Raw genomic sequence first — 97,583 nt, 5'->3', positions numbered from 1 at the left:
CAGCAGCTCTACAAACGGCGCAACGTGGTCGAACGCTGCTTCAACCGCTTGAAACAATGGCGCGGCATCGCCACCCGCTACGACAAGACCGCCGAATCCTACCAGGCAGCCGTCACCCTCGCATCGCTCCTGATGTGGGCCTGACATTTGAAGACAACTCCTAGGGCGCTTCCGACGGATCCCCGCGGCATCGCGACTCCCCCAGCTACCGCTGGGAGGCCCCCCAGGCACGCTCCCTGAGCACACGGAGCGGGCCCAGGAGGGCTTCGCCCGTCAGACCGGGACCAGGTACATCGGCGAGGGCGCGGACCTCACCTCCTGACGGAACCGGTGTTCTCCAGCACAGCCAGATGGCGTTCGGCGATGATGTCCCAGGAGTAGGTCTCCTGCAGTCGCCGGGCGGCCCGCCGGGCACGGCGCAGCGTGGCCTCGTCCAGGCTGTCGACGCAGCGCGTGAGATCCTCCGCGGTGGAGCCGTAGCAGATGCCGGCGTCACCGAGCGCCTCGCGCAGGAAGGGCCACCGCGACACCAGTGACGGCAGGCCCAGCCCCACCGCGTCACCGACCGTGCCGGTCGTCAGCATCTCGCCGTCCTCGAAGGGCAGGACGAGCACGTCGACCGTGGCCAGCCGCCGGTTGTACTCGGCGCGCGGCACTCTCTCGTACGGCAGTGCCACGATGCGCGGGTCCGCCACGCACGCCCGCTCACCGGGCGCGAGCGACAGGACGTACAGCTCGATGTCCGATCGGCGGGAGGCCGCGACGGCGCGCATCACGAGGTCGACCCGCTTTTCCCGCCGGGGCGCACCGATCACACCGAGCCGCAGCACTCCGTGGCGCAGGCCCAGACGCCGCTCCGCCTCGTGCCGGCCGAGAGCGCCGGCCTCCCGCATCAAGTGGCCGAAGTGGCCGTGGGGGATCACCCAGTGCCCGGTGCCCGGGCCGTACGCGTACCGTCCGACCGCCCGGGCCATCCCCCACTCGCTGTGATGGACGACCGCGTCGGCTGCCGCTGCCCACGCCCGGTAGACGGTTTCGCCCTCGCGGTCCCTGGCGTGGGGAATGAGGTTGTGCTGGGTCCATACGATCCGTACGCCGCCGGCCTTGAGGGCCGCGATCACCGCTCGATGTCTCGCCGGCACGCACGGCAGGAGCCGTTCGGGCCAGTGGAGGTGGAACTGGTCCCAGCCGCCCAACGGGGCCGGGTCCCCGTCGAACACCGGGCCCGGCAGGGGCGCGTGCACCACGCGTCCGGCGAGCGGAGCGTAGAGGGCGACATCGTACGGATGCCCCGGGGCGGAACTCAGTACGCGCAGCGGCTGCGTCACCGGTGAGCTACCCGTCGCCGACCGGGCCATGGTGCCGCTTCACAAGATTCTCCACGTCCCCGACGGCCGTCTCGACCGGAGGCAGAGCCAGACAGGCGAGACGGGCCTGCCTGGCGCGACGGCGCACGCCGGTGTCGTCGAGGAGCCGCCTGCACACGGACGCGACCCCGGCCGGCGTGGGATCGGTGATCTCGGCGCCGAGACCCAGCTCGGCGACACGGGCCGCGTTCACCGGCTGGTCCGCGAGCTGCGGGAGGACCGCCATGGGCGTCCCGGTGCGGATCGCCTCCCGCACGCTGTTGTAGCCGCCGTGGGTGACGAAGAGACAGGCTTCCTCCAGCAGCAACGGCTGCGGCACCGAGTCGACGACGAGCACATGCGGTGCCGGGCGGAGGTCGGGCACCGGAACACCGCTGGTGGACACGACCGCCCTGCAGTCGACCTGCGCCAGTCCGTCGACCATGGCGCGCAGTACGGCGACCGGGTCCGGGCGGCCGGGGGGAGGCGGGGAGCCGCCGGGCGAGGGCAGGAAGAGGGGCAGTGCCCAGCCGATGCCCGCGTACACGAGGGGCCGGTCCAGGGGCAGGTCGGCGATGCTCGTCTGCAGTGCCGCCTTCGGGTCGGCGAAGGCCGGCTGGCGGTACGTCAGCGCCGTGGGCAGGTGCGGGGCAAAGGTGAAGGAGGGCGGCAGGTAGTCGAGGTGCCCGTACGGCATCATCGAGAGCGGGTCGGTCCGCTGGGGCAGTCCGGCCGTGGCCCGCCACCGGTTGAGATGCGGCAGGACCGCCGCGGGGTCCGTGTAGGCCTTGGCGCCCGACGGCAACGCGAGGTGGGGAACGCCCAGCCGCTCGGCCACCAGCACGGCGCTGACGTCCATCCCGTCGCGCAGGATCACGTCCGGCTTGAACCTCTGGGCAACCGTCTCCAGGGCCCGGTACTGGCCCTTGAGGTGCGGCCCCGCGAGCACGAAGGCCACCGACTCCTCGGACGCCGTGCCGTTCTGCATCCGCTCGACAGCCTCCTCGCACTCCCGGCCGGCCGTCATCGCGTCGTCGAGCAGATCCGGCAGGCAGGCCGTCGCCGAGAACCCCCGGTCGAGGAAGATGTCGCCCAGGTGCGCCTCGGTGGCGATGTGCACCTCGTGACCGGCTTCGGCGAGCAGGCGCGCGAACCGGAGCGCCTCACGCGTGTGGGACGGGGACAGCACCGCAGTACACAGGACACGCATGAGCAACAATCCCCAATCGTCGCGTGGCATGGTCGACCGGCTGTGGAGTGTCCGGAGACATGGTGTGCGCGGGCGGGTCGGTCGGCGGACGGTACGGTGCCCTCATCAGGGAAGCAGCCTGGCCGGTCTTGGTCTCCATACCACCGAACGACGGCCGCCACACGGCGGGTGACGTCCCGCCGACGTGAATCATCCGTGCGGATGGAAGACCGGGGAACAGCCGTCCGGCACCACCAGGCGCGGCTACAGTCCGCCCGTGCTCCTCCTCTCGCACGACGATCTGTCCCGCTTCCGCCGACGCGGCAAGGACCCGGCATTCGAGGCGGCGTGGCAGCGCCTGCGGGCACGAGCCGACTCGGCACTGGCCCTCGGCCTCACCCCGCCTGTCCTGGGCGCCGGCTGGTACCACGCCTTCTTCTGCCCCTCCCACGGAACCGAGCTCGTCTTCGACCCGGCGTCGCCGCACAGCCACCGGTGCCCGGCCGACGGCGAGACGTACCGCGGTGAACCGTTCGACAGCGCCTGGCGGCATCATGCCCACACCGCACTGGCGGCCGGGGCCCGGGACGTCGCACTGGCCTGGCTGATGACCGAGGAGGAGACGTACGCGTCGCACGTCGCGACCACACTGGGCGCGTACGCCGACCTCTACGCCCGCTACCCGCCGCACGGCGAGATCGCGGGGCAGGGCCGGGCCATGGGGCAGTCGCTGGACGAGGCGACCTGGGCGGTCGCCGTGGCCCGCGCGTACGACTGTGTCCGCGGCGGCCTCACCGCCACGGCCCGTGCACACATCGAACAGGACCTGTTGCGGCCGGCGGGCGAGCACCTCCTCGGCGAGCTGGCCCCTCGGGTGCACAACGTCGAGTGCTGGCATCTCGCCGCGCTGGCCACGCTGGGAGTTGTCACCGGAGACGACCGGTTCGTCTCCCCCGTCATCGACGGTGCGTTCGGGCTGGACAGGCAACTGCGGGACGGCGTACTGGCGGACGGGTGGTGGTACGAGGGCTCGGCCGGCTACCACTTCTACACGCTGGAAGCGGTGTCCGCGCTGCTGTCGGCGCTGCGCCATCGCGAGCCGGCGGTCCTGGGCCGACCGCAGCTCCGTGAGATGTTCGCCGCACCACTGCGTCTGGCCCGTGCCGATCTCACCCTGCCGGCGCTCAACGACGGCTGGACGGACGTCACCCGTCCCCCGGGGGTGGGCCGGTACGCGGCTCTGTACGAACTGGCCTGGGGGCTGTGGCACGACCCGGCGCACGCCGGTGTCCTCGCGCAGGTCCACGCCGGTGGCGGGCTTCCCCGTGACAGCGTGGAGGCGCTGCTGTACGGGCCGGAGGCCGCCGGACTCTCCGCGGCCCCGACGGCCGTGTTCCCCTCCGTCAGGCAGACGGGCCTGTGCCCCGCCTCCGGCTACGCGGTGCTCCAGGAACGGACGCCGTGCCCACCGGCCCCGGGCACCGAGCGCTGGCTGCTCCTCAAGTACGGCCCGCACGGCGGTTTCCACGGCCATCCGGACAAACTGTCGCTCGACCTCCATGCCTTCGGGCACCGGCTCTCCCCCGACCTGGGCACTCCCGGGTACGGTGTGCCCGCCACCCGCACGTGGTATCAGCAGACCCTCGCCCACAACACGGTGGTCTTGGGTGAGCAGTCCCAGCCACCGGGTACGGGACACCTCCTCGCGTTCCGTCCCGTGGGCGAGGACGGCGCCGAAGGGACGGGTCAGGTCGGGGTCGCGGACGCCGTCGTCGGCTGGCCCGACGCCCCGGAGCAGGGGCCCTATGCCGGAGTCAGACTGCGCCGCTGCCTGCTGTGGCGGCCGGGCCCCGACCCGTACGTGCTCGACGTGGTCCTCGTCGACAGCCCAGGCCCGCAGCGCATCGACCTCGCCTGGCACCATCTGGGGACACTCGTCTCGCCACCGGCTGCCGAGCCGGGGCCTGTCGACATCCAGCCCGCGAACGCGACGTACGCGCTGTTGGAACAGGTGCACCGGCTTCCGGTCCAGGGCACGGACGACGCGGGCGGCCGGTCGCCGCGAACCGTCTGGACCGCCGAGTGGCGTCTCGACGACGTGCCCGACATCGGTACCCGCATCTGGGGCATCGACGAGCGGGCAGCCACCGTCTGGTCCGCCAGGGCCCCGGCCGATCCGCCCGCCGACCGGATGGCATTCCTGCTCCGCCGTGTCGAGGGGGCCCAGGCGTGCTTCGTCAGCGTCCTGGAGCCGTTCCGGGGCGCTGCCCGTGTGCGGCGGGTCCGACGGGAGCCGGGCTGCTCATCCGCCTCATTCCTGCGGGTGTCCGTGGACATGGCCGACGGTGCCTGCGAACAGTGGACACTCGACATCGCCGACGCGTATGTCAGTGACACTCCGCTCGTCTGGACGTTGGCCCGCAGGGGAGTGTCTGTTGGACGTCGTCATTGACGGTGTCCTGCCTGAATCGAGAGGACGATGTCGTGGCTGTCCGGCTACCGCCGGCTCAGCCCCCGCTACGAACGCCAGACACGCGACTACCCGGCCTTCCTCGGATTCGCCACCGCCCTCCGCTGCTGCCGGGCGGTCAGCGCTTGTACCGGATACATGAGGAGGCAGCGGTCGGCCGGCTACCGCCCGTCTTCCGCTCGGCCTGCCCCTCGGAATCGTCGCGTCGTCGACACGGTGCCGGCGATCGGATCAGCGGCCCACGTGGTGGCCGCCCTCCGCCGGAAGCACCGCCCCGGTGGTCCAGCGGCTCTCGTCGGAGAGCAGGAACAGGGCGGCACGGGCCATGTCGTCAGCCGGAGCCACATGGTTCATCGGCGACATGGAGGCGAGGTGGTCCTGCATGGCGGCGGGGAGCATGTCCCACATCTCCGTGCGCGTGGAGCCCGGGGCGAGGGCGTTGACGCGCACGTTGTGCGGGGCGAGTTCCAGCGCGGCGCTCTTGGTGAGGCCGTTGACCGCCCACTTCGAGGCGACGTACTCGGAGATGCCCGCCACGCCGACCATGCCGCCGATGGAGGAGACGTTGACGATCGATCCGCCGCCGGTGGCGAGCAGGGCGCGGATCTCGTACTTCATCGACAGGAAGACACCCTTGGCGTTGACCTCCATGATCCGGTCGTAGACGTCGGTGGGTTTGTCGTGCACGGGGGTGCCGTCACTGGTGACGCCGGCGGCGTTCAGGGCGCCGTCGAGGCGGCCGAACCGCTGGACCGCGGTGGCGACCGCCGCTGCCACGGAGGCTTCGTCGGTCACATCGAGGGGGACGGCGACCACCTCGGTGCTCCCTGTCGTCAGTTCGGCGGCCAGCTCCTCCAGGCGGTCGACGCGCCGTGCGCCGGCGATGACGGTCGCGCCCTCGGCGGCGAAGCGCCGCACCGCGGCCTCGCCCATGCCGGCGGACGCGCCGGTGATCAGGATGACCTTGTCTTCCAGTCTCCGGGCCCGGAGCGTGAGCGGCGCGGGATTGCGGTTGGGATGCGTGGTCATGCGGTGGCTCCAAAGGGGAGGGGACGGGTAAGGGGAGACGGTCGTGGACGTGCACAGCGTCCGCGGCGACCGCTCTCCTCAACGATGGAGTTCGCCGGGCCCGGGTACCAGAGACCGCGTTTGGCTAGGACTGGCAGGGCGACGCTGTTCTGTCAGAACTGGGTGACCATGGGTCCATGGAACGCATGGAACTCGCCCGTTGTCTGCGCGGCTGGCGCGACCGCCTCGCTCCGGCGAGCGTCGGACTGCCCACCGGAGGGCGTCGACGCGCGCCCGGCCTCAGACGCGCGGAGGTCGCGCTGCTCGCCGGGCTCTCCGTGGACTACCTCGCCCGTCTCGAACAAGGACGAGCGGGCAATCCGTCGCCGTCGGTGGTGGAATCCCTGGCCCGGGCGCTGCGCCTGTCCGACGACGAGAACGCATACTTCTTCCGGCTCGCGGGGCACGCCGATCCGCGCGTCAACGGCATCAGCAGGCACATCGCGCCCGGAGTGCAGCGCATGCTGGACCGGATGACCGACACGCCGGTGCTCGTGCTGGACGCCGCATGGCAGGTGGTCGCCACCAACCCGCTGCTCATCGCTCTGCTGGGGGAACTGTCCGCGGGTACGGCACGCGACCAGAACCTGTTGTGGCGGCACTTCACCGGCGTCCCGTCACGCGTGGCCACCACGCCCGAGCAGGACGCCGTTTTCGAGTCCGCGGCCGCCGCGGACCTGCGGGCCGCCGCGGGGCGCCACTCGGGCGATCCTCTGCTGCGCGGCCTCATCGCCGACCTCCGGCGAGCGAGTCCCCGCTTCGAGTCCCTGTGGCAGGAACGCGCCGTGGCCCGCCACGCCTCCGCCCGCAAGACGATCCTCCACCCCCAGGTGGGTCCCCTGACCCTCGACTGCGACGTCCTCACTGTCGAGGGCAGTGACCTGCGCGCCGTTCTCTACACAGCCGTCCCGGGGTCGTCGGACGATCACGCACTCGAACTGCTGCGGACCATAGGGACCCAGTTCTCGCAGAGCGCGTCGTAGCGGTTGCTTCCCGCCGGTCCGGCGCGGGGTCGGGCGCGTCCGGCCGCAGGGCGAGGCGCGGCAGGAAGAAGGCGACGAGCGGCCCGATCCCGAGGGCGTACACCGCCGTGCCGATGCCGACGGTGCCGCCGAGCAGCCATCCGCCCACCAGGACCGACGCCTCGATGAGGGTACGGGCGACGAGGAGCGGAACACCCAGTCGCGCCAGTCCTGTCATCAGCCCGTCCCGGGGGCCCGGTCCCCAGCCGGCCCCGACGTACAGCCCGGTGGCCACCGCGGTGCCGACGACTCCGCCGAGGAGGAAGAGCAGCCGCCACGGCCAGGGGTGTGGAGCCGGCAGGACCCGCAGCGCCTGGTCGAGGACGGGGCCGACGAGGACGGCGTTCGCGAGGGTGCCGATGCCGGGGCGTTGCCGCAGGGGGACCCAGAGGGCGAACACGGCGGCCGAGACCAGGACGACCACGAGCCCGAGAGTCAGCCCGGTGGTACGCGCGACGCCCTGGGTGAGCACGGTCCACGGGTCCGTTCCCAGGCCCGCCCGGACCAGCAGGGCCGTGCTGACGCCGTACAGGGCGAGACCTGACAGCAGGAGGACGGCGCGCCGCGCTATCCGGTCTCCGGCGCGCCTCATCGCGTACCGGACCCCAGCAGGACGGCGGCGGCGTCCGCGGCGTCGGCCACCGCCCGCGCGGCGGCCTGCGGCCCCTCGACGACCACCCGCCCGGCCACGCCGTCGACGAGCAACAGCAGTTGTGAGGCGATGCGTTCGGGTGCCGGCGTCCCGGCCTGTACGCACAGCGTGGTGAGCAGTTCGCGCAGCCACCGCTTCTCCCTCAGGACGGCCTGGCGTACGGGGTCCTCGGGATCGACCACCTCGGCAGCGGCGTTGAGGAAGGCGCAGCCCCGGCCACCCTTGCTCTCGTACCGGTGAGCCAGCCAGGAGAACACGGCCGCCGGCCGGGCGGCCGGATCCTCCACGCCGGCCAGCCACTCCTCCAGTTCCGCGGCCGCCTCGTCGTGACGGTGCCGCAGCGCCGTCGCGGCGAGGTCGCTCTTGCCGCTGAAGTGGGCGTACAGCGTCGGCTTCGACACACCGGCTTCCTGCGCGACGGTGTCCACCCCGGTGGCCGCGAAGCCCCGGTTGTAGAAGACCTCCTCCGCGCTTCTGACGAGCTGGTTCCTGGCACTCCTTCGAGGACTCATGAAACTTAACTTACCAGTAAGGCAAGATTCCGTCATCGCAAGTCGTCGCTTCCCGCCCTCCCGGCCCGCACGACGTGGACCGGGACCGCGCTCATCTCCAGCCCCGGCCATGAGCGTCACGCAGAACTGGGTGCGGAGCCCCTGGGAAACGCGGAGATGGCCCGGCTGCTCACTTCGGCGCGGAGGAGGCCCCCGATGAGCGATGTTCCACACGGCGACCGCCAAGGCTCGCGGAACGGCACAACGGCTCGCGTCGACCGTTAAGACGCTCCTGCCGGCCCTGGCGGCGTCGCGGGCGTACTGCCTCAGCAGCGCACTCCCCCACCAGTCATCGCGCAGGCAAGGCGGCACCACGCTGAAGCCGTCGACCGGCACCGGAGTGCGCCGACCGGGGCTCCGATTCCCCGTCAGGAGCCGGACACTTCGACGGCAGGTCCCGACCGGCCCACGGGCGTGACCCCGACCCCTTGGCGCTGCTCGTCGCTGCTCACGCCCTTCCCCCGATCTCCTTCGACTTCGGCCGGGTCGGGTGGCCCCGACCGTTCAACTGCCCGCCCGCCTCCGCGGCCAGCCCGCTCCCGGCCGGCTACAGGTGCGCACGTGCACCCAGGCGCGGAGCGACGAGTACGTCATCGAGGGCGGCGGCCGCCTTCAATCCGGCGGCGGTCGAGCCGATGGCGGCCTCCGTGAGGTTGGTGAATGGCAGGTGACGGTCCGGATGACCGCGCCGTCGGCGCCCGGCCGGGGCCGGGGCGCCGCGTCATCACTCACCCGTCCGCGCGGTCGCGCAGGAACAGTGACGCGGCGAGTACGGCCAGGACGGCCGCCGCGGCCAGCAACAGCGATACCTGGAAGCCACGCAGGGACGGCACGGCCGCACCCCCCATGGGCAGCGTCATCTGCGCGAGCACCGTGCCGATCACCGAACTGGACAGGCTGGTCCCCACGAAGCGCATCAGCGTGTTGAGGCCGTTGGCCGCGCCGGTCTCGGACGCGTCCACGGCCCCCATGATCAGAGCCGGCATGGCCGCGTAGGCCAGACCGATCCCGGCCCCCACCGCAGTGACCATCACCAGGATCCCCCCGACGGAACCCAGCAGCAGCGCGCCTGCCGCGCAGCTCACAGCGATGACGGTCAGCCCCGCGAGGAGCGCGGTCCGTGGGCCGCGACGGGCCGTGAGAAGGGCGGAGAGCGGGGAGACCGCCATCATGGCGAGCCCGGTCGGCGCCATGACCAGTCCCGCGCCGACCATCGGCAGACCCAGCCCGTGGCCGGTGTTCGTAGAAAGCTGGAGAAGCTGTGGGGCCGTCAAGGACACGGCGTAGTAGGCGATTCCGACGCCGAGCGCGGCGGTGTTGGCCAGGAGGACCGGACGGCGCGCGGTGGCCCGCAGGTCCACCAGGGGATCTCCGCGCCGCAGTTCCAGCACTCCGAAACCGGCCAGCAGCAGGGCGGCGGCGAGGAAGAGCGCCAGCGTCGTGCCGCTGAGCCACCCCCAGGCGGCCCCCTTGGTGATGGCCAGCAGCAGGCACACCATCGCCAGGGACAGGGTGAGCGCGCCGGCGAAGTCGAAGCGGCCGGACGCCCTGTCCGGCGAGACGGGGACCACGGCCACCACCAGAGCCGCCGCCAGCGCGCCGAGGCCGGCGGTGGTGAGGAAGAGGACGTGCCAGTCGGCGTGTTCGGCCACGAACGCGGCCGCGGGCAGACACAGGGCACCGCCCACGCCCACCGAGGAGCTCATCAACCCCGTGGCGGCACCGAGCCGCTCGGGCGGGAGGACGTCCCGCATGATGCCGATGCCCAGCGGGACGACACCGATGGCCATGCCTTGCAGCGCCCTGCCCACGATCATGAGGCCGTAGTCGGAGGTGGCCGCCGAGACGAGGGAGCCGGCCGTCATCAGAGCCAGCCCGACCAGCACCATGCGCCGTTTGCCGTAGAGGTCGCCCAGGCGGCCGGTGATCGGCGTGGACACCGCCGCGGCCAGCAACGTGGCGGTCATGATCCATGTCGCGTCGCCCGCGGAGGTGTGGAGCAGTCCGGGAAGGCGTGAGACGACCGGGAGCAGCAAGGACTGCATGACAGCCACCGAGACGCCCGCGAAGGCGAGCGTTCCGATCACCGCGCCGTCGCGTCGCCGACGGCTCCGGCCGGCCGGTGCGGTGGGCTCCCGGCGCACCGCGGTCGTCTGGGAAAGGGGCATGGCGAAGCACTCCGGATGATCGGCCGAGCGGGGATACCCGGTGTCCGCGAGAGGGGTCACCAGAGGTGACGGCAGGGAGCACCGAGGTCTTGTCCAGTGGACAATACGGCGGTCCTTGTACACTGGACAAGTCGTCCGGCCCCGCCACCGCCCCGAGCGGCGGACCGGCACAGAACAGGGAGGAAGCCGTCGTGCCCATCACCCGTGAAGAGGTCACCGACGCGGCTCTCGCGGTGCTGCGGCGCGAGGGCCTGGACGCGCTCAGCCTGCGCACCGTCGCCGAGCACCTGGGCGTGCGGCACAACACCGTCCGCTGGCACGTCAGCACCAAAGCGCAACTGCTGGAGCTGCTCTCCGACCGGGTCCTCGCCGGCTGGGACGCCCGACGCCTGCCCGAACCCCCCATGGAGCGGGCCCGCGCGCTCTACGAGATCGCCCGTCGCGCGCTGCTCGCCCACCGCGACGGCGCCCGGCTGGTGTCCGGGGTCTTCACCACCGGCCCCCACACCCTGTCCTTCACCGAAGCAGCGCTCAGCGCGCTCGTCGAGGCCGGCCGCAGCCCCCGTGAGGCCATGTGGACCCACTGGTCCGTCTTCTACTTCCTGCTCGGACTGACCACCGAACAGCAGGCCGGGACCGAGGACCGGGCGGCGGCTCTGGAGCAGGCGCTGCGGGACCAGCCCCTCCCCACGCTCGCGCAGGCGGCGCCCTTCCTGCTTGAGCCCGACTTCGACAAGCGGTTCACACACGGGCTGGAGGCCCTGCTGGGCGGAGCCTGACCTCGGGCCCTCCGGCTCCGGCGTCGCCTCTGGTGAGCGCGAGGGCGGGAGGCGGAGGGCACCCGGGCCCGTGCTCCACACACGGGTCACGGTTCTCTCACGACGCTCGGCCGACCGCGCCTCTCCTTCCGGCGAGCGCCGTCGATGCGACGATGACCCATGCGACGACCGTGAGAGCGGCCGCTGTCGTGAAGGCCGCCCGGAGGCCGGGCACGAACGCGCCGGGCACCGCGCCGAGGGAGTGGACCGAGACGATCACGGCGAGCCCGATCGCTCCGCCGAGCTGCTGGGTGGTCTGGAGCAGCCCCGAGGCGGCCCCCGCGTGGTCGGGTCCGACGTCGCCGAGGACCAGGGAGGCGGCGGGGGTGAAGGTGAGACCGGCGAAGACACCGTTGAGCAGCAGCGGGCCGAGCACAGCGGTGGCGTATCCGCTGGAGGCGGCGACGTTGCCGAGCCACAGATAGCCGGCGGTGAGGCCCAGGGTGCCGGCCAGCAGGAGTGGAGTCCGGCCGAACCGGGCGAGCAGGCGCGGGGTGACGCGGGACATGGCGAAGATGCCGAGGGTCATGGGCAGAAAGGCGAGTCCTGCCCGCAGCGGACCGAATCCCAGGACCCGCTGGACGTACTGCACGACCAGAAAGAAGATCGACATCTGTGATCCGAAGACCAGCGCGGTGACGGCGAGACCGCCGAGACGGTCCCGGCTGCGCAGCAGCGCCGGGACGACGAGCGGGTCGGGCACCCGGCGCTCGGTCACGGCGAGCACCGCGGCCAGGGCGGCGCCCACGGCGAGCCCGCCGAGCGTCCGGAGCGATGTCCAGCCGTGGTCCGGGGCGCCGATCAAGGCCCACACGACCGCCACGGCCGCGCCGGTGGCCGAAACGGCGCCGACACCGTCGAACCGCCCGGGGCGTTTCGGCGTCCCGGCGACGAAGCGGGGAGCCAGCACGAGGACGGCCAGGCCGAGGGGAACGTTGATGAGCAGGGTCCAGCGCCATGAGCCGTACTCGGTCACCAGACCGCCGAGGACGAGGCCGAGCGTGCTGCCACCGATGCTGACGGCGGAGAACAGGGCGAGGGCACGATGGCGGGCGCCCTGATCGACGGCACCGGCGGTGAGCAGGGCGAGGACGCCGGGGGCGGCGAGGGCGGCTCCGACGCCCTGGGCCGCCCTCGCGACGATCAGAAGGGCGGGCGTGTGGGCCAGGCCGCCGAGCAACGAGGCCGCCGTGAAGAGGCCGAGACCGGCCTCGAAGACGCGGAGCCTGCCGTAGGCGTCCCCCAGCCGTCCGCCCAGCAGAAGCAGTCCGCCGAAGGCGAGGGTGTAGGCGTTGAGGACCCAGGACAGGCCGGCGGGGGTGAAGTCCAGGCCCGCCCCGATACGGGGAAGGGCCACGTTCACGATGGTCGTGTCCAGGGCGAGCATCAACTGCGCGACCAGGACGACGGCGATGCCGACGGCATGGCCGCGCCGTGGGCCGCTCCGGCCGGCCGGGGGCTCGGCGGGACGGGGTGGAGCGGGCGCGGGCGTGGAGGCGGGGCAAGGAGAAGGCACGGAAGTACGGGTTCCGATCAGGGTGAGGGGCAGACGGGCGGGCGGCGCGGCAGGCGGGTCACACCTGGGCCATGCCGCCGTCGACGAAGAGTTCGACGCCGGTGACGAAGCTGGAGGCGTCGCTGGAGAGGAAGGCCGCGGCCCTGCCGATCTCCTCGGGAGCGGCGATGCGTCCGGTGGGGTTGCCCTCCCCCATGGAGGCGAGGAGTGCGGCCACGCCGTCGGCCCCGCGGGCCTGCTCGGCCGCCTGCCGGAGGGACAGGGTGTCGACCGCCCCCGGACTGAGGACGTTCATGCGGATCCCGGACCCCTTGATGTCCTGGATCCAGGCGCGGACGAAGCACCGGACCGCGGCCTTGGCGCCTCCGTAGACGCTCATGGCGGCGGGCGGCTGCACGGAGGCGGTCGAGCCGATGACGACGACGGTTCCGCCGTCGGACATCAGAGGCAGCGCGGGCTGCACGGTGAACAGCACGCCCTTGACGTTGACGCCGAACGTCCGGTCGAACTGCTCTTCGGTGATCCGGCCCAAGGGGGCGTGGTCGCCGATGCCCGCGTTGGCGACGACGGCGTCGAGCTTCCCGTGCCGCGCTTCGACCTGGCGGTACATCAGCTCCATGTCCGCGAGGCGGGTGACGTCGGCCACGACGCCCTCGCACCGCGGCCCGAGCTGGGCGACCGCATCGTCGAGCCGGTCCTTCCGGAGGTCGGTGACGACCACCTGCGCCCCCTGCGCGACGAATTCGCGGGCGATACCGAGACCGACCCCGGAGGCACCGCCCGTGATGACGGCCACCTTGTTCTGCAATGTCATGGTCATGACCTCTCTGTGATCACACGCGACCTCTCCTGACCGCGCGCGCCGGAGACGGGAGCGCTCGACGCGGCGGTCCGCGGAGCGCATGCCCTAGAGTTGAAACGGAGGCACCGCCACTTTAAGTGGAGGCGCCGCCGCTTAGTTCAGGTTAAGTGGAGACGCCCCCACTTAGCAAGCCGGGGTGACAGGAGAAGACGGTGCCCGACGAGACAGGACGCCCGCTGCGGGCCGATGCGCAGCGCAACCGCGAGAAGATCCTCTCGGCGGCGGTGCGCGTGTTCGCCGAGGAAGGCCTCCACGCACACCTGGAGCGCATCGCGAAGGAAGCCGGCGTGGGCTCGGGCACCCTGTACCGCAACTTCCCCACCAGGGAGGTACTGATCGAGGCGGCCTACCGCAACGAGCTGGCCAAGCTCTGCGACGCGGCGCCCCGGCTCCTCTCCGACCTGCCGCCCCGGGAAGCCCTGCGCGCGTGGATGGGTCGCTTCATCGACTACGCCACCGCCAAACTGGGCATGGCGGACGCCCTGCGCGCGCTCGTGGACGCGGGGGTCAATCCCTACGCGCAGAGCCACGACATGATGCTGGAGGCCATCGCCTCGCTCCTGGAGGCCAACACCGCGGCCGGCACCGTCCGTACGGACATCGGCCCGGCCGATCTGTTCGCCGCCCTCACCGGTATCGCCCTGGCATCCGGCAGAGCCGAGCAGCGGGAACAGGCGGAGCGCCTGCTCGACCTCACCTTCGACGGTCTGAGCGTCCGTTCCTGACCGGAGGCACGGCGTTCCCTCACGAACGGCGCCCCGGTCGATCACGTAAAGGCAGGGCGTGCGGGCCGGTCACGGCCGGCCCGCACGCCCTGCTTCTCCCGCGCTCCTACTCCTTCATGCCGATCGCGTCCACCGGACGCGTCCGCAGCATCAGGCGTGCGGGCAGCATCGCCCCGGCCACCGCCAGTACGGCCGTGGAGCCCAGGATGGCCAGCCAGCCCAGCGCCGGGGCGGTCGGCACCGCGGTGCCGGTCAGGGCGGTCGCGATCAGCATCAGCGGGGGCAGAGCCAGTACCGCACCCACCATGGCGCCGACGGCGACCACCGTCAGGCTCTCGCGCCGCATCATGGAAAGCACCTGGGAGCGATCCGTGCCGGTCAGCCTCAGCAGCGCGAACTCCCGCCTACGGGCGGCGGTGTTCATGGCCTGGGTGTTCACGACCGTGATGGCCGTATAGGCGATGATCAGGCCGACCACCAGGTAGTTCACCCAGGCGGTCGCCCGCTGCTCCTCGACCTGGGCGTCGGCCGCCAGGGCGCCGCTCAGGGCGGTGCCCGGGTAGTCACGCGCCAGCGCCGAGAGCTGCCGCGCCGCGGCGTCGGCGGAGCCGGGTGCCGACCGGACCAGGACGGACCGGTCGACGGCCTCCGTGGTGTGGGAGAGCAGCAGATCGTGGTCGAAGGTGAGGTCGGCGAAGCCGAAGCCCCGGCCGTACACGGCGATCACCTTGCCGTCGAAGGCCGTGCCGTCCCCCAGGTACAAGTGGGCCCGGTCGCCGACGTCCAGCCCCAGCCAGGAGGCCGCCGTCGCGCTGAGGGCCACCGTGTCCCGCCTGAGGGCGGACAGGTCACCGTCCCGTTCGTCCAGGTCGAGCGTGCCCGCCAGCGCTCTCGGCTCGACGCCCTGGGCACTCAGTGACACGGCCTCCTCCTCCCCGAGCAGCGAGCCCACCCCGACGGCCTTGGAGCGCACCACGCCGGTCGCGGCCGCCACCCCGGGCACCTCCGCCGCTCTGCGCGCCAGTTGCGGTGAGACGCCGGACGGAGCGGTCAGCACGTGGTCGGCGACCGTACCGGAGCGAATCTCGTCGGCCGACTGACTCAGTTGCGTGGTCTGGGTGAACACCACCGTCGCGGCGAAGGAGACGGCCAGGACGAGCGGGGTGACGGCGCCTGCCGTCCGGACCGCCGCGCTGCGGGTGTTGGCCGCGGCCAGCCACCCGGTGACGCCCGTCCGGCGCAGCAACGGAGCGAGCAGCCCGATCGCCGCACGGGTGAGCAGCGGCCCGAGCACGGCGGCGGCGACGGCGAGCAGCAGGACAAGGGAGTTGGCCAGCCCCACGAGGGTCAGGAAGTCGGCCCGGTATCCCAGACCGAGGCCGCACACCGCGGCGGCCAGGGCCAGCAGCACACCACCGGTGACCACGCGCCCCCGGCCGAGGCGGGCGGGCTCGGACGCCGCCTCCCCCAGGGCTTCGCCGGGCCGGACACGGGCCGCCCGCCGGGCCGCGACGAAGGCCGCCACCACGGCGGTCAGCACGGTCGCGACGACGGCGACCAGGAACGGGATCGGACCGATCACCGGCCGGAAGTCCGGCGGGACGATGCCCCGGCCCGCGAACTGCGCACTGAGCCAGTACACGACACCGGTCCCCAAGGGGCACCCGAGCACACCCGCCACCAGGCCCGCCACCGCCGACTCGGCGGCGATCATCGTGTGCAGCTGACGCGGTGTGGTGCCGATCGCCCGCAGCAGCGCCAGCTCGCGACGGCGATGGCGTACGGCGAGCGAGGTCGTGGCACACAGCACGAACACGGCCACCAGCAGAACGTTTCCCCCGATGCCGGTGGCGAGTTCGACCACGCGTGCGGCGCCGACGGCGACGTCGGTGAACTCGGCCCTGCCGCGGTCACCGCCCGTGTACACGGCGACGGACCGCTCCCCCCTCAGGGTCCGCTCGATGTCCGAGGCCACCGCGGACGGCGTGGCCCCGGGCGTGGTCAGCACACCGAAGGCGTACGCGCCGCGTGCGGCGTCGGGGAGCAGTCGGTCGAGAGCGGAGTCGGCGGCGAACAGCACGGACTGCCGGGGAGTTCGGCCGCCGTCGAGCGCGACCAGGCCGGCCACCTCGAACGTGACGGGAGCCGCATGCGTCATGAGCCGTACGGAGGAGCCGGCCCGCAGTCCGCTGCGGGCGGCGAGGTCGGCGTCCAGCACGACCTCGTGGGCGCCGCGCGGCTGGTGGCCCGTGATGAGACGGAAGCCGCCCAGTGTGCGGCTGCCCCAGTTGTGCAACTGCGGTGACGCGCCGTTGTGACCGGTCACCGTCCGGTCACCGGCCAGCAGCCGGACCGCGGTGCCCCGGTCCGGCACCACGGACGCGACGCCGTCGACCGCGGCGAGGTCAGCGGCGAGGTCCGCCGGCAGCACGAGGCGTTCGGGCAGCGGCTGTGAGCTGCGGTAGGTCGAGCCGTCGGCGGATTGCACGTCGAGTTCCGCGTGCTGTCGCCCGGCGACGATCAGCGGTGCCTTTTCGTAGCGTTCGGGAGGCGGAGCGGAGCGCAGCCCGGACTCCAGGAGTACTCCGCAGGCGCTGATCACCGCCGCGCCCAGGAGCAGGGCGACGAAGGTCGCGGTGAACGGCCCCGTACGGGCGCGGAGCGTCGCGAGGGCGAGGCGCAGCATCAGCGGCCCCTTCGCAGCTCGGACATCACGCGCTTGACCTGGTCCGCGGAGGGCCGGTCCGCACGGTGCGCCACGCGTCCGGCCTCCAGGAAGACGACCCGGTCGGTGTGCTGGGCCGCCACAGGGTCGTGGGTGACCATCACCACGGTCTGGTGCAGGTCGGTCACCGCCTGCCGGAGCAGGTGCAGGATGTCCTGGGCGGTGTCGGGATCGAGCGCACCGGTGGGTTCGTCGGCGAAGACGACCTCCGGCCGGGTGATCAGAGCGCGCGCGATGGCCACTCGCTGCTGCTGCCCCCCGGAGAGTTCGGCGGGGCGGCGGCGCAGCAGCCCGGTCAGTCCGACACCGGCCGCGACGCCGTCGAGCGAGGCGCTGTCGGCGGCGGCCCCGGCCAGTCTCAGGGGCAGGGTGATGTTCTGCTCCACGGTGAGGGACGGCAGCAGGTTGAAGGCCTGGAAGACGAAGCCGATACGGGTCCTGCGGTACTCGGTGAGCTCTCTCTCACTCAGTTCGGCGAGGTTCTGGCCGTTGAGCTGCACGATGCCGGAGGTGGGCCGGTCGAGGCCGGCGGCACACTGCAAGAAGGTGCTCTTGCCCGAGCCGGACGGCCCCATGACGGCGGTGAACGTGGCGGCGGGGATGCCGAGGCTCACCTGGTCGAGGGCGACGGCCGCCGACTCGCCGTCGCCGTGGCGCTTGGTCACCTGGGTCATGCGTACGGCGCTTCCGGTGGGGGCGGCGGGGGTGTCGGCCGGTGTCTGCCGACGGCGTGCTCTGAGCATGAAAGGCCTCGTCGAGTGAGGTGGCGGGTGGTGCCTCAAGTCCATCCGCCACGAGGCACCGACTCCTCCGCCCTCGCGTCGAATCCTCTCCTCCGCCCGCCGGAGGAAGCGGGGCGAGGCCTCCGCCGACAGGACGAGCGGGCCCGGCCGCGGCCCGGAGCGGCACTCGTCTCTTCTCCTCCTTGAGGAGGGGCCACCAGGGAGGAGGGGTGACGAACGGGTCCGCCCTCGGGACGGCGGTACGGGCAAATTTTCCCTTTAAAGTTGAACGATGAAAGCGACAGGCTCCCTGGCGGGGCGCGGCGTACCGGCCGCGTTGACGGACACCGTGCTGGCTCTTCTGGCCGCGGGGGGATGTCTCGCGCTGCCCTCGGTGATTCCCGCGGACAGCCAGGGCCTGCGGGCACCGGACACCTGGTGGTTCGTCCTCATCCTGCTGGTCGCGCTGCCCATGACGGTGCACCGCCGCCTGCCGCTGGGCACCTTGCTGGTGACGGCGGCGGCGACGAGCACGATGCAGGCGCTGACGTACGTTCCTCAGCTTTCGGGAGCCGAGGGCACCTCGATCGGGCCGCCGTATCTGGTCGTCGCCACGGCCGTGTTCCTCACGGCCGTACGCCGTGAACCCTGGATCACCACCGTCGTGGCGGGGGTGTTCATCCCGCTCGACTCCCTGGTGGAGGGGCTCATCGCGCCGCCGGGGCACCGGGTCACCACGTTCCTGACCCAGGCCGTCATCCTGCTGGCGGCCTGGGCGCTGGGCCGCCTCGCGAAGGCGCGTGCCGCGATCAGGGACGAGGCCGTGGAACGCGCGGCGGCGCTCGAACGCGAACAGGCTGCCACCGCCCGCGCGGCGGTGATGCACGAGCGGGCCCGCATCGCCCGGGAACTGCACGACATCGTCGCCCACAACGTGAGCCTCATGGTCGTGCAGACCATCGCCGCCGACCGGGTCCAGGACCGTGACCCGGAGAAGGCCCACGAACTGCACGCGACGGTCGAGCAGACCGGTCGGGACACCGTCACGGAGTTGCGCCGGCTCCTGGATGTGCTGCGGACGGACGAGGAGGCCCCGGCCGCCCCTTCCAAGGAACCGCCGCAGCCGACCGTGGACGGCCTCCCCTCACTGATCGACTCCGTGCGGGAGACGGGCCTGGACGTCGAGTACAGCGTGCTCGGCACACCGCTCCCCCTGCCGGCCGGATCCCACCTGACGGCCTATCGCGTCGTCCAGGAAGCGCTGACCAATACGATGAAGCACGCCGGTCCGACGCGGACCCGCGTCCAGCTCATCTGGGAGGACGGACCGGAACGCCTCACCATCCGGATCTGCGACGACGGACCGGACGCGGCCGCCGGGCGGGTCTCCGCGGCACCCGCGAACGGCAGCGGGTACGGCCTGGTCGGCATGCGGGAACGGATCGCCGCCGTGGGCGGCACCCTGCACACCGGTACGCGGCCCGGCGGCGGCTTCTGCGTCCACGCCGTCCTGAAGCCGTCCTGAAGCCTCCCGGCAGCAGCCATGCAGCCGTTCCGACCATCAGCACCATGACGAAGGAATCGAACCGTATGCGGCGTATCAGCGTTCTGCTGGCCGACGACCAGCCCATGATCCGGACGGGTTTCCGGCTCATCCTGGAAGCCGAGGGGGACATCGACGTCGTCGGGGAGGCGTCCGACGGCCGGGAGGCCGTGGCGGAGACCGAGCGGCTGACCCCCGACGTCGTCCTCATGGACATCCGGATGCCGAACATGGACGGCGTGGAGGCCACCCGGCTGATCACCCGCAGCGTGCCGTCCAGCCACGTCATCGTCCTCACCACCTTCGACCTGGACGCCCACGTCGTGGACGCGCTGCGGTCGGGGGCCGGCGGCTTCCTGGTGAAGGACGGCCCCGCCGACTCCCTGGTGGAGGCGATCCGGACGGTGGCCACGGGGGACGCCGTGCTCGCTCCCCGCGTCACGCGCCGGCTGCTGGACCGGTTCGCCGGCATGCCGTCGGAGACCGCGCCCACCGTGCCGCCCCGGCTCGACGCGCTCACGGCCCGCGAGCTGGACGTGCTGCGCGCTCTGGCGCGCGGCCTGTCGAACGCGGAGGTCGGCCGGGAACTGGGCATCGGCGAGACGACCGTGAAGTCCCATGTCGCGCGCATCCTGGAGAAGTTCCAGTTGCGCGACCGGGTGCAGGCGGTGGTCCTGGCGTACGACTGCGGACTGGTGACACCACGCTCGGCCCCCACCCCGGGCCCTCGTTGACGCTCCCGCCCTCGGCGCCCGGGCGCGGGCCCGCCGGGGCCGTATGGGCCACGGCCGGCCGTGGGCGGATCTGAGCAGAGGCGAGCAGTCGTCGCGCCCCCGAATGAGCAGTCATGACCCGCATGATGAGACGACGAGGTCCGGAACAGGCCGCCTGGCCTGCGACGACCGGACTCGTACGGGCACTGTCGCGCCCCTGACCAAGCGGGCGTTCCCCTCAGGCCCCTGTTCTCTCTGCTGAAGGTGTTCCATGCGCATCCTGTTCTCCGGCACGCCGGCCCACGGCCACCTGCTGCCGCTTCTCCCCCTGGAAAGGGCGGCCCGCCAGGCCGGTCACACCACCGCGTTCCTGACCCACGCCTCCCTCGAAGACCTGGTGGCGCCCGCCCCCGTCCACGCGGCGGGTGCGACGCTCGAAGAGACCCTGGGCGAGTTCCAGCGGCGCACCGGGAAGAACGCCGCCACCGACATGAGCCCGGCCACCGCGGGCGAGTTCTTCGGCGGCACCCGTGTCGACCTCGGCGCGGACGGCGCCCTGGCAGCGGCCCGTGACTTCGCCCCGGACCTGGTGATAGCGGAGACCGCGGACTTCCTCGGTCCGCTGGTTGCTTCCCGGCTGGGCGTGGAGTGGGTCTCCCACGGCGTGGGGATCGCCCTGGACGCGCCCTTGGCCGAGGCCATGTGGGCGACGGCCGCCGCCCGCGCGGCGGAGCGGGGCATCGTCCTGGCCCGGCCGTCGGCGACGGTCGATCCATGGCCCGACTGCCTCCAGCGCGACGACTGGGAGCCGGCACCGGACCGCGTCACCATCCGGCCCCAGGCACACGGGACCGAGACCGGAACCGATTGGCAGGCTCCGTCCTTCCCCGGCCGTGAGCACCTGCCCCGGGTCCTCGTGACGCTGGGCACGATCATCGACGACACCGACGTGCTCACCCGGATCGTCGCCTCGCTCACCGAGCACGACGTGAACGTCGTGGCCGTCCTGCCGCCCTCGGCCGCGGACCAGACCCTGCCCGTCGGCGGGAGCGGCGTCCACGTGACCGGATTCGTCCCCATGGCGCTGCTGCTCCAGGGGGTGGACGCGGTCGTCTCCTCCGGTGGTGCCGGAACGGTGCTCTCGGTACTCGGTGCCGGCGTCCCGATGGTGATCCTGCCCATGGGTCTCGACAAGCCCCTGAACGCCGAGCGAACGGCCGCCCTGGGTGCCGCGGAGGTCATCGGCTCGGCGGACGAAGCCGGTGAGGCGGTCGTACGGGTGCTGCGGGAGCCGTCGTTCCGGGTCGCCGCCGGGGCGGCCGCCCGGAACATCGCCGCGATGACCCCGGCCGCCGAAGTCCTGTCGCTCCTGACCGACCTCCGTGCCTGAGCCCCTCCCGGGCGCGGACAGGATGTCGGCAGCCGCGCGAGCCGACGACGGAAGGCAGAGGAAAGAGGAAGAATCATGTACGCGATCCGTCAACACGCCTTCGGCGCACCCGACAAGCTGGTGTACGAAGAGGTGGACACACCGTCGCCGGGCCCGGGCGAGGTCCGTCTCGCCGTGACCGCGGCGGGGGTCCACCTCATGGACACCGTGCTGCGCGCGGGGCGCGAGATGGGGATGGCGCTGCCGCGCCTGCCCATGACCCCGGGCCGGGAGGCCGCGGGCATCGTGGAGGCGGTCGGCACGGAGGTCGACGCAGCCTGGCTCGGGGCGCGGGTGGTCGCCTATCTCGGGCACGAGCGCAACGGCGGTTACGCCACGCACGCCGTGACCTCGGCCGACTCCCTGCACCGCGTTCCCGACGGGCTCGACGACGACGCCGCCGTCACCATGATCGGAACCGGGCGGACCGCGGTCGGTGTCCTGGAGCAGGCCGCTCTGTCGAGCGAGGACGTCGTCGTGGTCACGGCGGCCGCCGGGGGCCTGGGCACGCTGCTGGTGCAGGCGGCACGACGGGCGGGTGCCGTGGTCGTAGGACTGTCGGGCAGTCGGCGGAAGCTCGACGTGGTGCTGGAGCAGGGCGCGGACGGTGCGGTGGACTACACCCTGCCGGGCTGGGAGGAGCGACTCGACGAGGCGCTGGGCGGCGAACCGTCGACCGTCGTCCTCGACGGGGTGGGCGGCCGGCTCGGCCGGGCCGCCGCTGAGTCGCTCGGCGAGGGGGGACGGCATCTGTACTTCGGCTGGGCCTCCGACGAGGGCCGGTTCACCAGCTTCTCGCCCCAGGAGTTGGAGCAGTACGGCATCACCTCCCGGTTGGCGGTGGGTCCCGCGCTGTTCGGGCTGCCGGGCGGTGTCCGCGGGCTGGAGGAGACGGCGCTCCGGTGGGCGGCGGACGGACGGTTCAGCCCTGTCGTCCAGTCCTTCCCCCTCGCCCGTGCGGCGCAGGCCCACCACGCCCTGGAGACCCGCGCCACCATCGGCAAGGTGGTTCTGCGGCCGGGAACCGACGGGCGTCCGTGACCGAGGGGCGGTCCGCGCAGCGCCCGCCGGGGGGCGGCTGCGCGGACTGTCACGTCGTCATGGAGGAAGCAGCGGCAGGCCGTTCTCCTCGTGACGCCACATGATCTCCTCGACCCGCGAGACCGCGGAGGTCAGGTGCCGCCGGTAGGTGCTGTACGGCATGTCCAGTCGCCGGGCCGCCGCCTCCTGGGTGGGCGCCCCCTCGACAAAGGCGAGCGTGGCGACCCGGAGCGCCTTGTCTCCCCCGCGCTCGGTGACGAGGCCCGCGACGGCGTGGGCGAGCACCTCCCGCAGCGTCATACCGTGGTCGGTGACCAGGCGGCTGCGACGCAACGGGTTCGCTTCCAGGGCCCGTGGCTGGTTCAGGTCGCGCAGCGCGGAGCGGACCGCGGCGGTGAACTCCGGGCGGCTCAGGGCCGGTGGGGCGAGGGGGGCGCGGGGCCGGGGAAGAGACGTACCGGAACCGGCCGAGCCCATGTCGGTGGCGGACAGCAGGGCCTGCTGCTTGGCCGACAGCCACGCTCGGGGCGGCAGGTCACGCCAGTCGTGGGCGAAGACGCGGTAGGCCGATTCTCCGACGGTGACAGACTGCTCCAGCGGCGTCATGTCGCAGAACTCCATGTGCGCGTTCCAGAACCCGTCGTCGCGCAGCACGATGAACGACCACGCCGGTCCGCTGTCCCGCAGGAGTTCGCCGAGCATGCGCCAGAGCATCAGGTCCATCACCGGCGAGGGCCGCTGATAGTGGCGCGGGTGGACGTGGAAGCGACCGAGGGCGACGTGCTCCCCGGGGCCGAGCGGCCCGTGGGAAGCGACATGCTCCCAGACCGCGGCGGCGACCGGGTCGTGCTCGCGGCCCTGGGCGGGCTCCGGTCGCAGCCAGGCGGAGAACGCCACGGCAGGTGCTGTGCCGCGCAGCCGCTGGACCCGGAAGTCCTGTGGCCGGCCGCGGAGCCAGAAGCGGACCACCTCGGCCGCGTCGGGGCCCTCCGCCTGTTCGGCGAGGGCCAGCACGCGTTTCTCGTCCGACGGCAGGTACGGGTGGTCCTCGACCAGCCCGGGGAGGTGCCACAGATGGCTCTGGGCCATGTGGCCCTCGCCCCGGTAGAGGAACTGCAGCGAACCGACCTCGTGCAGCAGCCGTTCGGCGGGTACGGAGCCGATCCGCTCCAGCAGGTGCTCGTGCAGGCGCCGGTACAGCTCGTCGAATCCCTCCGGGTCCCGCCACCGCAGGTCGGCCGCGAGTGCCTTCCGGACGATGTCGTGGGGGAAGATCCCTTCGGCGCAGTGGTCCACGTACGGCTGCTCGCGCAGCCACGCGAACAGTTCCGGGGCGTCGTCACCGACCAGGGCACGCAGGAGTGTCCCGGTCGTCACATGGGCCTGGGAACAGACCTCGAGAGCGAGGCGGTGCCGGGGGCCCGGGAGATCACCCAGCATCCGCCGCAGCAGCGACGCGACGACATCGGGGGCGGGGCTCCAGCGTCCGGAGCCTGGCAGGTCGCTCCCCTCCGTCCCGGCCACCTGAGCGGCGAGCGCCAGGACGAGGGGATGGCCGGAGGCGAAGGCGAGCAGGGGTCCGCGCCGGGCTGGGGCGACTCCCCGCCGCTCCAGGAAGGTCTCCGCCTCGCTCGCGCTGAGCTGCTCCAGCGCCACCACCTTGAGCAGGTCGCTCCAGCCGGGGTCCGCGGACCAGCCGACGTCGGGCGCGTGCCGGCCCGCGACGACGACCAGCACGTCGTCGGGCAGGCTCGGCAGGAACTCCTCGCGCAGCCAGCCCTCCAGGCTCTGGCAGTACTCGAAGGTGTCGATGAGCAGGAGGGCTCCCGACGTGTGCACGACCGCGGCGGCCGCCTTCTCGAAGGCCCCCGGCACGGCGGGCAGGGCCCGGCCGTCGACGTGGACCACCGGCCGGCCGACGCCGCGCGCCTCCTCGGCGTAGCGCCGCATGAGTGTCGACTTGCCGATGCCGCCGGGGCCGTGCACGTACAGCACGGAGGCGGCACCGGGCCGCCCGGCGAGGGCGTCGCGCAGCAGGGCCAGTTCGGTCTCCCTGCCGACGAAGGCGCTGGCTCTCGCCGTGCTCACACGCTCGGCGAGAGTGCGACGTGGCGGTGCTTCCATGTGTGGTCCTGCCTTCTTTCACGGCAGGTGCGTGCCGCATCACTTCCCGGGACCGTCACGACGGCCCGTCCTCCCCCGGCAACCCTAGCCAAGGCCCGTCCCCCGGAAGTGAGCGGGCACGGGTGTCCGGACGGGTCGGCGCGTCCGAGGGCGGCGCTCTCGGTCAGGCCGTCCAGGCGGATCCGCTCAGCCGACCGGCGCCTGGTGCGAGGATCGGGAGGCGGCGAAGTGCCGCTGCAGCGCGGACAGACCGCTGCCGTACAGCTCCTCGACGAGCGCCTGCGCGGCGGCGGCGTCCGCGGCGTCCTCCTCCGACTCGGCCGACCACTCGACGAATGCCTCGCCGGTGTCCGTCACGGGCAGCACCCGGAGCGTGGAGACACTGCGCCGGACGGGGAAAGGGTGCTCGACCAGCTCATAGGTGAAGGTGCGTGCGGTGTCGTCGAGCGCGGTCAGGCGTTCCAGCACCGTGGTGTCCCCACCGGCGAGGCGCAGGCGCCGCAGAGCGCCGACCGCCGTGGTCCCGCCTTCCTCCAACTCGCCGGCGGCGATGGCCGGGTGCCACTGCGGGAGACCGTCGAAGGGGCGGACGACCTGCCATACGGTTTCGGCGGTGGCGGGAACGACTGCGCTGACGTATGTGCGTGCCATGGATGCTCCTGTGAGAGATGGAAAGCAAGATGCGGGCAGGGGGGGTGGGACGGGGAGGGAAGGCCGGTCGGGGGGAAGCACGCCGGTCGCGTACGGGCCGCCGGGGTCACGGAGGCCGCCCGGAGCGAGTGATCAGACGCCTGCGGCCGTCAGCAGACGCCGGGTGAGCGCGGCGAGGCGGTGGCGGTACGCGGGGCTGAGGGCGTCCGGCTCCGAAGGGTCGGCCCTCTCCTGGCTGTGGAAGTAGGCGCCGGTCACCCCGGCGACGTCGGAGGCGTCCACCAGTCGGCGCGTGGCGGCCACCCCCTTCTCCAGCGACTCCTGGACGGGCATGCCGGAGGCCTTCGTCATGGTGGTCGCCATGAAGGTCGCGGGATGGACGGCGTTCACGGTGATGCCCGAGTCGGCCAGTTGCTCCGCGAGGTCGACCGTGTGGCTGATCAGAGCGAGCTTGGAGCGGCAGTAGGCGTCGGCCTGAGTGAAGTGCTGTTCGTGCTGCGGGTCGTCGAAGTCGAAGAGCTGCTGGCCGACCGAGGCGACGTTGACGACACGTGCGTGCCCGGCCTCGTGCAGCAGGGGAAGGAGTTCACGGGTGAGCAGCACCGGCGCGAGGTAGTTCACGGCCAGCCGGAGTTCGTAGCCGTCGGCGGAGACCTCCCGCGAGGTGTCCTCCCCCCGGAAGCCCACCCCCGCGTTGTTCACGAGGACGTCGAGACGGCGGTGCCGGGCGCGGATGTCGGCCGCGAGCCGCTTCGTCGCGGCGAGGGACGACAGGTCGGCGGGGAAGACCTCTCCGCCCGTGGTGGCGGCGACCTCGGCCAGCCGCTCCGGGTCGCGGCCGTGCAGCAGCAGGCGGTGACCGTCCGCCGCGAGATCCTCGGCCAGCGCGCGGCCCAGGCCGTCGGACGCTCCGGTGATCAGGATGGTTGCCACGTGGGCCCCTTTCGATGGGATGCGGTGGTGCGTGCGCGCACACCTGCGCACCGTGCGAGCAGCCACCGCTCAACAGGTGTCACTGTAACTCAACACCTGTTGATCCTGGCGCTCCCGACCCTGCTCCCACCGCCCCCGCCATTCCCCCGCCCCGCCGCGACCACCGGACAGGAGGAGGAGCTGGTCTCTTCCGCTGGCTACCCTGAGCAGGGCTCCTCACCGTCTGACGCCGTTCTTCGTGAAGGCAGGAGCCCCAGAAGGAGAGGAACCCGCGTGACAGCCCGACGCACCGACACGAGCACACCCGAAGAGCCGGCTCAGGCTGCCCCGCGTAGCTGGTCGCGTCCCGCCAGCCGGGGAGACCGCCGCCTGGAAGCGCTGCTCTCCGCTGCGGAGACCTTGCTGACGGAGAAGCCGTTCGCGGAGATCTCCGTCGGGGAGGTCGCCGCCAAGGCGGGCATCTCGCGGCCTACGTTCTACTTCTACTTCGACACCAAGCACTCCCTGCTGGCGGCCCTCCTGGAACGGGTCATGCAGGACAAGCTGGAGATCGCGCTGCGCGGCTTCGGCACCACCGAGGCGGATCCGACGCCCCAGCGGACGTTCGAGGCCAACTACACCGAGATCCTGGCGCTGTGGCGGGAACACGCGCCGGTGGTGCTGGCCGCGTCCGATGCCATGGGGACCGACGCGGAACTGCGAAGCGTCTACACCGGGCTGCTCGATCTGTTCATCGAACCGGCCACGGCGTGGATCGAACACGAGCGGGCCACCGGGCGTGCCCCGGCGGGCACACCCGCCGGCACCCTCGCCGCCACACTGGTGTGGATGAGCGAGCGCAACCTGTACGCCGCCCTTCTGGGCATGGAGCCCCGCATCCCCGACGATCAGCGCGTGGCCGCCCTCGCGGAGGTCTGGATCCGCAGCGTCTTCGGCGGCCGGCCGCCTGGCCCAGCGGTGGCCTGACGCGTTCAGCGGGCGGTACGACCGTCGGCGGCGCCCGTGCCGCCGGGGGCGCCGCTCAGTGCCCTCCTCCTTGGGGAGGGGACTGCGAGGAGGAGGCCGGGCACCTTTTTCCACCTGGAGGCGCAGGGTCCTGCGGGTTGCCCGGTTCTAGCGTGTGACGAGTCGACACGATCGGATACATCCGCAGGATCCCCCCACGAAGACGCCCGGTAAAAGGAGAGAGAAAGCATGCCCGACATGGCCGACGAGGCGGCGAAAGAACTGCCCGCCTCGTTTTCCCACACCGCCTTGGTCGTGGACAGCATCGAGAAAGCGGCAGACAGGTTCCATGAAGTATTCGGTGTCTCTTTCGGGAGTGCCGAAGAATTTGTTTTCTCTCGCGCCGACGCCTCGGGCCGTACCGCGCCTTCCACTCTGCGCGTGACGGTGTCCCTCACACAGGAGCCCTACTTCGTCCTGGTCGAAGCGGTGGACGAGCCGGACTGCGTGTTCGGTCGGGAGCGGCTGGGCTCCCTCGCCTACTGGGGCTGGTGGGAGGAAGACCCCGAGGAGCGGTTGCGAGAGCTGCGCCGGGAAGGCGTCGGGGTTGCCGCGACCTATGCGGCGGCGCCGGGCTCAGCGCCTGAAATGATCATCACGGAGCCCGATCTGTACGGAACCCGGATCTGTTACGTGGCCTCGGCCCTGAAGAACCGGATGACCGAGAAGGTCGACCTCGCGGGCGGCGAGGGTTCGCTGCCCGCCTCCTACTACCACGTGGGAATGGTGGTGCCGGACATCGATACGGCGGTCCAGCGGTGCGCGACGGTGTTCGGCGTGCCCTTCACCGCTGCGGCTCTGACCGAATCCCCGCATCAGGAAGAAGGGGATGTCACCCACACACCGTTCCGGCAGCGCCAGGCGATATCCCGCACCCGCGAGCCGTACATCGAACTGATCGAAGCCACCGGTGACGGCGTCTTCGGCCCTTCCCGGGCCGGCACCCTGATGTACTACGCCTGTTGGGAAAGCGATATGCGTTCCCGGCTCGCCCGGCTCAGGACCCAGGGCTTCGGCATGGACGCCGTCATACGCATGGATGCCGCGTCGGATCCGATCGCCGCCATCACGTCGTACGACGGCCTGGGCATCAGGCTGGAGCTGGCCGACCCCGCCGCAAAGCCGGTGATGGAGCACTGGGCAAGGACAGGACACCTCCCCGAGTTCTGACATTGGAGTCCTGCGCCGGGCCCCGGCCCCGGGCGGCGTTCGGCGCCGTCCGGGATCAGGGCCGGCGCAAAGGGCTCAGCGCCCTGACGCGGCCGCCCCGCTCGCTCCCCGCTCCGCCAGAGCGCCCCGCCAGGCCACCGGGTGCGACTCGATCCTGTCCCCGGCCGTCCACACGCCGGTCAGCTTGTTCCCTGACCACGGATCTGGCCGTTCGGCCACTCTTCGGAGTGATTGCCGGGTAGGTGGCCGGTCCGCCTCGTAACCTGAACTCCACGCCAGGGTACGGGAGTTCGCAATGGAGGCCGTGGGGAGGGGATGAGTAGACTGGTGCGGGCTGGCAGACAGGAGACGCTGGCGGAACTGTCGCGCTGCCGGACGGCTTTTCACCCACGACGGCCCCTGCTGCCAGCGGGATCGCCTGTGCGGGGGGGCCTCCTCGGGGTCGGCGAGACGTCCGAGGGTGACGGCCTGTCCGGCGAGTTCGAAGGCGTCTCCGTAAGAGGCGGTGCCTTCGGTACGGGCGGGGCCTGTGGCTCCGCAACTCGCGACAGCCCGATGTACCAACAGCGTGCGGCCAGACCGTGTGCGTCCGGCGGTGCCGCCTGATGTGACGAGTCGGGGCGGCGCGCGCGGCGGGGATCGCCGTATGCGCCGCCCAGTCGGTTCGGCGGTGGCCGGCGACCGCATGCGGCCGCCCGAGGAGTACGGGCAGCCGACCGCCTACAGCTCCGGCGCCTCCGCCCTTCAGCCGTCCTTGCCCATGGCCTTGCGTACGGCGTCGCGGGTCCGGTCGACCACGGCGGCCAGCGGGCCGAGGGCGACGTTCTTCGCGCCGGATTCCACGCCCGGGTGCGGGTGGGTCGGTGCGGTCGCCTCGGCCGTCTGGACGGCCTTGGCCATCGAGGCGAGGCGGGCCGGATCGTTCAGCCGCCGTAGCTGGGAGAACTCATAGCGCTCCTCCGCGCGGGCGTGCTGCATCACGTCCATCCGCAGGGACAGCAGCCTCGGCAGGAACGCCTCGCCCTCGGGATCGACGTCCTCCAGGGCGGACAGGGCCTGCTTGGCCAGCTTCTCCTCCCCCAGCCGGTCGGCGACGATGTCGTCCCCACCGTCCGCCGCGCGCTTCACGTACGGGTGGACGACCTCCTCCTCGGCCGTCTCGTGCACCGCCAGCATCCGCACCAACCGCCGGAACGCGTCCCGACGGGCATCGCCGCTGCTCTGCTCGACCTCGTCGAAGAGGTTACGGATCTGCCCGTGCTGCGCCATCAGCAGCGCCACCACGTCCTGCTCCGGGCCCGGATCGACATCCTCCGCCGGATCGGTCGTCGCCGGGTCCGGGCTCCGGTCGGCTCCGTGAGCCGTGGCCATCACCGGCCTCCCCGCAGTTCGGCGACCGGGTGCTCGCCCTCGGTCTGGAGCCGGTAGTCGCCGCCGATCAGCTTGTCGTGCTCGGCCAGCACCTGGTCGCTGGGCGGCGTGGAGCCGCCGTTCAGTGCCTCCTGCATCGCCTCGAACCGCTCGTGCGCCTCGCGCACGTAGCCCGCGCCCAGCGTGGTCAGGTCCAGCTGGTTGGCGATCAGTTCGCGCAGGTAGCCCTTGTTCGGCTCGAAGGTGAGCACGTTGGGCAGCACGGGCGCCAGCACCTCGGCCGGTTCCCGCCCGTCGTGGCGCCGCATCAGGTCGCAGGCGATGTGCAGGTGCTCCAGCTCCATGTTCAGGTGCAGCTCCCAGATCGCCTTGACCTTGGGGTCGCTCTCCTGCTCCATGAAGGAGTGGTAGAGGTAGCACTCGTTGTACTCGTGGTTGACCAGTTGCTCCCACCACGTCTCACCCGGGTCGACCAGCGACTCGTAGTGGGTGACGTGCTCCTCCTCGACGAGCCCGATCTCCTGGTAGAGCTGGCGGGCGATCGGCTCCATGTAGGTGGGGCCGGTGTTCATGTAGAAGTTCATCGTCTGCTGTTCGGCCGACATGATCGTCAGCGCGTGCAGCTTCGACAGCGGGTCGGTCTTGGTCTTGTCGTACGGCTCGCGCACGTTGTCCACCGGGTTGCGGTGGTGCAGCGGCGTGGGCCGGCCCGGCATCACCTCGGTCAGCCCGTCCACGATCGACTCCGCCTTGCGGTGCTCGATCATCTCGTACAGGTTCGCGTACCGGTACAGGTGGTCGAAGTCCTCCAACACCCCGAACCGGTACGCCTGCTTCAGGTACGGATCCGGCTCCATCCGCGCCACCCAGGCGGTCAGGTCGACGGCCACCTGCTCGTACGCGATGGTCGTCTCCAGCACCGACGAGACCCCCGGCAGCAGCCAGTTGACCGCCTTCTGCTGCTGCGCCTCGATGTAGCGGGTCCGGGCGAGCTGCTGCTTGACCTCCATGTCCGGACAGTGCCGGGCCAGTTGATGGCTGAAGAGGATCGCCTCCACCTCGATCCCGTTCATCGTGATGATCCTGCACCGGGTGTACGGATCACCGTGGTCCGGATCGATCGGCGTCACATTCAGCTCACGCCAGTTGCGTACCTGCCGGTCCAGCGGGATCCCCCGCTGCTCCAAGGGGTTGAACGACATCAGGCCCTCCAGTACGAATGCACGGATGACGGCGCGCTTCCGGGTAACCGTCGTTCCGCGGGGAAAACAGCCTTTTCATGTCAGGACCCGATCCCGAGGCCGGAAAGTTTTCGGTACGGCACGGCTGACCGGCACAGTGGTGACAGCGTCGCAGCCGACGGGGTGCGGGCTGGTGTGCGGTCCCGTGACCGGTGCGCCTTTCACCCGGAGAGCAGAAGGGTGGCGGGTGGGTGGCGTTCGCGCGCGGGTATTACAGCGATGCCCGGCATCCGCTGCGTGACGCTTGATATGCGGCTTTCCGCAGGGGGCTCCAGGGTCCTGTCAGGAGAATGCGCGGCAAGTGGTTGGCGTACGCACGGGCCGTACGCGGAAACCGCGCCCGCGGACATGGCATCCGTCGAACGGGTCGTGAGCGTGGCGAACCGCTGCCGGGGTCCGCCGGAGTGCGCCGTACACAGGACGAACGAACCGGATGACGCCGCAGCGCACCGCCATGCGTCGAGGTCGCTGCGTCTGGCCGGCCCGCCGGGTGCCGGACGGTCGGCACCACGCAGCACAGTCACCGACCTGAGGGCGACGGCGGAAGCGCGGCGGTCACTGGGGACGGTGGGGCGGGACACCAACCCGGCGTTGATCACCTGGGTGATGAGGCCGCTGACGGTGCTGAAGGCCAGGCGCCGACGGGCGGCGAGGTCGCCGACCCTGGCGGGTGAGCTCTCGGCCAGGGCCTGGAGAAGTTCGACCGGGCCGTATTCGCCCCTGGCCCGGCCCACTGGCCACCTCGGTGCCGCCTTGAGCGGTCGGCCGGTCGTGCCGCAGCAAGCCGGAGCCGCGTCCCACCGGGCCCGGCTCCGCTTGACGACTGACGTTATCCGGTGACGAGGAATGCGGCAGGAGACGAAAAACAGGCGCGCGAAGCACGTGCCGCCCTGCCCGCGCACTCCGGCGCGCCCGGGCGGTGTACGCGAAATCCAGCCCGGCGCGGGAAGTAATCAGGATGTGTGATGCCCATCTTTTGCATGCACCGTACGGGCAGCACCTCGAACGGTATTTCCTCTTGCGAAGGCCGCGGCAAGGCTGGCAGCTTTCGTCAGAGACCCGGCTGCGGAATTCCCGGATGCCCCAGGGCCGTACTGTACGGCCACCGGCCTGCGTTCCTCACTTCAAGCCCGGATTCTCTGCGCCACGCCTATTCGTTCACCGACTCGTCTCCGCACGAGCCCCACGCATCGCCCCCATCTGTTCGAGGACCAGGAGCCGTATGTCCGGGGAAGGACCCAGCCGATCTCCGTCGCCTTCCCGCGCGCTTCGGCGGGTCAGGAAACTTCTGCCCGTCCGGAACGAGATCGCCCGGATGCGGCACGCGCCGACCGCGAACCTCATGGCCGGCGTCACGGTGGCCGTGGCCGCCCTGCCCATGGCGCTGGGCTACGGCGTCGCCGCCGGTCTGGGAGCCGAAGCCGGACTGGTCAGTGCTGTGATCGCCGGTGCCACCGCGGCCCTGCTGGGCGGCTCGACGTGGCAGATCACCGGGCCCACGGGCGTCATGGCCGTCGTACTGCTGCCAGTGGCCCGCACACACGGCGCGGACGGAGTGCTGACCTGCGGCCTGCTCGCCGGACTGGTGCTGCTCGTCCTGGCTCTGCTGGGCGCCGCCCGCTTCGCGCACCTGGTTCCGCTACCGGTCCTGACCGGGTTCATCACCGGCAGCGCCGTGGTGATCACCTGCCAGCAGCTTCCGCCTGCCCTGGGCGGCGCGACCTCCGGCGAGCACGGCGTCGTTCCCGGCGCCGCGCGGGCCTTGGCCCAGGCCGGTGCCGACGCCGTGGCACCGGCAGCGGTGACGGCGGCCGTACTGGCCGTGTGTCTGGGCGGCCACCGGTTGCGTCCGGGATGGCCGTGGCCGCTCCTGACCATTGCGGCCGCCACCGCGGTGGCCCCGCTCCTGCCCTGGCCGCTGGCCGACATCGGTCCCCTGCCGACCGGGGTACCGCCCCCGTCGCTGGACTTCGTGCACTGGGAGACCGTGCCCGGCCTGCTGCCGTCGGTGTTCACCGTGGCGGCCCTGGGGGCGCTGGAGGCGCAGATGACAGCCTTCGCCGCGGACACCTTGACGGGAGCCTCCCACCGGCACGACGGCGACCGGGTCCTGTTCGGACAGGCAGCGGCGAATCTCCTCACGCCGCTGTTCGGCGGGATGGCCGCCACCGGCACCGTCTGCCGCACCGGCATCAACGTACGCTCGGGAGCCACCACCCGCCTGGCCGCCCTGTGCAACTCCACCGTCATCGCCCTGGCCGTCCTGGCCGCGGCCCCACTGGTCTCGGCCATCCCGCTCGCCGCGCTCGCCGGCGTCCTCATGGCCACCGCCTGGCGCATGATCGACATCAGGACCCTGCGCTGCATGGCCCGATCCGGCTACGGATCGCTGGCCGTCACCGTCCTCACCGTCGGCATCACCGCAGCGGTCGACCTGGTCACGGCCGTCGCGGCCGGCGTGCTGCTGACCGCCCTGCTCGCCCTGCGCGCCGTCACCCGGACCGCCACCCTCGACCACCGCCCGGTCCCCTTCCCCAGGCAAGGACCGGCTCACAACGGCACCTCACCGAACCGGCCCACGGCAGCAGCCGTCTACCGCCTTCGAGGACCTCTGCTGTTCACCACCGCCCAGCGCCTGCTGGAACCCGTCAGGCGTTCACAGGCCGCCGTGGTCATCGCGGACTTCGCCGACGTCACCGCTTGGGACACCACCGGCATCCTGGCCCTGGACCACACCGTCGACACCCACCACGCGGGCAACGCGCAACTACTGCTCTACGGCCTTCCGCCTGCCCTGCAACGGCAACTCGGCGCCCTGGGCACTCTCGACAAGGTGCGTGCGGAGGAAGGCCCCTTCACCACGGACAGCACCGTCGACTCCGTCTGCGACGGACAACCGGGTACACCTCTCGACAAGTCCTCCGGAAGCTAGCCTTCTGCCCCACTCGACGCGCACGCTGCCGACGTTGAGAATTCCGCTGGTGCCGTGACCGCATGGGTTCGCCGGGTTGGGCTGGTGCTGGTACCAGTGCTGGTCCTGGTGCGTCCGCAGGCTTACAGGCATCATCATCTGATGGCATATCTTGGACTGGTGACCGTCGTCGTGCGTGACTACGACGAAGCCATCGCATTCTATCGGGACGTCGTCGGGTTCGAGCTCCTGGAAGACACCCGGACCGATGGCGGGACGCGGTGGGTTGTTGTCGCTCCGCCGGGAGCACGGGAAACAGCCGTGCTTTTGGCCAGGGCCACGACCGGCGAGCAAGAAGCTCGCATCGGAGATCAGACCGGTGGCCGGGTCGGCTGGTTCTTGAACACCGACGCGTTCGAGCGCGACTACGAGCGGATGCAGGCGGCGGGGGTCGTGTTCGAAGAAGCGCCCCGACGGGAGGCGTACGGGATCGTTGCCGTCTTCCGGGACCTGTACGGCAATCGCTGGGACCTGATCCAGATGAACCGCCCCGATGACTCGGGGCGGTAACGGGGCTCAAGCCCGCGGCTGTGCCGCTGGCAGAGCGCGCCCGCCCCAGCGGGTGCCCTTCTCTGTGCGGACGCGGAGCCCCTCACGGCGCTGGGCGGCCAGGATGTCGGGGTGCAGAGGTGCGGGGGTGCAGGGGCGTCGGGATGCCGGGCGTTCTGGTTGCGCCAGTGCAGGTAGCGGTGCGTCTCTCGTGTCCGGCCGGTGTCCCCGGAGGGTGTCGGCGCCGACGGGACGAGTACGGCCGGGTCCGCACCCGCACCCGCACTCCCCCTGCCGGAGTCATCGCCTTTTTGGAGCAGAAGCGTCCGGAGCGGCTTGAGAACCGTCATCTTCAGCGGAGTTGCCGACGGCCCCAAGCCCCGTTCGGATGGTTCCCCCCGAGCCCCATCAGCCGAGGCCCCGCTGTCGTTTCCTTCGTTCCTCCGCCACCGGGTTTTGCCGTGTGCAAGGATGCGCGATGTGAAGGTGCCCCTCCGGGCGGCTTCTGGTGTGCCGGGAAGCCTGGTCGGCGAGCAGTGCCGACATGCCACAGACGGCTGAGAGGGACACGTCATGCCAGACTGCGAATCGGTCGTCTTGTCAGGTAGCGGCTCAGGAGCCCGACCGGACTCCGCTGCAGTGGCGTGAGCGCCCCGAACACCCATGGGCAGAACGCGCAGTTCGAAAATCCCTCGTCGCCCCACTGCCGTGCGGTACGGCACCGCCCAAGGGCATCGTCGGTGCGGGACGGAGGCGGTCAGGTGACGGACAAGCGCCGTCGGTACGGGCAACTGGTGCAGCGGCGTCCCACGCCGACTCCCCGGAGTACCGCACGTGCCTGGCCCCCGGGCGACGAAGTCTCTGGCGTCCTGACCGGTTGCACCGTCTCGTCCCGGCACGCAAGCGAAAGAACGGCAACATGAGGCAGGTACCTGCTTTCCTGTTCGTCCTCCATGTCATGTGCGTGGTCTGTGGCGCACAAGTGGCGCACCTCGAACTGGTACCACCCGGCCGGCTGCCGGTGTCCTGGCCGCGCTGGAGTGCGTACGCACGCAAGCTCTACGAGCAGTGCCGCGACCCTGGACGGTGGTGGTTGACGGTCGAGAGCGAGCTCCACGACAACGGCGCGGGGGAGAACATCACCACCGAGCGTGCCGGCTTGCTGCGGGACGCCTTCGCCTACCCACGCACCTACGCGCGGGTGTCTCTCGCCGCGCTGCCCGGTGACGCAGGCTTTTGCGCGCGCTGCGATGTGCCGTACTGCCCCCGGCATTGGCACAGCGCGCACGGCCCGGCAAGCGTGTGTCCGCGTGGACACCCGCGCTGAGCCGACCGCCTTCCGCACGGAAAGATCAGCCGGAGACGTCGCTCCACCCCAACGGGCAGCGGCCGCCCCCGGCCCAGGAGGCCGCCGGTTCCTTGGCCGCCTCCGCGAAAGCGGTCAGCGCCTCGACCAACGCCGCCCCCTGTTCGGGGGTCATCCGCTCGACGATGGCCGTGATCTCTTGCCGCCGCCGGGCGGTGGCCTCGTCGACGAGGCGCCGGCCGCCGTCCGTCAATTGAATCCTCGTCTCACGGCGGTTGGCGGGGTTGAGCTTACGGTCGACGAAGCCGGCGGCGATCAGCCGGTCGATCATGCGCATCGCCGTCGACGGGTTGACGCCCAGCAGTTCCGCGACGGCCGTGAGGCTGGCGGCTCCGTGCACGGACAGCACGACCAGCAGCCGGAACTGCGGCAGGGTCACCGTGCCCTCGACCGCAGCCAGCGAGCGGGCGGAGACGGCGACCAGCGCCCGCGACGCCGTCAGGACCGCTCCGGTCACGGCGTCCACTTCGCTCGGGCTCCAGGGCCCCCGTGTGCATTCGGCCACGGTTCTTTCTACCGCGCGTGCACGCAGCCGCTGCCCTATTTGCACTATGCAAAAATCGGCGGGCTTCGACGGCTCCGGCGCGGTCCCGGACATGGGCATCGCACGAGCGCCGGCTGCCGGTGTCAGTTGTCGCCAGTCCGGGGCGCCGGGGGCGTCGGCGCCGTGGTCTGCGCACGTGCTCGCTCGCGGTGCGCGGGTTGCTGCCGAGGCTCAGCCGCACGGTGCCGGCAGCAGACTTGTCGCACTCGCTGCCACTCCGTGGAAAGCCGCTGGCGGGCTTTCGGGGGCCATTCTCTCCGTATCCAGCCCGCCTGCCGTCCTCAACAGCCGTCGCGGTAGCGCATCAGGAGCATCGCGGCGTCGTCGTGCAGTGGCCCCTGTGCGTGTGCCACCAAATCCTGCCGCAGCGCCTCCACCGCCGTCTGCGGGTCGGCTTCCTTCAGCAGACCCGCCCGCTGTTTCAGCGGATAGAAATGCCCGTACGCGTCGCGGGCCTCGCTGACGCCGTCGGTGTAAAGCAGCACCTGATCGCCGGGGGCGAAGGGCACGGTGTGCGGCCGGGGGGCGCTGGTGTTGTGCAGGGCGAGCCCCAGCGGCAGGGCACGCTCGGGAGGAACGAGGAAACCGATGTCTCCGTTGCCTTTGACGGTCAGGGGGGCAGGGTGGCCGTAGTTGAGCAGGGTCAGAACTCCGGTGCCCTGCGACTCGGTCAGGACGGCGGTGACGAACTTCTCGTCCGTCAGGTGGCGCGCCAAAGCCCGTTCCAGCCGGTCGCCGACGGCCGTCAGAGCGGCTTCGTCGTAGGCGGCCTCGCGAAAGGCGCCCACCACGACGGCCGCGGTCTCCACGGCGTCCAGGCCCTTGCCCTGCACGTCCCCGATGAGGGTTCGTACTCCGTGCGGCGTGGCCACCACCTCGTACAGATCGCCGCCGATGCGTGCTTCGGCGACTGCCGAGGTGTAGGAGACGGCCAGACGCAACCGGCCCGCGATCTGGGGCACGGGCCGCAACAGCACGCGCTGGGCCGCCTCGGCGACCGAGCGCACGTCGGCCAGCTCCCTCTCGCGTCGCTGCCGTATCACCGCGGCGACCAGGCCCGCTGCCGTGACGCCCACGACGGACAGCAGGGCCGTCCAGCCGCGGCGGTGCGGGAAAAGCCCGTCGTACAGACCCAGCCCGGCGCACAGCAGCAGCGCCAGCGCACCGATCAAGGCGGTGCGCCGCCATCCGCCGGTCAGGCTGGCGAAGGCGGGCCCCAGCGACACCAACGGCAGAAATCCCACGTCCGGTCCCGCCGACACGTCGACTGCCGCGACCATGGCCATCACGGCGTACGGCAGTACCGGTAGAACACGTGAGGACCGGTTCGACCGGACCACCGACACCAACACCTCTCACCGAACCGGGCCGTGCCCTATTCGATCGTCCGTCGCAGCGGGCGGCCCGTACGGCCGCTTCCTGATCGGTTTCGTACCACGCCACCGCCGCCGGCGTCCGTACCTCGGCGGACAGATCATCTCCACCGCCAGTCGGCATCCGGCCCACGACCGAGCGGGTGGTTCGTCCGGCCGCTGCTGGCCGAACGAAGGGTACGCGGCCTGTCGGCGGTTTTCCGCGTCCTTCCCGGTGTTACGCGTACAAGGCGACAACCGTCGCAGAAGACGCAGAACGGACCCTGGAGGGACCATGACCACCGCCGTCAAGGACATGCTGGCTGCCTACCCCGGCGATCTGGGAAGCGTGGACCGCGAGAAACTCAGCCGCTGCATCGAGGAATGCCTCGCCTGCGCCCAGGCGTGTACGGCGTGCGCCGACGCCTGTATGTCGGAACGCGAAGTGGGCGAGCTGACCAAGTGCATCCGCACCGACATGGACTGTGCCGACATCTGCGGCACCACCGCCGCGGTGCTCTCCCGCCACACCGGCTACGACGCCGACATCACCCGCGTACTCCTCCAGGCCTGCGCCACGGTCTGCAAGGCGTGCGGCGACGAGTGCGGACAGCACGCCGGCCGGCACGAGCACTGCCGCGTGTGCGCCGAGGTCTGCCGCCGATGTGAACAGGCATGCAACGACCTGATCGCCTCCCTCGGCTGACACCCCTGTCCCGCCTCCTTGTGCCGTTACCGGGCCCCGGGGAGTTCGCTCACCGGGCCCGAGCACCAAGCCCTCGTCCCGCTGGTGCGGCCTGCTGGGCAGTTGGCAACGGACGGCAGGCTGGCCGCGCCGGGCGGGCGCGCGGACAGGCCGGAGGAGACCGTCCTGGCGCCCCGGTCGCCGGTGGCAGCAGCCACTTGCTCGCAGGAGCAGGTGCGCCTCGCAACCTGCCATGGGCGGCCGGAAACCCTCGACGGGCGGCCTGCCCCGGTACGGTGCGGCATCGATGCCCGGCAGGACGGGTGGTTCAGGCGAGGGTGATGTTCTCCGCCTGGGGCCCTCGGCGCCCTGGGGGATGAAGCCGAAAGCCTTTCCCGAGTTGCCCCACCTGACGGTACCGCCGACCATACGTCCTCCGGCATGTCTCACAGGCCCCGCGCCCCGCGGCAGCCCGACCAAGCCGTCGGGCCACGACAGCCGAGCACCTACCACCTGCGCCCACAGCCGCTGAACCGCCACCGCGACAGCGAGCCCGGGGCGTACGTGTGCGCCTCGATGGCGTAACAGCGAGCCAACACCCCCTGGCCCCTGGCCCCTGGCCCCTGGCCCCTGGCCCCTGGCCCCTGGCCCCTGCACCAACGACAGCCGCACGCCTCACGAGTGCCGATGTCGGCAGGTATGGGCTTCGACGGGCGCACAGATCCGTGGCGCGCTGCCCTGGCCCCGGTCCGTCAGAGGCCGGCCTCCTCGTCGTCCGGTCCGGTCTCGGCGCGCAGTCCGTCTTCCGTACGGCGCGTCTGCTCGGCGCGGCGCCGGTACCAGTCCGCCTGCTGCGGTCGGGCGTCCTGGTCGTGGTCGCGGACCAGGGCTTCTTGGACGTCGGCCAGCGCGCCGAGCGCGGCGGCCGCCTGCTCGCGCAGCAGGCGCTCCCGCATCTCCAGGTCCCGCCGGGGCGAGCGTCCTTCGGCAGCCTGCCGGACGGCGGAGGCGGCCGTCTCGCGCGTGATGGCGTCCTGTTCCCGTGCGTCGCGTGCGTCCCTGCGGCGCAGGGACGCTTCGCTTCGTGCCAGGCTGGCGTGGGCGGAATCCAGTTGGTCGCGGGAGCGGCCGATCTGCTCGTACGCTCGCTCGCGCACGCCGGCAGCGATGCGTCCCGCCGCGCGGTCGCGTTCATCCACCTCACGTTCCCAGTCGGTCAGGCGGCTCTCGCGCGCCTGCGCGGACTCCTCCCGCGCGTCCGCGGACGCTTCCCGCGCGTCGGCCGTGCGCTCGCGTCGGTCAGCGGTCGTCTCCCGCTCATCCGCCAGCCGTTCCCTCTCGTCGACAGCGCGCTCCCGCTCGTCCTGGCGCCCCGCGGCGCCTGCGGAGGCCGGCCCGTCATTCTGCGAAGAAGTGCCCATCTCGGCAGTATCCCCTGCCCCTGGCCGGCGCGGCGCACATGTGACAGCCGTCTGCGGCCCCGGCGCCAGGAGCCGCAAAGCATCCGCATCGGGTTTGCGGGGATGGTGGAACGGGAGCTGCGATTCGGGTGACGGTCGGCGAGCCGGTCTGTCGGGGCCGAGCATCGCCGGAGCGGCTCGGCCGGGTCAGGGCCGCCAGTGTTCCTGCCACTGCCCGTGCAGTTCGTAGGGCAAAACGAGTGCCTTCAGGTGGAGCAGGACGACGATCTCGCGGTGTGGCGAGTTGAGGGCATCGTGGTCGGGTCGCGTTCACGGACGCGGTCGGCCGTATCGGCTCACGGGCAGGAGTAGCTGGGTGACGTTGTTGCGGTTGTCGCCGGTCGGCGTCAGCGGGGTGCCGGTGGCGACACGGATCACGTGGTGCTTGGAGACCGGCCGGCCCCGGTCGCCCGGGGCTCCGCCCGGTTCGGGGCCGCCCTTGAGCGCTCGGACGTGGGAACTGTCGATCACCACCCGCGACAGGCCAGGCGGCCGACGGCCCGCAGCTCGTCCAGCAGCACCTCGTGCGGCCGCTGCCACACTCCGGCCGAGTCCCAGTCCCGCAACCGCCACCCGCACGTCATGGCCGAGCCGAACCCCGGCTCCTGCGGCAGCCGCCCCCGCTCAATGCCCGTGTAGATACTGACGTTGCATTAGGTGTTCTTGCGTCCCGAATGCCCAAGGTATCGAGATCGCCGTGAGTATTCCTTCGCGCTTTGCCGCGATGCTGTGCTGCGCCCCGGAGTTTCGCGAGGGATTTCGAGGTGCGTGGGTGGCAGGCGAGGCAATGGTGATTTTCCGGTGATTGCGGTATGACTCGAATTGAATGGCGGTGCGGTGAGGATTGAGCCGATGAGCGGGGGTGGCGTGACACGGCTGTAGTGGGCTGGCAGGGTGACAGACACGAGCTCGAACAGCCGCCGGCCGGCAGGCGTCAACCAGACCCGACGACTGCAAGAGGGTGTGGAACGTGGCAGAGCAGACCGCTGCACCGGGTTCCTTCTACCGGCGCATCGACGCCGTGGTGAGGGCCAAGGGCAACGACCCCGTCACGTGGGTCCTCAAGGACAACTCCTACGTGCGCTACGACATGAAGGAGAACCACGGTTTCGACGGGTACCCCAAGCTCATCGAGGGCAACTGGCCCGGCCTGGTGGACAGCTTCGGGCGCCGCATCGACGCCGCGCTCAACCGCCGGGACCAGCCGAACGTCGTGTACCTCTTCAAGGACAGCCAGTACGTCCGCTACGACCTGGACTCCGACAAGGTCGAACCGGGCTACCCGCTCAGCATCGCGGAGGGGTGGAAGGGGCTGCCGCCGGACTTCCAGCTCGGCATCGACGCGGCCGTCAACCACCAGAGCAACCCGAACGTCAGCTGGTTCTTCAAGGACGACCTGTACGTCCGCTACGACGTCGTGAACGACAAGCTGCTCGGCGGCCCGACTCCCATCCTGCGCGGCTGGCGCGGGCTGCCGGAGAACTTCCAGCGGGGCATCGACGCGGCCGTCAACTCCGTACTCGACACGGACAAGGTGTACCTGTTCAAGGACGACCAGTACGTCCGCTTCGACCTGGTCAGCGACAAGACCGACAACGGCTATCCGCTGCCGATCGAGGGCAACTGGAACTTCTTCGCGTGAACCACGCGGCCTGAGGTCCACGGCGGCTCGGCGTCCCGCCCGGCTGGTTCGGTCCGGGCGGGGCGCTGCTGCGGGCACCGACGTTGCCGCCGGTGCCCGGCCGACGTCCGACCGGGCCCGCCCTACGAAGCCACGTGCCCGTAGCGGTGGCGCGCCGCGGTCCGGAGGCGGACGGGCCGCAGCCCGGTGGTGGCCGGGCCGCGGCGAGGACAGGACCGACGGGATCAGGTGCCGGTGAGAGAGATCGCCAGGTCCGTGATGTTCAGCGGGAACTGGCCGGTGGAGGTTGCCTGGCCGGTGAGGATGTTGACGCTGTAGAGCGACGAGGTCCCGGCGCCGTTCGGGACGAGGGTGGCGAAGGCGGCGTTGTCGACCGTTCTCCCGCCGGACAGGGTGCTGTAGATGTCCAGGCCGGCGTTGAGCCCGGCGTTGATGCCGAGACCGCCGGTCGGGACGAGCGTGCCGTTGTTGGCCGGGCTCTGCAGGACGACTTGGTCGCTGGTCGTATTGATGTCGGCCAGGGTGGTCTCGGTGGCCGCGTTGCGGTCGTTGTTCGTGTACGCGGCGGCGGTGACGCCCTTGGTCGTGCCCTCCTCCGTCGGAGTGTTGAGGTTCAGGTCCTGGACGGTCGTGTGATTGTTGAGGTTGTGCCGCAGGTTCTGGCCGTTGTCGCTGATCACGCGGAGCCGGTCGGCCGCCGGGTTGAAGTCGACGCCGAACGCCGTGCCGCGCAGCTCGTACGCAAGCTGGGACACCTTGGTGACCGCGACCTCCTCGGTGCCCGTCGGGATCTTGATCGTGTAGATGCCGCCCTTGTTGCCGACCCCGTACAGCAGGCCGTCCTGGACCCGGAAGTCGATGCCGATCAGGCTCGTGTCGCCGCTGAGGCCGTCGACGGCCCTGACCCAGTCGAGGACCTGCGGCCGGTCGGTCTTGAACCCGGCCATCAAGGTGCCGTCGCCGGTGATTCCGTACGCACGCAGACTGGGGGCGGCGGGTGCGGCCGTACCGGTGCCCGATGTGCCGAGCAGGAGCGTTGCCGACATGCCCATGGCAACCGCGGCCGCCATTATTGTCTTTCGGGTGACTGCTTTCATCGGAGCATCCCTCCAGATTGAACGGACGTCATGGTGCGGCGCCGACTGAGAATCCTCGTACACCCGCCCGTACTCCCGCACTGATGACCGGAATCGTTCTTACCTAGCGCTCAGAATGACTTTCGCGACGTTCCCCCACGGGCGTACACGCGGTTCTCATTAAGGCCGCTGCACGGCACCTCCACAAGCGGAAGAGGTGATGAGAAAACCCCGATCCGGGAATTTTGCGCGCTGTGACAAAACCCTCGTCGGGTACACCCCGCCGATGTGTGCGCAGTGCTGAAAGCCGTCCGGATTTCGCCTGCCGGCCGGTTCGTCCGGAAGGGCATGCTCGTGTCCGTGGGGAGCCTCTTCGTCGAACTCGCCCGGCAGGCGTCGGCCAACGCCCGCCGGGAGGTCGAGGCGTACGCGCGCGAGATCCCGGAGTTGGGGTGCCTGGAGAAGGACCCCCGGGCCCGGGCCGAGGCGTTGGACCATTCGCTGTGGCTTCGGCGTCGAACCGTCGAACTCTCACCGGACAACAGCGAGTTGACCGAAGACGACCTCGGCTGTATCGCGTCGATGGGAGAGTTGCGGGCCGGGGCAGGGATGTCGCTCGACGCACGGCAGCGGGTGCTGGGGTTGCACACCGCGCTCATGCTGCGCGAGATCAACGAGGTGACCGAGGCCCAGCGCGGCGGCGGCGTCGAGGAAATCATGCGCATGATGAACTGGTTCGCCCCGCAGGGTGAACGCGGCATCGGCGCCTACTGCCAGGGATTCGTACGGGTACTGCGCCGCCGGATGCGGTACGTCGAGCAGGTCGCCCTGTTGACCCGGTCACTGCTGAACGGAGATCCCATATCGGCGGAACTCGCCTCCGCCGTCGACATGGAGCTGCCGGATCACTGGGCGGTGACGGTGTTCCGGATTCCGGTCCGCCCGGCCGCTGATCGCTTCCTGGAAAACGAGATCGAGACTTTGGTGAAGAGCCATCAGGCGCCTGTCATGTGGGGTCCGGGAAACGGCGACGGAAGCGGTGAGCTGATCGCTCTGGTTCCCCTGATTTCCGGCACGGCGGGCGGCGAATCCGTACCGCCGCACGCCACTTCCGACCTCCTGCCCGATCTCGCCCCCGACCACCTGTCCGAGCTCGTACAGGACTTCGCCCTGGCCCTCGGCCGGCCCTGCGCCGTCGGCACCGCCACCGCACCGCTGCCCGAGCTGGCCGACGCCCTCGACCGGGCCCGCCGGATCAGCCGGGCGGCCCCGCTGCGCCGGGCCTCCGCCCGGCTCCGGCCGCACACCCTGGCCGATGTGTTCGTCGAACTCGCCGTGGTGGACGTGCCGTTCGTCGACGCATGGCTGCGCGACGTGGCCCGACAACTGGACTTCGGCCCGGACCTGCTCGTCACCCTCGACGCGTACTACCGCCACGACATGCACCGCGGCGCCACGGCGACCGCCCTCAACGTCCACGCCCGCACCCTGGACTACCGCCTCCGCCGGGTACGGGAGCTCACCGGCATCGATCCCGGCTCGACGCGGGGCGTGCGCACGCTCAGCGCGGTCGTCACCATGCGCCTGTCGGGAGCGTGGCGCTGAACCCCAGCGGGGCCCGCGCCGACGAACCGGTCGCCGGCCTCGCGCTGCTCCGAGCAGCGGGTCCGCGTTCCGCTCGCTCACCCGCAAGGGAGCCCACACTGTGGCGTGTTCACCTTCGGGCCCGGACATGCCGTACGCCTGCCACCGCCGCCACCACTGTAGCCACCGCGGATGAACCACTTCGCGGGGACAGCAGCGGCTGACGCGTGCCAAAAGAACAAGACTGCCATCGGGATGCCGGCTGCGGGACCCTGGCTGCACCACCCCACGGCAGGAGCACCCCACGGCAGGAGACCGCAGATGACGACGCCATCGGGTTCCCCCACCCCCACACCCACCCCCCTGCACCTCTCGGGCAACAACGCGCCGGTCGCGGCCGAGGTCACCCACCGGCCGAGCAAGGTGACCGGCATCGTCCCCAAGGAGCTGTGCGGCCAGTACTTCCGCAACGGACCCAACCCACGCAGCGGCTGGTCGCCCCACTTCTTCGCCGGCGACGGCATGCTCCACACCGTCGCGCTGGCCGACGGGCACGCCACCTGGTACCGCAACCGCTACGTACGCACCCCACTGCACGCACAACCGGGCGCTTCCCGCCTCGCCCTCGCCTTCGACCCGGCCACCTCACGGATCGACTACCGTGTCACCACGGCCAACACCCACCTGATAGCCCATGCCGGCCGGCTCTTCGCCCTCGAAGAAGGCGGTTTCCCCTACGAGGTCACCCCCGACCTGGCGACCCTCGGGGTCTTCACCTTCGACGGGGCGCTCACCACCCCCATGACCGCTCACCCCAAGACCTGCCCCCTCACCGGGGAGCTGCACTTCTTCGGCTACCGCCTCCGGCCGCCGTACCTGACCTACTACCGGGCCTCCGCAGCGGGCGAAGTGCTCCAGAAACAGACCGTGGACCTGCGACGGGCAGTCATGATGCACGACTTCGCCCTCACCGCCCACCACGTCGTCTTCATGGACCTGCCCGTCGTCTTCGACGCCGGCCGAGCCACCACCGGCGGCCCGCCCTGGCGGTGGGACGACGGACACCGCGCTCGCTTCGGCATCCTGCCCCGGACCGGGGAGGCCGCTTGCGTACGGTGGTTCGACATCGCTCCCTGCTACATATGGCACACGATGAACGCCTTCGAGACCAACGGGACGATCACCCTCACCGGCACCCGCGTCCCAGCCTTGTGGCGCCAGGGACCGCAGGATCTCAGCGGTGGCCTGCCCACCCTGCACCAATGGGTACTCCACCTGGCCACCGGCAAGGTCACGGAAACCCCGCTGGACGACACGCCCAGCGAATACCCCCGCATCGCCGAGACCGGTATCGGTCTGCCCCACCGCTACGGTTACACCGCCGGCTTCACCCTCGACGCCGAGCCCCGGCACACCGAGATCCACAAGTACGACCTGGCCCATGGCGCCCGGCGCAGCACCCACCGCTTCCCCGCCGGCCACATCTGCGGAGAGCCCGTCTTCGTCCCCCGCTCCCCCGCCACCCCCGGTCAGGAAGACGACGGATACCTCCTGACCTTCGCCCACGACCGCTCCCTCGGCACCAGCTACCTGGCCGTCCTGGACGCCGCCGACCTCGACGCGGCCCCGGTCGCCGAGGTCCACGTGCCGGTCCGCATACCGGCAGGCTTCCACGGCAACTGGGTCCCCGGCACCCGGATGTCGCGCGCCTGAGCATCCGACAGCAGCCAGCCCCCTGAACAGGCATTGATCCCCCTGCCCAGGCCCCTCACCCCCCGGGCTGCGGTACGGGTGCTTCATCAGTGTCTGCGAGAGGTGTTGCCAGCAGTGGCAGCCTTGCGTCGCGACCACGCCGCTCTGGTTGCCGAAAGACGGCAGCGAGGTCAACCTCGCCTCCCTACCCGTGATTTGCGGACCGCGTATTGTCCGCCGCTATTACGGGTACCGCGAGCACACGGTGGTGAAGGGTGGCACCTCGTCGCCCATTTACAAGGCGCTCTACGGAGACCCGTCCCTGTACCAACGCATCGTCCGGGCGAATCCGGATCAGGTGACGGACCTGCCGTGATCGTGCCGGGACAGGTGCTCCGCATTACGATCGGCGCCTGACAACGGCACGCTGCACGGCGGACCTTCACGGAGCAGGCATTCACCTTGTACGGGTCCGCCGCCCTGCCGCCCCCGGCCCACGCACAAGGGGCGGGGGCGGCTTCGGGCAGCCTGGTCCCCTACCGAGTCGGCAGGGGACCGGGCCGGAGGGAGCCGAGATCTGTCCTCGCTCCACGAGCAGCCCTCTCACCGGCGCCGTTCATCGTCTGCTGCCGTTGTGACGGCCCGGCCTCACTTCAAGTGCCGGCCGAAGAAACACATCCCGTCCTCCGCCTCGAACCACGGGGTGCCGGTGTGCCCGCCCAGATTGGCGTGCAGCGTCTTCTCCTTGCTGCCGAAGGCGTCGAACAGGTCCAGGGCCCGCTGCCGGGGGTTCCCTTCGTCGTCCCACTGGAGCAGGAGCAGCAGCGGAATGGTGACCTGCCGGGCCTCCTCACGCTGGGCCCGCGGCACGTAACCCCCGGCGAATAGACCGGCGGCCGCGATGCGCGGTTCGACCGCCGCCAGCCGAACGCCGACGGCGGCCCACCCCGAATACCCGACCGGACCGCCGATCCCGGGCAGCTCAAGGAGGGCGTCCAGGGTGGTCCGCCATTCCGGGGCCGCCTTTTCGACCAGCGGGCCGATGAAGGACTCGAAGATGTCGTCGACCGGCTCGCCGGCCCGCATCGCCCGGCGGAGGTCGGCGCGGCCCCGCTCGTCGGCGGCGGAACGGGGCCGGTCACCGCACCCGGGGGCGTCGATGGCGGCCACCGCGTAGCCGTACGCCGCGGTGTGCCGGGCCCGGGCCACCAGCCGGGCTGCCGACTTGGGCAGACCGTTGTTGTGAGCCATCAGGATCAGCGGAACCGGTGCGGCGGATTCAGGCGCCCACAGGGTGCCGGGGATCTCGCCGAGGGTGAATTCGCGTGCGAGGACGCCGTCGTCGAGGCGCTGTGCGGAAGTGAAATGCATGGTCGTGCCTTTCGGGAGAGCTCTTGGACGGCGCTCCCGGACGACCTATCGCCCGACCGTGTCCCCGGAGGGGAGCACCCATGTCGATACAGCGTTCACGGGTACCACCTCCTCGTTCTCTCGCACGGCCGACGGAAACGTAGCAGCGGTCGCGAGGGGCCGTCCAACGGTTTTGGGGAGGCTCCGTGGGCGGGTGCCACCGAGTCGGAATACTGCGCGGTGATACTGGAGTCGCTTGGGGCGTCATCGCGGCTTTCTGAGGTGAGCCCTTTGCATCGACCACACGCTCCTCCCCCGGGGGAACGTGGCCGCCCAGGTGCCGGCGGTGGCGGCGCGGGCCCGGCCGGAGTGGTGGGTTCCGTGCCCTCGGGCAGCGAGCCGTCGGCTCGCGGCATGCGTACGTCGACCAGGGCGACATCGATGCGATGCGTGATGGCCGGCTTGATGGCGCACGCGCCATTGGACGCCTGGCCAGCACCTCAATGGCTTCGCCCCGACGTGGCGGCGGTCAGGGTCTGTTGTGCAAGTGCTGGTCACAGCCACTCGTTGAGGGCTGCGACCAGCACGGTCGCCTCGTAGCGGCCCGCGAGCTTGTCATACCTCGTGGCTACAGCCCGGTGGCGCTTGAGGTGGTTGGTCCCGCTCTCGACCGCGTGCCGCTGCTTGTAGTCGTCCTTGTCGACTTGGGCGGCCGTACGCCTCGCCATCCGCGTTTGAGGCAGTTGCGGACGCGGTCCGTCGGGCCCCTGATCCGCTTGCTTGGAGTGCACTCCAAGGACATAGCGTCGTGACGGCTAAACCGCACACCCGACGCGTCGACGCATCATTCCGCACGACCAACTGGAAAGGCAGCAAGTGGTAGACAACCAATTCACCACGCAGGCAGAACTTTTCGAGCTGTGTGGAAAGCGCGCGCTCGTCACCGGTGGCACCCGCGGCATCGGAATGATGATCGCGCGTGGCCTTCTCCGGGCGGGCGCCCGCGTGGTCATCAGCTCACGCAACGCAGAAGCGTGCGCTCAGGCGCAGGAACGGCTGTCCCAATTCGGTGAGGTGCGGGCCATCCCCGCCGACCTGTCCCGCCACGACGAGTGCCGGCGACTGTCCGGCCTCGTCACCGCCGACTCGGAGCGACTCGACATCCTCGTCAACAACGCGGGCGCCATGTGGGACGAGCCGCTGGCGACGTTCCCGGACGCAGCCTGGGACGCGGTCGTCGACCTCAACCTGAAGTCGCCGTTCTGGCTGGTCCAGGCGCTGCTGCCCGCACTTCGCAGGGCGGGCACCGCCGACGATCCCGCACGGATCATCAACATCGGCAGCATCGCCGCCATCCACATTCCCCAGCGGCCCAACTACTCGTACTCCAGCAGCAAGGCCGCACTGCATCAACTCACCAGGGTGCTCGCCAAGGAACTAGGACCGCAGCACGTCACCGTGAATGCCGTGGCGCCGGGACCGTTCCCGTCGACGATGATGGCTGCAACCCTCGACGAGTTCGGCGAGGCGATCGCGGCGTCGGCCCCACTACGCCGGATCGGCCGCGACGACGACATGGCGGGTGTCGCCGTGTTCCTCGCCAGCCGGGCAGGCGCATACCTGACAGGCACCGTGATCCCCGTCGACGGCGGCATCGCCACAACCGCGTAGGCCGGCCAGGGTAGTCGGCGGAGTTGAGTTTCACCGCGGCCGCGAAGCTCGGCGGCGCGGACGGCACGGACGACGTCCAGCAGTGTCTCGGCCCGGTTTTCGAGCGATCCGCCCCACGCGTCGGTGCGCTGGTTGACCAGGAGGACAGGAACTGCGACAGCAGGTAGCCGTGCGCGGCGTGGATCTCCACGCCGTCGAACCCCGCCGCTTCGGCCCGCGCGGCCGTGACCGCGGACCGGGCCACGGTGGGCTCGATCTGCTCAGGAGCCGTGGCGACGGGACGCCGCCCGAATCGACTGCTGTGCTTTCCCAGGTCGACGCCGACGGCGGACGGGCCCCTCACCACACCGGGCATGTTTGCCTGGATCTGGCGGCCGGGGTGGTTGATCCGCATCCGTACGGCGCCGCCGCCGGACTTGGTCGCAGCGGCCCACTCGGTGAACGGCTCCACTGCGCGGCGTCGTCGAGTACGGCACCTGCCGGGCCGGTCAGCGCCTCGGCGTGGACCATGACATTTCCGGTGATCAGCAGCCCGGCGCCACCGGCCGCCCAGTTCCGGTACAGCGCCAGGAGCCGCGGGTCGGGCACTTGCCCGTCGCCGGCCATGTTCTCCTCCATCGCCGCCTTCGCGATCCGGTTGCCCAGCACCGTTCCGGAGCGCAGGGCAGTGGTGAGAACAGCTCGTTGGTCATCGGCGGGCCCACGGCGAGAGTGCGTACCACCACGGCGGTCTGCGCGCCGCCTGCTTGCGTGCTGCGCGGGAGCTGCTGGAGGAGGACGGCAATGCCGGGCTGTCCCTGCGGGCGGTGGTGCGGCGTGTCGGCGACGGTCCCCTACCGCCATACGCGGACCGCGGCGCGCTGGTCTCCGCGGTCGCGGCGGAGGGCTACCGGGGACTCGCCGGATGCCTGGCCACCGCTCACCCGTCCTCCGCGACGGCCGACGACCTCGCGACGGTCGCCGTCGCCTATGTACGCTTCGCACTCGACCACCCGGCGATGTTCCGGGTGATGTTCGCGGAGCCCTGCGACCCGGGCAATGAGGAACGGGCCGCCGCGACCGTCGCCGTCCGGGAATACGTGCGCGGCATCGTGCGCGGCGCCTTCCCGCCGCCGACCCGGCCGCCTTGTCGACCGTGGTGTGGGCCCTCGTTCACGGCCTGGCATTCCTGCACCTCGACGGCACACTCGACGCCTCCGCCCCCGAAGCGGTCGCCGGGCAGGCCCGCGGCGCCGTCCACGCACTGAGCGGGGTCGAGTGCGCCGGCCCTCTTGCGCGGCAGTACGTCCTGGGGCGCCCCTCAGGGACTCGCCACGAGCACGGGTACCAGCGTAGCGCCGGGCCGAGCGATCCAGTACGCCTCGCGACGCGCGGCGTGCACCGCGCGACGGAGCAAGCACCGCTCGCCCGCCGGGACTTGGCAGGTCGGGCACTGCACGGAGTAGACGCCGTGGCAGAACCGGCGATGTGTCTCGTGCGCCGCCTCGTAGGCGGCGTCCGAGGCCGGGGAGGGGATGGTGGAGGGCGGCGTGGACGGCACTCTGCGGTTTCCGCTCGCGGTCGCGGGGGTGCCGGTCGTGGGGAGGAACGGTGCAGCGGCCCGCGCGGTGGCTGCGGGTACGGTGAAAGTGGCGCTCATGGAGGGGCGTCTCCTGGGTCCGTGGGCGAAGGCCGAAGCCCTCACCGTCTCTTACGTCTGCTCGCCGAATCCGTTACACCTCACCGTTTGCCCAGGTCAGGCGGGAAGATGTGCGGTGAACTCCGCCCTGGCCGGGGACCGGCGGGAGGAAACATTCGGGCGGGCAGGAAGAAGAGGAGAAAGGGTAGGGCACGCCCTGTCCGAATCGGGTCGGATTCAGGCCGGTTTCCTGTCGGGGCGGTAGCCGACGACTCTGGCGTATATCCAGCGATCACCGTATAACGGTTCAAGAGCTCCTACGAAGCGTCACGCCTCTCATGAGGTGCGGTCGGTGGAGTGTGCGCACAGCGCGCGGATGACGGATTGCCGGGCATCGTGAGCGTTCAGGTCGCACCTCGCACCCTCGTCCGTCCACGGCTGCCGATGTTCCCTTTTCTGGTGTCGGAGTGTCGGAGTACCGGACCGACCGCGCCCCGCACGGCCCTTTCGCGCTCTGCGCAAGCACCCGTCACGGACCTGGAGTCGCTTATATGAGCGGAACCACCCTCTCGCAGTTCTTCCTGGCCCTGGCACTCGTTCTCGGCTGCGCGAAGCTCTTCGGCCGGCTGGCGCGTCTGGTCGGGCAGCCGCGTGTGGTCGGGGAGATCTGCGCTGGTCTTCTGGCCAGTCCCATGGTCCTCTCCCCCGACCTGGTCGCGGTCCTGCTGCCCGGCGAAGTGAAGCCACTGCTCAGTGCGGTGGCCGACATCGGTCTGGCGGCTTTCATGTTCGCCGCCGGTTACGAACTGGACCTGTCGGTGCTGTACCGCCGGGCTACCGGGTCACTGGGGCTGCTCGTCGGGTCGATTCTGTGTCCACTCGCCCTGGGCGCGGCGGTGGCACTCTTTCTCGCCGATCAGTACGCCCCGGCGAACCGTACGGCATTCGTCCTCTTCGTAGCCCTCGCCATGTCCGTGACGGCGCTCCCCGTACTCGTCAGAATCCTTGCGGACCGCGGGCTGAACGGCCGGCCCGTCGGGAATCTCGCCCTGGGCGCGGCCGCCGTCGGCGATCTGACCGCCTGGGTCTGCCTCGCGGGAGTGGTGGCTTATGCAGGGGGAACAGGTCAGGTAAAGGTATTACTGCTGCCGCTCTACCTCGTTCTGCTGGTCATAGCACGGCCGCTGCTGAGGTCTGCGGTACGTGCGAGCCTGCGGCGGAACCGGACGGGTGCCGGACTCGTCTCCGCCATGTTTCTGGGGCTCATGCTGTCGTGCGCGGTCACGGAGTGGCTCGGCATCCATTTCATCTTCGGCGCCCTGGCGTTCGGTGCCATCATGCCGCGCAAAGAACTGGCGGAGCTCCGGGGGTCGGTCCCGCGCAGCATGAATCAGATCGGCCAGCTCATGCTGCCGCCGTACTTCGTCCTGGCCGGCATGAACGTCGACCTTTCGGCGGTCGGTGTGTCGGCCGTGGCCGTCATCGCACTGATTGTCTGCACGGCGATGGTGTCCAAGATCGGCGGGGCGTATGTGGGCGCCCGGCTCTCCGGTATCGGCCATGCGGAGGCACTGCCCACGGCGCTGCTGATGAATACACGGGGACTGACCGAGATCGTGATCGTGGCTGTCGCTCTGGACGCCGGCATCATCGACCGGACCTTCTATTCCGTGATGGTCATCATGGCGATCGCGACAACGGCCATGACCGGACCGCTGCTGACCTTGTTCACCAAGGCTCCGGAGGACAGTGCACCGGCCCCGGTGCTCGGCGAGCGCGCGAAAAGCATTGAATGAGGCGGACTTCTCGGCCGAACCGGCTGTCCCGGTCAACGGCGGTGTCATGCACCGTCGTTGACCGGGACGAAAGTACTGGTGGCCGCTCGCCGACGGCGGCCGCACGTCGAGTGGTGGCCCGTGCGCGCAAATGTCAGAGCGGATAACCGAGGCTGCGCAGTCCCTGGCGTACCGACTCCGGCGGGGCATTGTTCCGGGCCGGGCCCAGAGAGCGGTTGTAGTCGTCCAGCACGGCGAGCAGTTTGGGGTCGGGAGCGCCTGTCCGGACGTGGGGAATCGTCCGGTCGTCGAAGTGTTCCGTCCGTACCCGCTCGTCCGGCGTCAGACGGCTCATCTGGTCGGTGTAGCGGTAGTGCAGTCGGACCAGCCTCGTACGGTCCAGGTAGGCGCTCTCGCCCAGAAGCACGTGCGGCAGCGCCCCGGGGTCCTCGCCGGCACGCTGGCGTTTCTGGTAATGCACGAACTGCCGCGCGTCGGAGGTGTACGCCTGGGCCAGTGCCGGCGCGTCCCCCGTGAGCGTGGTCGTTCCCCGTACCACGTCGGCGCGGGATTCTCCGTCGAAGAGCCCCCGCCAGGGAACGTCGATTCCGGCCAGTTCCATGACCGTGGGCGCGATGTCCGCGGAGCGAATGCGCCGGAGGTGCCGGCCCTGGGCGACGCCGTTTCCCGCGATGATCAGCGGTATCCGGAGAACGCCTTCCTCCAGCGAGTTGAAGTTTCCGTACGAGTCGTCCTCGAACTGCTGGCCGTGGTCTCCGAACAGGACCAGCAGCAGCGTCTTGCCCGCTTGGCGTACCCGGTCGACGAGCTGGGTGAGGAACGGCTCGAAACGGCTCTGGAGGAAGAACTCGATCCCGTCCAGGTACATCTGGAAGAGAGTGTCGTACTTACCCGCGGCGTAGAGGTAGTTGATGGCCCGCTTGTAGCGCAGGAACAGCGCCATGTCCGCCGGCGTGCGATAGGTCTCGTTCAGTTCGTCGACCTGGTGGGGAACCTCCTCGGGCAGCAGGCTCTCCATCCAGGCGATCTTCTCCTGGTAGGCCGAGCCGCCGAAGCGGAGGTTGTGGAAGCCGTACGGCATGTGCATTCCGGCGAAGTGGGCCAGTGACAGGGACGTGTCCGTGGCGAGCACGGCGTCGATGAACTTCTGGTCCTCCTCGACGAGATAGGTGTCGATGTCCGCGGTGAATCCCAGTTGGTCACCGAGGATGACGGGAAAGTCGACCTTCATGAGGGTCTGCCGGCCGGCCCGGCGGGCGTGGGTGAACACCGACGGGCTGCGCAGAAACCCTTCATAGAAGGCATGCAGGCCGTGGCGTGCCGGATACTGCCCGGTGAACACCGTGGCGTGGGCGGCGGAGGTGTACGGCGCGGAGGCGATGACGTTGGTGAAGAAAGCGCCGGAATTCGCCAGGTCGTCCAGCACGGGTGTGGCGGGGGCCCGCAGGTCGGGGTACCGGAGCGGCCAGAGTTTGTGCGGGTTGGCTCCAACGCCGTCGCTTCGCAGGCAGTCCAGGGATATGAACACGACATGGTCGTACGGCTGGGGAGCGCTCATGGGCGTGATTCCTCTCGCTCAGGCGTGGTCGGACCACTCGTCACGACGCTGTCGGTGATACGGGCGTCCCGCCCCCCTGGGCAGGAGGCGGGACGGGTTGCGGACGGCGCGCCGCGGCCACGGCCGCGGTGCTGCCGTCAGGCACCGGTCACGGGCCGCGTGCGATATCAGCGGCCTGCGGGCAACCATGCGCTGTCAACGGTCCGCAGGCCGTGTCCCGCAGACCGTGCCCTGTCATTCGGCCGCAGGCCGGATGCTGTCGGCCGCGACCGTCATACGGGGCCGGGGCGGGCCGAGATCGCCCGCAGTCCCAGTTCGGCCGCGGCGCTGAGGCTGGCGGCGACGGGTACGGCGACGGCCGCCGCCTTCTCCGGGTCGTACGAGCCGTCGGCCAGCAGGACGCAGGAGGCACCGACCGCGACGGCCGCTTCGTTGTCGTCCAGGGTGTCACCGATGAGCAGCACCCGGTCCATGCTGAGCTCGGCCGGATGCCGCTCCCGTACGGCGTCCAGATGCCGTGCCAGTACGGCCTGTTTGCTCTCGGTGCGCTGCTGCCGGGCCATCCCCTCGGCGACCAGGAAGTGGGACGTCAGGCCCTCTCGTTCGAGCAGGGCGACCACCTCGTCGTGCTCCCCCATCGACAGCAGGGAATGGGTGACGCCGGCGCCCGCCAGGCTGTCCAGGATTTCGGCGACGCCTTCCCGCAGGCGGGCCCGGTCCAGCAGATTCCGGTACGTCCGGTGATAGCACTCGGCGATGGCTTTCCACTGGAGGTCGGTGAAGGTCCGGTCCAGCAGGCTCGTGTAGAAACTGCGTACCGGGCGGGTGAATGCCCTGCGGTACGCCTCGTGCGTGATGTCCCCGCCGCCGACGGTCCGGCAGGCGGCGCTGGCCGCGGCGACGCTGATGTCGATGTCGTCGAAGAGCGTGCCGTTCCAGTCCCAGACGATGTGGGCCGTCACACCCGCACTTTGCCGGAGGTCAGCAGGTGAATGCGCTTCTCCGGCGGTACCGGCGGAACCGGGCGGTGGCTCAGCCACATCGTTTCCTGCCGGTCCAGGATGTCGAGATACTCGGTCCGGACCTCCTGGTACCGCTGAGCCGTCTCCGGGAACACCGACTCGTAGATCATGTCGCACAGGTGGAGATTCCTTTTCCAGTGATCTTCGTCTTGGGCCGTCACCGGCATCACGCCCCAGAAGCGGAACGGTATGTCCAGCAGCCGGTCGCGCGCGTCCGGTATGTACGGCGTGTAGATGTTCGACTGAATGTGGTAGTTGGGGACGAGCCCTCGGCTGATGATGCTGCGGATGTAGTCGATCTGGCCGAGGTCGGCCTCGTAGTCGATGTCGAGCAGCCCGGAGATGAAGCTGGGCTTGATGGAGATGCCGCGGGCGGCGGCGAACTGGAGGCGGTCCTCGAAGCTCTCCACCTCCACCGGCTTGTTGATCTCCTTGCTGGTGAAGTTCTCGATACCGACGAGGACCGAGTGGCATCCCGTCTCGGCCATACGGTCCAGGTTCTCGTCGGTGAGCGTCACCAGACACGTCTGCTGCGACCAGGCGACACCGGCCTCCGCCAGCACGTCCATCATTTCGTCGGCGTGCTGCTGCCGCATGAAGAAGAACGGGTCGGCCACGGACACCGCTTCGGCGCCGTATTCCGTCTGGAGGTACCGGACCTCGTCCCGCAGGATTTCGGGGTCCTTGTAATTGATCTTGTAGACCATGGGGTTCAGACAGAAGGTGCACTTGTACGTGCAGCCGATGCTGGTGACGACCGTGTAGCGGATCTTGTCCCGCACTTCGGGTGCGTACGTCTCGCCGATCCAGGAGTTGTCCGGCCGGAAGGTACGGAACTTCAAGTCGTCCGCCCGGCCGAACACCTGCTTCGTCCACGCGAAGATGTCGCGGTTGGTCACCACGAACTCGCAGTCGGCTTCGAGCTTGAGCAGGTCGGGCCGGAGGAAGTGGTTGGAGCTGACCGCCGGCCCGCCGACGAAGAGTTTCGCGGGCGAGCGCCGGGACACGTCGAGGGCGATCTGGCGCGTGCTGTCGTACGAGTTGACCGTCGAGGAAATCAGGACCGCGTCCGGACGGTGGTCCAGGACCCGCTGCATGTTCTCCTCGTACGTACCGAAGTTGAAGTCGACGACCCAGGCGTCCGGTGTGTAGTGCCGCGCGATGCTGTAGAGGTACGTCAGCGCCTGCGCGATATGGTAGGTCGAACCGTTCTTGACTTCCGTCGCCAAGTGCGGGCGCCATCCCGTGCAGTACCCAACGTGCGGAAAAATGATGACAACCCGCATGGTTACCCTCTCTGTCGTCACCGCACCGATCACGTCCGGCCGGGACGCCTGCCCGGCCGGAATCGGCAGCAGCGGTGCTGAAGAACAGAATTCGCCGGATCGACGGGCGAGCAGACGGGCAGGTCCTCCGACCGTCGTGCGACGAGAATTGCCGCGCACTTCCCGCACGTGCACCGAAGGTGGTCCCCTGCTCGATTTCCCAGCAGGCTAACGACGCGCCTCTCGGAGCGTCAAGCGTCATACACACCGGCTGTCAGCACCTATTCCGCCGAGGGGCCGCACGGGAAATCATGAGTCCCTCGGCGGTGACGGTCGTTCGTTCAGGACGGTGCGGGCAGCCCCAGAGCCCTGGCCGCCCAGGGCAAGGCCACTCCGAGCTGACGTCGCTGAATGTCACGCACCATGGGCGCTTGCGGAATCACCGGCAGGCCGGCCCGCGCGGCGAAGAAGCCGGCCACCAGCGCCGCCAGTTCCGGCGGGACGTCAGCCACCTCTTCCGGTTCCGGTCCGCCCTCCAGGCGGAGGCTCGGCAGCCAGAAGGCGACGTCGAACCGCGCGTTGCCGACCGCGGCGTGATTCCAGTCGAACAGGAACGCCCGCCCCTCCCGGAAGCACAGGTTGTCACTGCGGACGTCCAGGTGCAGCAGGCTGTCACCGTCCAACTGCTCCGGGCGCGCCGCTTCGAGCAGAACGGGGAGCGCGCGGTCGAGCCAGGCGGCGGAACACAGTCCCAGGGAGAGGAACGGCTTCGGATCGGCCGCCACCTCGGGCCAGTTGTCCTCGCCCATGTGCGTGGAACGAGCCGTCGGCAGCCCGGGGGGCGCTTCGTGTCCGGCGACCGCCCGCAAGGTCGCGAGCACCGCGTCGATCTTCTCCCTCGACCAGGGAGGACTCCAGTCGCCGTCGGAGAGGTCTTCCAGGACGAGTACCGGAAGCTCACCGTCGTCGTGCCACCCGAGCACGCGCGGCACCACGTCGAGACGGAGCGCGGCGTAGACTTCGTACTCCCTGCGCAGCCACTCGGCGGTGATGGCGTCGTCGGCGTGTTTGACGAACGCGGTCCGGTCGTGGGCCAGGCGGACGATCCAGCGGCGATTGTTCGTGTAGCCACGCCCTTGGATTCGCTCCGCCGACTTTACTGCCTGCCCCAGCGCCCGTTCGATGCGCAGGGTCTCATCTTCGTGCAAATACATCGGCACACATTAGCATTTTCGCTTCTGCCGCATTCCCTGCTTCGCCGGGTGCGGTGCATTCTCGCCACCTTTCTGTCCGACGATCGCCGACGCGTCACCGAAGCTCCTTTTATCGGACACTCCGGCGATACCACTCAGCACCTCCGATTCCGTCGGCGGACGGCAGCCGGCGGCATGACATCCCGTCAGAAGTAACCCTCGCGCTTGCGGTCCTCCATCGCGGCCTCGGACATCCGGTCGTCCGCCCGGGTGGCCCCTCGCTCGGTCAGCCGTGACGCCGCGATCTCGGCGATGACCTGCTCGACCGTCCGGGCGTCGGAGTCCACCGCCCCGGTGCACGACATGTCGCCGACCGTCCGGAACCGCACCGTCCGCCGTTCCACCGCCTCTGCGTCCTTCGGCCCGCCCCACTCCCCCGGCGACAGCCACATGCCGTCGCGGCGGAACACCGTGCGTTCGTGGGCGAAATAGATGTCCGGAAGCTCGATCTTCTCCCGGGCGATGTAGTGCCACACGTCCAGCTCGGTCCAGTTGGACAGCGGGAAGACGCGCACGTGTTCGCCGGGGGCGTGCCGCCCGTTGTACAGCTGCCAGAGTTCCGGCCGCTGCCGGCGGGGATCCCACGCGCCGAAGTCGTCCCGCAGCGAGAACACCCGTTCCTTGGCGCGCGCCTTCTCCTCGTCCCGCCGTGCGCCGCCGAGCACCGCGTCGTGCCGGCCGGCCGCGATGGCGTCCAGCAGCGGAACCGTCTGCAGCGGATTGCGGGTACCGTCCGGACGCTCGCGAAGCTGCCCTTCGTCGAGGTAACGCTGTACCGAGGCGACCTGCAGCCGGAGTCTGTGCACGGCCACGGTACGGTCCCGGTGGTCGATGACTTCCGGGAAATTGTGGCCGGTGTCCACGTGCAACAGCACGAAGGGCAGAGGAGCCGGCGCAAAAGCCTTCAGCGCCAGGTGCAGCACGACGATCGAGTCCTTGCCCCCGGAAAAGAGGATGACCGGCCGCTCGAATTCTCCGGCCACTTCGCGAAGAATGTGCACCGACTCGGATTCCAGCACGTCGAGGTATGCCAGAGAACGAACCGGAAAGCTGTCACTGCCGCCGTGACCGGCTGCCCCGGTGGCCGTGGAGGCCCGTTCTTCGCCCGCTGCCCGCATCGGCTCCGCCTCCTACGCTTTGATCACGGCGTCCACGGGCACCCCGTCGAGGTCGCATGCCAACCGGCGGCGCCCCGCCAGCGCCACCAGTTCCAGCATGAAGGCCACGCCGACGACGTCCGCCCCCGCCTCCGAGACCAGTGAAGCGGCCGCCAGGGCGGTGCCCCCCGTCGCCAGCACGTCGTCGACCACGACCACCCGGTCCTTCGGCCCCAAGGCGTCACACTGGAGCTCGAACTCGTCCGTCCCGTATTCCAGTTCGTAAACACGGCGGAACGTCCTGCCCGGCAGTTTGCCGCTCTTGCGTATGACCGCTAGTCCCAGCCCGGACCGTACGGCCACGGGCGCGCCCAAGAGGAAACCACGGGCCTCCAGGCCGACAACCATGGTGGCTGCGCGGCGGCGGCACACCTCGGCCAGCGCGTCCACGAGTGCGGTGAACGCTCTCGGGTCGGCCAGGAGTGAGGCGTAGTCCTTGAACAGCACACCGGGATACGGATGGTCCGGCACATCGCGGATATAGCCGGCCAGCCACGTGGCCAGAGGCGTCGCCCCCCTCTGGCCGTCTCCGTGACCGCCCTCCCGGGCGCTGCCGCCCGCAGAAGCAAAGGGCCCGTTCCCGGGGTGACCGGCGTGCAGCGGCGGCATCATCTCCATTCCGACCGGTCCCCGTAGCCGAGGCGCTCGGCCATTCCGGCGGTATTCCGGTCGATGGCCGGCTCGATCACCCCCGCACGCTCCTTCCAGCGCCATTCTCGCGGTCGTGCGGTCGCCACGACCGGCCGGATGCCGTGGTGCACCGCCCGCCGGAAGCCACCGGTCAGGGAGATACCGAGCCATTCGCTCAGCTTCTCGAAGGCGGCGATCCGACTGGCCGGGCCCGCGGTCAGGTCCTCGAACCGGACGGTCATACGGTCGATCGACGTGTCGGTGAGATGACCGAGTACCGCCTCGTGGGCGCTGCGCCATTGGAACGCGCAGACGTCGGCCAGTGGCGCGCCGGTGTACTCCTCCCAACCGGGCGGGAGGTCGAACTTCCACCACCACTGGTTGTCCTCGTTCTGCTCGACGTACCCGTGAATGCCCAGGGGTTTCTCCATCCGGTGTGCGTGAAATCCGTGATGGCGCCATCCGTCGTAGAGGCCGTTGACGGCCGCGGCCGGATTGCGTGTCAGGTGCAGCACCCGGAAGCGCGCCTGCGGGAAAAGCGACCGCAGGAAGTGCAGGCGGTACGCATTGCTCGGTGTCTTGACGACCAGAGGCTTGTCGCGCAGGTCGGCGAGGTCCGCCCGGCGCCAGGGACGCGCCACGACGAACGGCGGCTCCTCCACCAGAAAGTCCCCCGGCGCCCGCAGTCCGGTGTCCGTGGACGGATACCTGCGCTCGGCTTCTTTCGGCAGATCGTAGTAGCGCGGATCGACCGGCAGGCCCCGCCCGGACAATTCCTCCAGTACGGTCAGCAGGCACCCTGCCTCGTCGGACTCCCCCGGCGCGTCCGTGGGCCGTCGGTACGGACGTGCGCGCCACGCGCGGCGGACCGTTTCGACGAGTTCCAGCGGCTCCAGCGGCAATTCCGGCCATTGCACGATCAGCCGCCAGGCCATGTCGGCGCAGAGCTGGTTCTCGTCGCGCTCCTGGGCCGCGCTTCCCGCGTCCCGCGCCATTTCCTCGGCCAGTACCGAGCGGGCCCAGGGCTCCAACGCGGCCGCGTGCTCGGCACCCAACGCGTCGGAGCCGGTACGGCTTTCGGGGTGGCCGAGACCGGCCAGGCGGAGAAAGGGATTGGTCTCCGCCTGGAAATGCAGCAGTTCACGGGAGTACCGCAGCAGCTCGGCCACCATGCTGGAGCCGCCGCGGGAACTGCACGCGAGCACCACGACCTCGCCGACCCTGCCGAGGAAATCCGTCACGGCGGGGCCGCGCAGGGGCCGCAGCGCGTCCAAGCGCCGGTGCAGCGTGCCGAGCCCCTGCGGTGCACGGACAGAATGCGTGGTCATCCGGCCATCACCGCGGTTTCCGCAGCGAATAGACACACCAGCGCCACTGGTCGTTGATGGAGCCGTCGGCCAGCACCTCGAACGGATGGGCTTCGCGCACCTCACGCGGTGCTTCGTAGAACAGCCGCTGGATCTCCCGGCGATGCGCCGGGGTGGTCTCGTGCGTGTCGATCCACTGGTCGATGGACTCCCACAGCAGGTACTCGGTCATCCGGACGTCCTGGAATCCGGCGCCGAGGAGCAGGGAACGGAAGTCCTGCTCGCGGAACATCTGGTGCAGCAGCGGCTGTTTCTTCTTGAAGACGCGGTACATCCAGAAGGCGTCCTCGTCCGCGTACGGGACGATCTGCCCCACGATGAACTGCCCGCCGGGCCGCAGGACCCGGAAGATCTCCGACACCGGACGCTCGGGCTGCGGGAGCAGGTGCAGCACCTCCCGCGTGACGACCAGGTCGAAGGAGTCGTCCGGATAGGGCAGGTCGTAGACCGTGCCCTGATCCACGCGGTCGAGCCGGGTGGAGGCCAGGGCGACCATCTCGGGGGTGATGTCCAGCCCGACCGTCTCCCCGACCCGGTCCTTGAAGGAGGCGCCCACCACACCGCTGCCACAGCACACGTCCAGCATCCGGGCGTCGGCGGGCACCTCGCACAGCGCGGCGTGCCGGGCGAGCAGGTCGCCGTCGGTCAGCCAGGCGCAGGAGTCGTGCCAGTTGCGGGAGCGGATACCGAACTGCCGTTGGTACACGGTGTAGTCGATGGCGAGGTCGCGCCGCTGTACGCGGGCGGTGCGGCCGGCCAGCCGGGCGGCGAGCCGGGCGCGGGTGGCGTCCAGCACCCGGGCCACGATCCGCCGTCCCAGCTCCTCGTCCTTCTCCATCCGGCGGCTGAACTCGCTGTCGACGGCCTCCTGGACGACCTGGCCCACTTCGGGGTTCTGCAGCCGCTTCTTGGTCTGCCCGTCGAAGCGCGGGTCGTCCATGCGCAAGGAGACGACGGCGGTGAGCCCTTCGAGGACGTCGACGGAGGTGATGCGCTCGCCGAGGTGTGCGTCCAGCATGCCGCGCGCGGTGGCGTAGCGGTTGATGGCCTGGGCCAGCGCCGAGCGGACCGCGTCGACGTGGGCGCCGCCCTGGTCGGTGCGGACTCCGTTGACGAAGCTGCGGATCTCCTCCGTGTAGCCTTCCGTCCACTGGAAGGCCAGTTCCAGGGCGCTGTGGTCGCCGGTGGCGTCGACCACGATCGGCTCGGGGTGGACCACGGAGGCCGCCCGGTTGAGGTGGGCGAGGAAGCCGCGTACCCCCTCCGCGAACGAGAAACGGGCCCGGGTGCCGGTCAGCCGGTCCGTCAGTCCGACCGTGAGGCCGGGGTGCAGGAAGGCGATCTCCTGCAACCGCTCGGTCAGGGTCCGTACGGAGAACGCGCAGGTGTCGAAGATCTTCGCGTCCGGCCGGAACGTGACCCGGGTGCCGCTGCCGTCCGCCGCTCCCGCCTTCGTCAGCTCCGTCAGCGGTTCGCCGCAGGAGTACTCCTGGTAGTGGTGCACCCCGTCCCGCCGGATGTCCACCCGGAGCCATTCGGCCAGGGCGTTGACGCAGGAGACGCCGACGCCGTGCAGTCCGGCGGACCGGCTGTAGGCCGAGCCGCCGAATTTGCCGCCCGCGTGCAGGGTGGTGAGGACGACCTCGCAGGCCGGACGGCCGGTGTCCTGGTGGACGTCGACCGGGATGCCCCGCCCGTCGTCCTCCACCGTGCAGGAGCCGTCCGTGTGCAGGGTGACCGACAGCTCGCGGGCATGGCCCGCCTCGTGTTCGTCGACGGCGTTGTCGAGCAGTTCGAAGACCAGGTGGTGCAGGCCGTCGGGGCCGGTGGAGCCGATGTACATCGACGGGTTGCGGCGTACCGCCTCCAGCCCGGAGAAGACCATGATCGCCGATGCGTCGTAGGTGACGGCCACGGCCGTCCGCGAGTCATCCGTCATTGCGGACTCCCGTGAGTGCGGGGTCACCGGCGGGTTCGTCCGAGTGACGGGCCATCTCCTGCAGTGCGGCGTCGAGCCGGGCCGTGTGCTTCTTCTTCAGCGCCACGAGCGTGGTGAGCCAGCTCGCCATGTCCGCGCCGCCCTCGTCGAGCGCGGCGGCGGTCAGCCGCGGGTAGGTCTCGCCCGACTGTTCCAGGGCGGCCGTCACGGACGAGGCCAGGTTCAGCGGTGTGTCCCCCACGTCCCGGAAGCCCGTGGACGGGGTGGCGTCGCGCAGTACGTCGAGGTGGCCGTGCGCGGCACAGGTGATGCTGTCGGCCAGGTCGGTGAACAGCTCCGCGACCTGGGTGTGGCCTTCTGTCTCGGCTATCTGTGCGAAGTACGCGTAGCGCAGCGCGGTGGTGGCCTCCGCGGCGAACACCGCGCGCAGTTCGGCCGCCAGGCTCTCACTTGGCTGTGGCATGGGACTCCTCACCGGCTCCGCCGTCCGACGCGGCCGGCTTGGTCCCCGCCGCCACGACGAACAGCATGTGGTCGACGATCCGTCCGGCCGCTTCCCGGACCGCGTGCAGGGACCTGAACTCCTCGGTGGCGCCCCGGTAGGCGGCCCGGATCGCCTCGCGCCGCTCCTGGCCGATGGCGCCGTTGTCGGACCAGACGTCCACGTCCTCGGCGGAGATGTGGCGGCGGGTGCACACCGGATCGCAGCCCGCCGCGCCGAGCAGTTCGGCCGGCTCCTCCGGGAGGAAGAAGTGGCGGCGTACGGGGTTGCGCAGCCGGAGGATCTCGAAGTACGTGTCCCGGTCGTGCGGCCCGTACGCGCACAGGTTCACCAGGACGACCCGGCCGCCGGGGCGCACGACCCGCACCATCTCCTCGACGGCGTCGGGCAGGTCCATGAACTGCATGCCCTGCCGGCACACCACGAGGTCGAACTCGCCGTCGTCGAAGGGCAGCTTCTCGGCCGGCGCCACCACCAGTCTGTCCAGGAACGGCGCGGCCTGCTCCGCCATCTCCTCGGTGAGGTCCAGGCCGACCACCTCGGCCACCCGCCCGGAGAAGAGGCGGGAGACCAGGCCGGTACCGCAGGCGACGTCCAGGACCCGGGCGTCGGGTGCCGGGGCGCCGAGGTCGAGGACGATCTCGCCGAGTCCCTGGTCGGTGCACCAGGAACTGGACCGGTCGTAGGTGGCGGCACGCATTCTGAAGTGCTCGGTCACGTCATCTCGCGTGATCGGCAAGGAAGGACCTCCCTTTCGTCTTCTCCGGTTCCGTCACCACCCGCGGGCGCCGCCCGCACTTGGGGCCGGCCGGGTGGGTGTCAGGCGGCACTGCGCCGGGCGGCGACCGGTGCGGTCGTGGTGTGCCGGCGTCGGAGGTGGACCCGGGCATGCGCCCTGACCCGCAGCCACCTCACGTAGACGTCCCTGCCGAGCCGCAGGGAGTAGTTCCGGTCCTGCGTGAGCGACCGGAACTCCACCCGCAGCCGCAGCGCCGCGGACCGCACGGCCAGCTCCACCGGGGAGGGGGTGCGGCAGGCGTGCGCATCGGGATGGACCGGGTAGCCGAGGCCGCTTTTCAGCGGCCCCGTCACCTTGTCCACCAGCAGGCGCTCGCCCGGGGTCAGGCCGGCCTGGTGGGCGCCGATCCGGTCGGTGGTGACCGGGGTCCCGGCGTTCCGCCATGCTTCGGCCCACCCGGCCGTGCGGCGGGCGGCCGGCGACCGGTGGTGTTCGAGCATGGCCGGGTGGGGTTCCTCGGCCAGGAAGGAGCAGAGCCGTTCGATCTCCTCCCGCGGGCGTGAGACCAGGTCCTCGTAGCGCAGCAGGTGGACCGACTCCGGCCCCCACCTGGTCAGCGCGGCCCGCGCCTGTTCCTGCTGCCGGCGCCACAGGTGGGCCATGCGGTAGGGGTGGCTGTAGCCGAAGATGGACCGCTTGGCCGAGGATCCGACGTCGCAGGGGTCCCTGACCAGCCATATGAAGCGAGCCTCGGGGAAGTGAGCCAGCGCCTCGTCCACGTGGTCGACCATGAAGGTGCTCTTGCAGCCCCAGCGCGCGGCGCCCTCGGCTTCCCGGTACTGGTCGTACACGGCGGCCACCACTCCGAAGAGGGTGGGCGCCGCCTCCTCCACCACGCGCTGGGGGTCGACCGGGTGCTGCCAGGGGTGGATGTGCCGTCGCAGCAGCCCTACGGCGTCCTCGGCGGCCTTCCGGCGATTGGCCTCGACGGTCAGGTCGCCGTAGGAGCCGGCGGGCGTGGCGAGGTAGCGCATGAAGTGCGGCGGATGCGGGACGCAGATCCGCGGATGCGCGTCCAGGATCAGGCGCAGCAGGTTCGACCCGGACCGTTCGGTGCCGATGATGAAGATCGGGCTCTCCGGTCCCGGCGTCGCCTTCACGCGCCACCGAGGGCCGCGGCGCGGCGCATCATCTCGGCCCCGCTGGGGACGAGGCGGCTGCCGAGAGCGGCGACCTCGGGGGAGGCGCACTGGTCGAGGGTGAAGCGCCCGGAGCCGGGCACGAGCCCGCCGGCCGCCGAACTCCACTTCTCGCGCCAGCCGGTCCCGGCGTAGGAGGTCGAACGCTCCAGGCCGTCGTGCGGCTGCGGGTGGAAGTACCAGAAGTTCTCCGGGTAGTGCTTGAAGTTCATGACGGGCCCGGGCTGGTAGGCGTCGTAGATGCGCTGGTAGGCGTCGCGGCAGGCACCTTCGGACAGGCCGCTGATGTTGAGGAACTCGTCCTCGTGCAGGGCCTGTTCGATCGACAGCCAGTTGAGGTGGTCGATCTCGGAGCGGATCAGTCCGGAGGCGATGGCCTGTTTGTAGACCGTGGTGCCCGGCATGGCCGACAGGTACTTGACGCGGGTCACGTGGTTGTACGTCTCGGCGAACTGGACCATGTGGTTGAGCGACTCGTTGCTCTCGTTCGGCAGGCCGACGATGAGCAGGGAGCCGAACCGCACATCGTTCTCGAAGGTGGTCCGCATCGCCCGTACGGTGAGGTTCTCGCTGCTGCCCTTGCGGGCCTCCCGGAGGACTTCCGTGCCCAGCGACTCCACTCCGTAGAGGATGATGTCGCAGCCGGAGTCCCGCATGGCGGTGATGCGCGGGGTGTCCATGTCGGCGCACCGGGTCAGGCACGTCCAGCGGATGTCGTGGTCCTTGATGGCGTCGCAGATCTCTATCGTCTGCCGGCGGTGGGAGCTGAAGGTCAGGTCGACGAAGAAGCAGAAGTCGACGCCGTACTGCTCCTTCAGCCAGGCCATGTCCCGGTCCATCTTCTCCTGGGACTTGGCCCTGACCTGGGGCGTCGTGCGGTAGCAGAAGGAGCAGTCCATCTTGCAGCCACGGCTGTACGAGGAGATGATCTGCGGCTGCATCCCCATGGGGCTGTGGTATTGGGGCCACAGGTCGAGCCGCATCCTGGGCAGTGAGTCCAGGTCCATCATCTGGCCGCGGGCCCGGGTGCGCTTGGGCTCCCCTTCGGGGGTGCGGTAGCAGATGCCGCGGACGTTGGGCAGGTCCTGCTCCCACTTGCCGGCGGCGAAGCTCTCCATGAGTTCGAGGATCGTGATCTCGCCCTCGCTGATCACGGCGACGTCGCACGCCGTGCTCTCCATGAACACATGGGGCACCGAGGTCACCAGTGAGCCGCCGCAGATGATGGGGACGTCCGGTTCCGCGTCGCGGACCATCTGCATCAGCTCGCGGCAGAACGGGAAGTTGTCCTCGAAGGTGCACACGCCCAGGACGTCGGTCTGGCCGACGATCTGGTCGTAGGCGGTCTTGAGCGGGTTCAGCGCGTAGCGTACGTCGACGATGCGGACCGGGAAGCCGGCGTTGTGGAGCACGGTCGAGATGTAGGAGGCGCCCTCGTACGGAGAGGTCAGGAAGAATTCCCAGCCCCGGGGCATGCTGAACGGTGACGGGCCGACGACCAGGGTGAAGCTCGGGAGGGAGGGATCCGTGGGCACCGGCTCGTCGTCCTGCTCACGCATCTGCCGCATGTAGCGCTGGTCGACGGCCTCGTCGGCATTCGAGTACAACTCCAGCGCCAAAGATTTCTGTGCCATGAGTACTCCCTACTTGCCAGGTGATGTGTCCTTATCCGCTGGCCTGCCGGTCGTCCGGCACCACGATCCGGCGCACCTGGTCGGCGAATTCACGCCATGAATCCGCACAGCCGTCGGCGAGTTCGGCCACCATTTCCGCCCAGTGCGGCGGAACACCGTCCACGAGGTGGCCACCCGCCTCCATGAGCAGCTCTTGCGCGTCGAACAGCCGTAAGAGCGTCCGACCCATTTCGGTGAAACGGATCGATGGGTCTTTCTTGAGGGTGCGGTGCAGCTCGGAAATATCCGGTACGGGCTGCCCGCCGGTGGTCCTCCCCGCCGGCTTCCGGTCTCCCAACTGCGGCGTGGGACGCCCGGCCGCGTTCTTGCGCTTGCTCGCCGGAGCGGAGACTTCACGATAGCGCACCGGCACCGGATCCCGGCCCGAACGCAGACGTTCACGTACATCGTGTGCCGTACCCAGGGAAATCCCGACCGTTGTGGCCACTTCTCGCAGCGGCATGCCAGGGTGTTCCGTCATCACCCGGGCGGCCGCCTTCCGCAGCTCCGACATGTCCAGCGGCCGGGTCCTGCCGTCATTGCCGACGCGCGTGTTCGAATGAGGAATTTCCTCACTCGAACGCCGCCGGACGGCCGCGACGGTCTTGGGGGACAGGCCGCTCACCCGGGCCACGGACCGGTCGGAGAGATGGGGATGGGACCGTACTATTCGTGTTGCCGCGGCGGTGCGCTCCTCCAGGGAAAGCGGCAGCCCGTGCCGCACATTGCTCTCCACCGCCAGTACGAAGGCATCCGCCTCCGAACCGTCGAAGAAAATACAGCGGATGGTCCGGTCGCCGCGCTGGACCGCTACTTGGAGCCGGTGCATTCCGTCCAGCACCCGCATGGTGGGACGGTGCACGAGAATGGGAGGAAGGCTCGCTCCGGAGGCGAGCAGCAGTTCCACGTGCTCACGGTTGAGCCCTCCGGAACGGGGAGAATCAGTCGAGCTGCGCAGTTCCGTCAAGGAGACCAGGTGCAGGGAGTCTTCAGCCGGTCCGGGTTCACACACTTTGCCGAGGTCTTGCAACAGCGACCTCCTCAGAAGTACTCCTCCAAGGTCACCCACCAGTCTATGCACGTTCAGTCAATAGCCGATCAACAGCGGATCTACGCGTAAGCGGAAGGATGCCGACCGTGACGAGTCTCGTGCTCATCTCCCTCGACACCGTGCGGGCGGACGTGGCCTACTCCGGGAAGATGCCCGGGATCGAAGCACTGCGCCGGCGGGGTACGACCTTCCGGCAGGCCGTCTCGTCCGCTCCCCTGACCCCGATCAGCCATGCCAGCGTGTTCACCGGCCTCCAGCCGGCCCGGCACGGCATCCGCCATCTGCTGCGTGAGCAACTGCGCCCGGGCATCACGACGTTGGCGGAACGCCTGCAAGCGGCGGGCTACACCACCGGCGCGGTGGTGTCCTGCCCGGGGCTCAACCGGTGGTACGGCATGGACCGCGGTTTCGATCACTACGACGACGAGATCCCCCGGCTGCCCGACGGCAGTGACCCCCTGACCGTCAACGACGTCAAGCTGCGCGGCCTGGCGCTCAAACGCGCCCCGTTGGTGGCGGACCGCGCCGCGGCCTGGGCGGCACGCCAGGAGGGCCCCTTCTTCCTGTTCGCGCACTTCTTCGACGCCCACTGGCCGTACGAGCCCCCGGAGGACTTCTGCCCGGATGCCGCCAACCCCTACGAGGGCGAGGTGGCGTACAGCGACCATTACCTCCAACTGCTGTTCCGCAGGCTGGAGGAGGCCGGGCACCCGCTCGACGACCTGCTGGTCGTGTGCTTCTCCGACCACGGGGAGGACCTGGCCGGCTGGTATCCCAACGACCACTCAGGCGACCTCGGCCACCCCTACGAGGAGGGGCACGGATGCCTGCTGTTCGACACGACGCAGCACGTTCCGCTCATCGTCGGCGGGCCGGGCGTACCCCGGGGACGCGAGGTCGCCGAGCAGGTCCGGCTGGTGGACATCGCTCCCACCGTCCTGGAGCTGCTGGGTCTGGACCCGTACAAGGACGGTCCCGACGGCCGCTCGCTCACCGAGTTCTTCGGTGCGCAGGCGCCTGCGTCCCGGCCCGCCTACTCCGAGACGTACCACCCGGAGGAGCGGCGGTCGGACGGGCGCTACCCCGACCTGCTGCCCCTGGCGTCGATCCGGCTGTGCGAGGGCGACAGCCGCCAGAAGGTCATCTGGCAGATCGGCGGCGACCGGGTCGAACAGTACGATCTGGCCGCCGACCCCGACGAGCTGCGCGGCCGGACCCTGTCCTCCCGTCAGAACGACGAGACCGGTCCTCCTTGGTGAAGGAGCTCCGCCGGCCCGGCGGCCGGTGAGCCGAGGATGTCGTCCGCGAGCTGAGCGGCCTGCGCGCGGATCTCCGCGATGGCGGTGGTCTCCCACTGCGAGCCCCGCCGCAGCGGGCCGATGGCCAGCAGGGCCGGGTCGGGCCGACCCGCGCGGTCGAGCAGCCGTCCGCGGCGGTCCGTGGCCATGCCCAGCCGCAGGGAGTCGGGCACGGCCAGTCCGTCCCGCAGCAGCCAGGTCAGCAGCGGGTCGGTCGAGCCGGTGATGTCCCGTCCGAAGCCGGTGCAGTTGATCACCCAGTCGTAGCGCACGGGCACCGGCCCGGCACCGACGTCGAGCCCGGCGACGACGCCGCGCGGGCACTCGCGCAGATAGGCCGCCCGCCCCTTGCGGGCCTTCAGCCGGCCCGAGCCCAGCGCGCGGCCGAGCCGGTGGGCGGTGGTGGGCGGCAGCCGGTGGCGGTGCACGTCCCAGTACGTACCGAAGCGTCCCAGGAAGTCCCGCTGATCGTCGGCGTCGAGCCGGCCCCACAACTCGCCGGCGCACGGTCGCAGCGCGTCGATGATCTCCCGCCAGCATTCCGGGCTCCGCCGCATCTCGGAGCGGACCGTGCTCACGAGCCGCGCCAAGGTGAGCCGGTCGTCCGCCAGCAGGGCGCCCACGACGTGCGGATGCCCGCCGTGCGAGCAGCCGGCGCCGTGCGGCCGGGGCAGCAGCCCGTGCCGGGACACCGCGTCGACGCGTACGCCCACCGAGCCACCGAGCAGGCTGAGCCCGATGTCCACCGCGGTCAGCCCGTTGCCCAGCAGCAGCACCGAGGAATGGTCGGCCACCGCCGGGAGGCCGCTGTGCCAGGGAGAGCGTACGTACCGCGGTCCCGCCTGCGCCGAAGCGAACGGATCGCGCCAGGTCGCCGCGTTGCCCATGGCGAACACGACACGGTCCGCCGCCACACACCGGCCGTCGGACAGCGCCACCACCGGCCGCGGGAGGCCGGGAAGCACCCGGCGCGCGCGGCGGCGCACATGCCACAACTCGCCGGTCTCCGCCGTGCGCTCCCGGGTCTCGCGCAGCGTGTCGGCCAGGTAGGCACCGTACGTACCGCGGGGCAGGTAGTGGCCGGAGGGCGTGTCCGGGTCCCGGCGCCTCAGCCAGGCGACGAGGTGTCCGGGATCGTGGGCCCGGGCGCCGGAGCGCTCCATCGGCGTGTTCATCAGGTGCCGGGGGTCCCGCGAGGCGTAGGCCGTGCCACGGCCCAGCTCGTCGGAGGGCTCGATCAGCGAGATCCGTACCGGGCGGCGTGACGCCGCGCTCGCCTCCAGCAGGTGGACGCAGGCCAGGGTTCCGCTGGCTCCGCCGCCGATGACGGCCACCGAGACCGCGTTCCGGTTCACGGCTTCCTCCCGGCCGGCGCGCCGGCGTCGTCCCGCAGCAGGATGCCGGTGAGGCAGCCGAGCGCCCCCGCGGCCTTCACGTACTCCCCGACCTCCACGGTGTCCACGTACAGTCCCGCTGCCTCCAGGCGCCGCCGGGTGTCCGGACAGCCCGCGGGCATCAGCACGACCCCCGGCGCGAGCGTGACCAGGTTCATCGCCCGCCTGCGCACCACCTCGTCCTCCGGCGGCAGTTCGATCACCTCGTATCCGTGCTCGTGCAGAAGGGCGCGCAACTCCGCGGTGGCCGCCGCGGCGTGCAGCAGTACGCGCCGGCGGTCGACGAAGACCAGGGAACCGAGGAGGTGCTGCACGCCGGGGCCGAGCGGTACGACGACGGTCTCCACCCCCTGGCGTCCCAGTTCGTCGCCGACGACCGCCGCGCCCTCCGGGTTGGTGCGGAAGCCGCAGCCCACCACGACCGTGCTCTCCCCCAGCCACAGGGCGTCCGCGCCCTCGAAGGTGGCCGTGCCGGCCGGGGTTCTCAGCAGGGGGACGCCGAGGGCGGCCAGGGCGACGGCCGCGAACCGCTCCTCGCCCGCCCGCTGGGCGGAGGCGGGACGGCCGAGCACCACGCCCTGCGGGGTCGCGAGAAAGAGGTCCCGCATGAAGATCAGGTTGGGCCCCGCGTGCGCAGGGGGCCGGACGAGGTGAACGGTCACGCCGTGCCGGAGGTACGCCTCGGCCACCGCGTCCGCCTGCTCCCGTATCCGCCCCAGGTCCACCTTCGCGGACATCAGGTGGCCGCCGGGCGCGTCACCGGCCCGCTCCAGGCTGTCCGGCGGACGGGCGAGCACCACCTCCCGCAGCGGGGCCACCTCCGACCGGTAACCGCAGCGGTGCCACAGCGTTCCCGCCGCCACTTCCTCGTGATGCGCCGCGGTGCGTGGCACCCAGCCGTCACCACCCAAATCGCTCGGCGTGGTGTGGTGCGTGGCATGGCGCAGCTCGGCCGTGCCACCGTATCGACCGGTCCGTTCCACTCAGCCCTCCAACCTTCGTCGGCCCTGAAAGCGCGGGTGGTACGGCGCTCGGGCCCTCCGGACCCACGGCTCGCGATGCCGAGCTGTCGGGCGGTGCGTCGTCGTGGACGTCCACGGGGCCGCCGCCGTCCGTCGCGTGCCGTCAGTCGCGCTGCGGCGGATACACCGTGGGGTCGTCCAGCGGTACCTTCAACCACGAGATCATCTGGCGCAGTTGGTGGTACGCCTGGAGCCGTGCCGCGTCGTCGTCCTTCTCCTCCGCCGCGGCGATCGGCTCCCACAGCCGGGGCACCATCACCGGCCCGATCTCCAACAGGCCGCCGCTTCCTCCGGTGGCCCATTTGGCGAGCACGTACCGCACGATGGCGCCGACGGGGATGTCCAGATTGCGGGACATGCCGCGCACCGTCTCCAGCGGGTCGAGCAGTCCGTAGGCGAGAACGTCCGACTTGAAGTTCGCATGCCGGTCGGCCGGGTCCCAGGTGCCTTTCCAACGACGCAGACATATTACTTCCGAACCGTCGTCCACGGTCCAGACGTCAGGCGTTTCCGGATCAGCGTTCACGTAACTCTCCCTGGTCCGTGGACATTTCCTGGATTAAGCCACGGCCGGCCGGCCGTCGGCAAGGGCGTCCAGGGCTCTCTGGACAGTCGGCCGGAAACCGGAGTAAAACCGGTAGCACGCGCCGCAGCAGCTCCGTCATCCGAATGCACAGGCAACCTCGAAAGCTGGTCCCGGATTTTCCCCGGGCTCCGGCTTTCCGGCCGGCGACCGCGCCCGCACGCCGTATTGTTCCCGGAAGGAGTTCCCTTGAATGCTTCGCCGGCCACCACGGAGCCGAAGTCCGTAGTCGCCCGAAGAAGCGGCTCCACGACCCGGCAGGTCCTCCTGGCGAGCACCATCGGAAGCGCCATCGAATGGTACGACTTCTATCTGTACTCGACGGCGTCCGTGCTGATCATCGGGCCGTTGTTCTTCCCGGGGAGTTCCACGACGGCGACCATGCTGGCCACGTTCGCGACCTATGCCGCCGGGTTCGTGGCCCGGCCGCTGGGCGGCGTGGTCATCGGGCACTTCGGAGACCGTGTCGGCCGCAAGAACATGCTGGCACTCACCCTTCTCGTGATGGGCCTTGCCACCTTTCTGGTCGGCGTCCTGCCGACCTACGAGCAGGCCGGAATCCTGGCGCCCGCGTTGCTGGTCACCCTACGGATTCTGCAAGGCATCGGCATCGGCGGGGAGTGGGGCGGAGCCGTACTCATGAGCGCGGAGTACGCCCCGCCGGGACGCAAAGGTCTGTGGACCGCCTTTCCCGCGGCCGGTTTTCCGCTGGGGCTGCTGGGCAGCACCGCCGTGATCGAGCTGGTGCTCCGGATGCCGGAGCGGCAGCTCCATGCCTGGGGCTGGCGTCTGCCGTTCCTCGCCTCGATCGCCCTGGTGGTACTGGGCGTGGTCGTACGGCGGAAGGTGGCGGAGTCCCCGGAGTACGTGCGGGCGAAAAGGACGACGGCCGTGTCGGCCCTGCCGGTCCGGGAAGTGCTGCGGCACACCCCCGGCAAAGTGGTGCGCGGCGCCTTGGCCGCGCTCGGTCTCGCCGTGATCGTCAGCACCTTCACGGTCCAGCTCTTCACCGCGGCCTCCGCCGGACAGCAGCACACCGCCCGCTCGGTATTGCTGCTGGGACTCGCGGCCGGCGCGTTGGCCGAAGCGCTGATGCTGCCGGTGTGCGGGGCACTGTCCGACCGGTGGGGCCGCCGTCCGGTCATTCTGTCCGGATACGCCGTCTGCGCCCTCGTGGCGGTCCCCGCGCCCTACTGGCTCGCTTCGGGAGAACCGTGGCTGGTCGTCATGACGTTCGTCCTGGCCATGGGGGCCGGCCACGCCGCGGTGTACGGTGCCTTCGCCTCCTTCCTGGTCGAGATGTTCCCCGTCCAGCAGCGCTATTCGGCACTGGCCGTGACCTATCAGGTCGGCGCGACGATCGCCAGCTTCAGCCCGCTCGTGGCCACGGCCGTCGCCGGATCGGAAAAGGCCACCTTTCCCGGCATACTCATCATGATCGGCTGTTTGGCTCTCGCGTCCGCCGCGGTGGCGGGTTCCCGGCCGGGGGCCGGGGACGGAACAGCGGCCCAAGAGCCTTCGCCGTGAGCCGGCTTCCGGAACGGTCCCGTCGGCTGCCACCGCAGGGCCGGGACGGGGACCGCCCCAGGAGTACGACATCGGCACCTTCCGTTCCCGCGGCTCAGCACAAGCCGCAGGCGTGCCCGGGAACATTCTCCACGACGTGCCAGCGCTCCGGCGCCTCGTCCTGGCCGGACGGCGCATCGTCCGCCCATCCGGCCAAGGCGCGGCACAGTGCCGCATTGATGGCGGACGTCGCCTCCCCGGACAGGTGTCCCCAGCGCTTGGCCATCGCCGCGGCTTTCTCGTAGTGCGTCACGGCCTCGTCGAAACGCCGCTGGGCGCGTGCCAGCATGCCGAGTCCGTGCAGCGCCTGCCGCGCGATGAACGGGTCCTGCCCCTGGCGGGCGGAGCTGATCGCCAGGCCCGCGTACTTCCGCGCCTCGGCCGGCCACCCCGTCTGGTACGCGGTGACCGCGTACAGGAACTGGGCCCGCCCCAGCGTTCGCGGCTCATTGCGTTTCGCGGCCGCGCGCACCAACGGAGGTACCGCGGCCCGCAGTCGCTCGTCACCCACGGCCCCGGCGAACGGCGACACCGCGATCAGCAGATCCACGGCACGCGGCAGCAGATCCTCCTCCGCCCCCGCCGGGCGGCGAGCCGCCTGCAGCGCCGCGCCGGAAATCGTCGGCACCTCGCTCCGGACCCACTCCCGCGCCTGCCGGAAGTCGGGAAAGGACATCCCCACCGTGGCCCGCAGCCGAAAGGCGTCCTGCACCGGGTCGCCGGGCGCCGCCAGGGCGAACGCGTTGCACGCCGTGGCCAGCAGGTGCTCCAGCAGCCCCCGGAGGGCCCGGTCCGACGCGGCCTGGTCGTGCCGGCCGAGCCGCGCGGTGGCCACGGAGCGGGCCACGTAGCGCACCCGGTACCGGCCGGGCCCGGACGAACCCAGCAGCGAGTCCGCTCTGAGGGCCTCCAGGACGCGTTCCGCCGTGGGTTCGTCCACCATCAGCACCGCCGCGGCGCTGCGCACCGTGAAGTCCGGGACGCCCGTGGCCGTCAGACGGGCCAGCGGTGCGAGCTGATCGGGCATCAGGTGCCGGTGTCCATGGCCGGCCGGCCCGTCCGGTGCGGCGGTGCCGGTGCCGTCGATACCGCTGTGTCCCTGTGTCAGCGAAGTCAGCAGTACCTTGATGCTCCACTCGGGGTGGGCGGCGAGCCGCCCGGCCGCGACGCGCAGGGGAAAGGGGAGCCGGTCGCACGCCTCGGCCAGGCGTCGCGCGTCCTCCGGTTCCGCGGCTGTCCGGACAGGCCCCAGCACCTGGTCCATCAGCGCGACGGCCTCGTCGAGGGTGAGTCTTCCCAGACACGCCCGGGCCGACCAGGGGAGGCCGGGCAGGCTCGACCGCGCGCTGACGATGACGCCGCACCGGGCGCTCCCCGGCATCAGGTCCCGTAGCTGCTCCGCGTCCCGCGCGTCGTCCAGCACCAACAGGACCCGTCGCTCGTCCAGCATCGAGCGGAAGAGGTCGCGGCGTTCGTCCCGGCCCTCGGGAACAACCTGCTGCGGTACTCCCATGGACAGCAGGAAACCGGCCAGGACGGCGGACGGGTCGGCGGACACCTTGGCGGCACCGCGGAGATCGGCGAACAACTGGCCGTCCGGAAAGGCGTACTTCACCTGATGGGCGGCGTGCAGGGCCAGCGCGGTCTTGCCGATGCCCGCCACCCCCGAGATCCCCACCGCGGCGGGTGCGGTCCGCGCCGGGTCCGTCAGCGCCGCACAGAGGTGGGACACCTCGGCCTCCCTGCCGACGAACCCCGGGTCGTCCGCCGGGAGCTGGGCGGGAGGCGGCAGACGGAATCTCCTGGACCCGACCGGGACCGAGAGCTCTGCCCCGCGGCCCTCCTTCCCATTTGATGCGCCGCGCAGCAACTCCGTGGGAGGGGTACCGCTGAGGATGTGCTGCTGCAATGTGGTGAGCTCGGAACCGGGATCGATTCCCTGCTCTTCCAACAGAAGCTTCCGCACATCCTGGTAGACGTCCAGGGCCTCGGTCTGCCGCCCGACTCCGTACAACGCTCGCATGAGCAAACATCGGAACCGTTCGTTGAGCGGGTAGGCTCCCACCAGATCGGTCAGCTCCGGTACGACGAGCCGGTCCCGCCCGGACTCCAGAGCCAGATCGTAGTGCTCCTCCAACGTAGCGATCCGCAGCTCTTCCAGCCGGGCCCGCTGCCGCGCGGCGAACGGGCCCGGCACACCGCTCAGCGGCTCGCCCCGCCACAGGTCCAGGGACGCCGACAGCAGACGTCCGGCCTCCTGCGTCCGGCCCGCCCTGCGTTGCTCGACGGCCCGCTTCATCAGGGACTGGGCGCTACCGGCGTCCACCGCGGAAGAGGCGGTGGCCAGCCGGTAGCCGTCACCGACCGATTGCAGTACGGACGAGTCCGCGGCCCCCTGCGGATCCAGGAGCTTGCGGAGCCGCCAGACATAGGTACGGATCGTCGTCACGGCCCGCTTCGGTGGCTGAAAACCCCACACGGCTTCGATCAGCCCGCTCATCGGCACGGCCTTCCCACCGTTCAGCAACAGCCCCACGAGTACCGCCTGTTGCTGGGGTGGCCCCACCGGCACGCCGACACCGTCCCGGTAGGCACAGAGAGGCCCGAGAACGTTGAACCGTAACTCATCCGCCATGGCTCGTCCTGTGGTGTCGGTACCGGAGGGGGAGCACATCGTCACCGCAACAAGAAGAGTTAAAGGTAATGCGAAAGTGTATGCCCGACCAGAACGAAAGCTTCAAACCAGCCGGATCCAGCCGTGTCCGCGCCCCTCGGCCCCCGCCTCCTCCCGCCCCGCAGGACGCGCACAGCCAGCACCGGAGCGCGCCCGCCCCGCCCGCTCCCGCGTCCCACCGGGCGGTTCACCGACGCTCCTCAGCCACCCCGGGCGGCCACCGTCTCCCCGGCACGCCGGACCTTCCGGCCCCCGACGTCTGGTTGTGATCCTCAGGTGTGTCGGCAAGCGGGCGTGCGGGCACGCTTTCACGTTAAGGCCTTCGGTCGGCCGGGCACTGACGCTGCCGCACGCTCCCTTCCGGACGATGACGGCACGGACACGTACGCGCTCCTCTCAGTCCGCGCCCGCCGACGTCGGAGCGGGCGGCACCCAGCGCTGGTTACGTGCCTGCTGCGACCGCAGACCGTAGTCGGGCTTGAGCTCCTCGGGAATGGCGTACTGCATCACCCGGCCGCGGGTCAGGGAGGCGAGTTCGAAGCCGGAGACCAGGCTGCCCGCCTTGTCCAGGGCCCACTCCCCCAGCGGGCTGCTGTCCTCGATGGCCTCCAGCATGCCGAGGATCACGGGCACGGCCTTGGCCGCCGTGTCCCACGGGCTGCGGGGAATCTGCAGCCAGCCGGCGATGGTGTCGCCCACGAGGAAGCGGATCGTGGCAGGGACGATCGGGTCGAACAGGGTGCCGGGGACCACGTCCTCGTACATCCGCATCAACTGGTTGTTCAGCCGTACGCCCTCCTCCGAGGGCCCCAGGTTGCGCAGGAGGTAGAGGTCGGCGTACGCCCGTGCTTCGGTGAGGTTCTCCGGTGCCGCCGCCATGTCGCAGCCCAGGATGGAGCCGACGACGCGCCAGGCGTAGTAGTACGCCTCCGCGCCCTCCTCGCTCATGTGGATGCCGAGGCGGTGCATCGCGTCCAGGACGAGGATCGAGAAGCAGATCTGCCCGCCGATCATGTCTTCCTGGCAGAGCGGCATCCCGTCCCGCTCCCTGTCCCAACGTCCGGACCTGGTCAGGTGATGGCGCACCGCGGCGTGCAGCAGGCGCACTTTCTGGGCGGCCGGGATGAACTTGCTGCCCTCCTCGAAGGCGTTGGTCTGCATCAGGTACGTGACGAACTGCCCGGTGTTCGCCATCCGGCGCGACGGGTAGTCCATGGAGTGCGTGGAGGCCAGCAGCTTGGCCACGCGCGGGACGGCGTACGTGGTCGGCATGGCGGCGAAGGACAGGCCGGTGTTGATGTGCGCGGCGTTGTCCATGAAGAACAGCCGTGCCCGCTCCATGATGTCCCAGTCGACCCATGCCGGGGGCATGCCGGTCGCTTCCAGGTAGGACGCCGCCGATGGCGGCAGCCCTTCCGGCAGTTTGTGTCCGGCGGTGGTGAAGAAGCGCATGAGGGTGTTGAAGTCCGACACCTCGCCCCGTTCGAACATGGCCGCCACGGTCTCGTCGGCGAGCGGGTCGCCTTGGGTACGCAGCTCGTCCAGCGTCGCCTCGGTGCATCGCGCGGTGGCCCCAGCGCCCCCAGCAGGCCCAGTCGTCCCAGCAGCCCCGGCGATCCCATCGATCTCTGAAGTCACGAATTCCTCATCTCTCTCGTTGTCCTCACAGGGACCGGTCGGCCGCCGAAGCCGCCAGGGTGCCGAGCACCGAGCGCGCGTCCGCCGGCAGCGCCACGGAGTCCAGCGCCGCGCGGGACCGCGCGATCCGTTCCTCGATCATGTCCTCGACGCGCTGCCGCGCACCGCAGTGCTCCATCAGCTCCCGTACGAGCGCCGCACCGGCCTCGTCCAGGCTCGGGCCGGCCGCCAAGGTCTTGGCGAGCAGTTGCCCGTCGGCCGGGGAGAGGAGCGAGGTGGTCAGCGCGAGCAGGGCGGTGGGTTTCCTGTCCCGCAGGTCGTCCAGACGGGATTTCCCCGTCCGGTCCGGGTCACCGAAGGTGCCCAGCAGGTCGTCGCGGAGCTGGAACGCTTCGCCCAGCGGCAGCCCGTATCCGGTGAAAGCGGCGAGTACGCCCCGGGAGGCACCGCCGAGCGTGGCGCCCAGGTGCAACGGCCGCTCCACGGTGTACTTGGCCGTCTTGTACCGGGCGACCTCCAGTGATTCGGCGACCCCGGAGGTGCCGTCGCCGGTACGCAGGACTTCCAGGCACTCCCCCGCGACGGTCTCGCGCAACAGCGAGGACCACAGCGGAACCGTCCGTGCCACATAGGCGCCGGGCAGCCCGCAGGTCGCGAAGACCTTGCCCGCGTACCCCATCAGCAGGTCGCCCAGCATCATCGCGAGCGCGGCGGAACGGTCCTGACGGCGCCCACCGGGCTGGTCGTGCGCGTCATCCCAGGGACGGACGCCGCCGGCGGCGAAGGCGACATGCGCCGTCGGCAGTCCGTGCCGCAGCCGGCTGTCGTCGATGATGTCGTCGTGGGTGCACGCGGCCGCGTGCACCAGCTCCATGGCGGCCGCGGCCTTGATCACGCCGTCGCAGTCCGGCTGCCCGGAAGCCCGCCAGCCCCAGTAGAGGAAGGCCGCGCGCAGTCGCTTCCCGCGCGTCAGCGCGCTGCGCAACTGGGCGCAGAAAGGAGCGAGTTCGCCGGACAGGCGCAGCAGCTCGGCTTCCTCCTCGTCGGCCAGCCGGCACAGGTACGCGTCGATGCGCTGCTTGAATTCCGCCGCGTCATGCATGGGCCGGCCCGGACGCCTCGGCCGCCCCGGCCCGCTTCGCCGCGCGGCGCGCCATCACCTCAAGGTAGTTCTCGGTGTCCGGCGCGACACGACGGGACGCCAGCTCGCCGCGGGCCCGCAGGTCGTCGACCCCGTCGGCGAGGAGCTCCCGCAGATCGGAGCGGCGCAGCAGTTGCTGCCCCCGGTCCGCGGCGCGACGCAGCCGTTCGAGCGCGACATCGGCGATGCCCACGGCGAGGAGGGCCACGCTCTCCAGTCCGGCGGCGGGGAGCCGGCCGAACGGGCCGGCACCCGCGGGGTCGTCGGCACCGACGGAATCGGTCCTCACGAAATCGGCACCCGCGGGCCCCGTACCTGCGGAATCGGTTCCCTTTTCCTGCTCCGGCATCTCCGGCACTCCCTCACTCCCGTTCCGATGCGATCTTCCGATCGCCCAGGAGCTTCCAGTGAACCGATCCGCACGGCCGGAGACCGCTGTTCCGGCTCCCCACCCCTCGCCAGGGGACCGCAATTCCTACGATGGAGTGACGATCACCCCATCAGGCGGACGGCGGCGGTCCTGATCCCGTACAACACGACCGGTCCGCCGACGTCAGGTACGCCGGCAGGCACCTCCGTGCTCCGGCCGGACGGTCCACCGCCCACCATCACCCACCCGTGACCGCCTCCGCCGCGGCGCGTCCCAGCAAGGTGTGGAGGAGTCTGGTGGCCGGCAGGGAGGAGTGGAGGTAGACGTGTTCGTTGCGGTGTTCCACCGCGGTCAGGAGGGCGCGGAAGGTGGCTTCTGCTTCCTCCGTGCGGCCTGCGTGTTGCTGGGCCTGGCCCAGTAGGCCCAGGTGGAGCGGGTGGCGCAAGTAGGTTCTGCTGGTGCGCAGTTCGGTGAGGGAGGCGTGCATGAGGTCGAGGCCGTCGTCCTCCTGGCCCGAGTGGGTCAGGCCCCAGCCCTTCAGTACGCCCAGCAGTGCCTTCCAGTAGAGGAGACCGTGTTCGCCTGCCAGCCGTACGCCTTCCGCGCCCGAGGAGCGGGCCGTTGCCGCGTCGCCCTCCCAGGCGGCCACCACCGCGTCCACGTACAGGGCGAAGCACCGGTCCGAAGGGCGGCTTTCGAACTTGGTCAGGCGCAGGAGCTCCCGTCGGCGCGTTCCGGCGGTGCGGCGGTTGCCCAGCAGCCAGTGGGTGAAGGCATTGTAGGAGCGGCAGGAGACGCGCGGGTCGTGCTGGAAGGTGCGGGCCAGGGCGCGCCCCTCCCTGGCGAAACGGTCTGCCATGGCGACCGCGTACTCCAGTTCGCTGAGGGCCTCGGACAGTCGGCCCCGTACGTGCAGCACGATGCCCTCACCGTACGCCGCGCCCAGGCATCCCACCGGCGCACCGGTCGTCTCGCGCATCTCCCGTAGCAGGCCGGAGAACTGTCGCGAGTCCTCGTAGCGGCCGGTGACCAGGTACGCCGCGCAGAGCGCCCACAGGACCGAGGGATCTTCCGGTGCGTGGGTGACCGCGCTCAGCGCCCGGCCGTGGGTCAGCTCCGACTCGGCCTCCGGGTGGCCGTAGCCGCGCGTGGTCGCCAGTACTTGGCCCAATTGGATGCGCAGTTGCTGCTCCAGGCGCACTGCCGACGGGTCGTCGGGGCGGAGCAGCCCCACCAGGTGCAGTGCCCGGCGCAGCCACATCTCCACCTGCTCGTAGGCCCATTGCTGTTCGGCCTGTTCGGCGGCGCGCAGCAGTCTGGGGAGGGCGCGTTCGACGGGGACGGCGTCCTTGGCCTGCCACGAGTGGTCGGCGACCCGTTCGATCTCTTCCCGCCCGGCCCGCCCTCGCGCGCACAGCGCCTCGGCGACCCGGGCGTGCAGCCGCTGCCGGTCCTCGGAGGCGAGCTCCTCGACGAGCGTCTCCCGTACCAGGGCGTGGGCGAAGTGCAGCCGGCCCGGGTGGTGCGGGTCCTCGGCGAGCAGGCCCGCGCGGATCGCCGTCTCCAGCGCGGCGGGAACCGGTTCGTCGGCCGGTACGGAGCGCCTGAGCAGGTCGGTGTCGACCTCGCTGCCGATGACCGCGCACACCCGCAGGACGCGGAGCACCGGCTCGGGAAGGGCGTCGAACCGCTGGTGCAGCGCGTCCCGCACTCCGGCCGGTACGCGGGCCAGGAGTACGGCGACCGCGTCGGACCGGTGCAGGCTGCGCGCGTCCCCGAGGAGCGAGAGGAGCTGCATGACGAAGTACGGGTTGCCCTCGCTCCGCCGGTGCAGCACCTCCACGACCTCCGGGTCCACGCCGGGGCCGGCCTGGGCGTCCACGAGCGCGGCGACGGCCCGCCGGGACAGTCCTCCCAGGCGCAGGGTCTCCGTCCGCGGCCCGCGCAGGACTTCGGACAGGGTGCGGCGGAGCGAGTCGTCCGACTCGGCCTCGAATTCGCGGGCGGTCAGCACGATGCCGAGCGGCTGGCCCTGGCGGCGGGTGCTCAGCAGCCTGAGCAGTTCCAGCGAGGCGGTGTCGGCCCACTGGAGGTCTTCCAGGAACAGCACGAACGGGCGCTGCCGGGCCAGTGTGAGCAGGACCTCGCACACCGCGTCATGGGTGAGGAAACGTGCCTGGCCCCAGTCGGATTCCGAGCCGGACCGGCCGGGGTCGGAGCCCGTCGGGCGTTCGGGCAGGAGCGGGGTGAGCAGGGCGCCGAAGGGCTCGGCGACCCGGAGGAACGCGTCGGCGCGGGTGAGGGCGAGCCGCCGCAGAACCTGGGTCCACAGCCAGTAGGGCGGGACCCCCTCACCGGGGAAGCAGTGGCCCCACACCACTTCGGGGCCGCCGTCCGATTCGAGGCGCGCGGCGAGTTCGAGGAGCAGCCGGGTCTTGCCGACGCCGGCGGGGCCGAGGACGGCGGCCACGGGGCCGTGGCCGACCAGTGCGCTCGCCGCGGCGGTCGCGAGGCGGTGCAGTTCCTGGCTGCGCCCGGTGAAGGGGGACGGGGCCGCGGTGCCGCCGGCGGGTTCCGCGCGCAGTACGGCCGCCTCGGGTGTACCGGTGGGGCCGTCGGCCGTCGCGCCGTGCCCGCGTCCTTCGGTCTCCGTGTGCCCGGCCTGGCACGCCGGCCGCTCCGCCGTCGCGGGCTCCGCTTCGGGGCCGTGGAGCGTGTCCGCCGCTTCGGGGCTGCGGAGCGTACGCGCCGCCTCGTGCGGTGGCGGTGCCTTCCCCACCCAGTCGGGGCGGTGGGCGGGCGGGCCCTCCGGGCCGGTGCCGTTGGCCTCCGGGTCCTGGCGGATGATCGCCGTCCGCACCCGGCGGAGTTCGGACGTGGTGCCGACCCCGAAGTCCTCGGCGAGGTGGTGGCGGGTCCGCTCGTACACCTCCAGCGCCTCCGCCTGGCGTCCCAGCCGCGACAGCGCCGCCATCAGGTGGCCGACCAGGCGCTCCCTGGCGGGGTGGCGGCGGGCCTCGGCTTCGAGGCCCGCCGCCACTTCCTCGGCCGCCCCCAGTGCCAACTGGGCCTCCGCGCAGGACTCCACCGCGGTGAGCCGGAGCTGTTCCAGCCGGTTCGTCTCGTCGTTCAGGGAGGGGTGCGCGTCGAACTCCGCGTACGGCGAGCCGCGCCACAGGCCGAGCGCGGTGGTGAGCCGGTCGCGGGCGCCGTCCGGGTCACCGGCTTCGAGCAGGCGCCGTCCGTCGGTGACCAGGTGCTCGAAGCGGAAGACGTCGATCTCCCCCGGGTCCAGCTCCAGTACGTAGCCCGGCGAGCGGTGGCGCAGGAGGGGTACGCGCTCGGGGGCGGCCGCGGGGTCGAGGGCGCGGCGCAGGTGCGAGACGTAGCTCTGCAGCGTGGCGACCGCGTGACGCGGCGGCTCCTGGCCCCACAGCTCCTCGACGAGCAGTTCGGTGGGCACCACCCGGCCCAGGCGGACGAGCAGCAGCGCGAGAAGTGCCCGCTGGCGCGGCGGTCCGAGCGGCCGGTCACGCCCCTCGTGCCGTACGGACATGGTGCCCAGGACGCTCAGCCGGGGAACATCGGCACCATCGCTCCGTAAAGGACTCGCTATGGGGGGTTCGGGCATCTCGTTCTCAATCGTTCTCGCGCCGGGCGGCGCTTGAAAGAGGGCCGGCACCTCGCGGCCGGCCTCAAATCGGATCCTGGCACAGAAAAAGACATCCTCCAAGATCGCCGACGGGCCTCCGGCAAGTGAATGACAAGCGAACAGCAAGGAACACGCAGGGATTCGGGCAGCGACACGGTGCCCGCCTCAAGAGGCCGCCAAGGAACCGCCAACATCCCGACCAGTCTGTCGCAAGGAACGTGCCGCACGATGACCGGCGCAGAAACCGTGGGTGAGCAAGCGGAGGAGTGCCTTCCTCCGGCCGGCTCCTGACGGAACTTCCACGGACCGCAGTCGGCACGAGGGGAAGGCGAGCCATGCAGCGGACAACAGCCGGGGCAGCCCCGACGTGAGAGCGCTCACGCGGCAGGCCCGCCGGCCTTCGCGTGCGCCACGCCGCGCGTCGCGGCGTCGCATTCCTCCCGGGACACAACGTCCCGCCCATGAGCAGCTCGACAAGGAACGGAGCCCGTCCGGCGTGTCACCACACCGCCCGGACGGCCCTCACCAGGGCCCGCCCACGGCGCGGCCGTGCAAGGTACGGAAGGCAAGACAAGATGCAACAAACGCTCCCATCGGGCTCGCCGGCACCGTCGCACAGCGGTGCCCGGCCAGACCCGGAATCGCCCACCCGCCGACCGGCCCGCCCGATGGCGGTCCCGCCGCCCGACGGCCGGCCGCCCCGCGTCGCCGGTGCGACCCACCTCGCGGCGCTGCGGCCCCCCACCGACCGGGGCGGCAGGCCCGCCGGCACGGAGCGGAGCACGGACCCGGTCAGCGTGGCCGTGCTGGCGGACGACCCCATCACCCTCGACGGCACGGTCGCCTTCCTGCGGAGCAACCCGCTGATCTCGGTCGTCGGCGACGACCGGCTGACGGAGGCGGACGTCGTCCTGATCCTGGTGTCCCCCGAGGGGACCGACGAGGCGCTCGCCCGGCTGGGGCGGCGGGACGCCTGGCAACGGCCTTCCCAGCGGCTGATCCTGGTCGCGGACTCCATGTCGGAGTACCAGCTCATGCGCGCCGTGGCGCACGGCCTGACGGACGTACTGCCGCGCGCCCAGAGCGATCTGGGCGCGATCGCGGACGCCGTCTGCGACCGTCGGCAGCGCACCGGGGTCGCCGATTCGCTGGTCACGCTGCTGCACCACCTCCAGCGCGACATCCTGGAGCCGCACCAGCTCAACGCGGCCGGCTTCGACACCCGGGAGATGAGCATCCTGCGGATGCTCGCCGACGGCTGGAGCACCGGCGAGGTGGCCAAGGAACTCGGGTACTCCGAGCGCACCATCAAGAACGCGATCCATACGATGCTGGCCAGGCTGGGACTGCGCAACCGCACACACGCCGTTGCCCATGCCATCCGTTCCGGCACGGTCTGAGAGGAAGCTGAACCGAGTGGTGGAAGAAATCGTGGCCCTCTACGCCGAGGGTGATCTGAGCGGCCGTGTCGTCGGCTCGGCGCCCCGGAGCAAGATGCGCGCGGAGAACCTGCCGCACTGCGCGACGCAGGTGCTGCTGCGCGACCCGGAGGGCCGGGTGTACGTGCATCGCCGTACCGACACCAAGGACGTCTACCCGGGCATGCACGACGCCTGGGCCGGCGGTGTGGTGGCCGCCGGGGAGGACCCGGACGAGACCGCCGAGCGGGAGGTGACGGAGGAGCTCGGCGTCCGCGGCTGCCCGGTGCGCCCCTGCTTCCGTTACTGGTTCGCCGACGCCCACGCCAACTACCTGGCCTGCGTGTACGTGGCCGAGTACGACCCGGAGCTGCACGGCCCGGTGGTGCACCAGGCGAGCGAGGTCGCCGAGGGCTGGTGGATGACCTGGGAGGAGCTGACGGCGCGGCTGGCCGACCCGGAGTGGCCGTTCGTGCCGGACGGGCGGGCCGGACTGGAACGGTACGCCCGGTACCTGGAGGAGCAGCCGGCGGCGCACGGCTGACGGCGACCGCACGGCCCGGCGCGGCGCCCCGACGGCACCGCGCCGGGCCGTGCGGCGCTCTACAGCGGTTCCGCCGCCGTGGGAATGCTGATGCGCTCGGCCAGGGCCGCGAGTCTGGACATGACCTGTGCCTCGGTGTCGCCGCGTACCGAGACGATGGCCGCCGCGTCGCTGTACCTGGTCGGCGGGGCGAGCAGGTCGCCTTCCTGTACCAGGATCTGCGCTTCGGTGATCCATGGTTCCTCGGGCACTCTCGGGGTGCTCAGTACCCGGCCGGGCTCGGCGTACAGGGCCGTGAAGCCGGTCAGGTGGGCGTCGGGGGCCGGTACGTGCGGGACACTGCCGTCCAACTGGGCCCGCAGCATGACCTCGTCGAGGTTGGCCCCGGTACGTGACCGGAAGCCGGCGAGGATGCCTCCTCCCCCGGCCCGCGCCGCGATCTCGCAGAACACGGGGCCCGAGGGGGACAGGAACACTTCGTGGTGCGCGACCCCGGTGAAGCCCGGGTACGCGGCGAGTACGGCCTGGTTGAACGCGAGCAGCGCGTCGAGCAGCGGGCCGTCGGGCACGGCGACGTCGCGGCAGGGCTCCAGCCGCCGGTACGACATGGTGCTGTCCACGTACCGGCCGGCCACCGCCGCCGTGACGTGCGCGTCCTGCACCACGCTGTCGACGTGGTAGAGCTGCCCGTCGACGAACTCCTCGACCTCGAACTCCACGAGCCGGTCGGCGTGTTCCCGTACGAACCGGTCGATTCCGGCGATGTCGTCCAGCAGGTGGATCTCGCTGGACCCGGCGCCGAGCCGCGGCTTGACGACCACGCGGTGGTACTTGTCCAGCAGCGTCAGCGCGGCCTCCCGGGAGAACGGGGCGAAGTCCGGTACCGCGATGCCGTGGTCGCGCAGGTGCTCCTTCATCAGCACCTTGTCGCGGAAGAGCAGTGCCTGCTCGACGCGCTGACCGGGGATGCCCAGCTCTTCGCGCAGCTCGGCGGCGGGCAGCAGGAAGCGTTCGGTGACCGCCACCAGGCGGGCCGCCGGCCGGCCGCCCCAGCGGTGCTGGAAGCGGACCGCCTCGGCGAACGGCGCGGGCTCGACACCGGGCACCCCGACGACGGACGCCAGCTCGGCGCCCACGGCTTCACCGGCCCGCTCCAGTGCGGTGACCAGCCGTACCTCCCAGCGGTCCGTGGACAGGAAAGGGCGGCCGTCCGGGCCTCGGTACGAGGAATAGCCGAGGCGGTCGAGCAGAATGACCGGCTGCCTTTCCTGGCGTGCCGCCGGCGCATTCCCGTTGATTTGCGATGTCATTGCACAACCTTTTTCGGCTCGATGCCCTGTCGTGTGGACCGGTTGCCCGGAAGCCGTTTGCCCGTGGTGGGAACAACGTTGTCGGAGCAACGCGGTCCGGGACATGTCCCGGGGCTCGGCGGACTCTCGTCAATGTCCGGTACCGGCGTCGGCCGGGTGTTCGTCGACTGCTGTGCGGATGAGCCAAAACCCTAGTCACGATGGCGCTGGTGAAAAGGGCCGGCGGCCGATCCGGGACCAACGGGAAGCGTGCGTTGCCCTTGTGTACCCGAGCCGCGAGCACCTCGCTGCGGCCCGGCGCCGCTGGTCATCCCCGTAGTGGCGATCAGTACCGTACGCGTACGCGCGCGGGGTGAGGTATTCGCGGTGGTATCGGCTTTCCTTAACGGGCAAGCACTCTTCCCTCTCGCAAATCCTTCGGAGCAGCAGAGTCTTGACAGTCCTGAGTGAGCGCTGTTGTGATTGTTCTGCGCGGCGAGCCCCGCCCCAGCACATCTCTTCCGGGCTTCGGGCGGCGCGGCTCGCAGTATTCTCCAACGACCCTTTCGGAGCGTTCTTTGGAAAACTATCTATGGAGGGACTCCGAGGTGTCGCGCTCCGGTTCCGGCGACGAGCCTTTCGGCTGGGTCCCGGAAGCGCACAGCGTCTTCACCGAGCGGATTCTCGCCGAAGATCCGTCCTATCCCTGTTACTTCGGGACGCAGGGCCAGCAGCGCGGCAACAACTCCTTCAGCGCCGTCGACACCCGCTACCCGGACACGCACGGCCCGGCCGCGCTCGCCCGGTCGTTGCGGGCCTACCGGCAGCGGGCCTGGCAGGGGCCGAAGCGGCAGACCCTCATCGTCTTCGTGGGTCCGGCCGTGCCCGGGGCGGAACTCGCCGACGACCACCGGCGGTTCTGGACGCTGCTGGACGAACTGCGGGCGTACGACACCGAGCCCTGGCCGGCCGATGTGCCCACCGACCCCGCCGATCCCCGCTGGCAGTGGTGCTTCGACGGCGAGCCGTGGTTCATCTTCGCCGCGAGCCCCGCCTACCGGGACCGCCGCAGCCGTGACCTCGGGCCGTGCCTGACCCTGGTCTTCCAGGTCCGGCGGGTCTTCGAGGGCATCGGCGGCAGCACGGTGGCCGGCAAGGCCGCCAAACGCCGGGTCCGGGAGGGCCTGGCGCGCTACGACCGGATCGGCCCGCATCCCACCCTCGGCGACGGCGACACCTCCACCGACTTCAAGTGGCGGCAGTACGCACTGCCGGACGACGCGAGCGTCGCCGCCCCCGACGCCTGTCCGGTGCGGCACCACGCCGCCGCCGTCCCTGTCCTGCCGGAGCGGAACACCGTCTACGGCTCCGCCTTACCGCAACCGAACGAAAGGCAGCGTCCGTGACTGCTGAAGACTTCTGGTCCCGACACGTGTTCGTCCTGCTGAGTTCCGACATCGTCCACCGGGGCCGGCACGGCGACCTGGTGCAGCGGCTGCGGGACGAGGGGTTCCCGCCGGTGGCCGCGCGGGCCCTGCAGGCCGACCCGGAGCTGATCGACGACCTGTACTCGGACCTCATCGCGGGCCAGTGGCAGACCTGGCGCTACCGTCTGGTGGACGCCGTCCTCGGGCTCGGCCCCACCATCGCCCTGATCTGCCGCTGCGACGGCCGGCACGCCGAACTCGCCAAGCTCAAGGGCTACCAGCACCCGACCGACGCGGACCTGGGCACGCTGCGGCGGGACTTCGACGCCATCAACAGCGCCATGAGCGTGATGCACAGCTCCGACGGTCCGGAGGACTCCGAGCGGGAGGCCGCGGTCTTCGGTCTGACTCCGGAGCACGCGGGCGACCCGGAGCAGGTCGCCGCCGAGATCGACCAGTTGTGCCGGCTGAACACGCCGGGCAACCCGGAGACCCGCGACTTCGAGCAGGTCCTGGCCTCGGTGCGCACCCGGCTGGTGGGCGCGCTGTGGGAGGAACTGCCCGCCGCCGTACGGCAGCAGATCACCGCCGAGTTCGCCGACACGTCCCAACTGGGCCTGCCCGGCGCCGGCGACCGGCTGGCCACCGTCCTCGGCGACCGGCTCCCCACCGGTCTGGAGGACGTGGTGCGCTGCGACTTCACCCCGAAGTGGCGCGACGAACTCCGGATGGCCTGGGCGGAGGAGCGGCTGCGCCGGTCGGGTGTGGTCCTGGACGAGTGGGAGTGTGTGGTGCTCGGCTCGTCACTGCACTTCCCGCCCCTGCGGGCGAGCGTGGAAGCGGCCAGGTGATCGGCGTCCGTACCGCCTCCTGCACCGTGTCGGTCGCCGACTCGGTGCAGGAGGTGGGCCGCCGGTCCTGGACCTCGCTGGTGGAGGCGTGCGGAGCGCCCGTCTTCTACAGCTACGACTTCCTGTGCAGCGTGGAGAAGCTGCCGCTCACCTCGCCGTCCCGCGCCCGCTACCTGGTGGCACGGGAGGACCCGGCCGGTGAACCGGTCGCCGTACTGCCGGTGTATCTCCAGCACACCCGTGACCCGTTCGCCTCGGGCCCTGGGTCCGACGCTCTGCTCACGGTGCTGATGGGGCATGTGTGGCACTGCTACGACACCGTGCTGCCCAGTCGCGCACCCCTGACCGCTCCCTTGGTGGAGACGTTCTGGACCGCGCTGGGTGAACTGGCCGACAGCTCCGACGTGGATCTCTGGGGGCTGGCCAATGTGGCCGCCGACGGCGAACTCGCCCGGCTGCTCACGGAGATCGGCGTGGCGACCGAGTCCACCGTGCCGCGTTACCGCCTGCCCCTCACCGGCGGTCCCGCCACCCTGGACGAGCACCTCACCACCGTGAGCCGTCCCTCCCGGCGCACCCTGCGCCAGTTCGCGCGGCGGGCCCGCGACGCCGGCGCCAAGATCACCCTGCGCCAGGGGTCCGAAGCGCTCGACCAGGACGTACTGGACCTGTGTGAGGCCACCGCGGACAAGCACGCCCCCGGCTACTACCCGCCGGAGCGGCTCGCCGCCCTGGTGAACGCCCTCGGCCCCGACTGCGGCATCCTGCGCGTGGATCTGGACGGTGTGCTGCTCGCCGTCTCCCTGTGCCTCTACGACCGCACCCGGATGCACGCCTGGGCGGGCGGCTGTCTCTACCCGCGGGAACTCAACTGGAGTCCGCAGTACGTGCTGTTCGCGGCCGAACTGGAGGCCGGCATGGCCTCCGGGCGGCAGGTCCTCGAATGCGGCCGCCGCAACGACGAGTTCAAGACCCGTTACGGCCTGCACGCCCAGCCGCTGGTCCGTGCCGCCGTGCGCCGCTGAGCCCGCGCACCCGTACGGCCCCGCTGCGGGGCGTTCCCCCCGCGCACGCAAACGTCAGAGGAAAGGCCCACCATGTCCGTACCGGACCCTGCCTTCGACCGGCGGGCGGCAGCGCTGCTGCGCGCCGCCGCCAACGATCTCAAGCGCGACGACACCACCGCCGAGGCCGACCTCGGCCTCGCCCCCGGCACCTTCGCCGGTCTCACCAGCGGCGAACAGCCCGTGGACCTGGCCCTGCTGGGCCGAGCCGCCGAAGTGTGGCCGCTCAACGAGCGCGATCTGCTGCCCGGCCACGACGACACCTCCCGGCGGGTCCGGGTGATGCGGGCCAAGGAGTCGGAGGCGTCCTCCCGGGTGCTGGCCCGCGGCGGCGACGACTACTACGAGTACCGCGACACCGCGATGTCCCGTGTGGCGTCGTACCGCCCCGAGTGGATCCGCATGCTCCAGCCGGTGGACGACAACGATGCCGACAACCCGGCCGTCCGCTGGAACCGCGGTCATCTGCTCTATCAGTTCACCTACTTCGTCGGCCCGGTGAACTACTACTACCGGTGGCAGGACCGCAGCGTCTGCGTCCCGATGGAGACCGGGGACTCGGTGTGGGGGCTGCCGTTCGCCCCGCACTCCTTCACCGCGCGGTCCACCGACGAACCGGCGTACATCCTGGCCCTCACCTACGGCGGTGACCTGGTCGGGGACGCCCAGCGCGAACTGGCCATCCTCGGCAACGCCGCCGCCCACCGGGCCAAGCTGCCCCCCGGAGGCGGACCGGCCGCCCTGCTGCGCTCGTTCCTCCAGGCCAGGGCGGTCACCGTCGAGGAGCTGGCACGCCGCACCGGGCTGTCCGCCGACCACCTGGCGGCGCTGGTCGACGGAGAACGGCAGCCGACCGGCGCCGAGCGGGCCCAACTGGCCGAGGCGCTCGGCATCTCCGAGCGCGACCTGCTGCCGCCGAGCACCCGCACGGACGGCGGCGTGGTCCTCCAGCGGTCCGCGACCGCCCACCGCTGGCACTACCCGGCGAAGACCCCCGCCTACCGCTTCACCCAGCTCGCCGGCGACGCCTCGCACCCGCACACCACCGCGCTGGAGACCGAGGTGCTGGCCCGCTCCGCCGAGGACACCGCCTGGCTCTCCACCTACCAGCACAGCTACCTCTACGTGCTGGGCGACCAGCCCGTTCGGCTGCTCTGGGAGGCCGACGGGGAGCGGTACGAGGAGGAGCTGCAACCTGGCGACTCCGCGTACCTCATGCCGGAGGTCCCGCTCTCCTTCGTCCGCACAGACCCCGAGGCGCCCTCCCCCCGAGTGCTGCTGCTGCGCATCGCGGGTGCGGTGCTGCCCGAGGTGCGGCACGCCCTCGGCGCCATGCCCGACGGCGGGATCGAGCGCTATGTCAACGAAGACCGGCTCTGGTACAGCAAGGAAGGTAACTGACATGTCTGAGAACGCCACCACCACGAACAAGTCCGCACGGCTGCGTGAGCTGCTCGCCGGTCCCCGGCCGGTGGCCGCGGTGGGCGCGCACGACGGTCTCAGCGCCAAGCTGGTGGAACAGGCCGGCTTCGACGCCGTCTGGTGCTCCAGCTTCGAGGTCTCGGCCAGTTACGGCCTGCCGGACGCCAGTCTGGTGACGATGACGCAGTTCCTGGCGGCCGCCGAGGCGATGGACGCGATCATCGACATCCCGGTGATCGCGGACTGCGACACCGGGTTCGGCGGGCCGCTCAACGTGGCGTTCGCCGTGGAGCGCTACGAGCGGGCCGGCATCGCCGCGATGTGCATCGAGGACAAACTGTTCCCGAAGATCAACAGCTTCGCGGACGCCGGTCAGGACCTGCTGCCCACCAAGGAGTTCGCCCTCAAGATCGAGGCCGGCAAGCAGACGCAGAAGGACGAGCGTTTCCTGCTGATCGCCCGTACCGAGGCGCTCATCTCGGGCCAGGGCGTGCCCGAGGCGCTGGAGCGCGCCCACGCGTACGCGGACGCCGGGGCGGACGCCGTACTGATCCACAGCAAGAGCCGCCGCCCGGACGACATCCTGGAGCTCGGCGACGCCTGGGACCGCGACGTACCGCTGGTGGCGGTGCCCACCACCTACGCCTCGGTGGAGGAGAAGGCCCTGTTCGACGCCGGGTACCGCCTGGTCATCTACGCGAACCAGGGCATGCGCGCGGCCGTGAAGAACGTGCGCGAGGTGCTCGGGAAGCTGCGCGCCGAGGGCCGCGCCGAGTCCGTGGACGCCGACATCGCGACCATGCCGGAGATCTTCGCGCTGCAGGGCATGACCGCGGCCTTCCGGACCGCGCCGTGACCACGACCTCCAAGGCGTTCGTCACCGCGCTCGAAAACCACGACATCGGTCTGGTCGCCGGAGTGCCCTGCTCGTACTTCGGCGGCCCCATCAGCGAACTGGGCCACTGGCCCGGTATCCACTACGTGCCGGCCGCCAACGAGGGCACCGCGCTGGCCACCGCGGCCGGCAGCCGGCTGGCCGGGCGGCCGGCCGCGGTGATCGCCCAGAACTCCGGCTTCGGCAACCTCGTCAACCCGCTGACCTCGCTGGTCCTGCCCTATCAGATCCCGGTGCTGGTGTTCGTCAGCATGCGGGGCTGGCCCAAGGCGTCCAGCGGCGAGCCCCAGCACCACTGGATGGGCCGCGTCGTTCCGGACTGGCTCGACTCCCTCGACGTACCGCACCGGATGCTCCTGCCGGACGGGCCGGGCATCGACGAGGTCCTGGAGGAGACCCGGCCGGTCCTCGCCTCCGGACGGCCGGCGTTCGTCCTGGTCGCCAAGGGCGCGGTGCAGGACGAGAAGGCGGCCGGCACGCCGGACGCGGTGCCGCAGCCGGCCGACGGCGAGCTGCCCGACCGCGACGACCTGGTGGAAGCCGTGCTCGCCGAGGTCGGCCCGGAGTTCGTCTTCTCCACCACCGGCTACCTGTCCCGCGCGCTGTTCAACCAGGGCGACCGGCCGCGCAACTTCTACATGCAGGGCTCGATGGGCCATGTGGCCTCCCTGGCCCTGGGGTCCGCCCTGGCCCGCCCGTCGGAACGGTTCGTGGTGCTCGACGGTGACGGCTCCGTGCTGATGCACATGGGAGCGCTCACCACGGTGGGGCACTTCGCGCCGCCGAACCTGGTGCACGTGCTGTTCGACAACCAGGTCTACGACTCCACCGGCGGGCAGGCCACCACCGCGGCCACCACGGAGTTCGACACCATCGCCCGGGGCAGCGGCTACCACCGGGTGCGGTACGTGGCCTCCACGGCGGCGGTGCGGCCCGCGATCCAGGACGCCTTCCGCGCCGAAGGGCCCACGCTCCTGGTGGTCCGCGGCCGGGCGGGCGGCGCGGCGGGCGAACGGGCCTCCGGGGCCGTCACCGTCCCCGAGATCGCGCGCCGGTTCAGCGCGGAACTGACCGCGGGGCAGGTGCCGTTGTCGTGACCGGTACGGTTCCCCCCGCGGCCGTCGCCGGACTGCGACGGCTGCCAGGACACCCCGCCGCGTTCTTCGGGACCGGCGCCGCCGCACGGCTCAACGCCGTGCTGGCGGCCGCCGGCGCCCGGCGCGTGCTGCTCGTGCACGGGCCGTCGTACGCCACCGGCCCGGCGGCCCGCCTCACCCGCCCCGGCCGGGCCGGGTACGAGGTGCACCACTTCGGCGACGTACGGCCCAACCCGGAGCTCGGCCACATCGAGGAGGCGGTACGGGTCATCCGCCGGCTGCGCCCCGACGCCGTCGTCGGCATCGGCGGCGGCAGCAGCATGGACGTGGCCAAGGCCGCCTCCGTGCTCGCCGCGCAGGACGCGGACCCGGCGGACTGCCTCGGCACGCCCGACCTGGTCTGCCGGGAGCGCCCGGGGCGGCTGGTCCTGGTGCCCACCACCGCCGGTTCGGGCAGCGAACTCACCCGGTTCGCCACCCTGTACCGGGACGGCCGCAAGCTGTCCCTGGACACGGCCGGGGCCCGGGCCGACGTGGTCCTGGTGGACCCCGAGCTGACCGCGACCGTGCCGGTGCCGACGACGGTGGCCGGCGCGCTCGACGCCTTCAGCCAGGCCGTGGAGTCCTCCTGGGCCCGCGCCGCCACCCCGCAGTCGCTGGAGTGGGCCGAGGAGGCGCTGCTCACCCTCCTCCCCGCGCTGCGGCAACTGGCCGACACGGGACGGCCGGCCGAGGTACGGCACGACCTGTCCCTGGGCGCGGCCCTCGCCGGGGCGGCCATCGACGTCACCCGTACGACCGCGGCCCACGCCCTGTCGTACGCGCTGACCAGCCGGCTCGGCCTGCCGCACGGCGTCGCCGTGGCCCTGCACCTGCGCTGGCTCATCGGCCGGCACGCCGCGGCGACCTCCCGGGAGTGCCCGTCGCCCGGTGTCCGCGTCCTGCACGGGCGGGTCGCCGAGATCCGCCGGACGGTGCGGGCGCACACCGGCCGCGAACCGGAAGAGCTGCTCGCGGACCTGCTCCAGGCCGGCGGCCACCCCGCCGACCTCGCCAACCTCGCCCTGCCGGCCGACGACTGGGCCGACGTGGTGGCCGAGGCGCTGCACTCCGGCCGAGCCATGAACAACCCCTGCACGCTCACCCCCGAAGACGTCCTCGGCCGGTTCGTCCGGCCCTCACTGACGGAAGGCGCCTCGCGATGAACGCACAGCGTGTCCTGTACACCGACCCCGCCTGGCTGGTCGCCGACGGCCGGCAGGACCTCTCCCTGGCCACCGTCGAGCGTGACGTCCTGGGCGACGGCGTCGAACTGCTCACCGCTCCGCACGAGGACGGCCGCTACGTCCTGACCGACGACCGGCTGCTGGAACGCGCCGCCGGTGCCGACGCCCTGGTGGTGTACCGCTGCCAGGTCACCGACGCCCTGCTGGACGCGGCGGGTGACGGGCTGCGGGTCGTGGTCCGGCAGGGCGTGGGCGTGGACAACCTCAACGCCGACCTGCTCGCGGAGCGCGGGCTGCCCGGCTTCAACGTGCCCGACTACTGCGTGGACGAGGTCGCCGTGCACACCTCGGCGCTCGCCCTCGCCCTGGAACGGCACGTGGTGCCGCAGCACGTGACCCTGGCCGGCGGCACCTTCGACATCTACGCCGGTGGCGCTCCGCGCCGGGTCAGCCGCCGCACCCTGGGCATCGTCGGCTTCGGCCGGATCGGCCGGGCCGTCGCCCGCAAGCTCGGCACGTTCTACGGCCAGGTGCTGGTGTACGACCCCTACATCGGCCGGGACCTCGCCGAGGGCTACGGCGCCCGCACCGTCGACACGCTGGAAGAACTCCTCGCCGAGTCCGACCTGGTGACGCTGCACTGCCCGCTCACCCCCGGCACCGAAGGCCTGATCGGGGAGGCCGAGCTGCGGGCCATGAAGTCCGACGCCTTCCTGGTCAACGCGGCCCGCGGCCGCCTCATCGACCCGGAGGCGCTCGGCAGGGCGCTGGACGAGGGCGCGATCGCCGGCGCGGGGCTGGACGTCTTCGCTCCGGAGAACCCGCACCAGGACCCGCGCTGGAAGCCGGTGCTCGACCACCCGCACTCCGTCTTCACCAGCCACCGGGCCTTCCTGTCCGAGGAGGCGGAGGCCAGCAGCCGCCGGCGGGTCGCCGAACTCGTCCGGGACGCCCTCGCCGGTGACCCGGCCCTGCTCGCCGGCCGGGTGGGCCGTGTCCTGCCCGACGGAGCCGCCCGATGACCACGCTCGCTCCCACCGCCGTCACCGACCAGAGCGGCAACGTGGTGGTCCTCTCCACCGGCGACATCCGCGTCGCCCAGCACGATCCGGGGGCCGTCCCCGCCGCCCGCCGCGCGGACCAGCCCTACCGCTCCCCCGCCGGCGACCTGGCGCTCCGCGAGGCCATCACCGCCTACGCGGCGGACGGCGGCACCGCGGGGTTCACCCCGGACCAGGTGGTGGTCACCCCCGGCGCCCGGCAGGCGATCTTCACCGCCCTGCTGTCCGTCCTGCGCGGCGACCGCCGGGAGGTGCTGCTCCCGACGCCGTACTGGGCCAGCTTCCCCCGGCTCGTCGAGATGGCCGGCGGGACGCCGGTGCCCGTCCCCACGGAGCCCGGTCAGGGCGCTCCGTCCCTGGAGGCGCTGGCGCGGCTGACGACCGGGCGCACCGCCATGCTGATCCTCAACTCCCCCCGCAACCCCGACGGCGCGGTGGTCTCCGCCGAGGAGCTGCGCGGCCTCACCGAGTGGACGGCGGAGCGCGGGCTGACCCTGCTGTTCGACCAGGTGTACCGGGGTGTCGCGCTGTACGAGGAGCCGGCGCCCACGGTCACCCAGCTCTACCCGGAGCTGCCCGGCCACGTGGTGCTCACCGACGCGGTCACCAAGAGCCACGCGCTGGCGGGTCTGCGGCTCGGCTGGGCCGTGGCCGGGCCCGACACCGCCACCCGGATCACGGCCACCGCCTCCCACCTCATCGGCGGTGCCAGCGGAGTGGTCCAGGACATCGCGCAGCAGGTGCTGACCACCGGGGAGCCCGGACGCCGGGAGCTCGGCGCCCGCCTCGCGACCCATCTCGACCTGGCCCTCGACGCCCTCGCCGGCATCCCCGGAGTGCACTGCGCCCGCCCGGCGGGCGGCATCTTCCTCTTCCCCGACCTGCGCGGCTGGCTGGCCGACAGTGCCCCGCCGCAGGCACGGGAGGACGTCGTCGGCTGGCTGCGCGCCCGGCACGAGGTGGCGGTGGTCGACGGCGCGGCCTTCGGCGCCCCCGGCCGTCTGCGGCTCTCCTTCGCGCTCCCCGCCGACCAGCTCAAGGACGGCCTGCACCGGCTGCGCACGGCCCTCACCCGCCCCTGACCTTCGAGCAGAAGCGAGCCACCACCATGGACCCTGCCCTTCTGGACGCCCTCCCCCCCTCGGTACAGGCCGCACTGGGCCGGCAAGGCGCCACCCCCGAGCGCATCGCCGCTCTGGTGGACGACCGGCCCGGCGACGTGGTCATGCTGGCCGGTTCCTACGCGACCGGCGAGGCCAACCCGACCTCCGACCTGGACATCCTCGTCCTGATGCCCGGACCGGGCGCGCGCGGGGTACCCGGCACCACCAACCATCCCTCGATCTTCGGGGACAGCTTCGACGGCATGGCCGGCGAACTGATGGTCAACATCGAGTACGTCAGCGAGGACGCGATCGCCCTGGTGCAGCAGGCCGTACGGCCGGCCACCGGCGACGCACCGCCCGACCTGGCCAACCTCCAGGGCCTGGAACTGCGGCTCGTCCAGCGGGTCAGCACGGGCCTGCCGCTGTCCAACGCCGACCGCCTGGAGGAGATCAAGAAGGGCATCGACGCCGACCTCGTCCGCGCGTCGGCGGCGGCACTGGCCTTCGTCGACACGATGAGCCTCCTGGCCGACACCACGGTGCTCAGCTCTCCCGCCCGGGAACTGATGTGCCGGGGCGCCGCCGAAGCGCTCCTCACCGCCGGCCTCAACGCCTTCGGCCGGATCACGTACGGCACCAAGCACCTGCTGTCCAGGGCGGCCGTCGCCGCCCGACTCCCCGGAACGCCTGCCTTGTTCGCGCAGTGCGACAAGGTGCTCTTCGCCGACCGGCTGCCGCAGGAGGAGGCGTTGCCGTGGCTGCTCGACCTCGCGGAGGAGCTGTTCCGCGCGTTCGGCGACGAGCGGTGCGCGCCCGGCATCCAGCCCCTCCTCGAACCGTTCCGGCCCCAGTGGGCCTGGTCGGGCCGCGCCTTCTAGTGCCGGTCGGCCCTCTGTTCCGATCCGTTTCTACCTAGGGAGTCCCCCGTGAGCTCCGCTCCCCAGTCACACCGGGGAATCATGGCCCAGCCGGCCTTCCGCCGTTTCTGGGCGGCCCGCACGCTGTCCCTGGTCGGCGACTACGCCTTCCGCATCGCCTTCGCCACCCACCTCATCACCGTGACCGGATCGGCGTCGGTGCTCGCCGCCGCCACCGCCGCGCTGCTGGTGCCCTCGCTGCTGTTCTACCTGGTCGGTGGG

At 71.0% G+C, this 97,583-nt stretch carries 80 protein-coding genes and 5 pseudogenes (1 of these 85 running past the window's edge); 37 read left to right on the top strand and 48 right to left on the bottom strand.

Annotated features, from left to right (window positions below):
• Positions 1-144: transposase (locus AB0A97_RS19270; protein WP_361147433.1), on the top strand; the 144-nt coding region annotated here is incomplete at its 5' end.
• 167 nt (positions 145-311) lie between these two features.
• Here the strand turns inward: AB0A97_RS19270 and AB0A97_RS19265 are convergent.
• Complete coding sequence (locus tag AB0A97_RS19265) at positions 312-1,328, bottom strand: glycosyltransferase (protein WP_361151059.1); 1,017 nt, start codon at positions 1,326-1,328, stop codon at positions 312-314.
• A gap of 7 nt (positions 1,329-1,335) precedes the next feature.
• Positions 1,336-2,556, bottom strand: coding sequence for a glycosyltransferase (locus AB0A97_RS19260; protein WP_361151056.1), 1,221 nt, complete (start codon positions 2,554-2,556; stop codon positions 1,336-1,338).
• A 256-nt stretch (positions 2,557-2,812) separates the two neighbouring features.
• Here AB0A97_RS19260 and AB0A97_RS19255 point away from each other — a divergent pair, with 256 nt between their 5' ends.
• Positions 2,813-4,987: a heparinase II/III family protein gene (locus AB0A97_RS19255; protein WP_361151053.1), complete on the top strand. Its 2,175-nt coding sequence runs from the start codon at positions 2,813-2,815 to the stop codon at positions 4,985-4,987.
• 15 nt (positions 4,988-5,002) lie between these two features.
• Positions 5,003-5,125 (top strand): annotated as a pseudogene (locus tag AB0A97_RS19250) (IS5/IS1182 family transposase); the annotation flags it as partial.
• A 111-nt stretch (positions 5,126-5,236) separates the two neighbouring features.
• Here AB0A97_RS19250 and AB0A97_RS19245 read toward each other — a convergent pair.
• A complete protein-coding gene (locus AB0A97_RS19245) occupies positions 5,237-6,034 on the bottom strand; it encodes a glucose 1-dehydrogenase (RefSeq protein WP_361151051.1) in 798 nt (265 codons plus the stop codon).
• Positions 6,035-6,210: 176 nt separating this feature from the next.
• Between AB0A97_RS19245 and AB0A97_RS19240 the strand changes: the two genes are divergently transcribed.
• On the top strand, positions 6,211-7,056 hold the full coding sequence (locus AB0A97_RS19240; protein ID WP_361151048.1) for a helix-turn-helix transcriptional regulator: 846 nt from the start codon (positions 6,211-6,213) through the stop codon (positions 7,054-7,056).
• Between the two features lie 627 nt (positions 7,057-7,683).
• Here the strand turns inward: AB0A97_RS19240 and AB0A97_RS19235 are convergent.
• Both AB0A97_RS19235 and AB0A97_RS19230 read right to left on the bottom strand, forming a co-directional pair.
• Positions 7,684-8,259 carry a TetR/AcrR family transcriptional regulator gene (locus AB0A97_RS19235; protein ID WP_361151045.1) on the bottom strand — a complete coding sequence of 192 codons (576 nt, stop codon included), beginning with the start codon at positions 8,257-8,259 and terminating at the stop codon, positions 7,684-7,686.
• 767 nt (positions 8,260-9,026) lie between these two features.
• Complete coding sequence (locus AB0A97_RS19230) at positions 9,027-10,466, bottom strand: MFS transporter (RefSeq protein WP_361151042.1); 1,440 nt, start codon at positions 10,464-10,466, stop codon at positions 9,027-9,029.
• Between the two features lie 191 nt (positions 10,467-10,657).
• Here AB0A97_RS19230 and AB0A97_RS19225 point away from each other — a divergent pair, with 191 nt between their 5' ends.
• Positions 10,658-11,245 carry a TetR/AcrR family transcriptional regulator C-terminal domain-containing protein gene (locus AB0A97_RS19225; RefSeq protein WP_361151039.1) on the top strand — a complete coding sequence of 196 codons (588 nt, stop codon included), beginning with the start codon at positions 10,658-10,660 and terminating at the stop codon, positions 11,243-11,245.
• 97 nt (positions 11,246-11,342) lie between these two features.
• On the opposite strand, the gene AB0A97_RS19220 is transcribed toward AB0A97_RS19225, so the two are convergent.
• Both AB0A97_RS19220 and AB0A97_RS19215 read right to left on the bottom strand, forming a co-directional pair.
• Positions 11,343-12,800 carry an MFS transporter gene (locus tag AB0A97_RS19220; protein WP_361151038.1) on the bottom strand — a complete coding sequence of 486 codons (1,458 nt, stop codon included), beginning with the start codon at positions 12,798-12,800 and terminating at the stop codon, positions 11,343-11,345.
• 58 nt (positions 12,801-12,858) lie between these two features.
• Positions 12,859-13,620 carry an SDR family oxidoreductase gene (locus AB0A97_RS19215; RefSeq protein WP_361151036.1) on the bottom strand — a complete coding sequence of 254 codons (762 nt, stop codon included), beginning with the start codon at positions 13,618-13,620 and terminating at the stop codon, positions 12,859-12,861.
• A 194-nt stretch (positions 13,621-13,814) separates the two neighbouring features.
• Between AB0A97_RS19215 and AB0A97_RS19210 the strand changes: the two genes are divergently transcribed.
• Entirely contained in the window at positions 13,815-14,387 is a 573-nt protein-coding gene (locus AB0A97_RS19210; RefSeq protein WP_361151033.1) for a helix-turn-helix domain-containing protein, read from the top strand.
• A gap of 106 nt (positions 14,388-14,493) precedes the next feature.
• Here the strand turns inward: AB0A97_RS19210 and AB0A97_RS19205 are convergent, their stop codons facing one another.
• Both AB0A97_RS19205 and AB0A97_RS19200 read right to left on the bottom strand, forming a co-directional pair.
• Positions 14,494-17,073 (bottom strand): ABC transporter permease, encoded by a 2,580-nt coding sequence (locus AB0A97_RS19205; protein ID WP_361151030.1) that lies wholly within the window; start codon positions 17,071-17,073, stop codon positions 14,494-14,496.
• Positions 17,073-17,855 (bottom strand): ABC transporter ATP-binding protein, encoded by a 783-nt coding sequence (locus AB0A97_RS19200; protein WP_361151028.1) that lies wholly within the window; start codon positions 17,853-17,855, stop codon positions 17,073-17,075. The genes AB0A97_RS19205 and AB0A97_RS19200 overlap by 1 nt, the downstream gene beginning before the upstream one ends.
• Before the next feature lie 271 nt (positions 17,856-18,126).
• Between AB0A97_RS19200 and AB0A97_RS19195 the strand changes: the two genes are divergently transcribed.
• The 4 genes from AB0A97_RS19195 (at position 18,127) to AB0A97_RS19180 (ending at position 22,560) form a co-directional block, all read left to right on the top strand.
• On the top strand, positions 18,127-19,359 hold the full coding sequence (locus tag AB0A97_RS19195) for a sensor histidine kinase (protein ID WP_361151026.1): 1,233 nt from the start codon (positions 18,127-18,129) through the stop codon (positions 19,357-19,359).
• Between the two features lie 44 nt (positions 19,360-19,403).
• Positions 19,404-20,111 carry a response regulator transcription factor gene (locus tag AB0A97_RS19190; RefSeq protein ID WP_361151023.1) on the top strand — a complete coding sequence of 236 codons (708 nt, stop codon included), beginning with the start codon at positions 19,404-19,406 and terminating at the stop codon, positions 20,109-20,111.
• Between the two features lie 250 nt (positions 20,112-20,361).
• On the top strand, positions 20,362-21,480 hold the full coding sequence (locus AB0A97_RS19185) for a glycosyltransferase (protein ID WP_361151020.1): 1,119 nt from the start codon (positions 20,362-20,364) through the stop codon (positions 21,478-21,480).
• A gap of 75 nt (positions 21,481-21,555) precedes the next feature.
• Positions 21,556-22,560 carry a zinc-binding dehydrogenase gene (locus AB0A97_RS19180; RefSeq protein WP_361151018.1) on the top strand — a complete coding sequence of 335 codons (1,005 nt, stop codon included), beginning with the start codon at positions 21,556-21,558 and terminating at the stop codon, positions 22,558-22,560.
• A 57-nt stretch (positions 22,561-22,617) separates the two neighbouring features.
• Here the strand turns inward: AB0A97_RS19180 and AB0A97_RS19175 are convergent, their stop codons facing one another.
• The 3 genes from AB0A97_RS19175 to AB0A97_RS19165 form a co-directional block, all read right to left on the bottom strand.
• Positions 22,618-24,648: an ATP-binding protein gene (locus AB0A97_RS19175; protein WP_361151016.1), complete on the bottom strand. Its 2,031-nt coding sequence runs from the start codon at positions 24,646-24,648 to the stop codon at positions 22,618-22,620.
• A 222-nt stretch (positions 24,649-24,870) separates the two neighbouring features.
• On the bottom strand, positions 24,871-25,335 hold the full coding sequence (locus AB0A97_RS19170) for an SRPBCC family protein (protein WP_361151014.1): 465 nt from the start codon (positions 25,333-25,335) through the stop codon (positions 24,871-24,873).
• A 132-nt stretch (positions 25,336-25,467) separates the two neighbouring features.
• Positions 25,468-26,268, bottom strand: coding sequence for an SDR family NAD(P)-dependent oxidoreductase (locus AB0A97_RS19165; protein WP_361151011.1), 801 nt, complete (start codon positions 26,266-26,268; stop codon positions 25,468-25,470).
• 273 nt (positions 26,269-26,541) lie between these two features.
• Between AB0A97_RS19165 and AB0A97_RS19160 the strand changes: the two genes are divergently transcribed.
• Together AB0A97_RS19160 and AB0A97_RS19155 are read left to right on the top strand one after the other, a co-directional pair.
• On the top strand, positions 26,542-27,234 hold the full coding sequence (locus AB0A97_RS19160; RefSeq protein WP_361151009.1) for a TetR/AcrR family transcriptional regulator: 693 nt from the start codon (positions 26,542-26,544) through the stop codon (positions 27,232-27,234).
• A 228-nt stretch (positions 27,235-27,462) separates the two neighbouring features.
• Positions 27,463-28,443 (top strand): VOC family protein, encoded by a 981-nt coding sequence (locus tag AB0A97_RS19155; RefSeq protein WP_361151007.1) that lies wholly within the window; start codon positions 27,463-27,465, stop codon positions 28,441-28,443.
• A gap of 744 nt (positions 28,444-29,187) precedes the next feature.
• Here the strand turns inward: AB0A97_RS19155 and AB0A97_RS19150 are convergent.
• From AB0A97_RS19150 to AB0A97_RS19140, 3 genes are all read right to left on the bottom strand, one after another.
• The gene (locus AB0A97_RS19150) at positions 29,188-29,814 is read right to left on the bottom strand and encodes a hemerythrin domain-containing protein (protein WP_361151005.1); all 627 of its coding nucleotides are present in this window, start codon (positions 29,812-29,814) and stop codon (positions 29,188-29,190) included.
• A complete protein-coding gene (locus tag AB0A97_RS19145; protein ID WP_361151002.1) occupies positions 29,814-31,016 on the bottom strand; it encodes a hypothetical protein in 1,203 nt (400 codons plus the stop codon). Before AB0A97_RS19145 ends, AB0A97_RS19150 begins: the two co-directional genes overlap by 1 nt.
• A gap of 200 nt (positions 31,017-31,216) precedes the next feature.
• The gene (locus tag AB0A97_RS19140) at positions 31,217-31,789 is read right to left on the bottom strand and encodes a MarR family winged helix-turn-helix transcriptional regulator (protein WP_361151000.1); all 573 of its coding nucleotides are present in this window, start codon (positions 31,787-31,789) and stop codon (positions 31,217-31,219) included.
• 581 nt (positions 31,790-32,370) lie between these two features.
• Between AB0A97_RS19140 and AB0A97_RS19135 the strand changes: the two genes are divergently transcribed.
• The 3 genes from AB0A97_RS19135 to AB0A97_RS19125 all read left to right on the top strand — a co-directional run bounded on the left by AB0A97_RS19135 (position 32,371) and on the right by AB0A97_RS19125 (position 35,842).
• Positions 32,371-33,987: a SulP family inorganic anion transporter gene (locus AB0A97_RS19135; RefSeq protein ID WP_361150998.1), complete on the top strand. Its 1,617-nt coding sequence runs from the start codon at positions 32,371-32,373 to the stop codon at positions 33,985-33,987.
• A 141-nt stretch (positions 33,988-34,128) separates the two neighbouring features.
• On the top strand, positions 34,129-34,536 hold the full coding sequence (locus AB0A97_RS19130) for a VOC family protein (protein WP_361151119.1): 408 nt from the start codon (positions 34,129-34,131) through the stop codon (positions 34,534-34,536).
• An 898-nt stretch (positions 34,537-35,434) separates the two neighbouring features.
• Complete coding sequence (locus AB0A97_RS19125; protein ID WP_361150997.1) at positions 35,435-35,842, top strand: hypothetical protein; 408 nt, start codon at positions 35,435-35,437, stop codon at positions 35,840-35,842.
• Between the two features lie 25 nt (positions 35,843-35,867).
• Here AB0A97_RS19125 and AB0A97_RS19120 read toward each other — a convergent pair whose 3' ends face one another.
• Together AB0A97_RS19120 and AB0A97_RS19115 are read right to left on the bottom strand one after the other, a co-directional pair.
• Positions 35,868-36,338, bottom strand: coding sequence for a MarR family transcriptional regulator (locus AB0A97_RS19120; protein ID WP_361150995.1), 471 nt, complete (start codon positions 36,336-36,338; stop codon positions 35,868-35,870).
• Between the two features lie 368 nt (positions 36,339-36,706).
• Positions 36,707-37,711: a PP2C family protein-serine/threonine phosphatase gene (locus tag AB0A97_RS19115; protein ID WP_361150993.1), complete on the bottom strand. Its 1,005-nt coding sequence runs from the start codon at positions 37,709-37,711 to the stop codon at positions 36,707-36,709.
• A 361-nt stretch (positions 37,712-38,072) separates the two neighbouring features.
• Between AB0A97_RS19115 and AB0A97_RS19110 the strand changes: the two genes are divergently transcribed.
• Positions 38,073-38,483, top strand: a complete 411-nt coding sequence (locus AB0A97_RS19110) for a four-helix bundle copper-binding protein (RefSeq protein WP_361150990.1) — start codon at positions 38,073-38,075, stop codon at positions 38,481-38,483.
• Positions 38,484-39,214: 731 nt separating this feature from the next.
• On the opposite strand, the gene AB0A97_RS19105 is transcribed toward AB0A97_RS19110, so the two are convergent.
• Entirely contained in the window at positions 39,215-39,883 is a 669-nt protein-coding gene (locus tag AB0A97_RS19105) for a hypothetical protein (RefSeq protein WP_361150989.1), read from the bottom strand.
• A 345-nt stretch (positions 39,884-40,228) separates the two neighbouring features.
• A pseudogene (locus AB0A97_RS19100) lies at positions 40,229-40,512 on the bottom strand (IS5/IS1182 family transposase); the annotation flags it as partial.
• A gap of 380 nt (positions 40,513-40,892) precedes the next feature.
• Here AB0A97_RS19100 and AB0A97_RS19095 point away from each other — a divergent pair.
• A complete protein-coding gene (locus tag AB0A97_RS19095; protein WP_361150986.1) occupies positions 40,893-41,564 on the top strand; it encodes a hemopexin repeat-containing protein in 672 nt (223 codons plus the stop codon).
• A gap of 224 nt (positions 41,565-41,788) precedes the next feature.
• Here AB0A97_RS19095 and AB0A97_RS19090 read toward each other — a convergent pair whose 3' ends face one another.
• Positions 41,789-42,634, bottom strand: coding sequence for a DUF4394 domain-containing protein (locus tag AB0A97_RS19090; RefSeq protein ID WP_361150984.1), 846 nt, complete (start codon positions 42,632-42,634; stop codon positions 41,789-41,791).
• 366 nt (positions 42,635-43,000) lie between these two features.
• Between AB0A97_RS19090 and AB0A97_RS19085 the strand changes: the two genes are divergently transcribed.
• Together AB0A97_RS19085 and AB0A97_RS19080 are read left to right on the top strand one after the other, a co-directional pair.
• Complete coding sequence (locus AB0A97_RS19085) at positions 43,001-44,245, top strand: helix-turn-helix domain-containing protein (RefSeq protein ID WP_361150981.1); 1,245 nt, start codon at positions 43,001-43,003, stop codon at positions 44,243-44,245.
• Positions 44,246-44,545: 300 nt separating this feature from the next.
• Positions 44,546-45,937, top strand: coding sequence for a carotenoid oxygenase family protein (locus AB0A97_RS19080; RefSeq protein WP_361150979.1), 1,392 nt, complete (start codon positions 44,546-44,548; stop codon positions 45,935-45,937).
• 627 nt (positions 45,938-46,564) lie between these two features.
• Here the strand turns inward: AB0A97_RS19080 and AB0A97_RS19075 are convergent.
• The 3 genes and pseudogenes from AB0A97_RS19075 to AB0A97_RS19065 form a co-directional block, all read right to left on the bottom strand.
• Complete coding sequence (locus AB0A97_RS19075; RefSeq protein ID WP_361150976.1) at positions 46,565-47,287, bottom strand: alpha/beta hydrolase; 723 nt, start codon at positions 47,285-47,287, stop codon at positions 46,565-46,567.
• A gap of 380 nt (positions 47,288-47,667) precedes the next feature.
• A pseudogene (locus tag AB0A97_RS19070) lies at positions 47,668-47,757 on the bottom strand (DNA-binding response regulator); the annotation flags it as partial.
• Positions 47,758-47,820: 63 nt separating this feature from the next.
• A complete protein-coding gene (locus tag AB0A97_RS19065) occupies positions 47,821-47,994 on the bottom strand; it encodes a hypothetical protein (protein WP_361150974.1) in 174 nt (57 codons plus the stop codon).
• A gap of 148 nt (positions 47,995-48,142) precedes the next feature.
• On the opposite strand from AB0A97_RS19065, the gene AB0A97_RS19060 reads away from it, so the two are divergent.
• Positions 48,143-48,937, top strand: a complete 795-nt coding sequence (locus AB0A97_RS19060) for an SDR family oxidoreductase (protein ID WP_361150971.1) — start codon at positions 48,143-48,145, stop codon at positions 48,935-48,937.
• A 110-nt stretch (positions 48,938-49,047) separates the two neighbouring features.
• Here the strand turns inward: AB0A97_RS19060 and AB0A97_RS19055 are convergent.
• Positions 49,048-49,331 (bottom strand): annotated as a pseudogene (locus AB0A97_RS19055) (2,4-dienoyl-CoA reductase); the annotation flags it as partial.
• A complete protein-coding gene (locus AB0A97_RS19050; RefSeq protein WP_361151122.1) occupies positions 49,277-49,585 on the bottom strand; it encodes a hypothetical protein in 309 nt (102 codons plus the stop codon). The pseudogene AB0A97_RS19055 and the gene AB0A97_RS19050, both read right to left, overlap by 55 nt.
• Before the next feature lie 83 nt (positions 49,586-49,668).
• Between AB0A97_RS19050 and AB0A97_RS19045 the strand changes: the two are divergent.
• Positions 49,669-50,183: pseudogene (locus AB0A97_RS19045) on the top strand (TetR-like C-terminal domain-containing protein); the annotation flags it as partial.
• 54 nt (positions 50,184-50,237) lie between these two features.
• Here AB0A97_RS19045 and AB0A97_RS19040 read toward each other — a convergent pair.
• The gene (locus AB0A97_RS19040) at positions 50,238-50,576 is read right to left on the bottom strand and encodes a hypothetical protein (protein WP_361150969.1); all 339 of its coding nucleotides are present in this window, start codon (positions 50,574-50,576) and stop codon (positions 50,238-50,240) included.
• Positions 50,577-51,106: 530 nt separating this feature from the next.
• On the opposite strand from AB0A97_RS19040, the gene AB0A97_RS19035 reads away from it, so the two are divergent.
• Entirely contained in the window at positions 51,107-52,351 is a 1,245-nt protein-coding gene (locus tag AB0A97_RS19035) for a cation:proton antiporter (RefSeq protein WP_361150966.1), read from the top strand.
• A 133-nt stretch (positions 52,352-52,484) separates the two neighbouring features.
• Here AB0A97_RS19035 and AB0A97_RS19030 read toward each other — a convergent pair whose 3' ends face one another.
• From AB0A97_RS19030 to AB0A97_RS18970, 13 genes are all read right to left on the bottom strand, one after another.
• The gene (locus AB0A97_RS19030; RefSeq protein WP_361150963.1) at positions 52,485-53,909 is read right to left on the bottom strand and encodes a sulfatase-like hydrolase/transferase; all 1,425 of its coding nucleotides are present in this window, start codon (positions 53,907-53,909) and stop codon (positions 52,485-52,487) included.
• Positions 53,910-54,181: 272 nt separating this feature from the next.
• A complete protein-coding gene (locus AB0A97_RS19025; protein ID WP_361150961.1) occupies positions 54,182-54,871 on the bottom strand; it encodes an HAD hydrolase-like protein in 690 nt (229 codons plus the stop codon).
• Complete coding sequence (locus AB0A97_RS19020; RefSeq protein ID WP_361150959.1) at positions 54,868-56,160, bottom strand: radical SAM protein; 1,293 nt, start codon at positions 56,158-56,160, stop codon at positions 54,868-54,870. The genes AB0A97_RS19025 and AB0A97_RS19020 overlap by 4 nt, the downstream gene beginning before the upstream one ends.
• 377 nt (positions 56,161-56,537) lie before the next feature.
• Positions 56,538-57,410 carry an aminoglycoside phosphotransferase family protein gene (locus AB0A97_RS19015; protein WP_361150956.1) on the bottom strand — a complete coding sequence of 291 codons (873 nt, stop codon included), beginning with the start codon at positions 57,408-57,410 and terminating at the stop codon, positions 56,538-56,540.
• Between the two features lie 185 nt (positions 57,411-57,595).
• Positions 57,596-58,567 (bottom strand): sulfate adenylyltransferase subunit CysD, encoded by a 972-nt coding sequence (cysD, locus tag AB0A97_RS19010; protein ID WP_361150953.1) that lies wholly within the window; start codon positions 58,565-58,567, stop codon positions 57,596-57,598.
• A 12-nt stretch (positions 58,568-58,579) separates the two neighbouring features.
• Positions 58,580-59,098, bottom strand: coding sequence for an adenine phosphoribosyltransferase (locus AB0A97_RS19005; RefSeq protein ID WP_361151116.1), 519 nt, complete (start codon positions 59,096-59,098; stop codon positions 58,580-58,582).
• Positions 59,099-59,214: 116 nt separating this feature from the next.
• The gene (locus tag AB0A97_RS19000; RefSeq protein ID WP_361150951.1) at positions 59,215-60,564 is read right to left on the bottom strand and encodes a sulfotransferase; all 1,350 of its coding nucleotides are present in this window, start codon (positions 60,562-60,564) and stop codon (positions 59,215-59,217) included.
• A gap of 7 nt (positions 60,565-60,571) precedes the next feature.
• Complete coding sequence (locus AB0A97_RS18995; RefSeq protein WP_361150949.1) at positions 60,572-62,542, bottom strand: methyltransferase domain-containing protein; 1,971 nt, start codon at positions 62,540-62,542, stop codon at positions 60,572-60,574.
• Positions 62,532-63,005 (bottom strand): ferritin family protein, encoded by a 474-nt coding sequence (locus AB0A97_RS18990; protein ID WP_361150947.1) that lies wholly within the window; start codon positions 63,003-63,005, stop codon positions 62,532-62,534. The genes AB0A97_RS18995 and AB0A97_RS18990 overlap by 11 nt, the downstream gene beginning before the upstream one ends.
• Positions 62,989-63,783: a class I SAM-dependent methyltransferase gene (locus tag AB0A97_RS18985; RefSeq protein WP_361150945.1), complete on the bottom strand. Its 795-nt coding sequence runs from the start codon at positions 63,781-63,783 to the stop codon at positions 62,989-62,991. Before AB0A97_RS18985 ends, AB0A97_RS18990 begins: the two co-directional genes overlap by 17 nt.
• An 80-nt stretch (positions 63,784-63,863) precedes the next feature.
• A complete protein-coding gene (locus AB0A97_RS18980; RefSeq protein WP_361150943.1) occupies positions 63,864-64,943 on the bottom strand; it encodes a sulfotransferase in 1,080 nt (359 codons plus the stop codon).
• Positions 64,940-66,616 carry a radical SAM protein gene (locus AB0A97_RS18975; RefSeq protein WP_361150941.1) on the bottom strand — a complete coding sequence of 559 codons (1,677 nt, stop codon included), beginning with the start codon at positions 66,614-66,616 and terminating at the stop codon, positions 64,940-64,942. Before AB0A97_RS18975 ends, AB0A97_RS18980 begins: the two co-directional genes overlap by 4 nt.
• A 31-nt stretch (positions 66,617-66,647) precedes the next feature.
• Positions 66,648-67,562, bottom strand: coding sequence for a ParB/RepB/Spo0J family partition protein (locus AB0A97_RS18970; protein ID WP_361150939.1), 915 nt, complete (start codon positions 67,560-67,562; stop codon positions 66,648-66,650).
• A gap of 221 nt (positions 67,563-67,783) precedes the next feature.
• Here AB0A97_RS18970 and AB0A97_RS18965 point away from each other — a divergent pair, with 221 nt between their 5' ends.
• Complete coding sequence (locus AB0A97_RS18965) at positions 67,784-68,965, top strand: sulfatase (protein ID WP_361150936.1); 1,182 nt, start codon at positions 67,784-67,786, stop codon at positions 68,963-68,965.
• On the opposite strand, the gene AB0A97_RS18960 is transcribed toward AB0A97_RS18965, so the two are convergent.
• The 3 genes from AB0A97_RS18960 to AB0A97_RS18950 form a co-directional block, all read right to left on the bottom strand.
• Entirely contained in the window at positions 68,935-70,359 is a 1,425-nt protein-coding gene (locus tag AB0A97_RS18960; protein WP_361150934.1) for an FAD/NAD(P)-binding protein, read from the bottom strand. The two genes, AB0A97_RS18965 and AB0A97_RS18960, sit on opposite strands and share 31 nt — an antisense overlap.
• A complete protein-coding gene (locus AB0A97_RS18955; RefSeq protein ID WP_361150932.1) occupies positions 70,356-71,291 on the bottom strand; it encodes an arginine deiminase family protein in 936 nt (311 codons plus the stop codon). The genes AB0A97_RS18960 and AB0A97_RS18955 overlap by 4 nt, the downstream gene beginning before the upstream one ends.
• 232 nt (positions 71,292-71,523) lie before the next feature.
• A complete protein-coding gene (locus tag AB0A97_RS18950; protein ID WP_361150930.1) occupies positions 71,524-71,946 on the bottom strand; it encodes a DUF6027 family protein in 423 nt (140 codons plus the stop codon).
• Positions 71,947-72,192: 246 nt separating this feature from the next.
• Here AB0A97_RS18950 and AB0A97_RS18945 point away from each other — a divergent pair, with 246 nt between their 5' ends.
• Entirely contained in the window at positions 72,193-73,530 is a 1,338-nt protein-coding gene (locus AB0A97_RS18945) for an MFS transporter (protein WP_361150927.1), read from the top strand.
• A 94-nt stretch (positions 73,531-73,624) separates the two neighbouring features.
• Here the strand turns inward: AB0A97_RS18945 and AB0A97_RS18940 are convergent, their stop codons facing one another.
• From AB0A97_RS18940 to AB0A97_RS18920, 5 genes are all read right to left on the bottom strand, one after another.
• Positions 73,625-76,204 carry a BTAD domain-containing putative transcriptional regulator gene (locus tag AB0A97_RS18940; protein ID WP_361150924.1) on the bottom strand — a complete coding sequence of 860 codons (2,580 nt, stop codon included), beginning with the start codon at positions 76,202-76,204 and terminating at the stop codon, positions 73,625-73,627.
• A 435-nt stretch (positions 76,205-76,639) separates the two neighbouring features.
• Positions 76,640-77,860 (bottom strand): oxygenase MpaB family protein, encoded by a 1,221-nt coding sequence (locus AB0A97_RS18935; RefSeq protein WP_361151113.1) that lies wholly within the window; start codon positions 77,858-77,860, stop codon positions 76,640-76,642.
• 46 nt (positions 77,861-77,906) lie between these two features.
• Positions 77,907-78,983, bottom strand: coding sequence for a polyprenyl synthetase family protein (locus AB0A97_RS18930; protein ID WP_361150921.1), 1,077 nt, complete (start codon positions 78,981-78,983; stop codon positions 77,907-77,909).
• Positions 78,976-79,311, bottom strand: coding sequence for a hypothetical protein (locus AB0A97_RS18925; RefSeq protein ID WP_361150918.1), 336 nt, complete (start codon positions 79,309-79,311; stop codon positions 78,976-78,978). Before AB0A97_RS18925 ends, AB0A97_RS18930 begins: the two co-directional genes overlap by 8 nt.
• 319 nt (positions 79,312-79,630) lie before the next feature.
• The gene (locus tag AB0A97_RS18920) at positions 79,631-83,023 is read right to left on the bottom strand and encodes a BTAD domain-containing putative transcriptional regulator (RefSeq protein ID WP_361150916.1); all 3,393 of its coding nucleotides are present in this window, start codon (positions 83,021-83,023) and stop codon (positions 79,631-79,633) included.
• Between the two features lie 689 nt (positions 83,024-83,712).
• Here AB0A97_RS18920 and AB0A97_RS18915 point away from each other — a divergent pair.
• Positions 83,713-84,444 carry a response regulator transcription factor gene (locus AB0A97_RS18915; RefSeq protein WP_361150913.1) on the top strand — a complete coding sequence of 244 codons (732 nt, stop codon included), beginning with the start codon at positions 83,713-83,715 and terminating at the stop codon, positions 84,442-84,444.
• A 16-nt stretch (positions 84,445-84,460) separates the two neighbouring features.
• Positions 84,461-85,006, top strand: a complete 546-nt coding sequence (locus tag AB0A97_RS18910; RefSeq protein ID WP_361150910.1) for an NUDIX domain-containing protein — start codon at positions 84,461-84,463, stop codon at positions 85,004-85,006.
• A gap of 59 nt (positions 85,007-85,065) precedes the next feature.
• On the opposite strand, the gene AB0A97_RS18905 is transcribed toward AB0A97_RS18910, so the two are convergent.
• Positions 85,066-86,316, bottom strand: coding sequence for an ATP-grasp domain-containing protein (locus tag AB0A97_RS18905; protein WP_361150907.1), 1,251 nt, complete (start codon positions 86,314-86,316; stop codon positions 85,066-85,068).
• Positions 86,317-86,903: 587 nt separating this feature from the next.
• On the opposite strand from AB0A97_RS18905, the gene AB0A97_RS18900 reads away from it, so the two are divergent.
• The 11 genes from AB0A97_RS18900 to AB0A97_RS18850 form a co-directional block, all read left to right on the top strand.
• Positions 86,904-87,701, top strand: a complete 798-nt coding sequence (locus AB0A97_RS18900) for a YqcI/YcgG family protein (RefSeq protein WP_361150904.1) — start codon at positions 86,904-86,906, stop codon at positions 87,699-87,701.
• On the top strand, positions 87,698-88,573 hold the full coding sequence (locus tag AB0A97_RS18895; RefSeq protein WP_361150901.1) for a nucleoside-diphosphate kinase: 876 nt from the start codon (positions 87,698-87,700) through the stop codon (positions 88,571-88,573). Before AB0A97_RS18900 ends, AB0A97_RS18895 begins: the two co-directional genes overlap by 4 nt.
• The gene (locus AB0A97_RS18890) at positions 88,570-89,598 is read left to right on the top strand and encodes a GNAT family N-acetyltransferase (protein WP_361150898.1); all 1,029 of its coding nucleotides are present in this window, start codon (positions 88,570-88,572) and stop codon (positions 89,596-89,598) included. The genes AB0A97_RS18895 and AB0A97_RS18890 overlap by 4 nt, the downstream gene beginning before the upstream one ends.
• Positions 89,599-89,670: 72 nt before the next feature.
• A complete protein-coding gene (locus AB0A97_RS18885; protein ID WP_361150895.1) occupies positions 89,671-91,038 on the top strand; it encodes a helix-turn-helix domain-containing protein in 1,368 nt (455 codons plus the stop codon).
• Between the two features lies 1 nt (position 91,039).
• Positions 91,040-91,915 carry an isocitrate lyase/phosphoenolpyruvate mutase family protein gene (locus AB0A97_RS18880; RefSeq protein WP_361150893.1) on the top strand — a complete coding sequence of 292 codons (876 nt, stop codon included), beginning with the start codon at positions 91,040-91,042 and terminating at the stop codon, positions 91,913-91,915.
• Complete coding sequence (gene aepY, locus AB0A97_RS18875; protein ID WP_361150891.1) at positions 91,912-93,051, top strand: phosphonopyruvate decarboxylase; 1,140 nt, start codon at positions 91,912-91,914, stop codon at positions 93,049-93,051. The genes AB0A97_RS18880 and aepY overlap by 4 nt, the downstream gene beginning before the upstream one ends.
• A complete protein-coding gene (locus tag AB0A97_RS18870; RefSeq protein ID WP_361150889.1) occupies positions 93,048-94,256 on the top strand; it encodes an iron-containing alcohol dehydrogenase in 1,209 nt (402 codons plus the stop codon). Before aepY ends, AB0A97_RS18870 begins: the two co-directional genes overlap by 4 nt.
• Positions 94,253-95,299 (top strand): C-terminal binding protein, encoded by a 1,047-nt coding sequence (locus tag AB0A97_RS18865; RefSeq protein WP_361150886.1) that lies wholly within the window; start codon positions 94,253-94,255, stop codon positions 95,297-95,299. Before AB0A97_RS18870 ends, AB0A97_RS18865 begins: the two co-directional genes overlap by 4 nt.
• Entirely contained in the window at positions 95,296-96,420 is a 1,125-nt protein-coding gene (locus AB0A97_RS18860; RefSeq protein WP_361150883.1) for an aminotransferase class I/II-fold pyridoxal phosphate-dependent enzyme, read from the top strand. The genes AB0A97_RS18865 and AB0A97_RS18860 overlap by 4 nt, the downstream gene beginning before the upstream one ends.
• A gap of 26 nt (positions 96,421-96,446) precedes the next feature.
• Positions 96,447-97,322: a nucleotidyltransferase domain-containing protein gene (locus AB0A97_RS18855; RefSeq protein WP_361150881.1), complete on the top strand. Its 876-nt coding sequence runs from the start codon at positions 96,447-96,449 to the stop codon at positions 97,320-97,322.
• Between the two features lie 48 nt (positions 97,323-97,370).
• Positions 97,371-97,583 carry the 5' end (the start) of an MFS transporter gene (locus AB0A97_RS18850; protein ID WP_361150879.1) on the top strand. Its footprint extends 1,104 nt past the window's final position, so 213 of the gene's 1,317 nt are visible here — the first part of the coding sequence; the start codon lies at positions 97,371-97,373; its stop codon lies beyond the right edge, outside the window.

The sequence above is a fragment of the Streptomyces sp. NPDC045470 genome (assembly GCF_040646595.1).
Taxonomy (GTDB): Bacteria; Actinomycetota; Actinomycetes; order Streptomycetales; family Streptomycetaceae; genus Streptomyces.
The sequence above is the reverse complement of the archived record's forward strand: the minus strand, read 5'-3'. Positions and strand labels throughout refer to the sequence as shown.

Excerpts from the sequence above, each read along its gene's own strand:
- AB0A97_RS19260 (WP_361151056.1), bottom strand. The coding sequence starts at position 2,556 with ATGCGTGTCCTGTGTACTGCGGTGCTGTCCCCGTCCCACACGCGTGAG.
- AB0A97_RS19245 (WP_361151051.1), bottom strand. The coding sequence starts at position 6,034 with ATGACCACGCATCCCAACCGCAATCCCGCGCCGCTCACGCTCCGGGCC.
- AB0A97_RS19240 (WP_361151048.1), top strand. The coding sequence starts at position 6,211 with ATGGAACGCATGGAACTCGCCCGTTGTCTGCGCGGCTGGCGCGACCGC.
- AB0A97_RS19235 (WP_361151045.1), bottom strand. The coding sequence starts at position 8,259 with ATGAGTCCTCGAAGGAGTGCCAGGAACCAGCTCGTCAGAAGCGCGGAG.
- AB0A97_RS19230 (WP_361151042.1), bottom strand. The coding sequence starts at position 10,466 with ATGCCCCTTTCCCAGACGACCGCGGTGCGCCGGGAGCCCACCGCACCG.
- AB0A97_RS19215 (WP_361151036.1), bottom strand. The coding sequence starts at position 13,620 with ATGACCATGACATTGCAGAACAAGGTGGCCGTCATCACGGGCGGTGCC.
- AB0A97_RS19205 (WP_361151030.1), bottom strand. The coding sequence starts at position 17,073 with ATGCTGCGCCTCGCCCTCGCGACGCTCCGCGCCCGTACGGGGCCGTTC.
- AB0A97_RS19200 (WP_361151028.1), bottom strand. The coding sequence starts at position 17,855 with ATGCTCAGAGCACGCCGTCGGCAGACACCGGCCGACACCCCCGCCGCC.
- AB0A97_RS19195 (WP_361151026.1), top strand. The coding sequence starts at position 18,127 with ATGAAAGCGACAGGCTCCCTGGCGGGGCGCGGCGTACCGGCCGCGTTG.
- AB0A97_RS19190 (WP_361151023.1), top strand. The coding sequence starts at position 19,404 with ATGACGAAGGAATCGAACCGTATGCGGCGTATCAGCGTTCTGCTGGCC.
- AB0A97_RS19185 (WP_361151020.1), top strand. The coding sequence starts at position 20,362 with ATGCGCATCCTGTTCTCCGGCACGCCGGCCCACGGCCACCTGCTGCCG.
- AB0A97_RS19180 (WP_361151018.1), top strand. The coding sequence starts at position 21,556 with ATGTACGCGATCCGTCAACACGCCTTCGGCGCACCCGACAAGCTGGTG.
- AB0A97_RS19170 (WP_361151014.1), bottom strand. The coding sequence starts at position 25,335 with ATGGCACGCACATACGTCAGCGCAGTCGTTCCCGCCACCGCCGAAACC.
- AB0A97_RS19155 (WP_361151007.1), top strand. The coding sequence starts at position 27,463 with ATGCCCGACATGGCCGACGAGGCGGCGAAAGAACTGCCCGCCTCGTTT.
- AB0A97_RS19150 (WP_361151005.1), bottom strand. The coding sequence starts at position 29,814 with ATGGCCACGGCTCACGGAGCCGACCGGAGCCCGGACCCGGCGACGACC.
- AB0A97_RS19145 (WP_361151002.1), bottom strand. The coding sequence starts at position 31,016 with ATGTCGTTCAACCCCTTGGAGCAGCGGGGGATCCCGCTGGACCGGCAG.
- AB0A97_RS19135 (WP_361150998.1), top strand. The coding sequence starts at position 32,371 with ATGCGGCACGCGCCGACCGCGAACCTCATGGCCGGCGTCACGGTGGCC.
- AB0A97_RS19130 (WP_361151119.1), top strand. The coding sequence starts at position 34,129 with ATGGCATATCTTGGACTGGTGACCGTCGTCGTGCGTGACTACGACGAA.
- AB0A97_RS19125 (WP_361150997.1), top strand. The coding sequence starts at position 35,435 with ATGAGGCAGGTACCTGCTTTCCTGTTCGTCCTCCATGTCATGTGCGTG.
- AB0A97_RS19115 (WP_361150993.1), bottom strand. The coding sequence starts at position 37,711 with ATGGCCATGGTCGCGGCAGTCGACGTGTCGGCGGGACCGGACGTGGGA.
- AB0A97_RS19110 (WP_361150990.1), top strand. The coding sequence starts at position 38,073 with ATGACCACCGCCGTCAAGGACATGCTGGCTGCCTACCCCGGCGATCTG.
- AB0A97_RS19105 (WP_361150989.1), bottom strand. The coding sequence starts at position 39,883 with ATGGGCACTTCTTCGCAGAATGACGGGCCGGCCTCCGCAGGCGCCGCG.
- AB0A97_RS19090 (WP_361150984.1), bottom strand. The coding sequence starts at position 42,634 with ATGGCGGCCGCGGTTGCCATGGGCATGTCGGCAACGCTCCTGCTCGGC.
- AB0A97_RS19080 (WP_361150979.1), top strand. The coding sequence starts at position 44,546 with ATGACGACGCCATCGGGTTCCCCCACCCCCACACCCACCCCCCTGCAC.
- AB0A97_RS19075 (WP_361150976.1), bottom strand. The coding sequence starts at position 47,287 with ATGCATTTCACTTCCGCACAGCGCCTCGACGACGGCGTCCTCGCACGC.
- AB0A97_RS19065 (WP_361150974.1), bottom strand. The coding sequence starts at position 47,994 with ATGGCGAGGCGTACGGCCGCCCAAGTCGACAAGGACGACTACAAGCAG.
- AB0A97_RS19040 (WP_361150969.1), bottom strand. The coding sequence starts at position 50,576 with ATGAGCGCCACTTTCACCGTACCCGCAGCCACCGCGCGGGCCGCTGCA.
- AB0A97_RS19035 (WP_361150966.1), top strand. The coding sequence starts at position 51,107 with ATGAGCGGAACCACCCTCTCGCAGTTCTTCCTGGCCCTGGCACTCGTT.
- AB0A97_RS19030 (WP_361150963.1), bottom strand. The coding sequence starts at position 53,909 with ATGAGCGCTCCCCAGCCGTACGACCATGTCGTGTTCATATCCCTGGAC.
- AB0A97_RS19015 (WP_361150956.1), bottom strand. The coding sequence starts at position 57,410 with ATGTATTTGCACGAAGATGAGACCCTGCGCATCGAACGGGCGCTGGGG.
- cysD (WP_361150953.1), bottom strand. The coding sequence starts at position 58,567 with ATGCGGGCAGCGGGCGAAGAACGGGCCTCCACGGCCACCGGGGCAGCC.
- AB0A97_RS19000 (WP_361150951.1), bottom strand. The coding sequence starts at position 60,564 with ATGACCACGCATTCTGTCCGTGCACCGCAGGGGCTCGGCACGCTGCAC.
- AB0A97_RS18995 (WP_361150949.1), bottom strand. The coding sequence starts at position 62,542 with ATGACGGATGACTCGCGGACGGCCGTGGCCGTCACCTACGACGCATCG.
- AB0A97_RS18990 (WP_361150947.1), bottom strand. The coding sequence starts at position 63,005 with ATGCCACAGCCAAGTGAGAGCCTGGCGGCCGAACTGCGCGCGGTGTTC.
- AB0A97_RS18975 (WP_361150941.1), bottom strand. The coding sequence starts at position 66,616 with ATGGCACAGAAATCTTTGGCGCTGGAGTTGTACTCGAATGCCGACGAG.
- AB0A97_RS18965 (WP_361150936.1), top strand. The coding sequence starts at position 67,784 with ATGCCGACCGTGACGAGTCTCGTGCTCATCTCCCTCGACACCGTGCGG.
- AB0A97_RS18940 (WP_361150924.1), bottom strand. The coding sequence starts at position 76,204 with ATGGCGGATGAGTTACGGTTCAACGTTCTCGGGCCTCTCTGTGCCTAC.
- AB0A97_RS18930 (WP_361150921.1), bottom strand. The coding sequence starts at position 78,983 with ATGCATGACGCGGCGGAATTCAAGCAGCGCATCGACGCGTACCTGTGC.
- AB0A97_RS18920 (WP_361150916.1), bottom strand. The coding sequence starts at position 83,023 with ATGCCCGAACCCCCCATAGCGAGTCCTTTACGGAGCGATGGTGCCGAT.
- AB0A97_RS18915 (WP_361150913.1), top strand. The coding sequence starts at position 83,713 with ATGGCGGTCCCGCCGCCCGACGGCCGGCCGCCCCGCGTCGCCGGTGCG.
- AB0A97_RS18905 (WP_361150907.1), bottom strand. The coding sequence starts at position 86,316 with ATGACATCGCAAATCAACGGGAATGCGCCGGCGGCACGCCAGGAAAGG.
- AB0A97_RS18885 (WP_361150895.1), top strand. The coding sequence starts at position 89,671 with ATGTCCGTACCGGACCCTGCCTTCGACCGGCGGGCGGCAGCGCTGCTG.
- AB0A97_RS18880 (WP_361150893.1), top strand. The coding sequence starts at position 91,040 with ATGTCTGAGAACGCCACCACCACGAACAAGTCCGCACGGCTGCGTGAG.
- AB0A97_RS18865 (WP_361150886.1), top strand. The coding sequence starts at position 94,253 with ATGAACGCACAGCGTGTCCTGTACACCGACCCCGCCTGGCTGGTCGCC.
- AB0A97_RS18860 (WP_361150883.1), top strand. The coding sequence starts at position 95,296 with ATGACCACGCTCGCTCCCACCGCCGTCACCGACCAGAGCGGCAACGTG.
- AB0A97_RS18855 (WP_361150881.1), top strand. The coding sequence starts at position 96,447 with ATGGACCCTGCCCTTCTGGACGCCCTCCCCCCCTCGGTACAGGCCGCA.